92 protein-coding genes, 3 pseudogenes and 1 riboswitch (1 of these 96 only partly in view) are annotated in these 115343 nt (G+C 46.0%); of the genes and pseudogenes, 32 read left to right on the top strand and 63 right to left on the bottom strand.

The window, feature by feature from the left end; genetic code table 11:
- The first annotated feature begins 444 nt into the window (after nt 1-444).
- Entirely contained in the window at nt 445-732 is a 288-nt protein-coding gene (locus Nant_RS13550; RefSeq protein WP_054342195.1) for a hypothetical protein, read from the top strand.
- A 124-nt stretch (nt 733-856) separates the two neighbouring features.
- Here the strand turns inward: Nant_RS13550 and Nant_RS13545 are convergent, their stop codons facing one another.
- The 5 genes from Nant_RS13545 to Nant_RS13525 form a co-directional block, all read right to left on the bottom strand.
- Nucleotides 857-1405, bottom strand: a complete 549-nt coding sequence (locus Nant_RS13545) for a DUF3299 domain-containing protein (protein ID WP_054342194.1) — start codon at nt 1403-1405, stop codon at nt 857-859.
- A gap of 43 nt (nt 1406-1448) precedes the next feature.
- Entirely contained in the window at nt 1449-2705 is a 1257-nt protein-coding gene (locus Nant_RS13540; RefSeq protein ID WP_179078946.1) for an ABC transporter permease, read from the bottom strand.
- Nucleotides 2695-3399, bottom strand: a complete 705-nt coding sequence (locus Nant_RS13535; protein ID WP_054342193.1) for an ABC transporter ATP-binding protein — start codon at nt 3397-3399, stop codon at nt 2695-2697. The genes Nant_RS13540 and Nant_RS13535 overlap by 11 nt, the downstream gene beginning before the upstream one ends.
- 17 nt (nt 3400-3416) lie before the next feature.
- Nucleotides 3417-4073, bottom strand: a complete 657-nt coding sequence (locus tag Nant_RS13530; RefSeq protein WP_054342192.1) for a DUF2796 domain-containing protein — start codon at nt 4071-4073, stop codon at nt 3417-3419.
- Between the two features lie 116 nt (nt 4074-4189).
- On the bottom strand, nt 4190-5488 hold the full coding sequence (locus Nant_RS13525; RefSeq protein WP_054342191.1) for a hypothetical protein: 1299 nt from the start codon (nt 5486-5488) through the stop codon (nt 4190-4192).
- Between the two features lie 461 nt (nt 5489-5949).
- Between Nant_RS13525 and Nant_RS13520 the strand changes: the two genes are divergently transcribed.
- The 7 genes from Nant_RS13520 (at nt 5950) to Nant_RS13490 (ending at nt 12560) form a co-directional block, all read left to right on the top strand.
- Nucleotides 5950-6723 carry a DeoR/GlpR family DNA-binding transcription regulator gene (locus Nant_RS13520; RefSeq protein WP_054342190.1) on the top strand — a complete coding sequence of 258 codons (774 nt, stop codon included), beginning with the start codon at nt 5950-5952 and terminating at the stop codon, nt 6721-6723.
- Nucleotides 6720-7748: an ABC transporter ATP-binding protein gene (locus Nant_RS13515; RefSeq protein WP_054342189.1), complete on the top strand. Its 1029-nt coding sequence runs from the start codon at nt 6720-6722 to the stop codon at nt 7746-7748. The genes Nant_RS13520 and Nant_RS13515 overlap by 4 nt, the downstream gene beginning before the upstream one ends.
- 33 nt (nt 7749-7781) lie before the next feature.
- Nucleotides 7782-9065, top strand: a complete 1284-nt coding sequence (locus Nant_RS13510) for an ABC transporter substrate-binding protein (RefSeq protein ID WP_054342188.1) — start codon at nt 7782-7784, stop codon at nt 9063-9065.
- Between the two features lie 102 nt (nt 9066-9167).
- The gene (locus tag Nant_RS13505; RefSeq protein WP_082400263.1) at nt 9168-10034 is read left to right on the top strand and encodes a carbohydrate ABC transporter permease; all 867 of its coding nucleotides are present in this window, start codon (nt 9168-9170) and stop codon (nt 10032-10034) included.
- 8 nt (nt 10035-10042) lie between these two features.
- Nucleotides 10043-10897: a carbohydrate ABC transporter permease gene (locus Nant_RS13500; RefSeq protein WP_054342186.1), complete on the top strand. Its 855-nt coding sequence runs from the start codon at nt 10043-10045 to the stop codon at nt 10895-10897.
- Between the two features lie 11 nt (nt 10898-10908).
- Nucleotides 10909-11745: an endonuclease/exonuclease/phosphatase family protein gene (locus Nant_RS13495; protein WP_162224947.1), complete on the top strand. Its 837-nt coding sequence runs from the start codon at nt 10909-10911 to the stop codon at nt 11743-11745.
- Nucleotides 11745-12560: an HAD family hydrolase gene (locus tag Nant_RS13490; RefSeq protein WP_054342184.1), complete on the top strand. Its 816-nt coding sequence runs from the start codon at nt 11745-11747 to the stop codon at nt 12558-12560. Before Nant_RS13495 ends, Nant_RS13490 begins: the two co-directional genes overlap by 1 nt.
- 99 nt (nt 12561-12659) lie before the next feature.
- On the opposite strand, the gene Nant_RS13485 is transcribed toward Nant_RS13490, so the two are convergent.
- Nucleotides 12660-13040, bottom strand: coding sequence for a VOC family protein (locus Nant_RS13485; protein ID WP_054342183.1), 381 nt, complete (start codon nt 13038-13040; stop codon nt 12660-12662).
- 271 nt (nt 13041-13311) lie between these two features.
- A pseudogene (locus tag Nant_RS13480) lies at nt 13312-15225 on the bottom strand (propionyl-CoA synthetase); the annotation flags it as partial.
- Between the two features lie 630 nt (nt 15226-15855).
- Between Nant_RS13480 and Nant_RS13475 the strand changes: the two are divergent.
- The 5 genes from Nant_RS13475 (at nt 15856) to Nant_RS13455 (ending at nt 19929) form a co-directional block, all read left to right on the top strand.
- A complete protein-coding gene (locus Nant_RS13475; RefSeq protein WP_054342181.1) occupies nt 15856-16320 on the top strand; it encodes a YHS domain-containing (seleno)protein in 465 nt (154 codons plus the stop codon).
- A gap of 38 nt (nt 16321-16358) precedes the next feature.
- Nucleotides 16359-16880, top strand: coding sequence for a hypothetical protein (locus Nant_RS13470; RefSeq protein WP_054342180.1), 522 nt, complete (start codon nt 16359-16361; stop codon nt 16878-16880).
- 90 nt (nt 16881-16970) lie between these two features.
- The gene (locus Nant_RS13465) at nt 16971-17732 is read left to right on the top strand and encodes a D-alanine--D-alanine ligase family protein (protein WP_238377146.1); all 762 of its coding nucleotides are present in this window, start codon (nt 16971-16973) and stop codon (nt 17730-17732) included.
- A 14-nt stretch (nt 17733-17746) separates the two neighbouring features.
- Nucleotides 17747-18655, top strand: a complete 909-nt coding sequence (locus Nant_RS13460) for a cyanophycin synthetase (protein ID WP_054342178.1) — start codon at nt 17747-17749, stop codon at nt 18653-18655.
- The gene (locus tag Nant_RS13455) at nt 18655-19929 is read left to right on the top strand and encodes a hypothetical protein (RefSeq protein WP_054342177.1); all 1275 of its coding nucleotides are present in this window, start codon (nt 18655-18657) and stop codon (nt 19927-19929) included. Before Nant_RS13460 ends, Nant_RS13455 begins: the two co-directional genes overlap by 1 nt.
- Before the next feature lie 130 nt (nt 19930-20059).
- Here Nant_RS13455 and Nant_RS13450 read toward each other — a convergent pair whose 3' ends face one another.
- The 8 genes from Nant_RS13450 to Nant_RS13415 all read right to left on the bottom strand — a co-directional run bounded on the left by Nant_RS13450 (nt 20060) and on the right by Nant_RS13415 (nt 28444).
- Entirely contained in the window at nt 20060-20770 is a 711-nt protein-coding gene (locus Nant_RS13450; RefSeq protein WP_054342176.1) for an ABC transporter ATP-binding protein, read from the bottom strand.
- Nucleotides 20771-20774: 4 nt separating this feature from the next.
- Nucleotides 20775-21950 (bottom strand): ABC transporter permease, encoded by a 1176-nt coding sequence (locus Nant_RS13445; RefSeq protein ID WP_274378335.1) that lies wholly within the window; start codon nt 21948-21950, stop codon nt 20775-20777.
- Between the two features lie 23 nt (nt 21951-21973).
- Complete coding sequence (locus tag Nant_RS13440) at nt 21974-23125, bottom strand: efflux RND transporter periplasmic adaptor subunit (protein WP_054342174.1); 1152 nt, start codon at nt 23123-23125, stop codon at nt 21974-21976.
- Entirely contained in the window at nt 23122-23754 is a 633-nt protein-coding gene (locus tag Nant_RS13435; RefSeq protein WP_054342173.1) for a TetR/AcrR family transcriptional regulator, read from the bottom strand. Before Nant_RS13435 ends, Nant_RS13440 begins: the two co-directional genes overlap by 4 nt.
- 110 nt (nt 23755-23864) lie before the next feature.
- On the bottom strand, nt 23865-26099 hold the full coding sequence (locus tag Nant_RS13430; RefSeq protein WP_054342172.1) for a PepSY domain-containing protein: 2235 nt from the start codon (nt 26097-26099) through the stop codon (nt 23865-23867).
- A gap of 23 nt (nt 26100-26122) precedes the next feature.
- Entirely contained in the window at nt 26123-26596 is a 474-nt protein-coding gene (locus Nant_RS13425) for a DUF2271 domain-containing protein (protein WP_238377144.1), read from the bottom strand.
- A gap of 42 nt (nt 26597-26638) precedes the next feature.
- A complete protein-coding gene (locus tag Nant_RS13420; protein WP_076496086.1) occupies nt 26639-27031 on the bottom strand; it encodes a PepSY domain-containing protein in 393 nt (130 codons plus the stop codon).
- 78 nt (nt 27032-27109) lie between these two features.
- Nucleotides 27110-28444: a ferredoxin reductase family protein gene (locus tag Nant_RS13415; protein WP_054342171.1), complete on the bottom strand. Its 1335-nt coding sequence runs from the start codon at nt 28442-28444 to the stop codon at nt 27110-27112.
- Nucleotides 28445-28667: 223 nt separating this feature from the next.
- Here Nant_RS13415 and Nant_RS13410 point away from each other — a divergent pair, with 223 nt between their 5' ends.
- Together Nant_RS13410 and Nant_RS13405 are read left to right on the top strand one after the other, a co-directional pair.
- A complete protein-coding gene (locus tag Nant_RS13410; protein WP_054342170.1) occupies nt 28668-29327 on the top strand; it encodes a response regulator in 660 nt (219 codons plus the stop codon).
- Nucleotides 29324-30688, top strand: coding sequence for a sensor histidine kinase (locus Nant_RS13405; protein WP_054342169.1), 1365 nt, complete (start codon nt 29324-29326; stop codon nt 30686-30688). Before Nant_RS13410 ends, Nant_RS13405 begins: the two co-directional genes overlap by 4 nt.
- A gap of 135 nt (nt 30689-30823) precedes the next feature.
- Here Nant_RS13405 and Nant_RS13400 read toward each other — a convergent pair whose 3' ends face one another.
- The 7 genes from Nant_RS13400 to Nant_RS13370 all read right to left on the bottom strand — a co-directional run bounded on the left by Nant_RS13400 (nt 30824) and on the right by Nant_RS13370 (nt 42016).
- Entirely contained in the window at nt 30824-31636 is an 813-nt protein-coding gene (locus Nant_RS13400) for an SHOCT domain-containing protein (protein ID WP_054342168.1), read from the bottom strand.
- A gap of 256 nt (nt 31637-31892) precedes the next feature.
- On the bottom strand, nt 31893-32603 hold the full coding sequence (locus Nant_RS13395) for a P-loop NTPase family protein (protein ID WP_054342167.1): 711 nt from the start codon (nt 32601-32603) through the stop codon (nt 31893-31895).
- A gap of 112 nt (nt 32604-32715) precedes the next feature.
- The gene (locus Nant_RS13390) at nt 32716-33654 is read right to left on the bottom strand and encodes a transglutaminase family protein (RefSeq protein WP_054342166.1); all 939 of its coding nucleotides are present in this window, start codon (nt 33652-33654) and stop codon (nt 32716-32718) included.
- Nucleotides 33651-36212: a circularly permuted type 2 ATP-grasp protein gene (locus Nant_RS13385; protein WP_054342165.1), complete on the bottom strand. Its 2562-nt coding sequence runs from the start codon at nt 36210-36212 to the stop codon at nt 33651-33653. The genes Nant_RS13390 and Nant_RS13385 overlap by 4 nt, the downstream gene beginning before the upstream one ends.
- A 77-nt stretch (nt 36213-36289) precedes the next feature.
- Nucleotides 36290-39622 (bottom strand): transglutaminase family protein, encoded by a 3333-nt coding sequence (locus Nant_RS13380; RefSeq protein WP_054342164.1) that lies wholly within the window; start codon nt 39620-39622, stop codon nt 36290-36292.
- Entirely contained in the window at nt 39619-40563 is a 945-nt protein-coding gene (locus Nant_RS13375) for an alpha-E domain-containing protein (protein WP_054342163.1), read from the bottom strand. Before Nant_RS13375 ends, Nant_RS13380 begins: the two co-directional genes overlap by 4 nt.
- Nucleotides 40553-42016 (bottom strand): circularly permuted type 2 ATP-grasp protein, encoded by a 1464-nt coding sequence (locus tag Nant_RS13370; protein WP_054342162.1) that lies wholly within the window; start codon nt 42014-42016, stop codon nt 40553-40555. Before Nant_RS13370 ends, Nant_RS13375 begins: the two co-directional genes overlap by 11 nt.
- 327 nt (nt 42017-42343) lie before the next feature.
- On the opposite strand from Nant_RS13370, the gene Nant_RS13365 reads away from it, so the two are divergent.
- Complete coding sequence (locus Nant_RS13365; protein WP_054342161.1) at nt 42344-42817, top strand: YHS domain-containing (seleno)protein; 474 nt, start codon at nt 42344-42346, stop codon at nt 42815-42817.
- A 208-nt stretch (nt 42818-43025) separates the two neighbouring features.
- The gene (gene metH, locus Nant_RS13360; RefSeq protein ID WP_054342160.1) at nt 43026-46733 is read left to right on the top strand and encodes a methionine synthase; all 3708 of its coding nucleotides are present in this window, start codon (nt 43026-43028) and stop codon (nt 46731-46733) included.
- Nucleotides 46734-46907: 174 nt separating this feature from the next.
- Here the strand turns inward: metH and amt are convergent, their stop codons facing one another.
- A complete protein-coding gene (gene amt, locus Nant_RS13355) occupies nt 46908-50000 on the bottom strand; it encodes an ammonium transporter (RefSeq protein ID WP_054342159.1) in 3093 nt (1030 codons plus the stop codon).
- A gap of 150 nt (nt 50001-50150) precedes the next feature.
- Here amt and Nant_RS21745 point away from each other — a divergent pair.
- Nucleotides 50151-50300 (top strand): annotated as a pseudogene (locus Nant_RS21745) (transposase domain-containing protein); the annotation flags it as partial.
- 71 nt (nt 50301-50371) lie between these two features.
- Here the strand turns inward: Nant_RS21745 and Nant_RS13350 are convergent.
- A complete protein-coding gene (locus Nant_RS13350) occupies nt 50372-51838 on the bottom strand; it encodes a DASS family sodium-coupled anion symporter (protein WP_054342158.1) in 1467 nt (488 codons plus the stop codon).
- 242 nt (nt 51839-52080) lie between these two features.
- Nucleotides 52081-53970, bottom strand: coding sequence for an SLC13 family permease (locus Nant_RS13345; protein ID WP_238377142.1), 1890 nt, complete (start codon nt 53968-53970; stop codon nt 52081-52083).
- 290 nt (nt 53971-54260) lie between these two features.
- Here Nant_RS13345 and Nant_RS13335 point away from each other — a divergent pair, with 290 nt between their 5' ends.
- Nucleotides 54261-54716, top strand: a complete 456-nt coding sequence (locus Nant_RS13335; protein WP_054342155.1) for a phosphate-starvation-inducible PsiE family protein — start codon at nt 54261-54263, stop codon at nt 54714-54716.
- A 157-nt stretch (nt 54717-54873) separates the two neighbouring features.
- Here the strand turns inward: Nant_RS13335 and Nant_RS13330 are convergent, their stop codons facing one another.
- The 5 genes from Nant_RS13330 to Nant_RS13310 are packed head-to-tail and all read right to left on the bottom strand — an operon-like array spanning nt 54874 to nt 60995.
- Nucleotides 54874-55104, bottom strand: coding sequence for a formate dehydrogenase subunit delta (locus Nant_RS13330; protein ID WP_054342154.1), 231 nt, complete (start codon nt 55102-55104; stop codon nt 54874-54876).
- Nucleotides 55105-55129: 25 nt separating this feature from the next.
- On the bottom strand, nt 55130-56011 hold the full coding sequence (gene fdhD, locus Nant_RS13325) for a formate dehydrogenase accessory sulfurtransferase FdhD (RefSeq protein WP_054342153.1): 882 nt from the start codon (nt 56009-56011) through the stop codon (nt 55130-55132).
- The gene (gene fdhF / locus Nant_RS13320) at nt 55992-58901 is read right to left on the bottom strand and encodes a formate dehydrogenase subunit alpha (protein WP_054342152.1); all 2910 of its coding nucleotides are present in this window, start codon (nt 58899-58901) and stop codon (nt 55992-55994) included. The genes fdhD and fdhF overlap by 20 nt, the downstream gene beginning before the upstream one ends.
- Nucleotide 58902: 1 nt before the next feature.
- On the bottom strand, nt 58903-60504 hold the full coding sequence (locus tag Nant_RS13315; RefSeq protein WP_054342151.1) for a formate dehydrogenase beta subunit: 1602 nt from the start codon (nt 60502-60504) through the stop codon (nt 58903-58905).
- Entirely contained in the window at nt 60501-60995 is a 495-nt protein-coding gene (locus Nant_RS13310) for a formate dehydrogenase subunit gamma (protein ID WP_054342150.1), read from the bottom strand. The genes Nant_RS13315 and Nant_RS13310 overlap by 4 nt, the downstream gene beginning before the upstream one ends.
- A 278-nt stretch (nt 60996-61273) precedes the next feature.
- On the opposite strand from Nant_RS13310, the gene Nant_RS13305 reads away from it, so the two are divergent.
- Nucleotides 61274-62341 (top strand): substrate-binding domain-containing protein, encoded by a 1068-nt coding sequence (locus Nant_RS13305; RefSeq protein ID WP_054342149.1) that lies wholly within the window; start codon nt 61274-61276, stop codon nt 62339-62341.
- Here the strand turns inward: Nant_RS13305 and Nant_RS13300 are convergent.
- The 4 genes from Nant_RS13300 to Nant_RS13280 all read right to left on the bottom strand — a co-directional run bounded on the left by Nant_RS13300 (nt 62338) and on the right by Nant_RS13280 (nt 68600).
- Nucleotides 62338-63225, bottom strand: coding sequence for a metallophosphoesterase family protein (locus tag Nant_RS13300; protein WP_054342148.1), 888 nt, complete (start codon nt 63223-63225; stop codon nt 62338-62340). The two genes, Nant_RS13305 and Nant_RS13300, sit on opposite strands and share 4 nt — an antisense overlap.
- On the bottom strand, nt 63225-64607 hold the full coding sequence (locus Nant_RS13295) for an SLC5/6 family protein (protein ID WP_054342147.1): 1383 nt from the start codon (nt 64605-64607) through the stop codon (nt 63225-63227). The genes Nant_RS13300 and Nant_RS13295 overlap by 1 nt, the downstream gene beginning before the upstream one ends.
- 752 nt (nt 64608-65359) lie before the next feature.
- The gene (locus Nant_RS13285) at nt 65360-67198 is read right to left on the bottom strand and encodes an ABC transporter ATP-binding protein (RefSeq protein ID WP_054342145.1); all 1839 of its coding nucleotides are present in this window, start codon (nt 67196-67198) and stop codon (nt 65360-65362) included.
- 91 nt (nt 67199-67289) lie between these two features.
- On the bottom strand, nt 67290-68600 hold the full coding sequence (locus tag Nant_RS13280; RefSeq protein WP_054342144.1) for an NAD(P)/FAD-dependent oxidoreductase: 1311 nt from the start codon (nt 68598-68600) through the stop codon (nt 67290-67292).
- 438 nt (nt 68601-69038) lie between these two features.
- On the opposite strand from Nant_RS13280, the gene Nant_RS13275 reads away from it, so the two are divergent.
- Entirely contained in the window at nt 69039-69947 is a 909-nt protein-coding gene (locus Nant_RS13275; RefSeq protein WP_082400259.1) for a patatin-like phospholipase family protein, read from the top strand.
- Here Nant_RS13275 and Nant_RS13270 read toward each other — a convergent pair.
- Nucleotides 69944-70567, bottom strand: coding sequence for a LysE family translocator (locus tag Nant_RS13270; protein WP_054342143.1), 624 nt, complete (start codon nt 70565-70567; stop codon nt 69944-69946). The two genes, Nant_RS13275 and Nant_RS13270, sit on opposite strands and share 4 nt — an antisense overlap.
- Before the next feature lie 118 nt (nt 70568-70685).
- On the bottom strand, nt 70686-72263 hold the full coding sequence (pdxR, locus tag Nant_RS13265) for a MocR-like pyridoxine biosynthesis transcription factor PdxR (protein ID WP_054342142.1): 1578 nt from the start codon (nt 72261-72263) through the stop codon (nt 70686-70688).
- Nucleotides 72264-72366: 103 nt separating this feature from the next.
- Here pdxR and Nant_RS13260 point away from each other — a divergent pair, with 103 nt between their 5' ends.
- Complete coding sequence (locus tag Nant_RS13260) at nt 72367-72798, top strand: hypothetical protein (protein ID WP_143773589.1); 432 nt, start codon at nt 72367-72369, stop codon at nt 72796-72798.
- A 372-nt stretch (nt 72799-73170) separates the two neighbouring features.
- Here Nant_RS13260 and Nant_RS13255 read toward each other — a convergent pair whose 3' ends face one another.
- A complete protein-coding gene (locus Nant_RS13255) occupies nt 73171-74982 on the bottom strand; it encodes a PHA/PHB synthase family protein (RefSeq protein WP_143773588.1) in 1812 nt (603 codons plus the stop codon).
- A gap of 242 nt (nt 74983-75224) precedes the next feature.
- Here Nant_RS13255 and Nant_RS13250 point away from each other — a divergent pair, with 242 nt between their 5' ends.
- Nucleotides 75225-76466: a TMEM143 family protein gene (locus Nant_RS13250; RefSeq protein WP_076496091.1), complete on the top strand. Its 1242-nt coding sequence runs from the start codon at nt 75225-75227 to the stop codon at nt 76464-76466.
- 47 nt (nt 76467-76513) lie between these two features.
- On the opposite strand, the gene Nant_RS21930 is transcribed toward Nant_RS13250, so the two are convergent.
- Nucleotides 76514-76723: a DUF7230 family protein gene (locus Nant_RS21930; protein WP_054342139.1), complete on the bottom strand. Its 210-nt coding sequence runs from the start codon at nt 76721-76723 to the stop codon at nt 76514-76516.
- 237 nt (nt 76724-76960) lie between these two features.
- Between Nant_RS21930 and Nant_RS13240 the strand changes: the two genes are divergently transcribed.
- Nucleotides 76961-78517: a GGDEF domain-containing protein gene (locus Nant_RS13240; protein ID WP_054342138.1), complete on the top strand. Its 1557-nt coding sequence runs from the start codon at nt 76961-76963 to the stop codon at nt 78515-78517.
- A gap of 92 nt (nt 78518-78609) precedes the next feature.
- On the opposite strand, the gene Nant_RS13235 is transcribed toward Nant_RS13240, so the two are convergent.
- Nucleotides 78610-80307, bottom strand: a complete 1698-nt coding sequence (locus Nant_RS13235) for a glutamine--tRNA ligase/YqeY domain fusion protein (RefSeq protein ID WP_054342137.1) — start codon at nt 80305-80307, stop codon at nt 78610-78612.
- 198 nt (nt 80308-80505) lie between these two features.
- On the opposite strand from Nant_RS13235, the gene Nant_RS13230 reads away from it, so the two are divergent.
- A complete protein-coding gene (locus Nant_RS13230) occupies nt 80506-81003 on the top strand; it encodes a peptidylprolyl isomerase (protein WP_054342136.1) in 498 nt (165 codons plus the stop codon).
- Nucleotides 81004-81015: 12 nt separating this feature from the next.
- A complete protein-coding gene (locus tag Nant_RS13225; RefSeq protein ID WP_054342135.1) occupies nt 81016-81741 on the top strand; it encodes a UDP-2,3-diacylglucosamine diphosphatase in 726 nt (241 codons plus the stop codon).
- Nucleotides 81742-81790: 49 nt separating this feature from the next.
- Here Nant_RS13225 and Nant_RS13220 read toward each other — a convergent pair whose 3' ends face one another.
- Nucleotides 81791-82408, bottom strand: coding sequence for a MiaE family protein (locus Nant_RS13220; RefSeq protein ID WP_054342134.1), 618 nt, complete (start codon nt 82406-82408; stop codon nt 81791-81793).
- Between the two features lie 122 nt (nt 82409-82530).
- On the opposite strand from Nant_RS13220, the gene Nant_RS13215 reads away from it, so the two are divergent.
- Entirely contained in the window at nt 82531-83562 is a 1032-nt protein-coding gene (locus tag Nant_RS13215; protein ID WP_054342133.1) for a sensor domain-containing diguanylate cyclase, read from the top strand.
- Here Nant_RS13215 and Nant_RS13210 read toward each other — a convergent pair.
- The 6 genes from Nant_RS13210 to Nant_RS13185 are packed head-to-tail and all read right to left on the bottom strand — an operon-like array spanning nt 83559 to nt 87678.
- A complete protein-coding gene (locus tag Nant_RS13210) occupies nt 83559-84308 on the bottom strand; it encodes a phosphate/phosphite/phosphonate ABC transporter substrate-binding protein (protein WP_054342132.1) in 750 nt (249 codons plus the stop codon). The genes Nant_RS13215 and Nant_RS13210 overlap by 4 nt on opposite strands.
- Entirely contained in the window at nt 84308-84751 is a 444-nt protein-coding gene (locus tag Nant_RS13205; protein WP_054342131.1) for a PAS domain-containing protein, read from the bottom strand. Before Nant_RS13205 ends, Nant_RS13210 begins: the two co-directional genes overlap by 1 nt.
- 19 nt (nt 84752-84770) lie before the next feature.
- A complete protein-coding gene (locus tag Nant_RS13200; RefSeq protein WP_054342130.1) occupies nt 84771-85133 on the bottom strand; it encodes a roadblock/LC7 domain-containing protein in 363 nt (120 codons plus the stop codon).
- A gap of 30 nt (nt 85134-85163) precedes the next feature.
- Nucleotides 85164-85793: a hypothetical protein gene (locus Nant_RS13195; protein ID WP_054342129.1), complete on the bottom strand. Its 630-nt coding sequence runs from the start codon at nt 85791-85793 to the stop codon at nt 85164-85166.
- A 38-nt stretch (nt 85794-85831) separates the two neighbouring features.
- Nucleotides 85832-87202 (bottom strand): hypothetical protein, encoded by a 1371-nt coding sequence (locus tag Nant_RS13190; protein ID WP_054342128.1) that lies wholly within the window; start codon nt 87200-87202, stop codon nt 85832-85834.
- The gene (locus Nant_RS13185; protein WP_143773587.1) at nt 87199-87678 is read right to left on the bottom strand and encodes a hypothetical protein; all 480 of its coding nucleotides are present in this window, start codon (nt 87676-87678) and stop codon (nt 87199-87201) included. The genes Nant_RS13190 and Nant_RS13185 overlap by 4 nt, the downstream gene beginning before the upstream one ends.
- 339 nt (nt 87679-88017) lie before the next feature.
- Here Nant_RS13185 and acnB point away from each other — a divergent pair, with 339 nt between their 5' ends.
- Nucleotides 88018-90618 (top strand): bifunctional aconitate hydratase 2/2-methylisocitrate dehydratase, encoded by a 2601-nt coding sequence (acnB, locus tag Nant_RS13180; RefSeq protein ID WP_054342208.1) that lies wholly within the window; start codon nt 88018-88020, stop codon nt 90616-90618.
- 102 nt (nt 90619-90720) lie between these two features.
- Nucleotides 90721-91134, top strand: coding sequence for an immunity protein Imm33 domain-containing protein (locus tag Nant_RS13175; RefSeq protein ID WP_054342126.1), 414 nt, complete (start codon nt 90721-90723; stop codon nt 91132-91134).
- Between the two features lie 128 nt (nt 91135-91262).
- On the opposite strand, the gene Nant_RS13170 is transcribed toward Nant_RS13175, so the two are convergent.
- Nucleotides 91263-91736, bottom strand: coding sequence for a LabA-like NYN domain-containing protein (locus Nant_RS13170; RefSeq protein ID WP_054342125.1), 474 nt, complete (start codon nt 91734-91736; stop codon nt 91263-91265).
- Between the two features lie 36 nt (nt 91737-91772).
- Nucleotides 91773-94304, bottom strand: a complete 2532-nt coding sequence (locus Nant_RS13165) for an ATP-dependent Clp protease ATP-binding subunit (protein WP_076496085.1) — start codon at nt 94302-94304, stop codon at nt 91773-91775.
- A gap of 780 nt (nt 94305-95084) precedes the next feature.
- Here Nant_RS13165 and Nant_RS13160 point away from each other — a divergent pair.
- On the top strand, nt 95085-97907 hold the full coding sequence (locus tag Nant_RS13160) for a glycosyltransferase (RefSeq protein ID WP_054342124.1): 2823 nt from the start codon (nt 95085-95087) through the stop codon (nt 97905-97907).
- On the opposite strand, the gene cobS is transcribed toward Nant_RS13160, so the two are convergent.
- The 14 genes from cobS to Nant_RS13090 all read right to left on the bottom strand — a co-directional run bounded on the left by cobS (nt 97875) and on the right by Nant_RS13090 (nt 113172).
- Nucleotides 97875-98627 (bottom strand): adenosylcobinamide-GDP ribazoletransferase, encoded by a 753-nt coding sequence (cobS, locus tag Nant_RS13155; RefSeq protein WP_054342123.1) that lies wholly within the window; start codon nt 98625-98627, stop codon nt 97875-97877. The two genes, Nant_RS13160 and cobS, sit on opposite strands and share 33 nt — an antisense overlap.
- A gap of 107 nt (nt 98628-98734) precedes the next feature.
- Nucleotides 98735-99367, bottom strand: a complete 633-nt coding sequence (locus Nant_RS13150) for a histidine phosphatase family protein (RefSeq protein WP_054342122.1) — start codon at nt 99365-99367, stop codon at nt 98735-98737.
- Between the two features lie 4 nt (nt 99368-99371).
- Nucleotides 99372-100514, bottom strand: a complete 1143-nt coding sequence (cobT, locus tag Nant_RS13145) for a nicotinate-nucleotide--dimethylbenzimidazole phosphoribosyltransferase (RefSeq protein WP_238377141.1) — start codon at nt 100512-100514, stop codon at nt 99372-99374.
- Nucleotides 100511-101065, bottom strand: coding sequence for a bifunctional adenosylcobinamide kinase/adenosylcobinamide-phosphate guanylyltransferase (gene cobU / locus Nant_RS13140; RefSeq protein ID WP_054342121.1), 555 nt, complete (start codon nt 101063-101065; stop codon nt 100511-100513). Before cobU ends, cobT begins: the two co-directional genes overlap by 4 nt.
- Nucleotides 101062-102555, bottom strand: a complete 1494-nt coding sequence (locus tag Nant_RS13135) for a cobyric acid synthase (protein WP_054342120.1) — start codon at nt 102553-102555, stop codon at nt 101062-101064. The genes cobU and Nant_RS13135 overlap by 4 nt, the downstream gene beginning before the upstream one ends.
- A 22-nt stretch (nt 102556-102577) precedes the next feature.
- Complete coding sequence (gene cobD / locus Nant_RS13130; protein WP_054342119.1) at nt 102578-103699, bottom strand: threonine-phosphate decarboxylase CobD; 1122 nt, start codon at nt 103697-103699, stop codon at nt 102578-102580.
- Entirely contained in the window at nt 103696-104664 is a 969-nt protein-coding gene (cbiB, locus tag Nant_RS13125) for an adenosylcobinamide-phosphate synthase CbiB (protein WP_054342118.1), read from the bottom strand. Before cbiB ends, cobD begins: the two co-directional genes overlap by 4 nt.
- Nucleotides 104661-106022 (bottom strand): cobyrinic acid a,c-diamide synthase CobB, encoded by a 1362-nt coding sequence (locus Nant_RS13120; RefSeq protein WP_202905018.1) that lies wholly within the window; start codon nt 106020-106022, stop codon nt 104661-104663. Before Nant_RS13120 ends, cbiB begins: the two co-directional genes overlap by 4 nt.
- Complete coding sequence (cobO, locus tag Nant_RS13115; RefSeq protein ID WP_076496084.1) at nt 106019-106675, bottom strand: cob(I)yrinic acid a,c-diamide adenosyltransferase; 657 nt, start codon at nt 106673-106675, stop codon at nt 106019-106021. The genes Nant_RS13120 and cobO overlap by 4 nt, the downstream gene beginning before the upstream one ends.
- Nucleotides 106672-107250 carry a hypothetical protein gene (locus Nant_RS13110; RefSeq protein WP_054342117.1) on the bottom strand — a complete coding sequence of 193 codons (579 nt, stop codon included), beginning with the start codon at nt 107248-107250 and terminating at the stop codon, nt 106672-106674. The genes cobO and Nant_RS13110 overlap by 4 nt, the downstream gene beginning before the upstream one ends.
- 72 nt (nt 107251-107322) lie before the next feature.
- On the bottom strand, nt 107323-109164 hold the full coding sequence (locus tag Nant_RS13105) for a TonB-dependent receptor domain-containing protein (protein ID WP_054342116.1): 1842 nt from the start codon (nt 109162-109164) through the stop codon (nt 107323-107325).
- Between the two features lie 164 nt (nt 109165-109328).
- A riboswitch (cobalamin riboswitch) is annotated at nt 109329-109573 on the bottom strand.
- A gap of 112 nt (nt 109574-109685) precedes the next feature.
- Complete coding sequence (locus Nant_RS13100; RefSeq protein WP_054342115.1) at nt 109686-111332, bottom strand: fatty acid--CoA ligase; 1647 nt, start codon at nt 111330-111332, stop codon at nt 109686-109688.
- Nucleotides 111333-111630: 298 nt separating this feature from the next.
- Nucleotides 111631-111918: a hypothetical protein gene (locus tag Nant_RS13095; RefSeq protein WP_238377140.1), complete on the bottom strand. Its 288-nt coding sequence runs from the start codon at nt 111916-111918 to the stop codon at nt 111631-111633.
- 354 nt (nt 111919-112272) lie between these two features.
- Nucleotides 112273-113172, bottom strand: a complete 900-nt coding sequence (locus Nant_RS13090; protein WP_054342113.1) for a LysR family transcriptional regulator — start codon at nt 113170-113172, stop codon at nt 112273-112275.
- 125 nt (nt 113173-113297) lie between these two features.
- On the opposite strand from Nant_RS13090, the gene Nant_RS13085 reads away from it, so the two are divergent.
- Together Nant_RS13085 and Nant_RS21740 are read left to right on the top strand one after the other, a co-directional pair.
- A complete protein-coding gene (locus Nant_RS13085; RefSeq protein ID WP_054342112.1) occupies nt 113298-114509 on the top strand; it encodes an NADH:flavin oxidoreductase/NADH oxidase family protein in 1212 nt (403 codons plus the stop codon).
- Between the two features lie 149 nt (nt 114510-114658).
- Nucleotides 114659-114998 (top strand): annotated as a pseudogene (locus tag Nant_RS21740) (transposase); the annotation flags it as partial.
- 172 nt (nt 114999-115170) lie between these two features.
- Here Nant_RS21740 and Nant_RS13080 read toward each other — a convergent pair.
- Nucleotides 115171-115343 carry the 3' end of a hypothetical protein gene (locus Nant_RS13080; protein WP_054342111.1) on the bottom strand. The gene runs 211 nt beyond the window's last position, so 173 of the gene's 384 nt are visible here — the last part of the coding sequence; the start codon falls outside the window, past its right edge — the gene reads right to left on this strand; it ends in the stop codon at nt 115171-115173.

Genomic DNA, 115343 nt, shown 5'->3' with positions numbered 1-115343 from the left:
AATTTGTTTCACGGTGATAAGTGGTCCTATGCAATTCAAGGGCAACAAGGCAACTTTAACTGTTCCGTTGAGTTGCTTAAAAAGTGCATTACTCAGTTTCGCATATAACAAGCTGCGCCTCGGGTGTTGGACAGCTAAAGCTGCCGCTGAGCAAGGCGTTAATGTCAGCTTGAGGTCGAAAGCTGACCTTCGAGGTCATTTCATCTTATATCAGAATTCCTGCCATATATTTCATGCTATGTAAGATTTAGACCCTTCTCCCCCCCGTTCTAACATAGAGTGAAATAGCCGATGTTATGGGGTTTTTCTAGTTCAAGCTACGTGAGATTCGACAACGGAGTTTATATTTTACATAAAAATTCTCACAAAAAAATTTAAGCAAAACTCATTTTGGAACAACCAAAGTGCAACAGCTTTATATGCATCAAACGAATGAAGGTTTTTATGTTGGAATGGAAAAAAGAGTCAAATTATGTAATCCATGAATCTGGGTTTACGATTATCGTCGAAGAGGGTTCGTTCTATGAACCCTCTTCAATCCAGATTAAACAGTCTGAGGCGGTTGGTGCAATAGAACAGGCGAAATTGCTCAGAGAAGGTATGGAATTTGTCCGCTCAAAAACACGTCAAACACTCATACCAGGAAGAGCACCTCTAGATAACAATAGGCCAATAATAACTGTTAAAAAGACACGCAAAACACGTACTCCAGACCCCGTCGAAGAAAATTGAATATAGCTCTTTCCACACACACATTTAATCGACCACGTGCTAAATCAATTACAGGCATGTTACTTCAGGAAAGTTGCATAGTTAAAAGTGCATTAAAATGCCTCACGCCCTCTTGTACCCCGACCTACTCATCATAAGGCTCAATGCGAAACACTTCTATACTGTAGCCCGATGAAGCCAGTTCATGACTGAATGTCTCAGTTTTGAGTTTTCCAGTAATCCAGATGGCATCATAAAGGCTCTCTACCTTCACACCTGGCTCGTAATGCGCATAGATGATCTGGTTAGAGGGCGGCGGCGGCACATGAATGCAAGCACCGAAGTATGGAACCAGAAAAAACTTATATACATTTTGGTCTTCACCCTCGACGGGGACAACAAAACCTGGAATACGTATCATTTTGCCGTTCATTTCAGGCACAACAGGCGCCGACTGTAATGCCTGCTGCAGCTCATCCATTAGCAGAGCCGATTTAGGATCCAGATCATCCAGCGCCCCAAGATCGCGACCCTCAAATAATCCATCCAATGAATAATCAGCAGGCATCAGTTGCTCCCACTCGATTTGCTCTATTGTTTCGCCATTGAGTTTCTGGTTACCCGCGTGAACATAGGTAGTAACCCATAAAACGGACAAAGTGAACAGGATAAAAAGTGATCGGAGCGTCTGCATTAAAAATACCCTACATGCTATCTATTAAATAATGACACAGTCTTTAACACCGTGCCGTTAAACCATCAGCGGCTGTCATTTGATAAGCCCGATAACCCGGCCACAATCCTGTCGCCGCGCCGGCTAAAACAACGCCTGCCAACAAGGGTATGTCATCCAGCGACTGTCCGGTTGACTGAATAAATAGTCCGAACTGATTTTCTAATACTGGCTTAGCCAATATCAGAATGCCAATAGACAGTAAGACCCCAATCAAGGTTCCAATTACGCTCAGCAACGTAGATTCGAATACCAACAAGATGATGATATGCCAGGGCCGGGCACCGATTGAACGTAAAATCGCCATCTCTTTTCGGCGTGCTCCCAAACTGGTAAGTAATACGGCCAACATACCAATCAACCCTGCCAGCACTACCGCGCCTGATACCAGCCGCAATGCATTTTCAGCCACCCTAATCAGCTGCCACAATTGCTGCAACGCTACGCCCGGTAGTACCGCCTGCAAAGGCTCGGCTTTATAATTATTAATCTGGCGCTGCAAATGAAAAGTGCTTAATTTTGATTTCATCCCCACTAACATGGCTGTCAGCTCTTTAGGCTGCAGTACTTTTTTTCTCACCTCCTCTATAGACACTTGCTGCCCGCGTATACGGCTACCCGATTGCCAGCCATCATGAATGGCTACAATCGCCTCAGAACTAATAAACACCGATTGATCGATAGGCGTACCCGTCGATTTCAATACTCCCACTACGCTAAAAGGCCGATCATCGTGCTCAGAAAAACTAGCGCTACCTATGCCATGCGAAAGCGTAATACGACTGCCTGTCTGGTAGCCAAGTTGACGCGCCACATCGGCTCCGACAACGGCATCAAACAGATCATTAAAAGCCATACCTTTCTGAAAAACTAAGGGCTGCTGCTGCCCTGTTTGATAATGCTCAAAGAAACCCGATGACGTCCCCACTACCCGAAACCCTTTGTGAGAGTCCCCCAGAGAGATAGGTTCGGCCCAGGCAACGTTTTTATTGCTCTTAATCAACTCAAAACTTGCCCAGCTAATATTATTGGAGGCCTGACCAATATGAAAAATAGAGTATAGAATTAACTGCAGCTCACCTCCTCTGGCGCCAACAATTAAATCGGTGCCAGAAACAGAGCGGTTAAAACTATCGCGGACTTCTGTCCGGATTTTTTCAACACCCATCAGTAATGCAACACTGAGCGCTATCGTCAGCACAACAAAAAACAAGGTATGACGACGGCTCCAACTGCTCGCCAGCGCAAGGTTAAATAGCATCAGAGGCTCCTGCACAATTAATCTGATGTAGCGAAAGCGTTCGATCAAAAAACGGACTCAAGGTGTCATCATGGCTCACCAATAACAAGGTACTGTTGCGCTGGGACACCTCTTTAAGTAATAACTGTATAAAGGTATCGCGCGTCGTGCGGTCTAATGCCGATGTAGGTTCATCAGCAATCAGCACATCGGGGGAACCAATTAAAGCACGAGCCACCGCCACTCGCTGCTGCTGCCCTACCGATAGTTCTGCGACGGGCAACCGCTTGCTTAACTGTTTTTCCAAACCCAACTCAATCAACAGCTGATCCGCTGCTTGCGCAACACTCCCTGCTTGTGCAATGGCACGCTGCTTACGTAACGTAGAGAAGCGACACGCCAGCATGACATTATCTCTTAACGAAAGGTAAGGCAGCAGATTAAACATTTGGAAGATAAAACCCACGTGATCAGCCCGAAAACGATCCCGTTCAGAGGGTGAAAGCGAGGTTATAGAACAACCCGCGATCTTTATCTCCCCTGATTGCGGTAACAACAGCCCCGTCAGCAAATTAAGCAGTGTACTTTTACCGCTGCCTGATGGACCTTGTATAAAAATATGCTCACCGCTTTGGATCTCACATTTTGGTATATCAATGACCGGGGCTCCTGGCTTCCAGGCAAACTTAACTTGATCCAACGTTACCGTTGCCATGTACATTCCTATATATTCTATTCGCGAATTGAAATTTCATCTGTAGCAGACGATAAGGTGCCACCCTTTTGTCCCGCTTGACCCACCATCTGATAGCGCACTAACTCAACCATCGGAAACTGATCAAACAGGCCCAGCGTAAATCCGCTTAATCGTTCGGGCTTTGCGCAGGAAAACTGATAATGAACCCTAATATCTGCATGTTCACCCTCATGTTCACCCTCATGCTCAGCCTCATGCTCAGCCTCATGCTCAGCCTCATGCTCAGCCTCATGCTCATGTTCATGTTCATGTTCATGTTCATGTTCAGTCTGATGCGGCGACTCAAGTAGCGATTGTTCAACCTCTACTTCTTTCAACGAACATAAAGCAGCATTGGGCAGCTGAATAATCTCATCGCCTCGCTTCAATCTGTTTATCGCCTGAAGAACCTCCGCTTTCTGCACGTCAGTTTCGGGCAAATGTTCGAACCCAACCACATTTGCCGCAGGCGTTATTATCATAATATCCAGCAGTTTACCCTCGACGACCGCATCCAGCGTTGCTACTCCATGCTCATGCGCATCAGCGGCATACAGCAAAGGAGTAAAGATTAATGACGAAAATGCGGTAACTAATACCGACTGGATAAAAGGGGAGCTAACTTTTGTACGGGAATTTATAGGGGTTGTCATGCCGACACCTTGAGTTAATATTATACGTTATAACATAACATATAATTCATAAGCGTCAAGTATCTAAAAACTAAATATAGACCGATTCCTGCGTGGGTGGATCAATAGCAGCCTGCTCAGCAAGGTAGTTTGATCACATAAACCGGCGAGTCTATGTGGCGGATAAGTATACCGATATCAACGCCATCATAGCTGGCAACTCTGAAACGGCCGAAGGTTTGCTCTACGTTTGTTGGATGCTGGCTTATCTTTGCGGCATGAGTAATCGGGTTTAGCTGGTTAGTCTCGGCAGTGATGCCTTCCCAGCTAAAGGTTTCTTGGTTTTGGTCTGCTACGTTACTTTCGCCGTTTTTTCGAACACAAAAAAGTTCGCCTCCATTGGAGGCTGCATAGTAGATCAGGGCATTCATTTTAGGGGCATACTCCAGGGATGCGTAAGGGTGAATGGCAGGAGTAAAGTTACTGATCAGAGTGCGTATTGGCTCTTCGGGGGCAGCAGGGTTTATCGATAGCAATCTGCTTTTTTTGTGTTCGGCTATGATCAGGCGGTCCTGCGTCGGATCATAGGCCATCGCGTTGTGGTCGGCACTGTCTGGTAGTTTGCTCGTCTGGCAAGCGCCCCAAGTGCCGAACGTACCCTCCTTATTTTCACCGTCCGGTGAATACCCGATGAAGGTATTGCCGTCATCGCCAGAGTTACCCCAGAGTATTCGGCGCATAGGGTCCCATGCAGTCCAGCCTCCTGACGTTAGTTCAGCTTCGGGGTGTTTAGGGCCACGCCTCCAGCGAAGCGTGTCGAGGTTTAGTATATGTGGGATGGCAATCGCTTCTACCTCAGGACCCAATTGTCGCTGTCCCTTGAATAAAATGTAGTCATTTCCTACCGGGTCATATTGCACGTACCCATAGGTATGAGGCGGTAATGGAGAGCCGTTGGGGTAACATGCATCTTCATAAATAGCCCCGGCACCATACTCGTTCATTTTTCCGCTGACATAACCATCTGAGATCCTGGACCACTGTCGGGTTGCCAGGTCGAAAGCGTGTACGTCTGATCCAAAATAATCATTATGCCCGCCCCCAAAAATTATCATGCTGCCACTATCGCCAAAATAATCGGCGAAGGCTGCTCCATTCCAGGTTTCTGTTATCGACCAAAAATCACAACGGCCACTCCAGGGGGCTTTGGCGTAACGTCCCAGTAATCGCCTTGCGCGCATCTCTAATGACCGTGAAGGATTGAGGTTTACGTCTTTGGCAGGGTCTCCGTCTTCCAAATATCTTGTGCCTGAAGGTGTCGGCGCCAGCCCCAGGTCAGGCTGGTCTCCGGAAATGCGGTACCAGTGGCCGGTTTTCATGGCACCTACCCAGCTGGGAGTTGTCTTTTTACGTTTTGCACTAAGATTCGTCATCATCAGGCTGTTCTTTTTGTCCATGGTTAACGATTTCGCTTAAACCTACCCTTTGTTGTGGCAGTTTTGTCGCAACCTTGTCATAAATTGTTACTGATCTCACGTCCGCGTTGCATCTAAACCCTATGAAAACAGCTACCGCTCTGCATTTTTTATAATAGGGAAAGAAAGAGCACCTCACCCTCTCAGTGTGTTTAGCAGTTCGTATAACGTGAAGTCCAGTATTTATTAATCGTCTTTCTCTTATCCTGCGCGGCAAAACGCCAGGTTAAGCCAGCACTTGCCTGATATTTATATGGGCTTCTTTATTTCAGGCCAAGTGAGGTTCGAAGAATAAGATAATAAGCCCATCATCAAACTGTCATTTTGTTGTCACTTCATTGTCATTCTTAAGTCACCAAACCTTCATACGAAAGCCTTATTATTTCGGTCGAAACAAGATCATAAGATGAGTTAACAGCCATATGCAGCTTTCAGAACGACAGAGAATTATTCTTCAGCGCGTTAGAGATGAGGGTGGTACGTTATCAAGTAGCGTGATTACCAACCTGTTTGATGTGTCAATTCAAACCATACGCAAAGATCTGAATGAGCTGAGCGACCTGGGGCTTGTTAAACGAGTACATGGCGGTATCACCCTCCCCGTACAAAACCACAACTTGTCGTTTAGTAATCGACAGGTAATAAACCTGCAGGCAAAACAAGCAATCGCCCAGCGAGTAGCCGCGAGCATTCCTGAAGGTTCAAGTCTCTTTTTAGGGATTGGCACAACACCCCAGCAAATTGCTCAGGCCTTGTTACAACATACCCGCTTAACCGTCGTCACCAATAACCTTAATGCGGCGATAACCCTTTGCCAGAATTCAAACATAAAAACCTATCTTTGTGGTGGTCTGTTACGCCCTGCTGATCAGGATTTAACGGGGGAAGATGCGACACAATTTCTACGCAAATTTCAGGTAAATTACGGCATTTTTGGCGTAGGAGGGCTGGCAGAAAATGGGGATTTATTGGACTTCTCTCCTGAGGAGGCCCACATATCCTCCGCTATTATGGATAACAGTGAGCACCGGATTCTGGTCGCTGACAAAAGTAAATATTTACGCAGCGCGCCCATCAAAACAGCAGAAATTAACGCCATCAATAGTTTTTATACTGACAGCTTACCGCACGCCCTGCGCATCTTATGTGCTGATGCCTGTGTAGAGGTAATTGAGTGCGTGCAGGAGAAACAATGAGCTTTTTAAATATCCAGGGCTTATCCAAACAGTGGGCTGATACACGCGTAGTAGAAGATATTAATTTTGAAATTTGTGAAGGCGAGTTCATTGCACTACTCGGACCTTCAGGGTGTGGAAAATCTACAACGCTTAAAATGATCGCCGGGCTGGAAACGCCGACAGCAGGCAATGTTATTCTTAACGGTCAGAACATCACGAACCGCACACCGGGCCAGCGCCAACTCTCGATGGTCTTTCAGTCGTACGCACTCTTTCCACATCTTAGTGTGAAAGAAAACATTGTCTTTGGTTTAAAAGCTAGAAAAGTCCCCGTTAATGAGCGGAATAAACGCCTCAGGCATGCGGTTGAACTGGTTAATCTTGGCGATCAGATTAATAAAAAACCATCGGAACTTTCGGGTGGTCAATGCCAGCGTGTAGCCCTCGCCCGTGCCATTGTTTCTCAGGCACCTTTGTGCCTGATGGATGAGCCGCTTTCTAACCTTGATACAAAGTTGCGTAACGAGATGCGAACAGAGATTCGTGCCCTTCAGAAACAACTTGGCTTAACCGTGCTGTATGTCACTCATGACCAGGTTGAGGCCATGAGCATGGCCGACAGAATAATATTGCTTAACGCGGGTCGCATAGAGCAAATGGGCTCACCTCAAGCACTTTACAACGAGCCTGCCAGTAGCTTTGTTGCACGTTTTATCGGTCATCCCCCGATGAGTCTAATGACGCGGGATAAGCATTTAATCGGTATTCGTCCGGAACATATCACACTCTGTAAATCGGGATATTCAGAAGGTATTGCTACCCACAATCCAAACAAGAACCCAAACAATAATGCATCAGTCATTCATTGCGACTACCACGGTGCAGACACCCTTATTTCAGTTGATTTCCAAGGTTCTGCACTGATGCTTAGCCTCCAAGGCCACCACCTTTTTCAGGCCGGCCATCCATTGGCCATCACATGGGAGAGCCAACACGAACACTATTTCTCAGCAAAAACAGGCCTGCGTACGGCCAATCTTTAGACCCTAAACTCTACCAACCGAAGGAATACTTTCATGTTTAATCGTGGCAAAAAACGTATGTTGGCAGTAGTGCTTTCAACAGCATTATCCGGCGCTGCTCAGGCAAAAACTGATCTGACAATGTACTACCCTGTAGCTGTCGGGGGTTCACTTACCCACGTTGTTGATAGCATTATTGCAGATTTTGAAAAGCAAAATCCTGACATTGATGTTAAAGCGATTTACGCGGGCAACTATAACGATGCGCGCGTTAAAGCACTTGCTGCTTTGCAGAGCGGCCAGCCTGCGCAGCTATCGGTTATGTTTTCTATAGACGTGCATGAGTTGATGGATCTTGATGCCATCATTCCTTTTGATGAAGTGGCCACCAGCGACGAAGATAAAACCTGGTTAAACAGCTTTTATCCGGCACTGATGAAAAACGGTCAGGTAAAGGGTAAGACCTGGGGTATACCCTTTCAGCGCTCCACCATTGTTATGTACTACAACAAAGATATGTTCCGTGCTGCCGGCTTAGATGCTGATCACGCACCGAAAAATTGGGACGAACTGGTCGACATGGGTAAAAAACTCACTAAAAAAGATGCCAGTGGACAAGTAACACAATGGGGCGCGATGATCCCATCGACAGGCTATCCTTATTGGATGTTTGGTGCGTTAACTAAACAAAATAGTCAGGTACTAATGAACCAGGCGGGTACTGAAACCTACTTCGATAAACCAGCAGTCATCGAAGCGCTGTCTTTCTGGAAGTCTCTGGGTTCAGAGCACAAGATCATGCCCGAAGGTACTATTCAGTGGGGAACCTTGCGCCAGAATTTTCTAGAACAAAAAACAGCCATCATGTGGCACTCCACCGGTAATCTGACCGCCGTTAAGAAAAGCGCCAACTTTGATTTTGGTGTCGCCATGTTACCCGCCAATAAAGAGTTGGGTTCACCAACGGGCGGCGGTAATTTTTACCTCTTTAAAAAATCTACTCCAGAAGAACGCCAGGCAGCGCTAAAGTTGGTTAAGTTTATGACAGCCCCTGAGCAAGCAGCAAAATGGAGTATCGAAACCGGCTACATGGGTGTTAGTCCTGCAGCTTATAATACCGATGCTTTACAGCGCTATGTAAAAACCTTCCCGCCTGCAGCTATCGCTCGTGATCAACTGGAATACGCAACAGCTGAACTGGCGACGCATCAAGCTGGCCGGGTTCGTAAGCTGTTAGATGATGCCATTCAGGCAACGCTGACCAACCAAAAATCAGCTGAGGACGCACTAAAACATGCTCAACAGCAGGCTGAACGCGTTCTGAAACGTTTCGAATAATAACGATATTCATTAAATAGCAATGCAAAAACATTGTTGCCTGGGTGTCGTGCGCGACACCCTATCTTACTTTTTCAAAAACACTCATTAATGAAATTAAATATGCCACGTCACCAACAGATCTATGCCTGGCTGCTACTTTTCCCTGCGCTTGCGCTACTGGCAGCATTTACACATATTCCAATGATAAAAACACTCTGGCGGAGCTTCACCTCGTCTGGTATGCAAAACAACACCGGTTTCACATTGGATAATTACCGTTACCTTTTAGAAGATGATGTTTTCTGGCAGGTATTATCCAACAGTCTATGGTATGCGGCAGTAACCGTCCCTGTATCCATGATATTAGCTCTAGCGATGGCATTGTGGGTAAACGGTAAAATCCGTGGCCGAAGTGCATTACGCTTGGCCTACTTCACTCCAACCATTCTACCGATGATAACTGTTGCCAATATCTGGCTGTTTTTCTATACGCCGGAAATAGGCTTATTCAATAACATCCTAGGTTGGTTCGGACACAGTGGTTACAACTGGCTCGGTGACCCTGATTTAAGTTTATTCAGCCTGATGCTGATGACAATATGGAAAGAAGCAGGGTTCTTTATGATCTTTTATCTGGCGGCGTTACAAGGGATCAGTCGGGACTTTTACCAAGCAGCCGCTATCGAAGGCAGCAGCCGCTGGACAACTTTACGCAGAATAACCCTGCCACTGTTAATGCCCACCACCTTATTTGTACTGATCAATGCCTTTCTTAATGCCTTTAAGCTGGTAGACCATCTATTTATCCTAACAAAAGGTGGCCCAAACAATGCCACCAACCTGCTGCTCTATTATATCTATGAGAATGCCTTTAGTTTCTTTGATGCCGCTTACGCGTCAGTCTTAACCGTGGTACTGCTTAGCATTCTGGTTGTACTCGCCGTATTTCAATTTGGCGTGATCGAACGTCGTGTACATTACCGTTGAGGTCTACTATGCAAAATCAAGTGACGTTCTTATCCTGTCTATTCAATAGCCTCTCTATTCGGCTATCAAATGGACTATCCACGCTGGCAGCTTGGTTACTCGGGTTATTCTGGATATTTCCACTGATCTACGCGCTCTGGGCTGCTTTTCATACACCCGAATATGCCGCGCATTTCGCACTTGATGCACCCTTAACATTAGAGAATTTCAGAACAGCATGGGTGCAAGCGCCTTTTATGCGTTACATGCTAAACACGGTAGTTATCACTCTATTGATACTGGTCTTCCAATTGGTACTGTGCACACTGGCGGGTTACGCCTTGGCCAGAATTAACTTCAGAGGACGTGGGGTGGTGTTCGCATTGATCTTGATACAATTGATGGTGGTGCCGGAGATCCTAATCGTCGAAAACTATCAAACACTCGCCAGCCTGCACTCAATTGATACCTATATAGGGGTTGGGCTTCCTTATCTGGCCAGTGCATTCGGTATCTTTTTACTGAGACAAACTTTTAAGACCATACCGCAAGCACTTGAAGATGCAGCAAAAATTGAAGGCTGTTCAATTTTACAAATCATATGGAATGTCTATGTTCCATTGGCAAAACCCACATATCTGGCGTTTTCATTGGTTTCCATTAGTTATCACTGGAACAACTTTCTCTGGCCTTTAGTCGTAACCAATACAGAGCAAAGCCGACCTTTAACAGTTGGAATGGCAATATTTGGTGCACCTGAATCTGGTGTAGACTGGTCCGTGATTAGTGCCGGCACACTGATCTCTGTTGCTCCTTTACTCATCGTTTTTCTACTTTTCCAACGTCAGTTTATTCAATCATTTATGACTGCGGGGGTGAAATAAGCATGCACATTATGAGCTGGAATATACAAGCGACTCGTGGCTGTGATGGCCGCTTTGATACCCGACGAATTATCAACGAAATAAAAAGCCGGTCAATTCCCGATGTGATCTGTTTGCAAGAAGTATCCCGTTACTTTCCTGAAATGGGCGGCAACGACCAGCTACAGGCGTTGCAAGCCGCATTTCCAGAGCATGAAGCCGTTTGGTCTGCCGCAATCAGTTGGCGGCATACCGACACTATCAGAAGAGAGTTTGGAAACCTTACTCTGGTAAAACAACCGCTTCTGGAAGACTTTCGCCTGCATTCATTACCCAGACCTCCGGCAGAAGGGTTATGGCAGATGCCACGAACAGTTATTGAAACACTCATCAGAACCGATCAAGGCATCTTGCGCATACTTAACACTCACCTTGCCTTTCACAACCGTTCGGAGCGGTGGCAGCAATTGAATTATTTAAATCAAATATGTGAACAAGCGAGCTCCCGGTCCCATTCGCCTCTGGCCGCTAACACTGCCGGATGCTACACACCAGCCCCTGACTCTGAAGTGACACTTTTATGTGGTGATCTGAATCTCACCTCCGAGGATGATGATTACCTTCGTTTTGTGGGCCAGAATAACTGGCAAGATTGCTGGTTATACCTGAACCCGGAACACAAAAAATCTAATAAACCCAGAACGCCAACCTGTGGCTGTTTTGACCACCAGCAATGGCCGGAAGGCGCTCATTGTCGCGATTATTTTTTTATCAGCCCAGGCTTTGAATCACACATAAAAGAAATGTATATAAATACGCAAACAGATGCGTCCGATCATCAGCCCCTCTCTTTAAGGATAGATGTTTAATGACTACCCCCCTTATACACCTGTTGCCAAAACTACCTGAACGATTTGAATCGCCCATTAAATTGCTGTTCACGGATGTTGATGACACGCTGACATGGGAAGGAAAACTACCCCCGCAGACTTTTATCGCGCTTCAACAGCTCAGAGATGCAGGCATTATCGTTATACCTGTAACAGGCGCAAGCGCAGGCTGGTGTGACTGCATCGTACGTACATGGCCGGTAGACTGTGTGATTGGTGAAAATGGTAGTTTCTGGATGCAGCGAGATAACTCAGGCCATGTGACAAGACACTTTCGTGAAGAAGAAGCGATTCGTCAACAGCATATCGAACGACTAAAAATACTGGGCACTGAACTCACTCGATGTTTTCCTGATATTAGTTATACGCAGGATCAGCCCTTTCGATTGACCGATATAGCATTCGATATTGGCCAGCAGGTTCAGGTCGCCATGCCTGTGGCCCAGGCTGCGACAGCATGGCTCAGGGAACAGGGTGTATCGGCTAGGTTGAGCTCCATTCACATTAATGCCTGGCTAGGCGCATACAATAAAGCAGATACAGCCAAAGCCTGGCTTCAACAAAACCAACCGGGCATATCACTCGAACAATGCGCTTTTATCGGAGACTCTCCCAATGATGAAGCAATGTTCGAGCACTTCCCCCTTTCCGTAGGTGTTTCTAATATCCGACGATTTCTAAAACAGCTGGACCATTCGCCCCACTTTATTACCGAACATCATGGTGGTTTTGGATTCGTAGAATTTGCAGAAACTATCATCAAGAGTGCCAGGCCACTAGTTGTCAGTCATTAATGTGATACCTAAAACGTACTATGCTGTGGGGGAAAGGCCCCCTCAGCATGTAGAATTTATACAACAAGCACTACCTTATGATCGCTTGTAAAATAAAAATTACTCTACTCGATGCAGCGCGCAAATTTTATTGCCCGATGGATCTCTTAAATAGGCAAGATAAAGAGCGCCGATAGGGCTCTCACGTAGGCCAGGATTATCTTCACAGCTTGTACCACCATTGGCGATACCTGCCGCATGCCACGCATCCGCTGCGGCGGAATCTTTTGCAGCAAAACCAATCGTATTGCCATTGCCATGGCACGCTGGTTCACCATCAATGGGTTTAGTAATGGCAAATGCACCGCTTTCTGTAAAGTAAAAGCATCGCCCTTTTGCATCGATAACACCCGGCTCATGGCCCAGGGCACCTAAAATAGCATCGTAAAAAACCTTAGAGGCCTGAACATCGTTTGCGCCGACCATAATATGACTGAACATTTTTATTATCCCTAGCGAATGAATGACTAACGTTTAATAACGCGCATTCACTACTGTTTGAGTGTTTTATTAATAGAGTACGTTTGCAGTTTAGGTAAATAACAGCCGTGGTTCAATCGTATAAACTTTATTGCTTTTACACCTATATGCTACGTGTGCAGAATAACGCTTTGTGATAGCGGCAACGTGCCAGTGTTCTATATATTATCGCCATAAAAAAAGGCAGCCAAAAGGCTGCCCGAAACTACTAAGGATCTTAGATAAGGTTTTATTAACTCGTAACGAGTCCGTGACGATCCATAATCTCCTCAATTTCCGGTAGGCTAGCCGGGTCATCGATTGTTGATGGCACGGTATATTCAGCTCCATCTGCAATTTGACGCAGCAACTTACGCAGAATTTTTCCTGAACGGGTTTTTGGCAGACGCTGAACGACTATGGCTTTTCTGAAACAGGCAACCGCACCAATCTCTTTACGCACCATCGCTACTAACTCTGCTTCCAGAACGCTTTCATCAAGCTCTATGCCGTTCTTGATCAATACAAACCCGATAGGTTGCTGACCTTTAAGCGGATCATTCACACCGATAACGCAACATTCTGCAACGGCCGGATGATTGGCAACAATCTCTTCCATCTCACCCGTAGACAGGCGGTGGCCAGCGACGTTGATTACGTCATCCGTACGACCCATGACGAACACATAACCGTCTTCATCAATATAACCGCCGTCACCTGTTGAGTAATAACCCGGGAATTCGGTCAGATAGCCTGTACGGAAACGCTCATGGTCTCCCCATACAGTAGGCAAGCTGCTAGGTGGCAATGGAAGTTTGATGGCGATATTGCCCTGAACACCGGCAGGTAATTCGTTTCCATCACCATCAACGATCTTCACATTAAAGCCTGGCATAGGCAGAGTCGATGAACCTGGTTTTGGCTCTTTCATCTCAATACCTGTCAGGTTGCCGCAGATAGCCCAACCTGTTTCAGTTTGCCACCAATGGTCAATAACGGGTTTGCCTAAGGTATCTTTTGTCCAATGATACGTAGGAGGATCAAGGCGCTCACCCGCCATGAAAATAGCGCGAACACTGGATAAGTCGTATGCTTTCAGTAGTTCAGAGTCTGGATCTTCTTTACGAATAGCACGGAAAGCCGTCGGCGCAGCAAACAGGGCATTCACTTTATATTCTTCGCATACTCGCCAAAACGCGCCAGCATCCGGTGTTCTAATCGGCTTGCCTTCGAATACAACCGTGGTACAGCCTGCCAATAGTGGCGCATAAACAATGTATGAGTGACCAACAACCCAGCCTACATCGGAGGCCGCCCAGAAAACATCACCGGCCTCCATGTTATAGATTGCTTTCATGCTGTATTTAAGCGCGACAGCATGGCCTCCATTATCACGCACTACACCTTTTGGCTTACCTGTCGTACCTGATGTATAGAGAATATAAAGTGGGTCAGTTCCTCTAACAGGCACACAATCAGCTGGTTCGGCTGTCGCCATGGCAGAAGCCCAGTCAATATCGCGTCCTGGAATTAAATCAGCAGTCACTTGTGGTCGCTGAAATATAATGCAGCTATTAGGTTTGTGTGCTGATTTTTCAATGGCTTCGTCAAGCATTGGCTTATAAGGCAACACTTTAGCTATTTCAATACCGCACGAAGCGGTCACAACGACCTTAGGCTCCGCATCATCAATACGCACCGCTAATTCGTGCGGAGCAAAACCACCAAACACAACGGAATGAACAGCACCAAGACGAGCAACACCGAGCATAGCGATAATTGCTTCAGGGATCATCGGCATATAAATAACGACCCGGTCACCCTTTTCTACGCCTTGCGCTTTAAGGATACCGGCAAATTTCGCAACCTGGTCACGCAACTCAGTATACGTGTAGCGAACCTTTGTATCAGTCACCGGAGAATCAAAGATCAACGCATCCTGATCGCCCCGCCCATTTTCAACATGATAATCCAATGCCAGATAAGCCGTGTTAAGCTCACCATCAGCAAACCAACGGTCAATTCCGTTAGCATCTTTGCTTAGGATTTTTGTTGGTTTTTTGAACCATTGAATGGCTTCTGCTTTTTCACCCCAGAAAATCTCAGGTGTCTCAACGGATTTTTTATATTCTGCTTGATAAGACATAGCACGGGTCCTTTGTTCTTGATCAGTTAATAATTAGGACAACGTCAATGTGAGCCATTTTTCTTATTGTTGACAGTCGGCTTACAAGATCAGTGTACTTTAACTAAAAATATGAGTTATTTAACTAAGACATAAGGCGAATATGGCTAAATTAGGCGAAATTTATCTAAAATTTCATGATTTTTCATTTGTCATAAAACAAGATTGTCGACAATCTGTCATTTTTTATGCTTATTTGGCTTTGTTTAACTATAAAAACCGCTGTTATGGTGAGTTTCAATAAAGATAGTGTTGTGATGCTTACCGAGCAAAAAATATTATTGTTATTAGCAATGCATCATAGGAGCGCCAATAAATAGGAATTGACGCTTTCATACCGGTATCTTTATCTAGATGAAAAAAAATACCTAGCGTAAAATCATTAACTAACCGTATCGCATGAGCTGAAGTAAAATAATTTCTTGATTTCAGTTTGATTTCAGTTTCAAAACATATAGTTGCTGTACTTTAAAAACATATAGTTGCTTTACTTTAAAGCATAGAGTGGCTGTTCCCTATAGTAACTGTTGTTTCAAATACACAGGACACCTCCTTGACAGCACTCAGACAACCTATCCGCATATATACGATTATTTGTTAAAGGATCCATGCATGATGATTTACGCTTCACAGCAGAAAATATTATATTCATTATTCATCAGCTTGCTGATGCTTTTTTCTTTTAAGGCGATGGCAAAATCACCTGTATATACAGCGCTATTCAGTGATATTGCTGTATCAGGTTACGATACTGTTGCTTACTTCACAGAAGGTAAAGCCGTTAAAGGTAGCGATGATTATTCGATAGAATATCAAGATACTGAGTGGCGCTTTAAAAATTCAGACAATCTCGCCATTTTTAAAGCAGACCCTGCAAAATACGCACCTCAATATGGAGGCTATTGTGCCTGGGCGGTTGCTAATAACGACACAGCCAAAGGCGATCCGCTTCAGTGGACTCTACTCAACGGAAAACTATACCTTAACTATGATGCCGACATTCAATCCAAATGGTTAAAGGATAAAGAAGCATTGATTCGCACGGCTGATCAGAATTGGCCCGGCGTTATTCAATAATCGCACCCTAACCATTCCACTAATAATAAGGAAGACGTATGAAGTCTCGTCTCATTTCGGTTTTTAGCTGGGCAGTGTCACTATGGGCTTGTAAAGTATTTTTAAGCTCCCTACCCTACAAATTTTCTGGCCACCCCGATACACAACACATATTCTCGACTATCGGCACCTGGATGAGTGCAACGTTATCAGAGAGTCTAGGCGACTGGTTTTCTCAATATGGCGCTTATGCGGTGGGCAGTGCTGAACTTATCGTCTCTATTATTCTATTGTCACCAATCGTATTTTTTATACTGAAAAAACTGGATATAATTGACAATGTATCTGAACGTTCATTAATTCATAGCGTGGGGGGTATGTTAGCCGCCTCCGTCATGGCGGGCGCGGTGTTTTTCCACCTGGTAACGCCGCTGGGTGTAGAAGTATTACACAATGGCCAGAGTGACCATGGATCATTATTTTATGCCGCCCTCTCTATTTTAGTACTTGGCTCTATGATGGCAATCGTCAATTTCATACACTGGCGCGGCATTAACACTGCCAGTAAAAACACTCTGTAATTTTTTTCATTTTGTGACGCTCTGACATTTATGATGATTAGAATACTGCTAGTAGTTTCATACATAGTTTCGTGCTTTTGCTTGAAAGTAATGCCATGGCGTTACTTTCAGCTCAATGCTCGTTATTTCAACAAAAGCAAAGGGATATATTCTAAACAAGACATCAACGATATGATTCCCGAGCAATGGCGTTTGCAGCAGTGGATTGATACCTGCGATATACAACCACACGCCTATCCCGTCTTCGTAAAACCGGAATGGGGACAAAACTCTAAAGGAATTGAGCGTGCCGATAACCATCATCAATTAGATGACATCCGTCGTCGTCGTTCGACAGCAGCGATGCAGCACCTTATCCAGGAAGCGGCTCAGGGGAAATTTGAATTTGAAATTTTTGTGATTCCTTCTGATACAGCACGCGGCGACTGCGCCGTACTCTCGGTGACCAAGGTGGTGAATAACGGCGCTGAGGAATTCCCTATCAATGGTATTTATAACAAGCATACTCACTATATTGATGTGACTCCTCAATTGAGTAGTGACGATCTTGACGCAATATGGGGATATTTTAAAACCGTCGGGGATTTTAGAATTTCTCGCTTCGGCATAAGGGCTGATTCATTGGAAAGCTTTATTGCCGGCCACTTTAAAGTGATCGAGATTAATTTATTTGTACCCATGCCGTTAGTGTTACTCACTCAAAACACAGCACTATTGCGTAAAATAAAATTGGCTATCCATTGCACATGGATGCTGGCAAAAATCACCAAAACTATCCCGAATGATCAAGATAAGCCGTTTATATTATTCAAAAAAATCGGCTTTATACAGCGCGCTAAACGCCTTGATTAACACGAGCACATGACATGCAAAATATAAAAAAGAGTATTTATAGCTGGATAAGCCAGCGTTATATGAATGGCTGCAGCAGTTATAACAATCTTGACGTTAGGAAAAGCTGCCGTTCAAAAGAACAAGCACGCGCCGTTTTTAGCCAAGGGAATGTGCCCCACGCTAAAGGGCTTATCTTCTTGAGTCCTTTTAAAGCACACAGCTTTGCTAAGACTCATGGCTTCCCTCTGGTGATTAAGCCTAATGTCAGCGGCTATTCCAGAGGCAGCTACTTCCCTATTAATAACTTTTTCGAACTATGGAAAGCTATTTTTCTCGCCAAACTATGGTGGCCAACGACCGTGGTAGAGCAGTATCTCAAAGGCCACAACTATCGCGTTGTCGCCATTAAGGGAGAGATTATGTCTGTGATTGAGCGTTACCCGCCGACTGTGACAGGTGATGGGCTACAGACTATCAGCAAACTCATTGATGAAGAGAACGCCATACGTAAGGAGATGAATCTATACCCTTGCATCCATCCCATTGAGAAAAATGAGCAAACTATAAGCTTTCTGAAAAAACGTCAATACAGCCTCGATACCATCCCCGCTCAAGGCGAGGACGTCATACTTTTTTATCGTATTTCACTGGCACCAGGCGGCACTGTCAGAACAATCGACAAAGCCACTATCCCTGAGATCAATAGACAGTTATTTGTCGATGTTCTGGATATGTTTGGTGCGAATATTTTAGGTATTGATGTTATTTTCGAGAAAGGTATTGAGCACGCCTACCAAGATCAGCAATGCATATTCCTTGAAGTGAATTCACGTCCCTATCTGAAAATGCATGACTACCCTCGGTTTGGCGAGAAAGAAGATCTTTCACCCTACTACAGCAAGCTCAATAAACTGGATATCAGTAACGCAGATACTTATTGATGAAAACCGTGACTTCAACGCTTTCTGCGATCTTTTTCCAATTTGCAGGCGCCCACTCATTTTTGATTGGACTCCTGCCTTTCTTCATTCCGGTACTACTGTTACAGCAAGGGATATCTATTCAAGGGATTGCACTCTTTATTGCCCTGACCGGTATCGGCTTTATTATCTCGCTTACGCTATGGAAAAAGTTCTATCGCCATTCACATTGGCGGTTAATTATCAGCCTTTCATTCCTGATCGAACTATTATTAGTTGCAGCCTTGCTATTCACCGAAAACAACTATGCATTACTACTCTGCGCAGCCTTACTGAATGGCGCTTATAACTGTTTTTACTGGACGACACAGCGTGTTCTGTTCAGCGCTATGACGGCCGAGCACAAGGCAACGCAGCACGCCTCTTCCTATGCCAATCAAACAGGCAAAAAATTTGGCAATTTTCAAATACTAGCAGTGGTGTTGTTAAAATCTGGCATCATTTGCGGAGCGTTTCTTTTGGAAGAAGACCACCGCGTTCTGTTATTGCTAGTCAGCGCGGTTATATCGACAGCCTGCGCTGTCTGGTTTTCACGCTCAGGTTTGATCCGCAACTTTTCCAAGGCCAGCAAGTTAATGCCCATAGAAGTGAGCAGATCAACACCCACAAAAGCATCTGTTTTCCACTTTAAAGATGAACATAATTCAGCCATTATTTTTTATTTCGATGGGATTTTTCTGTTCCTTGAAAGCTACTTCTGGGTTGCGTCACTGTTCTTTATTGCGCAGGGAAGTATCAAAGAACTCGGCATAGTGATGGTATTATTGACTGTATGTTTATCCGTTATTTTTTATCTATTGAAGAACAGAATAGATAACATTGATCATAATAAAGTCTACGTCTGCGCTGTCGTTTTTTACGCCTTGTCATGGTGGCTACGTAGCGTCTTAGGCGCAGATTTATCGAACTACTGGATCTATCCTGCTATTTTATTAATCGCTTTTTTAACCTCATTCTTTCGCTTGAGTTTTAACAAACGTTTTTTCGATCATGCAAAACAACATCAGCCTCTTAACTATCTATTAGCTAAGAGTTATTTGTCTCAAATGGGAATCGTGATCTTTTACATTGGCCTAGCACTACTGGCATCCTCCTTTTCAGATAGCCAATCTTCACTATCGACAATCTATCTTGTGCTCACGCCTATGGCCTTAATATATCTGGCCTATTCATGCCCCGCTGAACCGGTATCGAAAAAAGTATCCTCGGCAGAGCCACGGCTTAAAATATCCTGATCATAGACACTGACGCAGGGCTGACATTGCCACGCTATTAGCAAGACAGCTCTCCACTCTCTTCAAATACCCTATACTCATCACACAGTTCAAAGATTACCACGGCCGCCGGATCAACATGCCTTTCAGCTCATTCGAAACCCCGCCCCTCACCTGCTTCCTCGTAAGTGACCCCATCACGGATGTGATAAATACGCTTAAAAGTGGGAATGATTTTTTCGTCGTGGGTGACGACGATGATAGCGGTCTCAAACTTGCGCGCCATATCATTGAGGATACGGATGACGGCCATGGCACGTTCGCTGTCTAGCGGTGCTGTAGGTTCGTCGGCCAGAATCACCGGTGGTCGATTGACCAGACCGCGCGCGATCGCGACCCTTTGCTGTTCGCCACCGGACAGCTGTGATGGCATGGCGCTAGCGCGGTGCTGCACGTCCAGCGCCGTGAGTAATTCCAACGCTTTTGAGCGCGCGTCTGCATTGGCTATACCGGCCAGCATCGGCAGCAGCGCGACGTTATCAGTGACATCGAGGAACGGGATCAGATAAGGCGCCTGAAACACGAAACCAATCTTATCGCGGCGCAAAGCACGCAGATCGCGCACTTTCCATCCATCATCATATATCGTCTCATCGCCCAGGATCATACGCCCGGCCGTGGGTTCAATCACCGCGCCAAGGCATTTGAGTAAGGTACTCTTGCCGGAACCCGAAGGCCCTATCAGCCCCACGACTTCTCCGGGTGCTACCTCCATGTTGACATCTTTCAGCGCATAGACGGCAGTATCACCCTTCCCGTAACGTTTGCTCAACGCTTCGATACGGATACCTTTTTTGATCATCTTGTCACCCAATCGCTTCGGCCGGATCGACCTTGAGTGCTGCACGAATAGCGATGATGCTGGATAATACGCAGATCAACATTACCACCATAAATCCGATCACCGAATCGAGCGGCTCAAGCAACACATATTTAGGGAAAATCGGTGCCATAAACAAGGTCGCGGATATTTTCCCAACCACAAAGCCGATAACGCCGAGCGCGAGAGCCTGCTGTAGTATCATGGCGGCAATGGTTCGGTTTCGGGTTCCGATTAATTTGAGCACCGCGATTTCACGGATTTTACCAAGCGTCAAAGTGTAGATAATGAAAGCTACGATGGCCGCGCTGACAATCGAGAGAATCACCAGAAACATACCGATCTGTTTTGCGGATGTGGCGATCAGCTTGCCCACAAGGATCTCCTCCATCTGGCTGCGGGTGTAAACCGTCAGACGCTTCCAGCGGCGGATCGATTCAGCCACCTCATCAACACCGTAACCGGCGTTAATCTGCACCAGAACCGCATTGACGTAGGCATTACTACTTTGTGATGCGATGACGGCATCGAGCAAGCCCGGGCTACCTGGTTTGTTAAAGGCAGGGTTTGCCGCGCTGCGTCTTCGCTGCTGTAAAATAGCATCATTGTCCTTCAGAAACTGCGCTTCCTGCGCATCTTTAAGGGGAATGAATACCATAGGGTCGCCGCCGGAAGAGACCATACGTCGGGTCAGCCCCACCACTGTGTAGTGATTTCTACGGATATGGAGGCGCTCACCAAGCCTGAAACCGCTTGCGATATCGGCCACTGCCTCGTAATGACCACGAGTGATCTGCCGTCCGGCTACCAGGTAGGGAGGCCAGCCAGGTGTGCCGGGTTCGCCAGCCGTTATGCCGGTAATCATCGCCCGCACGTCGCGCTGACCTTCGCGCACCTGCATAGTGAGGTAGGTAACATTCGCCGCCCGCGCCACACCCGGCATGCCACGGATACTGCGCCAGGTATCTTCGTAGATACTGGATGGCTCTGCATAAGGGCCCAGAGTGTCTTTTTGCACCACCCAAAGATCCGCACTGCTATTATCCAGCAGCACTTTGGCGTCATCAATCATGCCACGGTAGATGCCGGCCATAGACAGCGTCACGCCGATCAGCAGCCCGAGACCCACGCCGGTAAAGACGAACTTCCCCCAGGCGTGCATGATGTCACGTCCGGCCAGGCTGATCATTGCTGTACACCTGGAATTTTTTCAACCACATCAATACGGCTATGCGACGTCAGCGCCTTTTCGCTGTAGATTACCACCTGATCGCCGCTAGTAAGCCCTTCACGCACCTGTACAAAACCCGCCAAATCGTAAGCACCGAGTGTTACGGGGGTAAAACGCAGATCATTATTAACGATTTGCCAGACGCCTACTCTGCCACCCACACGCCGGATGGCGGCATTGGGGATGGCCGGCATAGTGGGGAGTGCAGCAAGATCGACCGTCACCTCGGCTAGCTCACCTATTGGAGGTAAAGGTTGAGGGAGGGCATCGAAGACCACCTTGGCCAACATCTCCTCGGTTACCGCATCAGCCTTTAGCTCCACACGCAGCACCCTGCCTTGCGAAGTTTGGCCGCTACGCGAACGTAGCACGATGCGTGCCGGCAGCCCTTTAGCCAGACCCGACGCGCTGATCTGGTCGAAGCGCACGTTGATCCACAGACTCTTGGGATCGATAATTTCAACTACCGTCTGGCCGGCTACTATAGTCGTACCAGGATCCGCATAGCGCTCTGCAACCACGCCATCCGCCGGTGCAATCAGGCGTAAACTGTTGCGTTGAGCTACCATTCCTTCGCGGTCAGCATGAGTTCTGGCGAGATCCTCATGGGCGGCAGAGAGACCCGCTTCAGCAATTTTTAATTCCTCACGTCTGGTGGTTACAATATCCTCACTGGTCAAGCGGGCAGTAAATAGTTTCTCGTAGCGATTAGCCTGAGTTTGGGCATAGGTTTGGCGCGCCTCGGCCTCACGCAATACTGCTTGCGCACGCTTAAACGCCGCATTTTGAGAGCGCACCCGATCATCCAGATCAACCGGATCCATTTCACCGAATATTTGTCCAGCCTTAACCCGATCACCTACTTGAACATCCAGACGCTGTACACGCCCGGCAAACGTCGGCCCTATCTTATAGGTGTAACGTGTTTCCAGCGTACCTATGCCAAATAATGCCGGTGTGACAGCCCGGGATTCGACTGTCGCGAGCATTATCGCTACCGGTGCAAGCGGCCCCGAGCGCAGACCGACATAGATGAAGAGCGCGAGCAATGGAATGACGACGGCCAGCATGGCCAGGGTACGTCCTTGTATGGGTAATTTTTTCATTGAAGGCTGCCTGTTTCATGACCTATATCAGGCCCGATACCACGCCGATAAATGGCAAACACCCTTGGCGCATCCCTGCGTATACGTTGCATGTCTCCCGCCAGCATCGACTGCATGACTAATCCCTGAATAGTGCCAATAAACAGAGTAGACGCTGCCTCGTTATCCAAACTGGGTGATAGCTCACCGCTTTCCTTCCCCTCTTCGATGAGTCGATGCAAGCGCTCTCCGTAACGTAGAATTAAGGTCTGCACGATACGCTTGGCCGGGGTTAGTTCAGCACGCTGCAGCTCGCCAAACATAATTCTGGGCACGCCAGGATGTTCCGCCACAAATTCGACATGACACATGAACATCGCCTCCATGGCAGCCAACGGTGATTCAATACCCTGTGCGGCACGATCAATTCTAGCCAGAAGACGCTCCGCTACCCATTCCATGACAGCCCTCCAAATATCTTCCTTGTTGGGAAAATGCCGAAATAACGCACCCTGGGTGACGTGCATGTGCTTGGCAATTGCTGCGGTGGTTATCTTGCCCGGGTTTTGAGTACCGGCAAGCTCCACGACGGACTCGACAGTAGCGGCACGGCGCTCACCGGCCGGAAGATGCTTTGGATGAGTATCCACGTTCGCTCCTTCATGAAAGATAGTAACTAATTACTATCTTAACATTAGGAAAGATGAATATTCAACTCAACTGTATAAATAGAATTCTGTCTCTTTTAGAACAACGAGCACTAATAAACATCTTCACGGTAACGCCCCTGAGCCTTGAGCGTCAGCACGTCAATCCCCAGCGGAGCGATAATATCGTTCAGCGCGGCGGTAACGCTGCCAGCCATGTTGCGACCACCACACACCAGAATCTGGGCGTCCTTCTCGATCAACCGGCGTAGTTCTGCCCCATCTACAATGATCTTGTCCTGCACATAGGAGCGCTCGCTGACGCGTGAAAAGACCGCGATCAGTTCTGTTAACCGCTTATCCTTAAGATAGATGTTCAGTTCAGCTTCATAGAGAAAATCAGACTCCGGGCAACGGCCGCCCCAATAGAGGTGAATCGGATGATGTGCTTTATTGTTGCGGATGAAACCGACCAGTGGTCCGATGCCAGTGCCCGCGCCGATCAGCACTATCGGCGCTTTGCCAGCGGCGGGACGAAAGCTCGGATTGGGCTGGATAAAGGCCTCGATGATGTCGCCCAGAGATAGCGCATGCAGGAAACCCGAGCACAGGCCGCCGGGATGCTGGCGCACGCAGATTTCCAGTACGCCGTCTTTCGACGCGGATGCCAGGGAATAGAATCGCGGCACACTCGTGCCCGGTGCCAGAATGCCGACCAGATCGCCGGCCTCAAAATGCGGTAGGCCGCTGCGCCTCAGGAAATGTCCCAGCAAACGGCTCAGCAGACCTTTGCCGTATCCCTTGGGTGTTTTGAATCGCAGCACGGAAGTCGGGGCCTGTACTTCCATACCGTAATCGACCCGTTCGACGAGCACCAGTGTGCTGCTGCGCGGGTGAACCGGGGTGTGGACCAGCGTCAATTCGCTATCAAGTACCTTGCTTATCGCCTCGCCCCAGCGGGCGTAAGCCTGCGGCGACTGCCGGTTGATGGTATCGAGCGGCAGCAACTGCGGCCAACCCTTGGCGGTTAGCGCAGCCTCGACATCTTTCGCGAACTGGCAGAACTGAGGAAATTGTCGATCGCCGAAGCCCAGCACGGCAACGGGGAATTGACGCATGTCGGTGATTTTCTCAAGCCGTGCCATGAATTGGCTAGCTGAGGCCGGCGCATCGCCATCGCCATAAGTTGAGGTCAGGATAAACAGTCGTTTCGCATGCGGGTAATTGCTCGCAAGGCTGTTCATTGCGGTTGTGTGGACAAGATATCCCGCTAAGTGAAGTGCATCATGAAGCGTTTTGGCAAAACCCCAGGTACTGTTGCTCTCGCTGCCAACCAGTATCACGGTATCTGCAAGACGCGCGGCGGTATTATTCTTGATAGTCGTGGCTGACTTTTTACGGCTCCACCAAACCTGGATGCCGGTCCATGTCATCAGCGGCACAGTGAGTGCACTCAGGCCTACGAGTAACCCGAGCCACCATAGCCCTTCGCCGGTGTGCAGCTTATAGATAAATTCATAGATGTTTTGTTTGCTGCCGTAAGGTTGGTAGGACAGTAATTCACCGGTTGCCTGATCAATAAATCCGCGCCCCTGATCGGTTGTGATTGAATAAACGTCACTTTGATCTTGCGGATAGGGATAAATCAGCTCTCTAATCTCGGTCACAGAGATAGCTTTTAATGCCGGAAGCGTGTCAACGGATGCAGGCACACCCCCCTTTACATTTTCCGGAAAAGCAGGCTCAGCGGATTGATGCGGGGGTATCAATTCAAAGGTTACGGCTGACATATACAGACCGGTGGAGGCCGATAGTAGCAGACCAAGCACGGCTACCCGGCCCACCTGACAGTGTAGGCGCTGTTTAAAAGAGCCTTGAAGTGGCCGCAATATATGACGCCAGCCGCCCAGTCGATTTGCCAGCATGAATGCGCCTGAAAAGGTTAACAGCAGCATAAGAAAAGCACCGATGCCTGCGCCAACCCGGCCGGGTGTATCAAGCAGATAGGAGCGGTGCAGGTTTTTCACCCAGACCATTATAGGTGAGGTTGAATACGTCCCGATGGTTTTACCTGTTATCGGATTGATCAGATCAGCCCCAGTCTGACCGTCGGCGGTAAAGTAGACGATAATGCTTCCAGAGGGGGTTCGCTGTATCTGCTCAGCCCCCGGATAGCGAGACGCTATTTTGCCGGTTAACTCGGCAACGCTGATAGAAGATGTGCCCGCTACCTTGGCCTGAGTACGCTCCAAAAACGGATTGACCGATAGAACCGCGCCAGTAATGGAGAGAAGCACAACCAGCAATGCTGCCATCAAACCAGACCAAGAGTGAAATTTACGTAGCATTGCAGGGGCTCCCGATCAGCCGATTAAAATGAGTAAGTGAATGCTTTGACGTAGCTGCGACCCGTGACAGGTTTACCGGCACCTTCGCTGGTTAATGGCACAACAACATCGTTGCGGCTGTCTCGCATATCTTCGACCGCTGAATCCACTCTGATCTGAAAACCTGAATCAATATAAGTATCAGGCAGATCAAAGGTTACCGTTAGTGTCTTACCACTGGTAACGCTGGCGCCGGACAGTCCATCATATTCACTGTTGCGCAGACCACTGCCACGTGCCCAGCCACTCAAATGTTTGTAATATTTTGACTTCTGACCAGCAATCCACAAAGTATTCTGATACTGACCTTCTGTATTGGTTAAATAGATCGCCAGATAAGCGCCATCACCGCCATAGTTTTGCATTTCCGTGGTCAGGACTATTTCGCGTGCAGAGGCTTGTGTGCACAGCAAAGCGGCGCTGACCAGGCACAGTGTCATTGCTAAATTTTTCATCATTTGATCTCCCTTATACTTATTCGATATGCTTATTCGATATGCTTATTCGATAGTGGCTTTAGGTTTATTTTTTGATGTCTTACTTCCTGAATCCATATAATCACCTGATTTTTCCAGGCTATTTTTATTACCTAAACCCAGATAGCCGGAGGTATCTCCTGAACCATCAAATTCAATTTCAAGGTCTCTGATTTCCAGCGTAGCGGGTGAAAATTTAGCCTCGACCCGATGACCATTACGATCCCGTCCCTTGATCTCATAGCAGCCATCGTCCACTTTGATCCGTTTTACGTCCCAGCCATTGTCTATCATCATCTGACGGAGGCGTTCCTTGGGTTGCCAGTCTGCTACCGGGTCGGTGCAGTCATCGCTTGCCAGGGCAGTGCCACTCATTAAAAATGAAGTGATAAAAACGCTAATAAATTTATTTTTCATGATGTCTCTCCTCTTTATCTTATTATTCATCGTAAATGACTTTCCTGACATTCAGCTGAAAGCAGCGCCGTTTTAGTGTTAGCGCAGCTCAAATGCTTCCTGACGAAAAAGTAATGATCCTTGTAAGCTTTCGCGTAATTCTTTTTCTAATACTTTGGCCCACGCTGAAGAACCACAAAACCACACTTCCATCGCTCCTTTCTTTGAATCTTGAGTCAGGAGCTGATCTGCCGTGAGTTTGTTACCTTGATTACTGTCATGTATCTGCAGTTGAATACCGGTTAAGCCGGTACAGGCCTCTTCTAAGCGCTTAATAAAGGGGTCTGTTGCGCTATCATGCGTGCAATAATGCATCTCAGCCACGAGTGAATCCTCTGGCTGATTTTGCAGCGCTTCAAGCCAGGCTAAAAAAGGGGTTACGCCAATGCCTCCGGCGATCCAGATTTGCGCGGCATTAGGCTTGCGCTGCTTGAAGTTAAACTGCCCATAAGGGCCTTCAATAGTAACCGCTTGACCCGTTTTTAGTCTGTGATTTAAGCGCGTCGTATAGTCGCCCAGCGCTTTAATCTGAAAAGTGATCTGGCCGTTACCCTGATCCGAGCTGGCAATCGTAAACGGGTGAGCCCCTTCGCTACGATCGAAAGTAACAAAAGCAAACTGTCCTGCACGATGGCCTTTCCATTTTGTCTCAAGCTGACACTCAACTTCGATGATATCCATTGCTGAGGTTGAAATTGAAGCGATGCTGCCTTTAACCTGCCGTGAATGTCCCACCAGTCTTCTGAGGGACAGAATGCTGGCGATGCTTCCTCCTGCCAGTAATGCTGCCATCAGCCAGCCTACCGGTTGTTGCCACCACACCATAGGCGCTAACCAGACAGCGTGAAATACTAAGGATAGATAAAGTACTGGCATGGCACGGTGCACATAGCGCCAGAGGTTATAGGGAAAACGCTTCCAAAGGGTCAGCATAAGCATGGCAAAAACCAGATAGACGCCCCATTCCCCAATCCCTTCTGCGGCGTCTCTCATCATGTCGACAAAACCTGAAAAATCCTGTTCGGCTAAACGACCGGCTCGTCCAAACAGTGACTTAACAACGTCATCGCCCATTTCAATCAGCCAATGAAACACGGCAAAAACGACCGCCAGAATACCTGTCCACTTATGCAGACGATAAATTTGATCAAGACCATTGAAGGGTGCTTCTAACCAGCGCGGACGAGTAGCCAGCATCATAGTCACTGACATTAACGCTATGGACAGCAATCCGCTAACATAGAGGCTATTATCATAAATTTTCCACGGCAGCGAACCCGTTGCCGTGGCGGTCATCTGGTAGCTCCAGCCCCAGACAATCAAGATGCCGATGGTTATTGACGCGAGCGTGATACTTAATTTTTGATGTTTCATCTTAGCCCTCCGATGATGCATTGAATGCTCATTTTATCGGGCTTTCCTGACAGCCACCTGAAAATACAAATTCAGACGTAATACATGGGCAGGATGATTGAACGTAGATGAGAATCTAAACTAATCCGTATGTTGCTATTATCTAACCTTATTCTTTTCAGCTTATTGTCAGGAACCTGGGTTATGATCAGCGCTAATTCCGACAGGCTGTCAGGGGAAACAGATGCGATTATTATTGGTAGAGGATGCTGAAGGGTTAGGCGAAGTAATACAGGAGCAAATCACAGAGGAAGGTCATGCGATTGACTGGGTTCAAAGTATTTCCCATGCCCAAGCCTGCCTTCACACAACCCACTATGATCTAATGCTTCTTGATCTGATGCTTCCAGACGGCAATGGAATCGATTTATTGAAAAAGATACGTAAGTCCGGCGAAACAACCCCAGTGATTATTTTAACCGCCAGAGATCAAATTTCTGATCGGATAAAAGGCTTGAATGCCGGTGCGGATGATTACCTGGTAAAACCCTTCGATCTATCAGAGCTTTCCGCTCGCATAGCAGCCGTTGCCAGGCGTTATGCGGGAAATCCCAACCCCATAATTAAGATCGGAACCTTGGAAGTTGATCTGACCAGGCATTTCATTTCTCGTGATGGCGTTTCGATTAATTTAACGGCACGGGAGTGGGCCTTGTTTGAAGCCTTTATTCAAAGACCCGGCACCGTGCTCTCAAAATCACAACTAGAAGACCATCTTTATGCTTTTGGATCAGAAATCGAAAGTAACACCATTGAAGTTTATATCAGTCGTCTTCGTAAAAAATTGGATAGGGGTCAGCTAGAAACAGTTCGCGGCTTGGGATACCGGATGAAATTTTCATGAGATTTTTACGAAACTCTTTACAAAAAAAGCCGCAAAGTCTGCAGAAAACCCTGGGAATTGGTTTAACTCTTGGAGTGACTTTACTCTGGATGCTGGCGCTATTAAGTACCGTCTACGTGTCACACAACAAACTTAATGAACTCTTCGATAGCGCACTGGCAGAAACGGCGCAACGTATCATGCCGCTCGCCGTTGTTGAAATAACCAATAGAGAGATACCAGGACAATCACAACAAATCATGTCATTTGAAGCCCATGATGAGCAGCTTGTATACATCGTCCGTGATGAGTCCGGAACGATTTTATTACAATCACATAACGCTGATCCTACGGTGTTTAATAAAACCTTACACAAAGGCTTTAGCTCATCGGTAACTTATCGGTTTTATGGCGCCTGGGCGGTACAAAATACATTACACATAGAGGTTGCCGAACCGCTGACTCAAAGGCGAGATGCCATCATTGAAATGGCAGCCACTTTATTATGGCCATTAGTATTGCTTATTCCCCTCTGTTTTATGGGTAGCTGGGCATTTGTCCGTTACAGTTTGCGCCATGTTCTTACCTATCGAGATCAAATTGAATCTCGCGGCAGTGGCGATCTCTCAGCGGTCACAGTGGAAGGTTTGCCAGCTGAAATCAACACTATCGCCGAGTCTGTCAATGATTTATTGGATCGCCTGCGCCGGGCGCTAGAATCAGAACGATCGTTCACGGCTAACAGTGCCCATGAATTACGCACACCCATTGCTACGGCATTGGCACAAATTCAACGGCTACAGCACGGGGTTTCAGCGGGAACCGTTAAAGATAAGATGGTGAAAATTGAAGCGACGTTGCGAGGCTTATCAGGTTTATCAGAAAAGCTGATGCAACTGGCCAAGGCTGAAGGAGGAGGGCTTTTATCCACCGAACGACATGATCTGGCTAGCTTGTTAAGGCTGGTCGTTGACGACATGCAACGATCATTCCCCGCAAGCATGATTAAGCTTATACTGCCGCAGGACGGAGCATTTATGTCCGTTATAGATCCGGATGCTTTTGCTATTTTGGTTCGGAATTTACTGGATAATGCCATCAAACACGGTGCCAGCAACCAACCTATAGAGATAAGCTTTTCTTCCAAAGGCGTATTAAGCATCGTCAATGCCGCACCTGTTATACCTGCCGAGACACTCGTGCAGCTGCGGCGACGCTTTGTGAGATCAAATATCTCTGTTCAAGGCTTGGGGCTTGGGTTGGCAATTGCCGATGCAATAGTCACAGGCGCAGGTGCAGCGATGACGTTTAACTCCCCGGCGACCGGGCGGGCAGATGGATTTGAAGTGAGCGTAGACTTTTTTAAAATATCAAAAAAGTAAAGGTGGGCGCAGAACCAACGGTTGATGTTATTTAGCCCAGGCCATGCTCGCTCTTTAATAGTGCAAGATACCCCTCATATTTAAAATCGGCTTATTTAGCGGCATTTAAATACGAGGAGCGAACTATTGCTATTATTAAAGCCTGCTTAATAATTCAGATTTTTTGGTATTAAATTCAACATCGGTTAAAGCCCCTGCATCACGTAACTGAGAGAGTTTTTCGATTAGTTGTATGATGTCATTACTCGATGACGCATTCATATTAGTACTAGCTGATACAGCTAACGGCGCTGTATTAGAGTTTGTATTAGAATTTGAATTAGCGTTTTGCTTGGCTGGCTCAAAAGTATTAAATGGCTGAGGGGCCGGCTCAACAAAGTTTGTCTGCGGTGCAGACGGCATGCCCGGGCCAGAAACAATAGGTAGAGTCGATACCGCAATAGTCCCGTACTGGCTACTAAAGGTCAGTGAGTTGTTACCACCCTGCTGCTGACTTACACCACCAATATTGTTATCCAATGTGTTGTAGACAGTCACTTGTCCACCCATATCAACGGCGAGTCGGTTTGGAAAAATAGCATAGCGGGTATTGTTCTGAGCGCCGCTACTAAAAGGCACGCCCAGATCAGAAGGCCACCATTGATTACTACCTCTCGTGCCGGCAGGTGCCTTAGGAAAGACTTCCATATTAGCCAAAGCGTTAGCTAGTTCATTACATAGGTTATCAACAGTGTTTTTTAAACCATTGTTAAACATATCGCCTACCATGGTCATGCCGCCTCTCATCCACTGGCCTGAACCACCGAGTTCGGGGCAATTAAACTGCGCCATAGAGCCACCACCATTATTAACTGCAATTAGCATATTGATGACAGAATCAGTACTCAGGTTATATCGGGACGCAACATCATTGACCAAATTTTGGCCCGCTTGGGTAAGTTTTTGCATGGTGCTCTCTCTAAGCTTTGTAAGCTCTTTAAAATTCGGTTTAGTGGTGGCGCATGGCCTTATCGGGGCAGATGAGATACGCCAAGAGTCTATACTAATGGCGTAAAACGCGATATTTTGACTATATATCTACAATGTCCAATGATACTTTATTATAGCATGCTAACTAATAATAAAGCTGATACATATTATCCTAAAAATTGTAACAGCCTTATTAAAAAACAGATTAAGACCTTAAATAAATGTCTTAAATATTTTATTTTTTAAGATTATCAAAGAGATAATCCATCATGTGATAAGACTTTTTCAACCAAACTTTTGTTCGCTGTCTTTCCATCAAACTTAGATGCGCAAAACCGTTTCCTTTGATATTACCGGCTCCCCAGAAACTAAAACTCAATTTATCAATTTTGCGCATAGTTTCTTTATGCAAACCCGGAAGCATGGCTTGTTGCAGTTTTCTTTTTCTTGCGCTTCCAACATGCTTAGTAAGCGATGCATCAATCGCAGAAAAATTAGTACCACGCCCTTCGTTTTTGACTACAACAAAATCAAGTACATCGTTATATTTTTTCAGGAAATTATCAATCAGATGAGCAGAATCTAACCCATCATCCACAACATACCAGTAAACGATGGAAATATTCATCTCCTCACACATTTCCAGAACGCCGTTCTCCTCAATCCAACGATCAAGGAAGCGCTCGCTTTGAGCCGGTAGATCAACAATAACATGCTGCTCAGCCTCTAGAGCCTTCTCCATTATTTCATCTGTGCTTTCAAAGAAATCAAGATTGAGTGGGCGAGTAAAGTCAGGATAAAAACGCGTTAATGTTGCATGTGATTGATCGGCGTCAAACCCTATAAATGGGTGAGAATTCTCTAAGCAATATTGAGACATAAGCCTGGAGAAAACTGATTTTCCAACACCGCCTTTTTCGCCACCAACAAAATGGATAGTACTCATTAATAAATGCCTTACCTAATCTGATAATAAATTTTTAATGTGGATAGGTATTTCTATACCTTTATCGCAAACGACTAAAATACAGTGACGTTTCTTAGTGACTCTACCCTCGTCAAGTTGTTGGTATAATCTGAGTTTGACCTGTTTCTATGCGCCTGGTTTCCATACGATTAACATCCACAGATACTGTCAGTTTTTGACTTTTTCCGCCGTCAAAGAAAACCCCTTTAATAGGAGATACGTCGCCAAAGTCTCGTCCCCAGGCCGTGGTGATATGGTTTTCTGCTGGCATATTATCGTTGGTAGGATCAAATTCAAACCACCCTTCCCCTGGCGAATACACAGCAAACCAGGCATGCGAAGCATCACTGCCCACTAATTTAATTTTACCTGGCGGCGGCAATGTTTCTAAATAGCCACTCACATAGCGCGCTGGAAAACCCATAGAGCGCAAACAACCGACGGCAAAATGAGCAAAGTCCTGGCAAACACCCCTTTTACTACGAAGCACTTCTGCCAGGGGCGTTGAGATACTGGTTGAGGAAGGATCATATGTAAACTCTTCGTAGATCCGGTGTGTCAATTCGCGTACAGCCGATAACAGTGGACGGTCTCGATTAAAGGAAGTACGTGCATACTCACGCAATGGCGCAGAGGCTCGAATCATTGGCGAGTCCAGAATAAATTCACGCGCTTCCAAATCAGCCATATCCCGACTTTGCTGTAGCCGCATTAACGCATTACCACATGTCATACCAAGATCGAGATCTAAATCCCGTTCATGAGAATATTTAGCGTCATGGACCCTTATCTCGCTTTGAACATCGACAATGAGTTCCCGATGAGGTTTTTCAAGAGAAAAGTGATAGGCCTGATTGCCAAAATAGTCTAGACGTCGACGGCCTACGGTTTGCAGTGGATTAATCTGAATAGAGCTAGTCAAGCAGGTTTGGTAATCTGTTTCTCGTGGTAACAAATAAGCAAGGTTGTAGCACAGGGATACAGGCTTTTGATATTCATAATGAGTTACATGACGGATGCTATAAATCATAGTTCCTCATCCCAATTGGTTCGCACAAGCTGCTGGTGAACCTTAACTTGATCGAAGTATTTGTTACTGATTTGTGTGGACGTTTCTTGTAACAGATGCTCAAGTCTCGTGAGTAATCGATTAAGGCCGACTCGGATAGCATTGATATCATCTTCAGCGACTAAGTCATCCAGCGTACTTAATTGGATAGCCGAAGACGCTTCCAGTAAATAACGGTCTTCTTTTTCTAGTCCTACTCCGTGCGCAGTAGAGGGCAACTCTGACAGGTGCTGGCGTAACAATTCAATTTGGTAGAATATTGAGCGTGGGTTGCTATTATCGTGAATCAGCAATTCAAGACCTCTGGCCATATCACTATCGTAATGGTAGCGGCGACGGAAAGTAATCAACGCTTCAGAACTCAGTAATACAGCTTCAAGTACACGTAACTGCTCATCTTCCGGCAACACTTGGACTAATGTTGCCCGCAGCAGACGTACGGCCTGTACTGCTTTTTCAACGCGACGTCCCATATCCATGAAACGCCAACCCAGACCACGAATCATGCTTTCCTGCCACAGTCCTGATAGTGCTAACAGCGTGGTAACTAACGGATCAAGCGCCTCTTCCGGCGCTGCATTCAGACCGTGTTGTAATTCACCGGTTAAGGCATCTAACTCGTCACGAAGATCGTTAATAACACGCTGCGTATCCGCTGAAAGCAACTCTCTGGCTTGATCCGCACAGTGAATTAATGCATTAAGGTTACTGCTGATACTGCCATTACGCTCCGCATCAAGAATTACAGCCAGTAATTCAGATTCTGGCTCAGCGTATAGCTCAGGATCTTCGACGGTGAAACCAGGATAGGTCGTTGTTACCTGCGTCACGGTTCTCAACAACAACTGTCGGGTTGGTTCTGGCATGTGATAAGTGCTATTGAACTGCACAAAAACAGTCCTTAACAGTCGTAAAGCCGATTCGGCTCTCTCTGCGTAGCGGCCCATCCAGAAAAGGTTCTCGACTACCCTGCAGGGGAAAGTAGCACGGGGCTGTTGTTTGGTTATCGGTGCAGACCACACCGGAACGTCGCGAAGGGATATTTCCTGCACTTCCGGTTCAGATGCAATAATCCATGTATCTTTACTCACCGCACCTTGCTGATTAGTAAGGTTTAAACTTCCGGAAGCATTGCCTGCTCTCGTCAACCCACCCGGCATTACTCTGTAGGATGATTCACCTGCCACAGAAAAACCACGTAGCACAGTGGGCCGGGGCACTAACTGATTACCGCTCCACGAAGGCGTCGTTGAAGGACGAATATACTCTTGTGCTACATAATTAAAGGGGGTTGATTTTAATTGAGTTTTAAGTAATTCACGTTGTTTTTCGCTCAACTGCGAACCAAATACACTTTCAGTTCCTTGCTTTTGAAAAGTAGGCTTAATGACCAGGCGCTGAATATTATCCAGCACGTAAGCTAAATCCTGAGAATTTCCGCACCAATAGGTTTTTACTGATGCTAAACGTGGTTCACGACCTAGAAAATGCACACTGATTTGCGGTAAGTATCTCAACAGTGCCGGGTTTTCAAGCACCCCGGAACCCAATGGATTAGCAATGATAACCTTACCTGAACGTACAACTTCCAATAACCCCGGAACACCAAGATTAGAATCACTTTTAAGTTCAACGGGATCTGCAAAACGATCGTCGATACGACGTAATACCACATCAACCCGTTCCAGTTCGCCCAAGGATTTCATCCAGAGGTAGCCATTACTGACGCGAAGATCACTACCCTGTACTAATGGATATCCCAGATAACTCGCAAGATAAGCATGCTCAAAGTAGGTTTCACTGTATGACCCTGGCGTTAAAATAACGACCCGAGGCTGATCTGTTGTCAGGTGGCTCGCAAGGCTGTTAAGTTTTAATCGCAGTGTCTGAAAAAATTGTGTTAACCGATGCACATGATTGTCACGAAACAACGATGGTAGAACGCGTGACATGACTGTACGGTTTTCTAATGCGTAACCTGCACCACTCGGTGCTTGTGTACGATCACCAATAACCAGCATTTTCCCATCAGTGCCACGAACCATATCAGTTGCATGCATGATAAGTTGATGCTCACCCGGCAGGCTCATGCCCTGACAAGCGCGTAAAAAACCAGGATGACTGTATATTAACTCAGGCGGAATAATGCCATGACGGATCAAATCGCGATTACCGTAAAGGTCTTTCAGTACTAAATTAAATAATTCAGAACGTTCTAATAATCCTTCTTCTATCTCTCCCCACTCTTCGCTCCCTAATAAAACGGGAACTGGATCTAATTGCCATGTTTTAGATAACGGGGCCGAGACACTATTGTAGGTTGCACCATCATCTCTGAGGATACGTTCAGCTTTTAGGTGGCGCTCTTGAATCCCTTGTTTACCCAGGACCTTCAAGCCTTCAAGCATATGCTGCCAATGATCATTCATTAGCGGCTGATTACCATACACCTCGTCATATCCATCACCTGAGTTGGGATAATCAAATGTATTCAGCGTATTCACAGATGGTTTATCCATCAACTAAGAGCTCCGCGGCTAACTTTAAGACCTGCATTATACACGGAGCTCTTCTACCTATAGACTAGAATAATCGATTATTTTTCAATGTGACGACGTAAATCCAGCGTATGCGGGAACTCGTCTGATGGCATCTCCAATGGAGGCTCCATCGCACGTGGAGGCTCTTCATTAACGAAGAACTCCCAAATATCACTAAACTCAGTCTGTGGCTCATGGCTGGTAGGCGTGTGACCGAAATCCCAGAATCGATTAATGCGGCGAGATTCTGCCTCAAATGCATTGACCGGCAAGGTTTCATAACTACGACCACCCGGATGGACCACATGATAAGTACAACCACCCACCGACTTACCGTTCCAGGTATCAAACAGATCAAACACTAACGGTGAATGTACACCAATCATCGGATGTAACGCCGTTGGCGGATGCCAGGCTCGATAACGAACCCCTGCGACATACTCACCATGTTGGCCGGTAGATCGAAGCGGTATACGACGACCATTACATGCCAGCACATAACGGCCTGGTGTTATGCCATCTACTTTGACCTGCAGTCTTTCCATTGAAGAATCAACATAGCGTGATGTACCGAAGCTACTCACCTCTTCGCCAAGAACATGCCATGGCTCAATTGCCCAACGTAGTTCGATGCGGGTATCACCTATCTGCGCCCGTCCATAATGAGGGAAGCGGAACTCTTCGAAAGGTGCCAGCCAATCTAACTGGAATGGAAAACCATGCTGTTGTAAGTCATTAACAACTTCACGCAAATCTTCCCATACATAATGTGGAAGCATGAAGCGGTCGTGCAGCTCTGTACCCCAGCGAACCAGCGGTTTCTTATACGGCTCTTTCCAGAAACGTACCATTAAGCAGCGTATCAATAGCGCCTGAACCAATGACATACGTGCATGCGGTGGCATTTCAAAACCACGGAATTCTAATAGCCCCTGACGACCTGATGCTGATCCGGGTGCAAAGAGTTTATCGATACAGAATTCTGAACGATGCGTATTACCGGTGATATCGACCAACAAGTTGCGCATCAATCGATCAACCAGCCACGGCTCGCATACTTCGCCTTCCGGCATCTGGGAGAAGGCTACCTCAAGCTCGTACAACATTTCATCACGGCCTTCATCTACTCGTGGCGATTGGCTCGTAGGACCAATAAACATGCCAGAGAATAGATAAGAAAGGCCCGGATGATGCTGCCAATAGGTCACAAAACTTTGCAGCAAATCAGGACGACGCAGGAATGGACTATCGGTAGGACTCGCGGCACCCAGCGTAATGTGGTTACCACCACCGGTACCGGTATGACGACCATCAATCATGAATTTTTCAGCACACAAACGCGCCTGGCGTGCTTCTTCATAAATGACTTCAGTATTATTGACCAAATCCTTCCAGGTCGCTGCCGGGTGGATGTTGACTTCAATAACACCGGGATCAGGCGTAACTTTAAAGCAGTTGACACGGCTGTCTTTAGGTGGCTCATATCCTTCTATGACCACCGGCAGATTCATCTCTAACGCCGTTTCTTCAATCAACTCAATCAGTGCTACGTAGTGTTCCAGGTATTCCGTTGGCGGCATGAATAAGTAAAGTCGACCGTCACGTGGTTCGATACATAGCGTGGTACGAACAACTTCAACATCAACCGAAGACTTCGAGTCTTTTTTATCGCAACGCGCCTGATTAAGACTTTCACCTGAATCTGCTAATGCTTCTACTGGTTCAAAAGGATCGCGTGGTTGTGGATCATCGCGCTCATCCTCTGCAACTTTAGGCAAGGAGTCCAACGGCAAGCGGAATCCCATAGGTGAATCACCGGGAATCAGCTCCAACGTATCGCGACGTAATGGCCATGGACTAGAGCGCCATTGATCAGTGGCGTAGTTCCATCCAATTGGCAGACAGTAACCGATTGGATCGCCTAAGCCCTGTTCTAACACTTTTGCTAATTTCTGACGCTCAAGATCATCATTCAGATCCAATTTACGCGGATCAACATTCGCGGGTAACGACTGCTCTCTCCACAAATAGTAAAGCGTATCTTCATAAGCCGGCACCAGATATTTAGCGCGCAGCCCGGCACGTTTTGTTAATGAGCGGGCAAATTTCTCTGCTTCTTTAACCGTAACGCCATAATCTTTATCGATGCGTGCTAACAGGTCATTGTTGCGCCATATAGGCTGACCATCCGTACGCCAGTAACACCCCAGTGCCCAGCGCGGTAATTCTTCGCCCGGATACCATTTACCCTGTCCATAATGGAGAAAGCCTTCCGGAGCAAACTTATCTCGCATCCGCAGCAGCAGGTCATTGGATAGACTCAGTTTGTCTTCACCCAAAGCGCCGGTATTCCACTGATCGGAATCCATATCATCGATTGAGACAAAGGTAGGCTCTCCACCTTGTGTCAGACGTACATCTAAATCATCCAGTTGTTTATCAACGGCCTTACCCACCGCATCAATGCACTTCCATTGTGATTCAGTGTACGGCTTAGTAACCCGTGGGTCTTCGTGAATTCGAACCACTTCATTACTGTAGTCAAAGGCGACTTCGCATTTATCCATACCACCGCTAATAGGTGCAGCAGAACCGGGTGACGGCGTACACGCTAGCGGAATATGTCCTTCACTGGCAAATAAACCTGAGGTTGGATCCATACCCACCCAGCCTGCGCCAGGAATATAAACCTCACACCATGCATGCAGATCGGTAAAATCTTTTTCAGGACCTGAGGGACCATCAAGAGACTTAATATCTGACGTCAACTGCACCAGATAACCGGAGGTAAAGCGGGCCGCTAAACCTAAATGACGGAAAATCTGTACCAATAGCCAGCCCGTATCGCGACACGAACCTTTCTTTATCTTGAGTGTTTCGTCACACGCCTGAACACCAGGCTCCATACGAATATTATAACCAATATCACCTTGAAGCCGTTGGTTTATGGCGACCAGGAAATCATTGATCGGCATCGGCTCACGCGATACTCCCTTCAGCCATTCATGGATTAAAGGGCCATCATCAGTAATTTCAAGATAAGGATGTAGTTCTTCTTTTAAGGTCTTATCATATTTAAACGGGAAATTTTCTGCCGATTCTTCTACAAAGAAATCAAACGGATTTATGACCGTCAAATCAGCAATAACTTCCACTTCAATACGCAAGTGCCTGGTCTTTTCAGGGAAAACTATACGTGCTAAAAAATTACCAAAAGGATCTTGTTGCCAATTGATAAAGTGATCTTTAGGGCTGATATTGAGTGAGTAGCCTTGAATCGGTGTTCTGCAATGCGCCGCTGGACGCAATCGAAGCACATGAGGAGACAATGAAACCAAACGATCGAATTTATATTCGGTCACATGGTGTATAGCGGTACGGATGGTCATTCTGAACCTCTCTGAATTATCGCAAACCAGGTTTCATTAAACATCTGGTGCATATCGTTAAGATTAAGTTGCTGCTGATTGAGGTATTCACGAAACTCAACACCAAGTCTTTTGCTTTCATCCAATTCAAAGTGAACCTTGGAGGCTTTTTGCAATGCAGTTTTGGCCTTGGCATTATTCGGTAAATCTTTAATGGCACTTAGCATACTGCTAAGGCAGAAGTGTAAACTACGCGGAAAATATGGATCTTCCAATAAGAACTCTGCCACATCACTTTCGTGAACGGCGCTTCTCATAGTACGACGATAACTAAGTTCTGCAGAGCTGGAACGTAGCACATTACCCCAGACAATCTGGCTGATAAGCACATGCGTTTCAGCTTCACCCTGTATCTGTGCTGCAGCACCCGCATCCAATAGCCGTGTCATCATATCGGCCCGCTCTAAGTTGCGACCTAAGCGCAGAAACTGCCAGGAAGCATCACGGCACATAGTGCCCATCAGCAATCCATTAATCTGCTGACAGCCTTTGACCATCTTATTGAGAAACTCATGGCGCGCACTACGATTAATGCCCTGCTGTATATTCTCATTAGCAAAAATATACAACTCGTTGACCATTTCCCAGCTTTCCTGCGGCAATACATCGCGTGTAGTCCGCACGTTTTCACGTACCATTTTTAATGCTGATAGCATCGATGAAGGATTAGTATCATCAGCGAGTAAAAATTTAACGACATTACGCTCATCGCGGTTTTTATAGCGCTCTGCAAATAAGTCGTCTGCGCTGTTAAGAGTCACCAGGTTATACCAACTGATATCTAAATCATTGGGCAGATCAAACAGCAAGCTATCATACACGGAGACTAGCCGTGCGGTGCTTTCAACACGCTCAAGATGACGAGCAGTCCAGTATAGTCTCTCAGCTACTTTAGATAGCATCGGCATCACCTCCATTAACGATCCAGGTATCTTTACTACCACCACCTTGGGAAGAATTGACCACTAAAGACCCCTTCTTCATCGCTACACGCGTTAAACCACCGGTGGTCACATAGCTATTTTTTCCCTGTAGAACAAATGGACGAAGATCCAGATGGCGCGGTTCAGCGAGATCTTTACCCACTAATGTGGGTGCAGTCGATAAAGCCAGTGTCGGCTGAGCAACATAGTTGCGAGGATCAGCGTTGATCAACTTAATAAACTGGGCTTGCTCTTTCTTCGTCGAATGAGGCCCAATCAGCATGCCATAACCACCCGATTCGTTAGCGGGTTTAATAACAAGCTCGCTAATATGTTCAATCACATATTGACGCTGCTCAGGGTCATCACACAGGTAGGTTTTAACATTTTTAATTAACGGCTCTTCTTTCAGATAGTAACGGATAATATCGGGCACATAGGCATAAACCACTTTATCGTCTGCGACACCGGCACCGGGAGCATTGGCCAATGCGACATTACCAGCCTGCCAGGCACGCATTAGCCCCGGCACTCCTAACACAGAATCTTTCTGGAACATTTCCGGGTCAAGGAACAGATCATCTATACGACGATAGATAACATCAACTCGCTCAAGCCCGGCGATTGTGCGCATATAGACACAATCATCTTTACCCACGACCAGATCACTGCCCTCGACTAACTCTGTTCCCATCTGTTGAGCCAGATAAGCATGCTCAAAATAAGCGGAGTTAAATATACCTGGCGTCAGAACAACAATCTCCGGACGTTTGATTTTACGTGGAGAGATCGACACAAGCGTATCAAACAATCTGGCTGGGTAATCAGTTATAGACTGGATAGCCTCTTTCTGAAATAGTTCAGGCAGAACTCGCTTAGTAATCGCTCGGTTTTCGAGCATATAAGCAACACCCGATGGTACCCGAAGATTATCTTCCAGCACATAAAACTCACCATCTGAATCACGCACCAAATCAGTTCCGCAGATGTGCGCCCAGACTCCATGAGCTGGCTTAATACCGATACACTCTGGACGAAAGTTTTTAGATTCAAGAACGATGTGCGCTGGGATTACGCCGTCCTTAATGATCTGTTGCTTATCATAAAGGTCACCGATAAACATATTCAGTGCTTTTAGCCGCTGTTTAAGTCCGGCAGCGGTACGCTCCCACTGCTGAGCCGAGATAGTGCGTGGGATGATATCAAACGGCCATGCGCGGTCAATATTCCCCTCTTCTGTATAAACGGTAAAACTGACACCCATTTCCTGAATTGTAGCTTCAGCCATTTGCTTACGCGACTCAAGCTCACCCTCTTCCAAGGATTCAAGGTGCTCTACCAGCCGTTCGGCTGATGCTCTGGGAATGCCATTATCTCCAATCAACTCATCAAAAAAGTTATTAGAATCATACTGTTTCCAATCGATACTCATAATAGATACGGCCTATTTATTATACCTGTACCAATCAACTTCTCTCAGCACGCACTAAATTGGCGCACCGGAAAACTATTGATCACCAAAAAAGGGCTCTAAACCAACAAACATCACCCTCTTGCTATAATCTAGCAATAAACAGACCAGCAAAACAACTTATATATTCTTATTGGTTAATACTGGCATTCACTCACCAGTAACGACTATTTAGCTAAACTATTGAGCTGAACTATCACAGGGGTTGCTTGTCTGTTTTAAAGCGTATGCAGACTAGATAGATTTAGAATCTAGTGCTTGAGATGCACTCATATCAAGGAAAATCTCATGATTAAATTTCTAACAGCACTCATTCTTATACTCGCTAACAGCATAAGCTTTGCAGGCGAACCCGTTAGCAAAAGCTATTGGGGATCTACAGCCATTGGTGGACACGACAGCGTTGAGTACTACTCACCCGAAGCCCGTACTCAGCATAAAGAAGTCGCAGGCGATAAACGCTTTGCGGTTGATTGGAAAAATGCGACATGGCTATTCGCATCGCAAGCATCTGCCGATAAATTTGCAGCGGAACCCGAACGCTATCGCCCTCAATACAATGGTTTTTGCTCAAACGCACTTAGTCTTGGCGAGGGGCTGATCAATACAGACGGTACGGTATGGGAATTTTTTGGTGATAAGCTGCACTTTTTCTATGCAGAACAAGGCCGTCAGCGCTGGTTAAACGGAGATTGGAAGTCCTACCAACAGCAAGCGAATACAGCATGGAACGCAAAGATTAATAATAATGAAGAATATTAATAGGCAATTCGTTAGACGCGCTTTATCTGAGATACCGCACGGCTAAAAAATGATTTTTGTGCCGGGATTCAACATTCATTAATCAAATACAACCAAATTTTGCTTTTGCATGAACACCATTCACGTTTAATTGAAATGATCTCAGTAAATTCAATCGTATTTTGCTTTATCATGGTGAACTTTTCTTAATGGTATTGGGTAGTATTCGATGGCACAAACGATTGCACAACAACTCGAGGCAGCACTCCAGCAACGCATCCTGATTCTTGATGGGGGCATGGGGACGATGATCCAGGGATGCAAACTGGAAGAAGCTGACTATCGGGGTGAGCGTTTTGCCGATTGGGCTTCTGATGTCAAAGGTAACAACGACCTGCTGGTTCTGACCCAGCCCAAGATCGTCAAAGATCTTCACCGCGACTATTTAGATGCCGGTGCCGATATCATCGAAACCAATACGTTTAACGCTACGCCGATAGCCATGGCTGATTACAACATGGAATCACTCAGCCGTGAGATAAATCTGCAAGCAGCCCGACTCGCACGCGCCGCCTGTGATGAAGCCACCGCTGAAACGCCGGATCGTCCACGTTATGTGGCCGGCGTGCTTGGCCCTACTAACCGCACCTGCTCTATCTCGCCGGATGTTAATGATCCTGGCTATCGCAATGTCAGCTTTGATGAATTGGTTGAAGCTTACACAGAGTCGATTGACGGTTTACTGGAAGGCGGATCGGATATTATTCTGATTGAGACGGTGTTTGATACACTCAACGCTAAAGCCGCCATCTATGCGGTTGAACAATATTTTGATGATCATAACTTACGTGTACCGGTGATGATCTCTGGCACGATTACCGATGCGTCGGGCCGTACTCTTTCTGGCCAGACAACAGAGGCCTTCTGGAACTCAGTGCGCCATGCCAACCCTATTTCTATCGGGCTAAACTGCGCACTCGGCCCAAAAGAACTTCGCCAGTATATTGGAGAGCTTTCGCGTATTGCACAATGCCATGTATCTGCTCATCCCAACGCCGGTTTACCAAATGCCTTTGGCGAATATGACGAATCCCCGGAAGAGATGGCCGATGAGATTGGCGAGTGGGCCGCTTCTGGCTTTTTGAACATTGTTGGTGGTTGCTGCGGTACAACACCAGAACATATCCGTGTGATTCGCGAAGCTGTGGAGAAGCACCCTCCCCGCCTAATCCCCGATTTACCTGTCGAAATGCGCTTAGCGGGTTTAGAACCCATGCAGGTGGGAGCCGACACGTTATTTGTAAACGTCGGGGAGCGCACCAACGTTACCGGATCAGCAGCCTTTAAACGCCTGATTAAAGAAGGCGATTATGAAACAGCACTGTCTGTAGCCCGCCAACAGGTTGAAAACGGTGCGCAGATTATTGATATCAACATGGATGAAGGCATGTTGGATTCAGAAGCGGCGATGGAGCGCTTTTTGAAACTGATTGCCTGCGAACCTGATATCTCTCGCGTGCCTATCATGATTGATTCTTCAAAATGGGAAGTGATAGAAGCTGGCCTCAAGTGTATTCAGGGCAAAGGGATCGTTAACTCTATATCAATGAAAGAAGGCGTTGAAAAGTTTAAAGCACAGGCTAAGTTAGTACGTCGTTACGGTGCAGCCGTTATTGTGATGGCCTTTGACGAAGTGGGCCAGGCCGATACCCGCGCACGTAAAATTGAAATCTGTGCTGAATCCTATCGTATTTTGGTTGATGAAATTGGTTTTCCACCTGAAGACATTATTTTTGACCCCAACATCTTTGCTATTGCCACCGGCATTGATGAGCACAATAACTATGCCGTTGACTTCATTGAAGCAACGGGATGGATCAAAAAGAACCTGCCTTACGCTAAGATTTCAGGGGGCGTGTCTAACGTTTCATTTTCGTTCCGGGGTAATAATCCGATACGCGAAGCGATTCACTGCGTCTTTCTTTATCATGCCATTCAACAAGGCATGGACATGGGGATCGTCAACGCCGGACAACTGGCAATTTATGATGACCTGCCCGCTGAGTTGAAAGAGCTGGTGGAGGATGTTATCCAGAACCGTCGCCCAGACTCCACCGAACGCCTGCTGGCCGTTGCGGATAATTATCGTGATGATGGATCAGCAGAAAAAGCACCCGAAACGCAGGAATGGCGTTCATGGGATGTAAACCAGCGGTTATCCCATTCTCTGGTTAAAGGGATTACAGACTTCATTGATGCCGATGTAGAAGAGTGCCGCCAAAACTACGAGCGCCCTATTCAGGTAATAGAAGGCCCGTTAATGGACGGCATGAGTATTGTTGGCGACCTGTTTGGGTCCGGCAAGATGTTTCTGCCTCAGGTTGTAAAATCGGCTCGCGTCATGAAAAAAGCCGTGGCTTATCTGATGCCATTTATCGAAGCCAGTAAAGCCGACAATGAATCAACATCGGCGGGTAAAGTCGTAATGGCGACCGTCAAAGGTGATGTACACGATATCGGTAAAAATATCGTTGGCGTGGTACTGCAATGTAATAATTTTGAGATTATCGATCTCGGCGTGATGGTGTCAGCAGAGAAAATTCTGACTACAGCAAGAGAAGCCAATGCAGATCTGATCGGCCTTTCCGGCCTGATTACGCCGTCACTGGATGAGATGGTACATGTTGCCAGAGAAATGGAACGTCAGGGCTTTAGCATCCCCTTAATGATTGGCGGCGCGACCACCTCAAAAGCACATACTGCCGTTAAAATTGAACCTGCTTTTAAACGTGATCAGGTGGTACATGTAACCAATGCATCTCGTGCTGTCGGCGTTGCCTCTTCGCTATTATCTAAAGACAGAAAAGCACGATATATCAAAGAGATACAAGAGGATTATCAAGCAGCACGTGACCGTCATGCGGCTCGCCAAACTGAAAAACGTCGGGTGCCTATTAACACCGCGCGTGCTAATAAATTCGCTATAGACTGGGACAGCTACACCCCACCGGTACCTAAACAGTTAGGTATTCAGGTAATTGATGGACTGGATCTGAATCTTCTGCGGGACTACATCGACTGGACCCCTTTTTTCCAGTCATGGGAACTGGCCGGACGTTATCCACGCATCCTCACGGATGAAGTGGTCGGCGAAGAAGCCACCAAACTGTTTGCTGATGCTCAGCGGGTACTTGATGATTTGATCAATAACCAGAAGCTGACTGCACGTGCCGTTTATGGGCTGTTTCCGGCCAACAGTATTAATGATGATGATATTGAGCTGTATACCGATGACACGCGCTCAGAAGTCTTAATGACGTTGCATCATCTGCGCCAGCAAACAGAAAAGATTGCCGGCAAAAAGCATATGTGTCTGACCGACTTTATTGCGCCTAAAGATAGTGGCAAAGCCGACTATTACGGCGCCTTTGCGGTAACCACGGGCTTTGGTGTTGACGAACTGGCGGCCATCTATGAAGCCGACCATGATGACTATCACAGCATTATGGTGAAAGCACTGGCTGACCGTTTGGCAGAAGCCTTTGCCGAATATCTGCACGCAATGGTGCGTAAAGAGAGCTGGGGCTATGGCGCTGATGAAAATCTGAATAATGCGGAGTTAATCAAAGAGAAATATCAGGGTATCCGACCTGCTCCTGGCTATCCGGCCTGCCCCGATCATACTGAAAAAGGTTTGCTGTGGGAGCTATTAGATGTTGAAGCCCGTGTAGGAATCACCATCACCGAATCCTACGCAATGCTGCCAACAGCAGCGGTGAGCGGCTGGTATTTCAGCCATCCTGAAGCTACCTATTTTGGTGTAGCTAAAATTGGCGAAGATCAGGTTAACAACTATGCGAAACGTACCGGCATGGAGATGCGTGTAGCAGAACGTTGGTTATCGCCAAATTTGGGATATGAACCAGAGGAAAACTAGATTTTATTACGTTAGCTTTTGTTCAGTTAGCGATCATTAATCCTCAATCAGGTGGTGCATTCATAAAGGAATACACCACCTGATAGTTTTACTTTCCAGATATTAGCGAAAACAACATAAATTTCATTGTGCCTTTAATACCGGTTCTTCCAACAAATGCTACGCAAAACTGATTTATACACGCACATCATTGGACACTAAAGCAGCCACATCTTCTTGAGGCGTCGGTTGACACAAAAGGGACAATAAAGCGGTAACCTTTTCTACAGGCATAGGTTTATAAAAATAGTAGCCCTGAAATACTTCACAGTGCATGCTTTTCAATACATCAAGTTGTGTTTGTCTTTCTACGCCTTCAGCTACAATGGAAAGATCAAGATTTTGAGCTAAGTTAATAATCGTCGCACAAATTTGCCTGTCTTCTTCTGTTGCATCACATTCCTGCACAAAGGACTGATCTATCTTCAATATATCCACCGGCAAACGTTTCAAATAACTTAATGATGAATAGCCGGTACCAAAATCATCTACCGATATTTTTATATTTAATGATTTTATTTCTGCCATCACCTCAATACAACGCTCGATATCGTGCACCAGTACACCTTCGGTAATTTCTATTTCCAGGTAATGGCCTTCGATCCCATAATAGCTCAATTGCTTGTTAATAAAAGGGATCAACTCATTTGACATCAAATGCTTTCCAGACAAGTTCACTGAAATGGGAACTATATTAAGTCCTTGTTTACGCCACTCATATAATTGAGCTAGACAGTCATTAATGACTTTTTCGCCCACCTCAATAATCAGATTCGATTCCTCGGCAATCGGTATAAAATCACTAGGCGAGATTAAACCTTCAACAGGGTGAGCCCAACGCAGCAAGGCTTCAAAGCCAACCACATTACTTTTATGCAAACAGACTTTTGGCTGATAAACCAAATAAAATTGCGGTGAGTCCAGGTTTTGACGCATTTCATTTTCGTAAATAATATTTTTACTGACCAACTGTGCCATTGCTGGTTCAAATATTTGATAGTTGTCCCGCCCGTTTTGTTTTGCGCAATACATGGCGATATCGGCATGTTGAATCATTTTATCGGCACTAAATTCAGACCCTACTGACAAAGTGACACCGATACTGGTTGGGATAGTAAATTTTTTGCCTTGTATCTCAACGCTTTGGCGCATCACCTGTAAAATATTTTCGGCACGATCAGCCGCCAGTTTAGGATCAATCTTGCCACGCATGAGCACGATAAATTCATCTCCTCCCCAGCGGGCCACAACATCCGTTTCTCGACATACCCGATTTAAACGCCGAGCAACTTCACACAGCAACTCATCGCCTGCCTTGTGACCCAAGCTATCATTAATTTTTTTAAACTTATCAAGATCTAAAAACAGCAACGCCACAGATAAACCGTGTTGTTCCGCTTTAGTGAGTGCCTCAAGCAATTGTTCCATTAAAAAAGTACGATTATAGAGGCTGGTTAAGGGGTCACGATAAGCCAAAAATTTCAGTCTGGCTTGCAATTTATTCTGACGGGTAACATCCCTAATATGCAAAGTGTATTCTATGGATATCCCATTGTTTAACGGTGTGGTTGTGATGGTAATTTCAGCGGGAAAAACATGCTCAGATGAGCGTTGTAATTGCATGGTATTACGACGATTTAACAACAAGCCCTGCGACAGAGTAAACATTTGCTGCAAACTGTCGATCGCTTGTTTTTGATCTTTGACCATCAAAAACATCAGGAAAAAGTTGCGCCCCTGCACATGGCTTTTCAAACAACCAAAAGTGCGTTCGGCAGCAGGATTAAACTCAATTATATTGCCGTGCTTGTCGACGGAAACGATGCAATCCATAGAGGAATCCAGAATGGCACTTTTACGTTTTTCACTGGCTTGGAATTGATTAATCGCTGAATCACGCTCGCTAATTTCGAGCTGAACCCGACTAATGACCTGATTGTAACTTTTAGCAATTTGACCCACTTCAGTAAATGGCTCTTCCGGCACCGGCAAGGTAAAATCACCCTCTATTTGCTGCTGATGCATAGAACTCAGTAAACCTACTAATTCCGTGTTGGCATTATGCTCACTCACATTCAAACCACGCTCTTCGTCTGCAGCGCTTACTCTCAGTGGCACAAAATTATTGAGTATACGTATCAACAGATAACTAAGGATAAAACTGTAAGCGCCAATGCTTGTTATTCCTAACAATTGCACACCCAGTTGTTGCCAAAAACTCAATCCCGTTGCCAGGATTTCAGCATCGCCAAAAACGGCTACGGCGAGAGTACCCCAAATACCTGCCAGCAAATGAGCCGGCACCACACCTATTGCATCGTCTAGCCCAAGGTCTGCCATTAGCCTTGATCCATAAAACACTACGCCCCCTGAAATACCGCCAATGACAGCAGCCTCCACCGGACTAACGGCATAACAGGAAGCCGTTATGCCAACTAAACCACCGATGATTCCGTTGAGCATCTCCGCAACATCAAAGTAGCCGTGTTTGAGATAATAAAAACAAACCGCACATAGGCCGCCAAACACCGCGGCCACCGTGGTATTCAGTAAAATTAAGGGTACCTGCTCATTCAGTAATAAAGTACTACCGCCGTTAAACCCAAACCATCCTATCCAAATCAGCAGAGTACCTAAGGCTGACATGGGTAAATTGCTACCTTGTGGAAGACGCCCTCCTTTAAATCGTCCGATTCTAGGGCCAATAATTATCACGGCGGCGAGGGCGACCCAACCGCCGACAGAATGCACCACAGTAGAACCGGCAAAATCGACAAAACCGGCCGCTTGTAACCAACCTTGCTGACCACCATAAGCCGAGGCCCAGGCCCAGTGCCCAGTAATGGGATAAATCAGCAAACTTAATATAACAGTAATACATAAATAGCCATTAAACGTCATGCGCTCCGCCACCGCTCCTGAAGCTAACGTGGCAGCAGTGCCGCAAAACATCGTCTGAAAAAGGAAGAAACAAATCTGATTAGCACTTTGTGTTTCTCCAAAAAAGAAATCGCTAAACCCTACAATGCCCCAATAATCGGAGCCAAACATGAGACCAAATCCTACCAACCAAAATAATGCCGCTGACAGAAGAAAATCTGCAATATTTTTAGCCGCTACATTGATACTGTTTTTACTGCGGGTACGCCCTGTTTCTAAACACAAAAATCCCGCTTGCATAAAAAAAACCAAAACAGTGGAAAACAAAAGCCATATATTGTGTTCCATTTTGCCTCTATGCGTAAAACGCTTGATGGCTTGCACCGGAGCACGCCGAAATCGGGTCAAAATAAACAATAACGCCCTTATTAAGGGCGTTATTCATTATTTATATTCACACTAATATAACTAAGGAAGGGTTATTCAAGAATCAGGCCAACTGCTAATTTGTATAGCCTGATAGAAACAGCGAAAGCAAATGGACGGGAACCCTATGCTTATCTGAAAAAGGTCTTTACCTTACCGCCTCCTTCTTGTAAGCCGCGCATTACGAAAGACTCCCAATCAAATGTCAACCGAATGGGATAGCATGAAGATAAACCGAGTAGCTGGCGAATAAATTTTATCAACTAGTGATTAAGAAATTCAGAGTAGAGAAACTACCAGTACCCAAGCACCTTCCACCAAAGCCCGCCAACAACACCCCAAACGGTCAAGTTAACAATACTCATAATGAATCCCATTACCCACCAATTTTCCATAGACACATAGCCAGACCCAAAAACAATGGGTGAGGTGCCTGTGGCGTAATGCGTTAATGACATCATTAATGAAGAAGCGCCGGCTAGCAATAAACCAAGGTACAATGGAGGTGCGCCCAACGCCAAACCAGCAACATAAAAGGCAGCAAACATCGCGGTAATATGAGCAGTTGTACTTGCAAAGAAGTAATGCGCATAAAAGTAAACCACCACCAATATAATGGCAGACACAATCCAATCAAAACCGAGTTGATGGATATTGCTCTCAACGACAGTAGAAAACCATGCAACCAAGCCTAACTTATTCAAGAAAGTTGCCATCATTACCAACGCAGAGAACCAAACAACGGTATCCCAGGCAGCTTTTTCTTTAAGCACATCTTCCCAACTTAAGACCCGACTAATCAATAAAACAGATAAGCCTAAAAAAGCGACCGCCGTAGTATTAACGGCATAATCTGCGCCAAATATCATAGCGGGCACACCCGCCCATAAAATCAGCAGAAGCGCAAAAACGCTAATCATGACTTTTTCACCGTAGGACATTAACCCCATTTCAATCAATTTAGACTTCGCAAAGGTGCTTGCATCGGGGGTGCTTTTGATTTCCGGAGGGTAAACGGCATATACAATCAAAGGCACAAGCGCAATACAAAGCAAACCAGGTAAAAGTGCTGCAAGCGCCCATGTTCCCCACGTAATGCTAATATTTGATCCTGTAGCGTCAGCAATAAGTTTAACTATTAAGGGATTAGGCGCAGTCGCGGTAATAAACATCGCAGATGTAATCGGGTTTATATGGTAGCTCACCAAAGCAAGATAATGACCAATTTTGCGAGATGTCCCTTCTTCAGGAGAAGACCCAAAACTTGTCGCAATAGACTTCATAATCGGATGAATAATACCGCCGCCTCGGGCTGTATTACTGGGTGTTACCGGCGCAATAACTAACTCAGAAAGAGCTAACGCATAACCAATACCAATAGTTTTTCGACCAAACAAAGAAATAAAGTAATAACCTATACGATTACCCAAACCGGTTTTAGCCAAACCACGAGAGATAATAATCGCGATACCAATCAACCAAATTAATGAATTAGAAAAGCCGCTCAAAGCATCTTTGATAGCACCGGAAGGACTGTCATTTGTCACCCCTGTTAACGCAACTAAAGTAATAGCCAAAATAGCTATGGCACCAATTGGCATTGCTTTCCCAATAATTGCGACCACAGTGCCAATAAATAAAGCCAGTAAATGCCATGCATTTGCTGACACTCCTTGAGGGGGAGAAATCACAAACCAAAACAAGAATATTATTGCAATAGAGAACAACCCGGGAATAACTCGAATATCAGTGCCTTTCATTACAGTACCCTTAAATTTGAGAAAAACACATTTTCAAAACCCCGAAGAAATCCTAGCGTTATTTTAACTCAGCAAGGAAGGGTAAAAGATGATGCACATCATATAAAATAGTAGGTTGCCATCAATTCATTGACGACATCACCAGGCTGACTTGCGAGCGAGTCATTTAATACTTATAGCAAAAATAACAAATTATTTTTGCTATAAAAGTAATCATAGACGTTATCTTGACGACTCTGCCACTAGAGTGGCCAGACCAGCAGAATCAACGGCACCGCCAGCAACACAATCATAATTTCAAGCGGCAACCCCATGCGCCAGTAATCCCCGAAGGCGTAACCGCCCGGGCCCAACACCAAGGTGTTGGACTGATGCCCGATCGGGGTTAGAAAAGCACAGGAGGCACCTACAGCCACTGCCATAAAAAACGGATCCGGACTTACGCCCAGTCCGAAAGCGATACCGTAGGCGAGTGGTGCCATTATCACGGCCGTGGCCGCATTATTGATGATATCTGACAGAAACATAGTGACAACCAGCACCAGACCGATGACCAGATACACCGGAATACCCTCGGTCAGCGCCAATACCTGCGTGGCCAGCAATTGCGTAAGCCCCGTACTCTGCAGTGCTGAGCCCACCGGAATCATGGCCGACAGAAGGATGATCACCGGCCAGTCGATGGCATCATAAAGATTGCGCACCGGCAGAATATCCAGCAGCAAATAAACCACAACGGCAAGACAAAATACGATCGCTAACGGCAGTACCTTGGCAACACCCAGCGCAATGGCGATAGCAAAGATAGCCAGCGCGATGGCAATTTTTTTCGGCTGTCCCAGGCTAAGGTTTCGTTCGGCGAGTGGAATCATGCCCAGCTCTCTGAGCTGCTCATCGACATCATCCGCAGCACCCTGCAACAGCAGAATATCACCGGCCTTAAACTGTTCACGCCGCAGCCGCTTGCGTATCTGCTGCCCTTCGCGAGCCAGACCGACCAGAGCAAGAGAGCTGCCACTCCGCCTACGCAAAAAAGACACATCGCGTCCATCCAGCACCGAACCTCTTTTGATAACGCCCTCTACCAGAGTGAGGTCGTCCTTAGTCAACTCAGCGAATTTCTTGTCGGCACTGGTTATCAGCTCCAGATCGTTCTTGTCGAGCAATGGCTGAACTTCCGACGGGTCAGCCTGCAGAATCAGAATATCGCCGGCATTAAGCTGCTGTCCCGGGCGCATCGATAGCGTCTTCCCATGGCGATGAGCAACACCCACCACCTCGATGCTGCCGTCATCCAGGCCGTCGATATCCTCCACCGGCCGACCCACCAGACCGGAATTTGTGGTCACTATTACTTCTGTGAGGTATTCATCAATGGCAAATAACTGCTCGGGCGAGCTGCTCTTGAGACGGGCTGCCGGTATCAGGCGCCAACCCAGCAGCGTGATAAAGAGCACGCCCATAATGGCGATGGCCACCCCAACCGGCGAAAAATCAAACATGTTAAATGGTTCTCCGCTCACCTCGGCTCGCATCATGGCAATGATGATATTGGGCGGCGTGCCTATGGCGGTTGTCATGCCTCCCAGAATACTGCCAAAGGCCAGTGGCATGAGAATCAGCGCAGGTGAGCGCTGATGTTTGCTGCAGGTCGCCAGTGCAACTGGCAGCATCAGCGCTAGCGCCCCCACGTTATTCATAAATGCGGACGCTAGTGTCACGACCGAGGTCATGATCAATATATGGCTCAGCGGATTTTCGGTGTAGGGCAGTATTTTCTGTACGATCATGTCCACCACACCGGAGCGGCGCAGCGCATCGGAGATCACCAGCACCGCCGCCACCGTTACGACCGCCGGATGACTAAAGCCTGCAAAAGCATCCTCAGCCTCCACTAGCCCTGCAAGCACACACAGCCCCAATGCAATAGCGGCCACGACGTCATGGCGATACTTTCCCCAGACAAATAGCACCAGCGTCAGCATCAGGACGGCAGTAATCAGCCATTGATCAGTATTCAAATACAAGCTCCCTATAACCGTCTTTGGGTGTCGGGTAGCGACGCCCAGCGCTACGCAAACACTCACAATACGGATAAAACTACGAAAAAACCATAGACTGGTCAGCCCCACAGAGCACTAGCCTAAATGGCGGGGCCAGCGATGCTGCGATGAGAAGCAGAATCGATGCATTGCTGCCGTAGGGGATGTTTGCAGTAGCAAGAAGACGGTCACCTCCGTGGTAACGCCAACCTTCCTTTGCGAGTTCTCTTCCTGAGAATGCCTTCCATGCCATAGACTCACCCTGAACTTACGATCAAGCCCTTGCCATTCGCTAATAGTTAACATTTAATAGCGACTAAATCACGATGAGTGGCAGTCTTACTAATGAGGCCTTTCACCTCACTTTCTTTAGGATAATTATGAAGCACGAAGAAATATCTGAGAATCATTCTGATCCACTGATAAAAGAATTACACCGCGCCATTCGAGTTGGAATAAAAATACTGGCTGTTTTGATGGTGTTTGTAATATTTTGGAGTATTGCAGATGTTGTACTTGTTCTTTACAACAAGCTAACGTCGCCACCCTATTTTTTACTTGATATCGACGACATACTTCAAACTTTCGGGGCTTTTTTGGTTGTACTGATAGGTGTCGAAATTTTCATCAATATCAGATTATATCTTGGCTCCAATACCTTTCCGGTAGAGTTGGTTATTGCAACGGCGCTGATGGCGGTTGCTCGTAAGGTTATTGTATTAGACCTTAAACTTGTCACGTCAGAACAGATAGTAGGTATTGGTTTTGTTACCCTAGCATTGGGTGTGTCTTACTGGCTGGTGAAGCATACCAACAAAGACGATGAACACCACTAAGCGCACTAAACCTCACCGGCATACGCCCACAGAAATTTTTTAGTCGCGATTATGCGCGGCTCGTGGGCTCTACCAATAATTTCAACTCAAGTATCGAGCAAACATTAACCTGCCTGATGCTTCTTGATTCAACCCCTCTTATCGAATTTTTTTCGTATCAGCTATACTTCTCAGCTAATTGAGCTAATGCTTCGCGGGCCAGCTTATTCAACGCGCTACCGTCCGCTTTTGCATACGCTACAATCTGTTGTTTCATAGAGCGCGCCCAGAATTTTTTAATGTGCAGGGCAATAAAATCCACTGATGCTTTTTCACTATCGTGGTGAGTATTGTTATCAGCGATCTGATTTGCCATGGCAATTAACTGATCTAATTGTGAGTGACTCATGTGTGGACTGCTCATTTGTGGCTACTCATTTATGATATTCTCCAGAATGGGCTGTGGAAGTTGCTTCAAGGCTATTACCCAGGGCTGCTCTAGGCTCAGGGCTGTAACTTACATGTCGCTGCGGGCGGGCAAAACCTATTAATTGTAAATTGGCATCTCTTGCCAAGCGTAATGCTAATCCGGTAGGTGCCGATACAGCGACGAGAGCACCGATACCCACAGAGGTGACCTTTTGTACCATTTCAAAACTGGCACGGCTGGATATAAGAACGAATCCGTTAGTCAAATCTGTGGCCGAGAACACTAAGGCACCAATGAGTTTGTCGAGCGCATTGTGACGCCCAACATCTTCACGCACTAACAGAATCCAACCCTCTTTATTACACCAGGCAACACCGTGACAAGCACCGGTATCCGCCTGCTGGGGCTGATGTTTATCTAGCTGATTCACCGCGCGCTGAATCGCAGTATCACTAATCTGCTGAACAACCTCCAACGGCTTAATCGGCCGCACTGCCTGCGCCAGCGATTCCGCACCGCACAAACCACAACCGGTCCGACCTGTCATGTTGCGGCGCTGTTGCTTGAGCATCAGCATACGTTGCGATGCAATCTCCATGCGCACTTCGATGCCCATATCATGCTGCTGAATCTCAATCTCATAAAGCTCACGCGGATGCTGCAAAATCCCTTCTGTTATACTGAACCCCAACGCGAAGTCCTTTAAGTCATGTGGGCTGGTCATCATCACAACATGTGAAATACCATTATATACCAGCGCTACTGCCACCTCTTCAGCCACAACGTCTTCTGCAATGCTGGTTTCACCCTGCTGCCAACGGCTGACAGTTACGTTACTTTGCCGCTTCATCATTATGCCGACGGCTTCATTGCTTTGCCGTTTCATTATTACGACGCCCGCTTCTCAAATGGCCCTGCTGCTTTTCATTAAAGTCTGCAAAGTTTTTCTGCCATACAGAAGGTTGCGTTACTTTCTCAACCTGCACGGCCGTCACTTTGTATTCAGGGCAATTTGTTGCCCAGTCTGAACTGTCGGTGGTGATAACGTTAGCCCCACTACCCGGATGATGGAAGGTGGTATACACCACGCCCGGCTGCATCCGCTCACTGATCACCGCACGCAATACCGTGTGTCCTGCCCGGCTGCTGATACCCAGCCAATCACCCTCTCGGACACCACGCTCTTGCGCATCGTGTGGATGAAGTTCCAGCACATCTTCATCATGCCATGTCTGATTCTCGGTACGGCGGGTTTGAGCGCCAACATTGTATTGCGACAGAATACGCCCCGTGGTTAACAGTAGCGGGAAGCGACGCGTAGCACGCTCTTCAGTGGCTACGTATTCAGTAATCGCCAAATTACCTTTACCGATAGGGAAATCTTCCACATGCATAACCGGCATGCCATCAGGATGCTGTTCATTACAAGGCCACTGTATGCTGCCAAGTTCTTCTAAGCGCGCATAACTCACACCACTAAAGGTCGGAGTCAGGCTGGCAATTTCATCCATTATTTCTGAAGGATGGCTGTAGCTCATTTCGTAACCTAACGCGTTAGAGAGCGCCACGGTGACTTCCCAATCCTCTTTACCGGCCAATGGCGGCATCACTTTACGCACCCGATTGATGCGGCGCTCAGCATTAGTAAATGTACCGTTTTTCTCCAGAAAAGTTGAACCGGGCAACAGTACATGGGCAAACTTTGCCGTTTCATTAAGAAAAATATCCTGCACGATTAAGCAATCCAGCGACTTAAGTGCCGCTTCAACATGATGGGTATTCGGATCAGATTGAGCGATATCTTCGCCCTGAACATACAATGCCTTGAAACTACCCGCGAGCGCTGCATCAAACATGTTAGGGATACGCAAGCCTGGTTCATCATCCAGTTTCACTCCCCAGGCCGCCTCAAATCGCCCCCGTGCTTCGTCATCGGCCACATGCTGGTAACCCGGAAGTTCATGCGGAAAAGAGCCCATATCACACGAACCCTGCACGTTATTCTGGCCACGCAACGGATTAACACCCACGCCTTCACGGCCAATATTACCCGTTGCCAAGGCTAAATTAGCGATACCCATCACCATAGTTGAACCCTGACTATGCTCGGTAACGCCCAGCCCATAGAAGATGGCACCATTGCCTGCCTCAGCATACATTCTTGCAGCCTTGCGCACGTCTGTTGCAGCAACACCGGTGACGCTTTCCATAGCCTCCGGCGAGTTACGCTCTTCTGTGATAAACGCCTGCCATTTAATGAAGGCTTTATCATCACAGCGTGATGTAATAAAAGCTTTGTCTTCTAAGCCTTCACTCATAATCGTGTACGCCAGCGAGTTCACTAAGGCGACGTTGGTGCCCGGGCGTAACGGTAGATGGATAGCATCTTTAAGGTGTGGCGTGTTGAGTAGATCGATCTTACGTGGGTCGGCGACAATTAATTTAGCGCCTTCTCTTAACCGGCGCCGCATCATTGATCCGAATACCGGATGTGCATCCGTCGGATTCGCACCAATCACTAAAATAGTATCCGCGTATTTAACCGAATCGAAGGTTTGCGTTCCGGCAGACTCTCCTAACGTAGTTTTCAGCCCGTAGCCCGTAGGGCTGTGACACACACGTGCGCAGGTATCAGTATTATTATTACCAAAACCAGCACGAATCAGCTTCTGTACCAGATAAGTTTCTTCGTTGGTACAACGTGAGGAGGTAATACCGCCGATGCTCTCGCGGCCATATTCAGCCTGCACCTCTTTTAAGCGTTTTGCGGCAAAACTCATTGCATCATCCCAGCTGACGGCGCGCCAGGGTTCATCAATGCTATCGCGAATCATGGGTTCTTTAATACGATCTTTATGGGTCGCATAACCGAAGGCAAAACGCCCTTTAACGCAAGAATGCCCCTGGTTAGCCGCGCCGCCTTTGTACGGCACCATACGTACTACTTTGTCACCTTTCATATCAGCCTTAAAGGAACAGCCTACGCCACAATAAGCGCAGGTGGTGACTATACTGTGTTCAGGCTGCCCCATTTCTATGACATTTTTTTCCATCAATGTCGATGTCGGGCACGCTTGCACACAGGCACCACAAGAAACGCAATCTGAATCAATAAAGGCATCATCCTGACCCGCCGCTATTTTGGAATCAAAGCCGCGCCCATCGATGGTTAGTGCAAAGGTACCCTGCACTTCTTCGCAGGCACGCACGCAACGCGAGCACACGATGCATTTACTGGGGTCAAAACTAAAATAAGGATTGGATGTGTCTTTTTCCGACTCAAGATGATTATGCCCGTCAAAACCATAACGCACCTCACGCAGTCCTACCGCACCCGCCATATCCTGAAGCTCACAATCACCATTCGCAGGACACGTTAAGCAGTCCAATGGGTGATCTGAAATATACAGCTCCATGATATTACGGCGGAGCTTGCCAATTTTTTCGTTCTGCGTGGTGACTTGCATACCCGCATCTACAGGCGTGGTACAGGAAGCAGGATAGCCGCGACGGCCTTCAATCTGAACCGCACAGAGACGGCAGGAACCAAAGGCTTCCAGATTATCGCTGGCACATAACTTAGGTATATTAATATCGGCTAACGCCGCCGCCCGCAGTACCGAGGTGCCGGGCGGCACTGCAATTTCAACACCATCAATATGCAGCGTAATTAACTGCTCAGAGGTTCCGGAATTTTTACTTATAGGAGTTCCGTAATCTTTATCGGGATCAATTTTTTTATTGATAAACTGTTTAGGATCAAAGTGCTGCAACATGTTATTGAGTCTCCGTCTGAGCTAAAGATGACGCGTGGGCGAGCGCTATATCTTCGGAAAAATATTTGAATGCACTTTTCACCGGGATGGGCGTCATACTGCCCATCGCGCACAATGATCCATCGATCATCGTGTCGCACAGGTCATCTAATAACGCTAAGTTCGCTGCTACATTATTGCCTGATCTTATTTTGTCGATCACTTCCACTCCGCGTGTAGAACCGATTCGACAAGGCGTACATTTACCGCAGGATTCAGCAACACAAAACTCCATCGAGAAACGCGCTTGCTCAGTCATATCAACCGATTCATCAAACACGACAACACCGCCGTGACCCAACACTGCCCCTGCTGCTGCAAATGCTTCGTAATCTAAAGGAGTATCCCACTGGCTAGCGGGAAGGTAAGCACCTAAGGGCCCGCCGACCTGAATAGCACGCATAGGCAGGCCTGTTTCAGTTCCACCGCCAAAATTATCTACTAACTCCCGCAAGGTGGGGCCAAATGCCAACTCAACAAGCCCGCCTTGCTTAAGGTTGCCTGTTAACTGAAAGGGTAAGGTGCCGCGTGATCGCCCCATGCCATAATCGGCATAAGCCTGGCTTCCTTTTTCCATAATGAAAGGAATAGCAGCCAACGACAGCACGTTATTAACCACGGTTGGCTTACCGAACAGACCTTCTATGGCCGGTAACGGCGGCTTAAAGCGTACCATGCCGCGTTTGCCCTCAAGGCTTTCGAGCAACGAGGTTTCTTCACCGCAGATATAAGCAGCCGCACCTAAACGTACTTCAAGATGGAATGTTTTATCGCTGCCCAGAATATGCTCGCCCAGATAACCGGCTGCATAAGCATTGGCGATCGCTTCATTCATAATTTGATAAGCCACCGGATATTCTGAACGCAGGTAGATATATCCCTGTGTCGCATCGACGGCCACGCCCGCAATGATCATTCCTTCCACTAGCATCAGTGGGTCGGCTTCCATCACGAGGCGGTCGGCGAATGTACCGGAATCACCTTCATCGGCATTACAGACGATATATTTTTGATCAGCAGAGCAATCGTGAACCGTCTGCCACTTGATGCCGGTGGGAAAGGCTGCACCGCCGCGGCCGCGTAAACCCGAGGCTTTTACTTCATCAACAATCGCCTGACTGTTCAAGGCAAGGCTGTTCTCCAACCCTTTAAAACCATCGTGGGCCAGGTAATCCGCGATAGACACAGGGTCGGTAATCCCGGCGCGTGCGAATGTCAGGCGTTGTTGGTTTTTAAGATAAGGAATTTCTTCCGGGTTACCCAGCGCCAGTGGATGAGCATCACCTGTATTACCTTCGCTTAATTCTGAATCAAGGCCTGGGTTAAAGATCTCATCAAAAATAGCAGCAACATCGCTTGCCTCTACCGGGCCGTAAGCGATTCGTCCATTTTGCGTCTGGACTTCCAACATCGGTTCCAGCCAGAACAATCCTCGCGAACCGTTGCGCACTAATTCAATCTCAAGGCCACGAACGTCTGCTTCAGTTCGTATTGCCTTGACAACTTTTTCACCACCCAAAGCCAGGGTCGTCGTATCTCGCGGCAAGAAAATTTTCATGCTCATGACCTTACCTCCAGTACTTGCGTTGTCAGCTCATCGACTAACGCATCGAATTTAGCCGGCGTCACACGCCCGATAATTTCATCGCCTACCCGGATAGTCGGGCCACACGCGCAGTTACCTAAACAATAAACGGGCTCTAAACTAAACTCCCTATCGAGCGTGGTCATGTGGTAATCAATCGCTAGTTTATCTTTAACATGTGCTTCCAAGGCGCGGGCTCCGCGAGCCTGACAAGCTTCCGCACGGCAGACTTCAACCACATTGCTCCCCGGCGGGGTCATACGAAAATGATGGTAAAATGTAATAACACCATGTATCTCAGCACGCGTCTGGTGTAGAGCATCGGCAATCATCGGCACTGAATCGGGAGGAACATACCCGACTGAATCCTGAATACCATGCAAAATAGGCAGCAAAGCACCTGGCTTATGTTTGAGTAATGCAATGACATTCTGCACTACCTGAGGGCTCCATTGCGCGATGTCGCTCATATTCTCTGCACCTGTAAGCGTTTGCTTAGCTTTAATTTAAGACGATTGATTTTAACGCTACTCTATACCTTGGCTGACACGTTACCATCGCATGCGAGTATGACAAATATGAATTTTTATGCCTATTTGATTTTTCTTATATTATTATCGATTTAATGGTCATTATTCGGTATAAATCTCTCTATATATGCACTCTAGTACCTATTTTTATTCGTCTGGAAAGCTATTTATGTTATCCCGGTAAACTATTTTTATTCACCTTACAAAAGAGCATTATTATGACAGCCAAGCGAATTCATATTGACCCCACCTGGACGTTTCGAGATGAAGCCGGAAATACACTGGATCCTCAGTTATTTAAATTGCTGTCAGAAATTTACCAGCATAGAAAACTCACCGGCGCCGCAAAAGCCGCCGGTATTTCTTATCGTCATGGTTGGAATATGCTCAATAAATGGGCAGACTTTTTTGGTACCGAGCTGGTTAAACTGGAAAAAGGCAGAGGAGCAACATTAACGCCGCTAGGTGAAAAGCTGCTTTGGGCCGAACAGCGAGTGATGGCGCGCTTTCAGCCACAAATGGCTAATTTGGCATCTGAACTCAATGTAGAGATTCAAAAAGCACTGGTAAACCTCACTCCCCTACTACGGATTCAGGCCAGCCATGGATATGCCGTCGCCCTATTACCGGATGTTTGTACTGACCTACAATTAGACCTGCAGTACAGCAGCCCACTGGAAGCATTAGCCGCTCTGAACCGCGACGCCTGCGATATTGCAGGTTTTCATATGCCAACGGGTGTGGTTATCCCGCAACTACTGGCGCGCTACCAACAACTACTGAAACCCCGTGCACATAAAATAATCCGTTTTATTACCCGCCAACAGGGCCTGATGATTCGTAAAGACAACCCGCTACACATTGAATCACTGCAGGATTTAACAAATACGGAGGTTCGCTTTATCAATCGCCAGGAGGATTCAGGCACTCGCGCTCTCTTCGATCAGCTTGTTAGCAATAATAAGATCACTGCAAACAACATCAACGGATACAGTAACCGAGAGTTTACCCATTCAGCGGTTGCTGCTTATGTTGCGGCAGGTATGGCCGATGTCGGCTTTGGTGTAGAGCAAGCAGCTCATCAATTTGGCTTAGGCTTTATACCCATCTGCACAGAAGAATACGTTTTCGTATGCCATCAGAAAAGCCTCAAAAAAGCCGCCGTTAGCCGTTTTATCGAAATAATCAGTAGCGATACTTTTAGTCTAAAAGTTCAGAGTTTAGCGGGCTACAAAAGTGAATTAAGCGGCACCGTTGAGGAACTGGCAGAATTTATGGCATGTTAATCAATTAACTCTTCACACTTCTTTATCACTGTTTTTATTACAAACGGACTTAGTACTAACTTCTGACCAGACTTAGCTTTTTCAATATCAGGTAATACATCCATACTTGGCCAGAGACCGCTTAAAAGGGCTGGCTGGTAACTTGTCTTTAATCCTTCCTGCTGCATCGAATCAGCGGTGGCTTTAGCATCGTATTTTAAGCGATGCCAGCTAATTTCAATGCCTGTGTCGACAGGCGTAGCAAGCATATACCAACCATCTTGAGTCCCATCATTAGCAGGCATTCCGATGACACCCGCATTTAGCCAGGCTTTACTTCCCGACTGCTGACCAAACGGAATACCGCAGTGGCCACCCAAGATAATATCAGACGGAGTATTCTCCAATTGCTGCGTAATATCCTCTCGGTCAGAGGCAAAGATAAATTGGTTTATGTGCTCTGTACCTCCATGTACCGCCTCGCATTCAAAGCCGCTGTAAGTGAAGGTTATACGACGAGGCAGCTGTTTCATCCATTCTTTGTTTGCCTGACTGATACGCGGTTTTGAAAAATTAAACCAACCGGCCGATAGTACATCACATGTGGTTCCCTCTTCAAAACCACATCCGCAGTCGTCAGCGTCATTACCAAATGATTCTTCGCAGTTGCCCAGCACAACGGAAATACCCCAGTCACGTATAAGATCGATCGTCTCTTGCGGAGAGGCACAGTAAGCAACGATGTCACCTGTGCAAAGAACATTACCAGGAGGGATTTTCATTTTTTCTGCTTCTGCCAGCAGCGCTTTAGTCGCCTCAAGATTACTATAAGGGCCACCAAAAACAAGTAGTGGCTGACTGCATAACGGTTTAAATGGAGGGCATAGCGGTTTGAATTGAGACATTATGTGAGGGCTTCCATAGATGATTCCGGAGTAGACTTCAATGAACCCAGCCAAAATAATAAACAACCAAAAATCATAATAGCGGACGAGATAAACAACAACTTAGTATATTTATGGTATTCACCTAGCAACTGCGTATGCCCTGCTGACTCCGTAAAATAAAGTATCGCACCGCTAATCGCCAGCACAAACGTGGCGAGGTAACTCCACACCGGTATATTGGTTTTACCGCCCCACAACGAAAAGAAAATAACCGGTGCCAGATACATGGATGCCGTTCCGCTTACCGCAACAGCGCTGAACAGATCTTTATTACCCAAGAAGACACAGAGCAATCCGATAAGCATAAACAACGCCATAATACTGCGGCCATTTCTGACATTAGGATCAACCCATTTCATATCAACGGCGACTAATTTAGATGAACTGGACAACGTACTGTCCAATGTTGACATAGCAGAAACCACTAAGGTGATATTAAAAAGCAGCATAGGAACGTCGCCTAAGATACGCAGTAACGCAGCATTCATCGCTTCACCCGATTCTGCCTGTGCGCCCGCAATCACACCCAGTAAGCCGAATAAGATAATACAGATGATACTGATCCAGGCGGCATGCAGAAAACTTTTACGCGTTGTATCCCTATCCGCAAGAAAGCCACGATCCATCATCACCGGATCATGCATCGGATAACTCCATACCTGTAACAAAGCAACCAGCATTAAGATAGGGCCGGGATCGGATATATCAAAAGGTTTAAATAACAGGTTTTCAATCGTCACGTTACCGCTATTAATAACCAACACTGTAAGCAGCACCAGCACGACAATAAACAGCACCATCTGCATCAAATCAGTTCGCAGGGACGCATGTAAGCCACCCAGCATAGAATAGATCAATGTAACCACCGCAAAGGCAAGTACCGCGAAAATATACGCACTACTACCTGACACACCAAATAAGATGCCGATAACCAGAATATTGGCAAAAATTTCGCTGACCAACCTAATGCCGATAACAAAATTGTAGCAACGTGTTCCCCACGCACCAAACCTATCATCGAGAAACGCCTGAACGCTGCTAAAGCCGTAACGAAAGCGCACCGAATCGATGATTTTAGCCCCCGTCAGAAATGATAGATAATAAGCAGCGTAAGCTAAGGTACCCCAAATACCGTAATAAAATCCAAGAATGGCGGCATTCAACAAGGAACGGGCAAAAATCCACGTCGTTACTTGTGAGAAAACAAGCACCAGCAGTCCGGGTTGCTCGCCTGAAGGAGATAATCCTTTGAAAAAAGCCCCATCACTTTTCGCTTTAGGGGATAACAGTAGTGATAATACTGCAATTAAACCAACAACAATGGCTAGCGATTGCTCCAAAATACACCCTCATGTGATCAAAAATAGGAATGACAAAAAAGGAATTAAATAGTCTGCTTTAGTAATCCGGTTACATGAGAATCTATTAGCTCCGCCCAGCAATAAACAGTGATTTTTATACAATAAGCTCATAAAAGAATGAGCCTTTACTCTATTAGTCGCTCCATGGAAGGAAACCTTACAATACTGCTTCATAAAACTTTACATTTCTTAGCACTTTCTCCTCTATAACTACGTCGAGCGCCAGCATAGGATAAAACTCATAGGGTAAAGCTACATCCTCACCGACTCACTAACAGGGATAACCTATTATGCGTAATATCACTACAGTATCTTATAGATTGGCTCTGGTTTTCATCACGCTGGCTTTTTCTTCTGCATCCGTACAGGCAGAGACTAAGGTAATTGCCAGTGGAGCACTGAACTTATTCTTCCCACATAGCGGGGTATCCATCTCCCTTGGGCAGCCACAAATAAGATACCATGACGCAAGGTATTCTAAAGAAATGAGGCACTCTCAAGAAAAGAGGTACTCTAAGAATAATCAGTACTATAAAAAAGCATCGACGCAGTACCTGGTCATAACGCAGCCCATCAGGCAAAGAGTTGTGATCCGGGATCATCAGGGTAAATCAGAGCACGACAGACTGTACCAACACATAAAGCACAAAGAACATTCAAATCGCCATAAAAAAGAGCGTAAATCCAGACACGAAGACAAATATAACAACTATTATAACAATTAAAGCCTGCTAATAATCTGTGTCCAATCCAAGGAATCCTCCTGTCTGATGAGCCCAGAGCTGTGCATAGATACCACCGAGTTTAACCAGCTCCCGATGTGTGCCCTGCTCTACGATTTCGCCTTTGTCCATAACAATCAGTCGATCCATAGCCGCGATGGTTGAAAGCCGGTGAGCAATGGCGATAACCGTTTTACCTTCCATTAACTTATTCAGGCTGTGCTGAATGGCCGCTTCAACTTCAGAGTCTAATGCTGATGTTGCTTCATCTAAAATCAGGATGGGCGCATTTTTTAACAGCACACGAGCAATGGCAATACGTTGTCGCTGCCCACCCGAAAGCTTCACGCCGCGTTCGCCTACCTGAGCATCCAAACCAACCCGCCCGGCAGGATCCGACAGATTTTTAATGAAGTCACTGGCTTCAGCCTTCTCTGTTGCGTCTTGTAGATCGGCTTCGCTCGCGTCTGGACGACCATAAAGAATATTATCGCGCACCGAGCGATGCAGCAGAGAGGTATCCTGTGTCACCATACCAATATGCTGTCGCAGGCTCTCCTGGGAGACCTGGCTTATATCCTGCCCGTCAATCAGAATGCGCCCCGTGCCCACATCGTAAAAACGCATCAGAAGATTGACCAGTGTTGACTTGCCAGCACCAGAACGACCGACGATACCAATTTTTTCACCCTGTTTAATATGCAAATCAAGATGATCCATCACTCCCGATTTTTTACCGTAGTGAAATCCTACCTGCTCAAAAACAACTTCTCCTCTGGTGACGGATAATGCCTGGGCATTAGGAACATCAGACACTTCCTGAGGGTTAGACAGGGTTTTCATACCGTCAGCAACCGTACCTAAGTTCTCGAACAACGCACTAATCTCCCACATAATCCATTGGGCCATGCCGTTGATGCGTAGTGAGAGACTAACGGCCACCGCAATGGCGCCCACCGTAATAGCACTGTCTTTCCACAACCAGAGAGCGAAGGCAGCCACGCAAAATGCCAGAAAATAATTGATAAACTGCACACAAAAATTCAGCCCTGTGACTAAACGCATCTGCCGGTATACGCTATCCAGAAAACCAACCATACCCTCTTCTGCATATTTTGATTCCCGGTCCGTATGCGAGAACAACTTGACCGTCTGAATATTGGTATAGCTATCGACGAGGCGTCCCGTCATCAGGCTGCGCGCATCCGCCTGCTCTGTCGACACGGCTTTGAGTTTGGGAACAAAGTACATCTGAATGCCGATATAACAAGCCATCCAAATCAGCATAGGGACAATTAAACGGATATCGGCCTGCGCCATCAAGACGATAATTGAGATGAAGTACACCAGCACAAACACCATCACATCGAGCAGCTTCATGACGGTTTCACGAATAGCTAAAGAGGTTTGCATCACCTTGGTTGCAATGCGCCCGGCAAAATCATTACTGTAAAAAGAAACACTTTGCTTAAGCAGATACCGATGAGCCATCCAACGAATAGCCATAGGATAATTACCGAGCAATGTCTGATGCACAATCAGTCCATGCAACAGCACCAGTACCGGTAAAACGACCAGAACCATCAGGCTCATGAGCAGCAAGCGGCCACCTTCATCCTGAAACAGAGTCTCGGGCGTTTTGGTTACCAGCCAATCTACCAACTCGCCCATGAAACCAAACAGCGTAACTTCAGCCATTGCAATCAATGCAGTCAGAACCGCCATCATCAAAAGATAGATTTCACTACCTTTCGTATAATGGCGGCAAAACGCATAAATACCTTTGGGCGGTTGTTGTGCCTCTTCAGGAGGGAAAGCCGCAACCAATCGCTCAAAAAATGCAAACATAGTGTTCCTTAGCCTGTCGTCGGAGTAGAGTTTCAGCCTAATACTTCAGAGTAAAGCATTAGGCTAAAGTTTCAGACGACGTATACTAACATCAATGCAGTTTCATTTTCGGTTTTACGCTACGCGCAATTTTCTGAGCCAACATCACGGCCGAGGCTCTTAGCCACCCATGGATAGCGATCTGATGCATGCGGTAAAGTGAAACATACACAACCCGTGCCAGGCGTCCTTCAATAAACATCGAGCCCTGGTTAAGGCTTCCCATGAGGCTGCCTACCGTGCTGTATTTACTAAGATTCACCAGTGAACCGTAATCTTTATAAAGATAACTCTGCAAGGGTTTATGTTGCGCCTGCAATACAATGTTCCTGCCTACCATACTGGCCATCTGATGGGCTGATTGCGCTCTCGGCGGTACCCAGCTAGCATCAGGCTGTTGACATGCACAACAATCACCCAGCACGTAAATATGCTCATCAACGGTGCTCTGCAGCGTCGGCTTAACAATAATCTGGCCTGTCCTATTCGTCTCAAAGACCGCCATAGATTTCACAAAATCAGGGGCTTTAACCCCCGCCGCCCATACCGCCAGATCGGCATCGATACGGTTACCATCTTGCGTTTCAAAGCCATTTTCATCCGCCGCAATCACCCGGGTATTTTCCAGAATAGTCACACCTAGCTTTTTAAGCTCACGCTGTACCGACGAGGCAATCCGTTCAGGTAACGCGGGCAGTAAACGCGGGCCCGCTTCAATCAGTGATATTTTTAAGCGCTTTGCAGACATCTGCGGCATCCCATAGACCTTGAGCAGATCGGCCACATGAAAAAGCTCGGCGGCAAGCTCTACCCCCGTGGCTCCGCCGCCCACGATCGCTAATTGCAGAGCACTGTCATTTGATTGTTGATTAATTCTGAGAAAATGATTCAGTAAGGTACGATGGAAACGTTCGGCCTGTTGATGCGAATCGAGATAATAACAATGCTTAGCTACCCCTGGCGTGCCGAAATCATTACTGACACTGCCGACGGCCATAACGAGCGTATCGTAGCCAATATCGCGTGCTGGTAGTACCTCTTTGCCTTCTTCATCATTGAGCGCCTCTAAACGAATAGTTTTAGCACTATGATCAATACCGACCATCGTTCCTTGCTGGAACTGATAATGATGAATACTGGAATGCGCACGATACACCACACCGTCGGTATTGATATCCAAGACCCCTGTCGCGACTTCATGTAACAGTGGCTTCCATATATGCGAGCGGTTTTTATCGATCAGAACAACCGTCGTCTGATCTGCTTTGTTTTTTTTATGGGAGTTCTTTCCATACTGATGACCTAATCGGGTCGCCAGCTCCAAACCGCCGGCACCCCCTCCAACAATAACAATCGTTTGCATTTTATTTTCCTGAAAAAGTGTCAGGTTAGGACTTTATAAAGCCACTCGTAAGAGCTCCTTTAAAGAAAAGCCTTAACCTGATCTTTCTCAATTAGAGCCCTGATTTGATTCTTTAACAGCAGCGCTGCATCAGATTATCGCATGGTAAGACTGATGCACAACAACCCAATATAGCCATACTACCTATACTTTAGCGCTGTCAATTTTGGGCTGGCTATACAATGCGATCAATGCAGCGCTCCATTAACATAGATTACTGTTAACGCCCTTAACTCAAGGCCACTCACCATAAGATAGGGATACGAACATATGCACCTCATAAGCGTTTGAAAATGCTTCGACTATACTAAACTTAAGAGTTTATCTTGTTATCCAGACGCCGTCTGGATACTGTTTAGTCGGCGAGTGAAACACGTCTGAAAACACAAGGCACAAAAAATGAAGACCAGTAAACCTGAATCCGATCCCGATGGTACTTCCTATAGTGAAGATTCCTATAGCAAAATAACATCCTCGTTAATCGTCCCTGTGCTAGCTGGTGGGGGTAGCCGACTCTCTGCACATATTGGCGTATTAACAGCACTTAAGGAAATGGGGCTTGAATTTCCATCACTGGTTGGCGTTTCAGGAGGCAGCATTGTCGGGGCTTTGTTCGCTGCGGGTTATTCACTTGATCAGATAAGAGTCATTGCAGAAGAAACCGATTTTGGGCAGTTTCTAGGTCAATCATTCTACCGTTTATTACGCACGGGAGGGTTGTCTACGGGTGACCGTTTTGAAGAATGGATGGACGATAAACTTGACGGTGTCACATTTGCTGAACTCGCTTACCCTTTTTATGTGGTAGCTACTGATGTCCGCTCGGGACAACCCGTGATTTTTGATAAAGTGAGGACCCCGCATCTTAAAGTTTCGTTGGCCGTTCGTTTTTCGATGTCGATCCCGATTCTATTTAGCTTTAAGGAATTTGAAGGACATTTGATGGTGGATGGCAGCATTCTGTCAGAGGAGTCGTTGCAACAAGACTGGGCCGGCGACGGATCACCAGTGGTGGTCTTCCGTTTAAGCAGTATTCAAGATATAGCAAGCCCGAAAAGATTCAGAGTGTTTCCGCTGATAAGTTATTTATCATTATTAATCCGAACCTTTATGACGACAATGTCCAGAGAATACATCAGCGAACACTTTTGGCATTCAACCGTTGTTATCCATGCAGGAAGCATCTCTCCTACAAATTTTCGTCTCAGTGCGGAACAAAAAAGTGCTCTTTTTCAAGTTGGCTACACAACGACCCGCAGTATTGTTCCTATGAAAATATCGAGAGCCATACCAATATTTACCCGCTAACCCGCCGCTAACCAGATCCCAACTCCTATCATCAAACTCCCGGCGATACGGTTCATCATCCGCACGTTGCCACTTTTCAACAAAAAGGTGCGCATCGTTTTGCCACCACTCGCGTAACCCAGCAAACAGATAAATTCAACCAGCAGGATGATCATAATCAAGATCGATAACTGCGGTGCAAGCGGCGAATCCGGATTAATAAAGGGTGGCAACAATGAGATAAAAAACGCCCACCCCTTTGGGTTGGCGACCGCAGTAACGAACCCTTGTAATGCCAATGCCTGCCGAGTCGCGACAGGCTGAGAGGCATTACCTTCTGTTACGGCCATTTTTCCGCGTGATTGCCACATCTGGATACCCAGATAGATAAGGTAAGCGCCGCCTACATATTTAAATACCGCGAAAACACCCGGGTAGTTAAGCATAATAGTGGCCACACCTAGCACTGCTAATAATGCAACCAGACCAACGCCAACGAGTTCACCTGCCATCATCCATAAAGTGCGGCGAATACCAATTGTCATACCCATGGTCATCGAGAGTGTCATGCACATACCCGGGGTGGCTGAGACAAAGAAAAATGTGGGGATAAAAACAGCTAATAACGAAAGTTCTAACATCAATAAACTACCTTGTCTCTTAACTACCCTGTCACTTAACGACCGTATCTCTTAATAATTTTAGTCGTGTGCGTCCGTAAAAATCCTTTATACATCAGATTGACTCCCTAGTCAGTTATTACTTGCTCTTTTGCCCTATCGACTCAATGATGTTCTGTAGATGCTGCACACCGACGTGCATTTCATTAATTTTCGCTCCGGCATACCCTAAAATAAGTCCCGAGCACGACGGATTATCGCTTGTTAGTGATCGATCATATGAAGATAAGGCCCGAATACCCAGGCCTATATCATTGGCGTTTTGGCATATTTCCCTATCGCAAAAGCTCGCATCCGGAAGCCGATAGACACTGTGCATCCCACCTTTACTGGGCACTAATGATAATCGCGGTAAGGCAGCGTGCATTAACGTATCAAGCTCAGCTTTTTTAGTCTTGTATAGCTTTCGCATCCGCCGCAAATGCCGCCCGTATGTACCGTCCAGCATAAAATTGGCCATCGCCATTTGTTGCTGACTTGATAATCCGCCATCAACAAAATGTTTATACTTTTTAAAAAGAGTGATTAAGGGTTCAGGTAACACCATATAACCAAGGCGTATTCCGGGAAACATAGAACGGCTAAAAGTGCCGGTATAAATCACACGGCCTTGCGTATCCAGGCCATGTAATGCAGCAATACTGTGCCCGTCAAATATGAATTCACTGTCATAGTCATCTTCAATAATCCAGCCTTGCACAGCGTATACCCACTCAAGAATAGCTAAGCGGCGCGTAAGAGACAGCGTGTGTCCTAGCGGAAAACTACGTGAAGGGGTAATAATTAACGTCCGGCTTTGCTGCCACGCCTCGTTATCGGGATCAAAGCAGATACCTTCTTCGTCTGTCGGTACTAGAATCGGCTTTGCGCCAACCCCAGCCAAGATACCATCAATACCTTTAAAACCGATATCTTCAAGCAATACAGATTCATCAGCATTAACCAGTAAATTCAGAGCTATTGCTAACGCTTGCTGAGAGCCTGAGGTAATCATAAGCTGATCAGGATGACACTTAACGCCCCTTGTTAATAACAGATAATTGCAGACCTGTTCCCTTAATAAATTAACACCCATACCCGGTTGTTCTGAATACCCCCGACGATCACGCAAACCACGAGACATGGCTACCTGCCATTCTTTGGTCGGAAAGCACTCAATAGCGGGTTGCGCCGGTAAAAACAGGTCATCTAGATGAGGGGTTGTTGTAGGATGATTCGGAGCTGTTTTTTGAGAACCTTTATTTTGCGAATCTATTTCTTGAGAGCTTATATCTTGAGAGCCTGAATTTTGAAACGCCTGTATGCGTTGTCCCAAATCTGAAACACTCACAGCCTCATGCACAGAAAGACTATCCGCTGTGTTACCCGACAGCCACTTAAGATCAACAATCTCCGCCACATAGGTCCCGGCACCGTTGCGCGTTTCAAGAAATCCTTCGGCCTGAAGTAATTCATAAGCCGTTAATACCGAATTCCGTGAAATACCCATCTGCTTACTCAGATACCGGCTAGACGGTAACTTCTCGTTCGGTTTTAGCCGATTGGAGAAAATAGCGTCTTTAATATGCTCATAAAGTGCTGCATATTTCGATTGGCTGTCATTATCTCTTTGGATACTCAAAGGGATAAAAAGATCATCAGATAACTGCTTACTCACAAGTGGACCTATAAAAACATCACAAATCGGATCTTAATCTAGACCAGTACTCACGATATGATCAAGCCTTTCGATAATTAAAATCTTTAAGAGAGGAGCCCTGATGGGGACAGAAGAAGATGTATATTACCGTCTCTCTTTTCGATGGCATTGGTCGAGGATGACACATCTAAAATGGAGATACTCGATGCCCTCCTTGAAAAATTCAAAAAAAGGACGTTCAAAAGAAACCAAACCCGCCATTAAAGCAGAATTAAACGCGACGGCTGTAATCGAAATACTTATTCAAGAGGTGCCTGCGAAAATAAGGAGTGAAGGGCCTGAGGATGATGCAGACGATATGAATTATCCTGCCTGGGTAGGTGTTATCCCCATTGAAACTCGCTTCGGCACAGCGATACCAGAATTAACGCGACAAGCCATAAATAAAAAAACCTGCTTATTTAGCAGGTTTTTTATTGGTAAATTTATCGTGCGGCAGTTTGTGGTAAAAACAACGTGCTTATTGCATCAAAATACCAATGTGATGCACTAAACCATTCATCAATACTCTCCGACTCAAACACTCGTTCTATATAAGTATCAAGCAGAGCTTCGTGTTGCTCTACCCAGGTTTCAGAATTGCGTATTTTTGGGCACATAACGATATCTCCCTGCATAACGGCAGAACATTCTATAAAGTTCGACAGTATTATCGAATCAGATTACTTGAGTAGTTTACAGAGATTAATTGTGCAGTGCAACAAAATGTGACTTTAGTCTTAACCTTGCCACTTAACTATTTTTTTGATTTCTCATTAATAAAAACCTTCCGTACAAAGACTTTGCTACCTGAATGATCGCCAATGCGTTTGAAATGAAAACGCATTGGACTCTCATTTAAATTCTTATTTAAGCTCTTAAGCGCTTACTTCTGATGTATATAAGTTCCGGGAGCATCACAGATAGATTTATATCCAACCTGACTCCCAACCGATTTAGCCTCAACCATTTCACCTGAATACTTACCTAACCAACGATGCCATTCAGGCCACCAAGAGCCTTCATTAACAGGATTGTTGACTAACCACGTATCTGGATCGATATAACAATCATTTTCAGTTTCACTGGCAATACGGTACTGCCGGTGCTTATGTCCCGGTTCGCTAACAATACCCGCATTATGCCCACCGTTAGTCAGTACAAAAGTAACCTCTTCACTGTCCGACAGCAGATGCAATTTATAAACAGAATGCCATGGTGCTACATGGTCTTGCTCCGTACCTACCGAAAATATAGGTACATGAATATCTCGAATGGCGATCGGTTTATCTTCGACAAGATAGCGACCTGAAGCTAATTCATTATTGAGGAATAATTTTCGAAGATACTGCGAATGCATTTTGTAGGGCATGCGCGTCAGGTCGGCATTCCAAGCCATAAGATCACTCGCTCTTTCATCCTCACCTAGCAGGTAATGATGAACGATACGCGACCATATCAGATCATTTGAATGCAGAATCTGAAAAGCACCGGCCATTTGAGATCCATCGAGCACACCCTGATCCCACATCATTTTTTCCAAATAAGACACTTCACTTTCATTAGTGAAGATCATCAATTCGCCAGCTTCACTGAAATCGACTTGTGCCGCAAAGTGAGTCATCGATTTAAGGCGATTATCCCCATCGCGAGCCATCGTTGCTGCCGCAATCGATAGGAGCGTGCCACCTAAACAGTAACCAGTGGCGTGTATCTGTTGTTTTGGGCATATTTTACTCACAACATCCAGCGCCGCCATCACCCCGCGTTCACGATAACTTTCCATATCAAGATCACGATCCTCCGCCGTTGGATTAAGCCACGAGATCATAAAAACAGTATGGCCGTTATCAACAAGATATTTGACCATGGAATTATGCGGAGAAAGATCCAAAATGTAGTACTTCATAATCCATGCGGGCACGATAAGTATCGGCTCCGGATACACTTTTTCAGTCGTAGGCGTATATTGAATCAGCTCCATAAGATGATTGCGGAAAATAACTTTACCAGGAGTGAGGGCGACATCCACCCCTGGCGCATAATTGTCTGACCCTACCGGAACACGCCCTGCAATATGTCGGTCCAAGTCTTCAAGAAAATGCTGAAAGCCCTGTACCAGGTTCGCCCCCCCTTTCTCTGTCGTCGTCTGGATAACTTCTGGATTAAGGAATGGAATGTTACTGGGTGAAAACCTGTCCAGGGCCTGCCTTGCAATAAAGGAAATGCTTCGCTCATCTGCTTTAGATAGGCCATCAATATCTGTTGTTGCGTTATGCCACCATTGTTGTGTTAATAAAAAGTTCTGATGGATCAAATTATATGGCCACTGTTTCCAACCCGGATGCGAAAAACGCTTATCCTGGGGCAAAGGTTCAATGCAGGTTTCACACTCTTTTTGTATGACCGCCTGGCTATAACGAGAAAACTTAAGGGCTTTACGTCCTGCCTTTTCTACCAGGCGAACCTGCTTCCCCGGTGAAGATGCCAGATGAGTTGCCCATGTACAATAAAGGCTCATCAAACCAGCAGGAGAAATACCACCGGTCATACGCGCCATCCCCGCTTTGTAAGCATTATCCAAAGCAGTCACCGAAAAATACCCTGAATCAGAATCATCAATATTCAACGCAGTAACGCTTTGCTTAGGTGACTGAGATAGCGCACTATCAATCGTCTTACTCTTGTTGACTGTCATTAGATCCATCTCCTGAATTAGCTGGCAATTCGTAACATATCGTATTAATTATCTACCTAAATGCTAAAAGTGGAGTTGATCCGCATCATAGCTATTTACGAAGTCTCATAATTCTGTTTATAGACTACAAAGAAGGCGTATATTTCCTTAGTTAATTGGCTTTTGAGTATCTTAAACATATTCTTTATTTTTGCAGATGCTAGAATTACGTTTTTTTTGTGAACTCGATCCGTTTATTACTTATGCAAAAACTCACTGTGGTCCCCGTCCGATTTATTCCCTTTCGTAAAACTGATGTTATTGAGATGTGCTTGTCTAGCGGCGCTCTTGATCAACAACAACGTCAGCAGTTTCGCCAAGTAACGAGCTTGATTCAGAAGCTATTTCATTGTTCTTTTCAAATAAGAACTGATGCCTTAAAGGATAGTTTTGCCACTATAAATCCGGACGCTGATACTCTCAAAGTAGACCTGCCATCTACAATGCATCATGATGATCCGGCCTTTTCAGAACAGCTGAAAACACTGCTTGAAAAAGCCAACTATGAAAAAATCGAAGAACAGATTCTGCATCAATCGTTACGCCATAACTCCCTTCTTAAGGTGCGCTTAGACGTCGACTTCAGCGACTTTTCTGAGGTGCTGCTATTTGCCAGAGGAGAGCAACAACGAGATGCAACAGTATCTAACTTCTGGGGCCTACATCAGCGTAAAATACGCTTCATCAACTACGAACGTGTCGTGATTTTTCTTCGTTTTAATGAACAAATTGCTTTCAAACGGCAACAGGCATTAAATCTTCAGCCTGGGGGAGTCATTCTCAAACTTTTTAAAAACGTTCCTAAAGACGATTTGGAAATGCTTTTCCCCAATACCGAAATAAAAATGCGTCTGATTGATAAACTATTGATTGGCGTTCCTGCTGTTATTAGCGGCGGCATTGTTTTAACCACAAAACTAGGTGGATCCTTACTCTTGCTTGCGTCGTTATTCGGTTTTTGGCTGGGCCTGAAAAGCCAACCTGTTGAGCTGGATAAAGCAGCCCTCATTATATTACTTGCAGGATTTGGTGCTGTTGGCAGCTATCTATGGAAACAATTCAGTAATTTTAAAAACAGAAAACTTCAATTTGTTCAAACGTTGACACAACATCTTTATTTCAAAAATCTTGATAATAATGCCGGTGTATTTCATCGACTAGTCGATGACGCAGAAGAAGAAGAGAGCAAAGAAGCCATCCTTGCGTATTACTTCCTTCTTAACTCAACAGATTCAATGAGCAGACGAGAACTTGACAGATCAATAGAGTCTTGGTTTTCCGAAAAATGGAATTGTACAATTGACTTCGAAATTGATGATGCACTCGATAAGCTATCGAATCTGGGCTTAGTGATTGTTCAAAATGATCAGCGCCTATCTGCAATAGACTTACAGGGCGCTCAGAAAGTCCTCCTTAAGCATTGGGAGAATGCTGGCCTGTCATGAAATACACCAGAGGGCTGTTTTAATTGCTTACTCTTAAACTCTACGTTCTAGAATAAGGCAATTAAAACAGGTCTCTGACCTGTGCTATGGCCCTTATGCTTAAGAGCTCCTTTTTTGAGTGCCTTCTTACGATTAATAAACACCGCAGTCTTGTTAAATTTTCGTGCATGTTTAGCGACTATATTACCGACATTTGTATGTCGGGCATGGCTACTGCTCAGATCACCTGTACAGCTTTTAACTCGTATCTTTTTCATTCTATTATCCTGCATAACATGGATACTACTATTTTCTCTGTCACCACGTTCGGTCTAAAACAGATAGTGTATAGATATCAGATTTCTGACCTCATCGGGGCGTAATAGTTAAATATTATCTATATTTAGTTTAATATAAGTGGTAGTAATTGAGTGATCGCTCAAGTTAATAATTCACATGAATTTAAGTCGCTGACGCCGATCGATTACAGTCAGAAAGATGAATAAGGAATCTTTGTGAAGCATATAATTCTTTGTTTTATATCATTTTTTATAGTGTCATTAACGCTGAACAGCCACGCAGCGGATGACCATGAACAGGTATCGTTGCAGCTCCTCTGGAAGCATCAATTTCAGTTTGCAGGATACTATATTGCAAAAGAAAAAGGATTTTATGACACCGAAAAATTAAACGTGGACATACGTGAATATCAAAAGGGTATAAATGTCGTTAAAACCATTTTGGATAAAGAAGCAGACTTTGCTGTTGGCCGCTCCTCCATTCTGGCGAATAAAGGCAACGGCGCACCGATAATAGCCCTCTATGCCGCCTTTCAGAAATCCCCTCTGATGTTACTGACCCGTGGTGATATCAGAAGCCCCGCCGAACTCAAAGGTAAGCGGATGATGCTGACGAATGATGCTGTGGATGTTGCCGAAATTCAGGCCATGCTGATCAAGGCTGGCGTTTTCAAAGACGATTATATTCATCAAGACCATACATTTAATATTCTGGACCTTATTAATGGCAACACCGATGTGATGGGTGCGTACGTGTCGAATGAACCGTTTCAAATGTCATACTTAAACCAACCTTATTCTATTATTCATCCAGAAGATTATGGCTTCAATATGTACAGTGACATTTTGTTTACCCATAAACAAATGAGCACCGAAAATCCAGAATTAACGAAAAAATTCTTTGAAGCTTCTGTTAAAGGCTGGATCTATGCATTTGATCATATCGAGGAAACCGCAAAAATAATTTTTGAAAAGTACAACACCCAGAACCGTACACTGGACGCTCTTATTTATGAGGGTGAAGCATTAAAGAAACTATCCCTGATTGGTGGCATCCCATTTGGTAGCATAAATCAGGGACGCCTTGAGGCAATGGCTAGCGTTTACCTAATCAGTGGGCATCTGAATAATCAGTATGAAATCTCAGATTTCATCTATTCAGGTAATTCGTCCGCCGAGAGCAAACCTAATCACGATCTATTGTGGCAACTGGCTGCTTTTGTGATGTTTGTTATTGGATATCTTCTGTATAGAAATATAATGGAGTCTAAACGTAATCTTCAATTGGTTGTGATTGCAGAACATGACCAGCTGACTAAGCTTTTTAATCGCCACAAACTTATTGATAGTCTATCCGAATATATTAACTTGTCTGCACGCTATCAATGGAAACTGTCATGTATTTTCATCGATATTGATAATTTCAAGAACGTTAACGACATATTTGGACATAATATGGGTGATTTGTTACTCAAGGAGTTCGCTAAATTACTAACTGAACACACTCGTCGTACCGACATTATTGGTCGTTGGGGTGGTGAGGAGTTTGTCATAATTTTACCTGAAACAAGCGTGTTAACGGCCGAAGAAATAGCTACTAAACTGTGTGAAACGGTCTTTAATACGCAATTTTGTGTTGATCAGCAAATCTCATGCAGCTTAGGTGTAACACAGTACAGAAAAGACGAGACAAACGAAGAATTTATCGGACGTGCAGACGATGCCTTATACATTGCCAAGCATGCAGGTAAAAACCGTACCGCCGTTCTATAAAGAGGGAGCGGCATCCCACCCCCTAACTTATTAAGATTAACTATCAATCACTTAAAATATAGGCATCAAACCCTGAACATATAAGGGCTTGCTTAATTTTTTGCTTTAGCCCAAGAATCGCGCAGCGTTACTGTGCGATTAATCACGAGTTTATCTGCATTACTGTCTTTATCTATGCAGAAATAACCGGTACGCTCAAATTGATAGCGGGTTTCCGCAGGCGCATCTTTCAAACCTACCTCTACACGCGCATCGGGTAATACCACAAGAGAGTCTGGGTTCAGACAATCCATGAAGTTACGTTCTTTATCACCATCCGGATTTGCTTCCGTGAACAGGCGATCATACAGTCGTACTTCGCATGGCAGCGATAACTCTTCAGAAACCCAATGAATCACACCATTAGGCTTATAGCCTTCAGGGTTAGAACCTTTCGTTGCAGGGTCATAGGTGCAAAGCAATTCGATGATTTCACCCGTTGCATCCTTAATAACTTCATTACACGTAATCACGTAAGCACCACGCAAACGAACAGCATCACCCAGCGCAAGCCGCTTCCACTTCTCGTGCTTGTTTTTAGCCGGCGGCTTTACTTCCACAAAGTCTTCTTGCTCGATCAACAAATTACGCGTCAGGCCTACACGGCGAGTACCCATCGATTCATCTTTAGGGTGCGCAGGCAACTCAAACCACTCTTCTACACCTGCTTCCATATTGGTCAATGTGACTTTAAGTGGACGTGTTACACACATCGCACGTGGTACTGTTGAGTCTAAGTCATCACGGATAGCCGCTTCCAACATGCCCATATCAACAATACCATTAGAACGTGTCACTCCTATCATGTCACAAAAATGGCGCAGCGAAGCAGCGGTATAACCCCGGCGACGCAAGCCTGAAATGGTAGGTAAACGAGGATCATTCCAGCCAGTCACGACCTGATCATCGACTAACTGCTTGAGTTTACGCTTACTGGTGATCGTGTAATTAAGCTCAAGACGGGAGAACTCATACTGCTTAGGTTTTGATGGAACCGGCAAGTTCTCGATAAACCAGTCGTACAGTGGTCGATGATCTTCAAATTCCAGCGTACATAAAGAATGCGTGACACCTTCAATCGAATCCGACTGACCATGAGCGAAGTCATAGTTCGGATAAATACACCATTTATCGCCTGTCTGATGATGACTTGTATGTAAAATGCGATACAGCATCGGATCACGCAAATTCATATTAGCCGCGTTCATGTCGATTTTTGCTCGCAGGGAGCACGCGCCTTCCTTGAATTCACCGTTTTTCATACGTTCGAATAGCGACAGGTTCTCTTCAACGCTACGGTTACGAAAAGGGCTATCGGTACCGGGCTGATTGAATCCCCCCCGATATTCACGTGCCGTTTCAGCACTCAAATCACACACATAAGCATGACCTTCACTAATCAGGTGTTTTGCCCAGCTATAAAGTTGATCAAAATAAGAGGAAGTATAGCGAATTTCGCCTGTCCATTGATAACCCAGCCAATTGATATCGCTGATAATCGAATCTATATATTCCTGACTCTCTTTTTCAGGGTTGGTGTCATCAAAGCGTAAATGACAAATACCCTTATATTTTTCAGCAGTGCCAAAATTCAAGCATATAGCCTTTGCATGCCCGATATGGAGATAACCATTTGGCTCTGGCGGGAAGCGCATAACAACATCCCCACCGTGCACGTTATTCTGAATATCATCTTCGATGATCTGATGGATAAAATTCGTTGGCTTCTGGTTCGATTCGTTTTTAGACATGTTATCAGTATATATCCGAAGCTGTTGGCCGGACCTGATGAGGCCCCTATGAATGTGTATTATAAACACTTAGCGGTTTACTGCACACAGTGATCAAGCTGAAATTCCATCAAAGATTTTACTGTTTAGTCCGTACAGAGAGTTAAGACTTGCGTATAATAGTGTGAAAATGACTGCCAAGACAAAAAGGAACCATTAATGATCATTCTCCATACGAACCACGGCGACATCACTATAGAGCTCAACCACGACAAAGCGCCTGCTACAGCCGCTAACTTTGAGCAGTACGTTCGCGATGGTTTCTATGATGGCGTTATTTTCCATCGTGTAATTGATAACTTCATGATTCAGGGTGGCGGCTTTGCACCTGGAATGGTATCAAAAGAAACCCGTGAAACGATCGATAATGAAGGGGATAACGGTTTGTCTAATCAAGCGGGCACACTCGCTATGGCACGTACTATGGATCCACATTCAGCATCAGCACAGTTTTTTATTAACGTTTCGGATAATACTTTTCTTGATCACACCGCAAAAACCACTGAAGGCTGGGGCTATGCCGTTTTTGCTAAAGTCGTTGACGGATTAGATGTTGTAGAGAAAATTAAAAACGTTAAAACAACAATGACCGCTGGCCATCAGGACGTACCTGCTGAAGATGTCATTATTGAATCAGCTGAAATCACAGAAGAGTAACCTCATACTCCTATGAAAGTACTTTTTATTTCAGATCTTCATCTGAAAGCTGAACGCCCGGATATTACCCGGGCGTTTTTACATTTCCTGACGGATACTGCCCGCTCAGCTAATGCCCTGTATCTACTGGGCGATATTTTTGAGGCCTGGATCGGCGACGATGCTCCCGTGCCAGAATTCGAACCTATCTGTGCTGCACTTAAAACATTAAGCGACCAAGGCTGCATGCTCTATTTTCAGCATGGTAACCGTGATTTTTTAGTGGGCGATTCATTTCTGCAAAAAATCGGGGCAACCTTGCTTGATGAAAAACAGTTAATTGATCTCCCTATCGGACCTGCACTATTAATGCATGGCGATCAACTCTGTACAGACGATAAAGAGTATCAGGATTTTCGGAGCATGGTCAGAAACCCTGCCTGGCAACAAGCGTTTCTGTCAAAACCCATTAATGAACGTCTAGCTATTGCCCGACAGTTAAGAGCAACAAGCCAGCAGCGTGCAACTGAAAAAACAGATGAAATAATGGATGTAAATGCTGTAGCCGTGGCTACCGCGCTATCTGAGTCTAAGGTTGAGTTAATGATTCACGGACATACCCACCGACCCGCTATCCATTACGCTCAGTTAAATGCAACTCACGGCACCCGGGTTGTACTTGGCGACTGGGATACGTCGTTATGGTACCTCTCCTGCGATGAAAACGGACTGACTCTCGTTGACGAAGCTATTGGTTAAAATGCAATTCGTTATAGCGCTCAGTTATGCAACCCGATTTCCTATTCAGCTATAATGCCGTGTTCTCTGTAGGAACGCCGCTATGAAATCTGAATAAATCATCTTCTGACTCAATCAATTCTCGCTCTGCTTCGCGAAAAACCGCCACCCTATCTGCTATAGACTCACCGGCATACGCCTCAGCTAAACTTAAGTAATCCTGATAATGGCGACATTCAGATTTGAGCAGCGAGCGATAGAACTTTGCCAACACCTCATCCAGATGAGGCGCTAATTTTGCAAAGCGCTCGCATGAACGAGCCTCAATAAACGCCCCCACAATCATAGTATCAATCAAACGGGCAGGCTCATGATTACGAACGTGTTTGCGCATACCGCCGGCATAACCAGCAGATGACATATGGCAATAATCAATTCCACGGGCCTGCAGAAGTTCCAATACTTGCTCAAAATGAATAAGCTCTTCACGCGCAAGCCGAGACATTTTATTTAAGAGGTCCGGCCGATCTACATAACGAAACATAAGCGTCATAGCGGTAGAGGCTGCTTTTTTCTCACAATGAGCATGATCGATTAAAAGTACATCCTGATTTTTTAGCGCGTGCTCTATCCACAGCAAAGGTGTTTCACAGGCCAAAAAATCATGTATTTCGTTAAGCGCGTCCATTGATATCACCTTATAAATTAGGCCGTTAGTATACACTGCTGTAAAAAGTTGTTACATCCTCCTGCCTTTCATCTAAACTTAACTTGAAATGAACGAAGGTTAATCGGCAACAACAGGATTATATGATATTGGCTTCCAGCAGTGATTTTTCTTATAAAAGCAAGCTACATCAACAGGACAATTTACTGGAAACTATTTTTAATAGAATCACACTTCCAACTTTCGTTTTGGATCAAAATCACACCATTGTCTTTTGGAACCATGCTTTAGAACAACTAACATCACACAATAAAAACAACATGATTGGCACTCAAAATCAGTGGATGGCTTTCTATGCATCTAAGCGACCTACGCTCGCCGACTTGATTATTGAAGGCGGGAAAGATGACGCTGTTTCACACTTTTATAAGAACAAATACAGAAAATCCCCCTTAATTGAAGATGCATTTGAAGCCGAAGATTTTTTCCCTGATATCGGTGGAAAAGGTGAATGGCTCTCTTTTACCGCTGCCAGTATCAAAGATGAAAATGGTAACGTCATTGGAGCTATTGAAACGCTGCTCAATATCAGTGTTACAAAACAAAGCCAAATTGCACTCAAAGAAAGCGAAGAGCGTTATAAACAATTAAGTATTACTGATAACCTGACAGGCTTATACAACAAAAGACACTTTACTGAACGTTTAATGACTGAACTTGAACGAGCCCATCGTTACGACCAACACTTTTCTCTTTGCCTTATTGATCTCGATAATTTCAAGCAGATGAATGACAACTATGGCCACCTGTTCGGAGACCAAATTCTGGCAGAATTTGGATGTATTATTAAAAAGAACTTACGCAATAGTGACACTGCCTATCGTTATGGTGGAGAAGAGTTTGTAATTATTCTTCCAGGCAGTTTGCTTGACGGCTCGCGCGTAGTTGCGAATAGAATCAGAGTAGATTTAGTTGAAAAAATATTCCTTTGTGATGACGATCAAAACCCAATCACACTCACCGCTAGTTTTGGGATTACCGTGTCCAGCAGCGAAGACAGCAAAATAGAAGAGCTCATCAGGCGAGCGGATAAAGCACTTTATCTTGCTAAAAAGACAGGCAAGAACAAAGTAGAATCGCTTGTTACCAGTGTATTATCAGCCGGATCCCCTTAATCTATAAGGGTATCAATCAAATCGATCATGAACTCAGTATCCTCTTGGTTCATACGAATCCATCCTGAAATTTGCATACTATCCAATACCGCCCTTCCCTTTGGCTCATTTTGCATAGCCAGCAAGCGCTCCGAAATAGTAGGAATAAGATGCTGAATGCCAGGCCCAGCCAACAAGGTATGGTGTATTACACCAATCTGGCTTTCAACCAACACTCGCATTTGACTACGGATTAAATCAGAAAGATCTAAAAAAGCCTCTTTCAAAAAGAATCCAATATCAGCCTGCCCGTTAAGTAAGCGCTTAGCCACAATGACATAACTGTGCGCCGGGACAATCACAACATTTGAACTATCCAGATCAGCAGGCTCAATCATGATCATACCCATCATATGCACATCAGGATCATGGGTCGTAGCAATGATCGTCCCTTCAGTCAGATCATCAATACTTTTGAACAATGAGGCTTTAGGTACAGCAATAATCGTTTCATCAGAAGTATTACTAGGCCGCACCACTGCTTTAAATCCTTTTTCACGTACCAGCATTGCAGCATCAAAAGGGTTAGCGTAGATAAGATCAATTTTATCTAATTGGATATCACGACGCTGTGAATCAAAATCATCATAAAGCTCAAGATGAAGCGAAGTCTCAAGCTGACGCTGCAGCCAGGTATTAAAAATAAACCAGCCCGACAAATGCTCTGGAGAAAAATCAGGGCTAACAGATAACGTGTACGCACTCATCAGATCTGCCTACCGGGATGCATGGTTGCGTATAATTCTGTGCAGGAATCGACCTTACTACGTGAGGGTTTTCTTCTGACCGAAGTGTATCCCATAAGTTCTCCATTTCGAATATTAGGTATCACCGTAGCCTTTACCCAGTAATAAGCACCGTCTTTGCGAAGGTTTTTAACGTAACCATGCCACTTCCTTCCTGACTGGATCGTATCCCAAAGATCCTTAAATGCCTTTGCCGGCATATCAGGGTGACGTAATATTGAATGATTCATCCCTATCAATTCATGTAACGAGTAACCAGACATGTCGATAAATGCCTGGTTCGCATGAGTAATAACCCCGGACGGGGTGGTACGGGAAACAATCAGCTTACCATCAGGATAAGGCACCTCCTGATCGATAATTTCTACCTCTCGAGAAGTACTATCATGGTAGGTAATCAGCATAGAAAGAGTGGCTCCTCAATTATAACAGCTTGCCAATTGCTTCAGCCGCACGTTTCACATCTAGAAAAATCAAGCCTAAACGCGCATTAGGTTTTGCCACAACCGTTAACACAGAATCACTATTTGCATGAGTCATTAAGATGTAACCATTTACCCCTTTGACCAACACCTGCTCCAGTTCACCACGAGCAAGTTCCTGTGCTGTTCTTTCTCCCAAAGATAGCATCGCTGCGCTCATAGCACCTACTCGGTCTTCGTCCATACTGGCAGGCAACAATGCTTCTATCATCAATCCATCCGTTGAGATAACAGCAGAGGCTTCAATCTCAGCAGACGTTCCATTCAGGTCACTGAGAATAGACCTCATCATTTCAGAACGCATACAACTTCACTCCATTATTTATTATCAGGTTTACTTATCAAGATAGCGACTCGTAAGCGCGCTGATCAATTCAACATACTGATGTTGATTTAAATTAGGCTGACCATGGATCACGACTGCAAATAGTTGTGATCCGATATGGATGATCCAAATCCCCAGCATGCTATTCCCTACCGGATCCAATAACCCCCAGGAGTCACCCATTAACTCTAACTCTTTATTGAGTAACAACTGATGACGCTGGTGTAACGAAATAATATCTGCTGCTAATGCGGCAAGCGCATCCGCATGATCTCTATCAAAACCTGAAGACCCTAAACAGAATCCCTGATCATCTCCCAACACAACTTTTCCGGTAGAAGAAAGTGTCAGTAAAATCTCTGCCAGCGTGGCTTCGAGACTATCTTGCCTTGGAATGATCGGCTCAGGCATCAATGCGAGAAATCTACGCGCAATCAGGCGATTAAATAAAACACCTGCTAACTCTTTCTCTAAATCTGCTAACTCTGCAAATAGCTCGAGAGAGAACTCAATGGGAATATCGCTACTCATTAGCTGCAGCAATAAAGCTCTCGCATCATCAGGCTGGGAGTTAACCGTAGCATAATAAGCACCGCTTGGCGTAACCTGTAGGTATCGCTTCTTAATCTCTTCCCTCATCACATTATCTCTCACTCATTCACAGTTGAGCTCAAACACTAATATTCAAACTGCATGGCTGTGGTCGCAGCAGCCATAAGACCAAACACATATCTTTGCGGTATATTGAGCTCACTAATTACCTGAAAAGCACTCATCAGATGAGTTTGCCACAAATCAATGACCGCATGAACCTCAGGGATTTCAATATTTTTAAGACAGTCAGGCGCATGCTTAAGGCGTCGCGCTCTAGTTGGATCGTCTCCTGGCAAAATACGCCCCTGAGCTGTCCATAACCCAGCCAACCAGAGCAGATCCTGAGCCGTCATAACATGCTCATCAAAACCTAATCCATCTTGCAGGTCCTCTTCAAGAACACCGCCCCGCTTAATTGATAGTTCGCCGATGCCAAACCGGCTTGTCATCACAGTATAAAGAACTTCTTCAGATAAATTAGTGACAAAACAATCGGTCCAAGGCAAATATTCTAAGCGTAGATGTAAACCATCGATAGAAAAAGACGTGTCTTGCTTTCTTCCCTCATCAACGGCTTTCTTGATCCAGGGTAATAACATCCCCTCTGAATGAATTTGTAATCGACGCCTATCCGCTTCCCTGGTCCAATCCAGCTCAGGAAGATTCCCGAATACCGTTGCCATAGTAGAGATTTTAAAACTATCAATACCTGATGCCGCCGAGCTATCGGGATTCGACGGACCATGAGTCTTTTTCTTTTCAATAACAGGTAACAAAGCAACATGCGTTTCAACATTTGCGTGCGTAATTGAATTTAATACATCGTATTCCGGCAGCTTGGAAATAACATTAACACGAACTCCAGACTCGCTAGCATCGGCAGAATCAACTCGGCTAATAATCTGATTCATACTGCTTGGCGCCACTGATGGTGAAAGCGCCGGAGGCTTCGGCTTAGCTGACATCGGAGCATTTTTATCCATCTTTCGTTTCTTTGCAACGAGCGGAAGGTTAGCCGCGTTAGAAGATTTTACTTTGATCGCGGCTGGTTCTGGTGACAATAAGTCGATAGATGGTATATCAATTAAAGACTGTTGTTTTTCTGATTTTTTTTCAGTGCTGCGCACTAAATTAAAAAGAGCTTTTATAGCCTTTTCCAAATCATCTGCGCTAAATGGCTTTAATAAACTGACGGTGTTATTCCAATCGAGATTATCGATTGAAATTATAATAGCCGGGCGACAAATCTTACGTTCAAGATATCCCTGTAACACGTTTTTGGGCTGAGGCTGGTCAGCATTGAAAATCACCCATTCAGCATGTTCCAGCGTATTAACTATTCGGTACTTGTTGCCGCCAAAATGTGACTCGAAAAAATACTGCAATGTATGCAACGCACTGCCTTCAAATCCGACCAGCAATACATGAGATAATTTTCCGTATTTAACAGTCATTTAGCACTGTCCTTTTTTTTATAAGTCGCGGGCAAGCTACGACCATTGATCAAGACTGAACACGACACATCCAGCAATAAAATACCGTTTGCGGATTTATTCTGAGCGATATTTTTCAATTGATCACATAAAGAAGAGCCTAAAATGACTTCTGCTTCATTAATTAGCCTGATAAGTAAAGGCGCTCCCTTATAACGCAAGACAATCATCAGATCTATTAAAGCACCTTGCACTTTTGATTCTGAACGGCACAACATGGCAAGATAAAAACGTTTTACATGAGCCATTAGCTCTTGGGGCTGGTTAGCTACTTGTCGAATAGCATAGTCTAAGTTCTGTAATCGCAACGAGCCTTTATAAATAAGGCTTTTTAGCTCCATAGATTCAAATGCCGCCTGAATATTGTCAGCCAAATCGCTTTCGATCTCTGAATTAAGATCCCAATCGGATAAAGCTATCCCAATCGGAGAATTCATTTTATCTTTATTCTGCAATCGCATAATTAATTTAGGTTCATCGCAACACCACCACTTTTGCAGCTGAGCTGATTCCATCTACCAAAATATAAGTATAGTACGGTACAGAATCATTACACCTATAAATGATCAATTTTCATATATTTCAAATTAATAGCATAGATAATGAACCAACTTAGGCACAAAGTCTAACGATCTGAATCGCTTACAAACTTAACTTTAAGGCCCCTATAAGCTAGAATCCTCACGCATATTCATAATGAGACGAAGTTTTTACGTGTTACCGGCTTATCGGTAACAAAGTAAAGACCGGTGGGAATAATAGATGAGGGCTATACTGTGCTAGAAGCTTATCGTAAACATGTAGAAGAACGCGCCGCTGAAGGTGTACCAGCCAAACCATTAGACGCTGACCAGACAGCAGCCCTAGTTGAACTACTAAAAAACCCACCTGCAGGCGAAGACGCATTCCTGTTGGACCTGCTGATTAACCGCGTTCCAGCCGGCGTTGACGAAGCCGCCTATGTAAAAGCGGGTTTCCTTGCCGCCATCACTAAAGGTGATGCTACTTCACCGCTTGTTGATAAAGTGAAGGCTACTGAACTACTGGGTACGATGCTGGGTGGTTATAACATCCAACCACTGATTGATTGCCTTGATGATAATGCTCTGGCGCCTACTGCCGCTAAAGCACTGTCTCATACATTGCTTGTATTTGATGCATTCCATGATGTCCAGGAAAAAGCTGAAGCGGGCAACGTCCACGCTAAACAGGTTCTTGAATCATGGGCTAACGCTGAATGGTTCACATCTAAGCCAGAACTGGCTGAGAAAATCACCGTTACTGTCTTTAAAGTAACCGGCGAAACAAATACTGACGATTTGTCTCCTGCACCTGATGCATTTACACGTCCGGACATCCCTCTGCATGCAAACGCTATGCTTAAAATGGAACGTGACGGTATTCATCCGGATGTTGACGGTTCTGTTGGTCCCTTGAAACAGATCGAAGCAATCAAAGCTAAAGGCTTCCCTGTTGCCTACGTAGGTGATGTTGTCGGCACAGGCTCTTCACGTAAGTCGGCTACCAACTCTGTTCTGTGGTTCTTCGGTGACGATATCCCGAACGTGCCTAACAAACGCGCTGGCGGTTACTGTTTCGGTAGTAAAATTGCACCTATCTTCTTCAATACGATGGAAGATGCTGGCGCACTACCTATCGAAATGGACGTAGATAAAATGAATATGGGTGACGTTATTGACGTTTATCCATACGAAGGTGTTGCGAAAAACGCTGAAACTGGCGAAGAACTGTGTAAGTTTGCATTGAAAACACAGGTTCTGCTTGATGAAGTTCGTGCGGGTGGTCGTATTCCTCTGATCATCGGTCGTGGTTTGACTGATAAAGCACGTACTGCTTTAGGTCTGGAACCTACTGAGTTGTTCCGTAAACCGGATCAGCCAGCCGATAGCGGCAAAAGCTACACCCAAGCACAGAAAATGGTCGGTAAAGCATGCGGCGTAGCCGGTGTTCTTCCGGGCACATACTGTGAACCAAAAATGACGACGGTCGGCTCTCAGGATACTACTGGGCCGATGACGCGTGATGAGCTGAAAGATCTGGCATGCCTGGGTTTCTCTGCTGATTTGACTATGCAGTCGTTCTGCCACACGGCCGCTTATCCTAAGCCAGTCGATGTACAGACGCACCATACGCTTCCAGATTTCATTATGAACCGTGGTGGTGTTTCGCTGCGACCTGGTGACGGTATTATCCACTCTTGGCTGAACCGTATGCTGTTGCCTGATACTGTGGGTACCGGTGGTGACTCTCATACGCGTTTCCCAATCGGCATTTCCTTCCCTGCAGGTTCGGGTCTGGTTGCATTCGCTGCAGCTACCGGTGTTATGCCTCTGGATATGCCTGAATCTGTATTGGTTCGCTTTACAGGTGATAAGCTTCAGCCAGGCGTTACATTACGTGATCTGGTAAACGCTATTCCTTACTATGCTATTAAGCAGGGTCTGCTGACTGTTGCTAAAGCCGGTAAGAAAAACATCTTCTCTGGTCGCATTCTTGAAATTGAAGGTCTGCCAGATCTGAAAGTAGAACAGGCTTTCGAATTGTCTGACTCTGCTGCTGAGCGTTCTGCGGCGGCTTGCTCTGTCAAACTGAGCGAAGAGCCTATCCGTGAATATCTGAACTCCAACATCACTATGTTGAAGTGGATGATTTCTGAAGGATACGGTGACGTACGTACCATCGAACGTCGTATTACGGGTATGCAAGAGTGGTTAGCTAATCCTGTATTGATATCTGCAGATGCTGATGCTGAATACGCTGCTGTAATTGAAATCGATCTGAATGAAGTTAAAGAGCCTATCCTGGCCTGCCCTAATGACCCGGATGACGTTAAATTGTTATCTGACGTTGCAGGCACGCATATTGATGAAGTGTTCCTTGGTTCGTGCATGACCAATATTGGCCACTTCCGTGCTGCAGGCAAGTTGTTAGATGCTGCTAACACAACGCTGCCAACACGTATGTGGATTGCCCCGCCAACAAAAATGGATGCTGCTCAGCTAGTAGAAGAAGGTTACTACAACATCTTCGGCAGAGCTGGCGCTCGTATGGAAATGCCGGGTTGCTCACTGTGTATGGGTAATCAGGCACGTGTAGCGGAGAAGTCGACTGTTGTTTCTACTTCAACACGTAACTTCCCTAACCGTCTGGGTAATGGTGCTAATGTTTACCTGTCGTCTGCTGAGCTGGCTGCTGTTGCCGCACTGCTGGGTAAAATCCCAACCGTTGCAGAGTACATGGAATACACCGCGAAGCTGGATCCAATGGCTGAAGATGTATACCGCTACCTGAACTTCGATAAAATTGAAAACTACACAGCTAAAGCGGCCACTGTTATTCCAACAGTTCAAGCGTAATATTCGCTGATAGTAAAAAGCCCGTCGCATGACGGGCTTTTTTGTTTTACTCTCTTTCTTCGCCTTATTCTATTGATCGCTTTTACTTCGCTGGATTGTGTTATGAAAACGCCTGAAGCTGATATCACCGGTATCAAAAAAAATGAAACAAACCAAACAAAGAATGGATTTCTGGCGCTCATTTCTAAAATGACATTTGATGAAAATCTACCCATTCGCTTTATGTATAAAACCGTACCTGAACACCTGAACGATACTGGCTGGCGCATGTATACCGGTTATGAATCCGCTGAATACGTGGAGAATGAACTAGCTAATATGCTTCCTGTTCCATTACAAAAAATATGCGAGATGGATGCCACACTGACCGAGTTAGTCGCCTACAACGCAGGCACTGTCTGGGAACGTTTGCCTGAAAGCCAAGGCTGGGAGCGTATTTATGACTTTAAAATACCGTCATCTACTTCTGATGTAAGCATTACTAACGACGTTGATCGTTTCAACATTCCTGAATAAAATGCCTGAACTAAATATCTCTGAAAAAGAAGAGACCTTAAGCTTAATACATAATAGTTTGTTGTGATAATGTCCGATGACTATTAATTGGGGTTAACCGGAACGTACCAGGACCGGTTAACGGCATTTTACATCAGCAGATCCTCTTCAATACGATGATAAAGACTCGCCGAGTCGATAAGAGAATTCGCCGTCAGCGCCGGAACACCATACACTTCTGCACTAACCGCGTAATCTTTACGTATTTTATCCAGCAACATATCAAAGTCACCATCCCCCGACAGCAATATAACTGTATCAACCTCTCTTGCTAACTCCATCACATCAATGGCAATGCCAACGTCCCAGTCCCCTTTTGCTGAACCATCACTGCGCTGAATAAAAGGTTTGAGCTTAACCGTAAAACCCATCTGTTTGAGTGCATTTTGAAATTTAAGCTGTTTGTCATCGCCACGATGGATAGCATAGGCGATAGCAGACACAATCTCACCTTGCGCACTGATGCGATCCCAAACCTTACGATAATTAAACTGGCGGCCATAAGCTTGCCGGGTGGTGTAATAAATATTTTGCACATCGACAAACACTGCAATTTTTTTCAAGAAGATAGCCTATTGATAAATAGAAAGTAATGGCAGCTAAAAGAACTTACTCGAAAGCACTCGCCCGGAAGTGCTCTCCGGCTCTGTCTGCTTTTCAAGTACAACAACAGGCATCGTAAACGTCTCCGACACAGTATCAATGTTAAAAATGACCTCGCCTTTATCTAACCTGATATGAACCCGACTGTTATCTGCACACAATCCTTCAACAATTTTCATAGCTAAAGGATTTTCTATCTGTTTTTCGAATTCGCGCCGCAATGGACGCGCACCATACGCGGGATCATAGCCATCGACTGCTATCTTAGCAACTACGTCAGCCTCTATAGTCAGCTCAATCTTATGATCGCCCATTCGTCCCACCAATGCTTTGGCAAATATCTTAGCGATCTTCTGCACATCCTCTTCTTCCAGATAGTGAAACACGATAATATCGTCCAGACGATTAAGGAATTCAGGCTTAAAGAAGCGCTTAACCTCCTGCATCACGAAGCGCTTTGCGTCATCATAATCAACGATTTTAGAATGAATGAATCCTATTTCACGCTTATCGGGAGACAAGGACTCAGTACCCAGATTAGAGGTCCCTATCAAGATAGTATTACGAAAAGACACCTTGCGCCCCTGTGCATCGGTCAGATGCCCATCCTCAAGTATTTGTAAAAGAATATTAAATACATCAGGATGTGCTTTTTCAATCTCATCCAGTAAGACTACCGTGTAAGGATTACGCCGTACTTTTTCTGTAAGCTGTCCCCCCTCTCCATAACCAATATAACCGGGAGGTGCGCCTATCATTTTGGAGACTTCATGGCGCTCCATATATTCCGACATGTCCAACCTGACAATACGCGCTTCATCATCCAGTAAAAACTCTGCCAACGTACGAGCCAACTCGGTTTTACCAACACCGGTTGGCCCCAAAAAAAGGAAGGTTCCGATGGGCCGTAAAGGCGATGTAATGCCGGTACGATTTCGCCGGATAGCATTAGCAACAGCACGAACAGCATCATCCTGCCCTATAATGCGATGGTGTAACTGTTCCTCCATACGCGCCAATTTATTGGCTTCGGATTCAACCATCCTTGCAACAGGTATACCAGTCCAGTGTGACACTACTTCGGCGATGTCATCCGCGTCCACCTGATCCTTCTCTGTACTACGCTCGGTTTCCCAGCGTGCATGCAGTTTCTGTAACTTTTCCTGCTGTTTGATGATTTCCATCTGAAGACTGGCTACTTTTTCAAAGTTCTGCTCATTGAAAGCATCTGTCTTTTTTTGCTGCAGTTGACTATGCTGCAGCTCTATCTGTTTTATATCATGAGGCAGGGCATTCAGACTGATGCGCTTATGGGCACCGGCTTCATCAATCAAATCGACGGCTTTATCCGGTAAATTCCTATCCGTAATATAGCGCGCTGAAAACTCCGCCGCCGCCTCCAATGCACTGTCGGCGTAGTGCACTATGTGATGCTTTTCATAACGAGGGGCAATCCCTTTCAATATCGCGATACTCTCTTTAATACTGGGTTCACGAACCAATATGGGGTGAAAACGACGTTCCAGTGCTTTATCGGCTTCAACATAGGTATGGTATTCCGCCAGTGTATCGGCGCCTATAACCTGCAGACTACCTTTAGCCAGTGCGGTTTTTAGCATACTCGACGCATCAATTCCTCCTGCCATTGCGCCCGCGCCGACCATGGTATGCAGCTCATCAATAAACAGGATGACCTGCCCTTCCGATTTAATAACCGCATCACGCACGGATTTAAGGCGCTCCTCAAACTCACCACGCATCGTTGAACCCGCGATAAGCTCACTCATCTCCAACGATAACAAACGCTTATTTAATAACATGTCAGGGACATCCGCGTTGACCATCCGCTGCGCCAATCCTTCTACGATGACAGTTTTACCAACACCTGCTTCACCAATTAATACCGGGTTATTTTTCTTACGCCGTGAAAGTATTTGAATAATCTGATCAATTTCCTTGTCCCGACCAATAACAGGATCCAAAGCACCCTCTCTCGCCTGGCGAGTCAGATCCTGAGTAAAACGGGACAACAGATCAGCCTTGGTTTCAGCATCGTCTGACGTTATAGGCGTATTATTGCGAATCTCGTTCAACACCTTCATTACTTTTTTCTGATCAAGACCCACCTTGCTCAGGAACTCAGCTGTATGCCCAGCCTTAGGATCAAACAACGCAAAGAACAGTATCCCTGTGGAAATATAAGTATCGCCCAGACGGCGACTTTCGTCGTACGCTATCTGAAAAACATCAACGAGCTCTTTAGAGGTAAATATCTGAGTTGCCTGCACTGGCGCAGCCATTTTATAGTGCTGGTAAACCTCCCCTTTAATTTGAATCGCTATATCAACAGAATTAGGAAACAAGGAGCCGATAATTTGCATCACTACTGAGTCAGGCTGCGAGAGCAGCGCCAGAAGCACGAAATCAGGCGTCAGCATATTCTGCTTGAGCGCCGCCATTTCCCCCACTGCCAACTCCATCGTATGTCTGACCTTGAGGGTACTTTGCTCGATATAATTCTGAAACATACTACGCTCCCTGACTCAGGTCCATTTGATGCATGCCATACTGTTTTCAGCTTATGCCGATACACATCAAAAAAACATTGAATGCCTACTCAAATTAAACCTCTCTAATTTAAGATTTTAGATGAGGTTTAATCAAGGGTGATCAGGATAGGAGAGGAAGAAGACTAAGAGCAAAAATTACGCCGTTGGCAATAATACTGGACCACAACACGCGGGGCTAAAAAGGATTGATAAAGGCATTAAACAAGAAGCAGAAATAAGCTAATCAATAAATAGACACGAACAGAAACACATAAACAAGCTTAAAATAAATCAGGCAATCTTGGTTAAAATCGCCTGATAATGAGCAGCGCGTTAAAACACTGACATAACGCGTTGTGAGTAGTCCGTAACAATCCGTACTACTCTTCGGACTTTTCCTCCTGCGGCTCTACCGCATCATCTTGTTCTTGCTGTTTAATGTCTTCTGCATCCTGACCACCACACGACCCACAACATGTACTCATAACGATTACCTTAATTGGTTGAAAGCTTTGTTAGTTAAAAAGTTGATTCCATAAGATCGGGTAATAATAACCAAGAAAATGACTCTGATAATTGACGAATATCAGTTTTGTCATATTCCTTAAAACAACACCCCCTATACTCCCGACAGACACTAGAAAATGCTGCAGTCAGGAGGCTCTTTTTGCAAACAATAGCGACCTACATATCGAAGATTCAATGCATATTGATACATCCGGCATCAAGCTCTTCCACTCGTCACATAAGGATTAAGCCATGATCATTGAGTCCATGTTCCATTCGCAACTGCATGCTGATTACGATGCTTTTCTTGACCAGCAAAGCCGGCGCTTCCCAACGAAGGAAACCCTACGGATTGATCTGCATTGCCATGATAAAAACAGTGATGTTCCTGATGAGCTATGGGGGCGATTGCTGGGCTTGCCTGAAACCTGGCTGGAAACAAAAAATCTGATTAAAACACTAGACCGTAACGGTACCGATCTGATCACTATAACCAATCACAACAATGCCCGCTCTTGCTGGCAACTGTTAGACAGAGGCTACGACGTATTAGTGGGTGCCGAGTTTACTTGCCATTTCCCAGGTTCAGCACTCAGCATTCATGTTCTGACCTATGGCTTTACACCGGAGCAGGAAACTACGCTTAATAGGCTGCGCCATAATATTTTTAACTTTACCCGTTTTACGCTGGAAAACGATATTGTTACCGTGTTGCCGCATCCCCTATTTTTTTATACGCATAAAAACAAGCCGGACATCTCCATCCTCGAAAAATTTGCCGTGATGTTCCAGCGCTTTGAAGTGTTAAACGGACAGCGCGGTTATTGGCAAAACCAGCTAACCCGCCATTGGCTGGAAAGCCTGACGCCTGAAAAAATAGACGGCTATGCCCGTAAGCATCAGCTTAACCCGAATGACTTTTGTAGTGATCCGTATGAGAAATCTTTCACCGGTGGATCGGATGATCACAACGGTATTTTTGCAGGCAGGACCGGCACGCTGGCACATATACCCGATTTAGCTGAACGGCTAATCCACACCAAACGCTCGGAACTGGTACTGGACGCTATTCGTCATGGCCGAACCGTACCTTATGGCGAAGTAGGTAAAGAAGAAAAATTAACAGTCACCTTCCTCGACTATTTTTCTCAGGTCGCGATTCATATGGAAGACCCGGGTCTGCTCCGTTTACTGCTGCACAAAGGCTCCCTTCAGGACAAAGTCCTCTGCCTGGGTGTCAGTAATGCCATGCAAGAATTGAAACGCCATAAATACACCCTTACTTTTTTAAAAACCTTTCACGAAGCACTCTCCGGCACTAAACCGGCACTACTGAACAGCCTGGGGGTCAGCAAAGAGTTTCGACCAGCCCTCAAGGTTATTAAAGAGATCGCCCGTGCTCAGCGCAAACAACCCGATAATTTTCTTAACGTCATTCGTAAAGGTATCCCTGAAATATATGAGGTTGTCACCCGTATCTTTTTCACACGACTTAATGACCACTTGGCAGGTGTAGGCGATAATAATTTTTCTGAGCTTACTACTGATGAACTGATTAGAAAGTTCGAATTACCAACTCATTTTCGAGCATTGTTTGGTGGCGAAAAAAGCACCGACGCACGCTCGGGTATAAGCTCAGGTATAAGTTCAGGCATAAGTTCCGCCACGGATGATATGACGACGTTTAACCTTTCTAAAATGCTCGACTCATTGACATTCCCCGCGCTGGCATCAGCGGTTATAGCGGGCGCCTCCTTTGCCGCCAGCCAGGTTATTTACGCTAACCGCCCCTTTTTGAATGATTTGGCAGAGAATCTGGGCAAGGGTCAGCATCCGCAGAAAATCCTTTGGTTAACCGATACCTTTGCAGACCATAACGGTGTCTCTTCTGCATTGCAAAGCACACTGAAAGAGATCCGAAAGCATAACTATCCGATCGATATACTGACCTGTCACTCGCAATTGAAAAGCAAAGACCACCTGATTGTTGTAAAACCCATGCATCAATTCAGGGTAAGAAGCCTGGGTGAGCAAGAGTTTAACGTTCCGGATATGATAGAGATTCAGCAGATCTTTGAGCGCGGCAGTTACGACAGAATTATCTGCTCGACAGAGATGGTCATGGGCGCTATTGCGCTGTATCTGAAAAAAGCGTTTTCAGTGCCTGCGTATTTTTTCATGCATACCGACTGGATGGAGTTCGTGCACCGCACTATGAGTCTGACCGATCATGAATCCGACCGTATTCGTCGCTTATTACGTGCTTTCTATCTGCAATTTGAGGGCATATATACACTCAATACTGATCATCAAACATGGCTTAGCAGCCCCGAAATAGGCATTGATGCTAAGCAGGTTTTTCTGACTCAACATTGGGTTGACGATACGTTTCAAGATCATTTAAAGCAGGTCAATTCAAATCCCATTAATTCAAAACAAGCCAAGTTAAAGCCGGGAAATGTACAGCCCATTAATATAAAGTCCAGTAATACAAAGCCCAGTAGTACAAAGCCTCTCCATATAAAGCCTGATTACTCAAAGCCCATATTATTGTATGTTGGACGCTTGAGCGATGAAAAAGGCGTATTTGATCTAGCGGAGATCTATGCATGCGTCAAAACGCGTATACCGAATGCCGAACTCTGGATTGCCGGTACCGGACCAGCAGCAAAACAACTAGAAATTGTACTGCCTGACGCCCTTTTTCTAGGCTGGGTTGATAAACAAGACCTACCCGCCTTGTATCACAAAGCCGATTTGCTGTTGTTGCCTTCGCGCTTTGACACCTTTGGTTGCGTTGTGTTGGAAGCTTTGACCTGCGGGTTACCCGTAGTGGCTTACCATTGCAAAGGCCCTAAGGATATTATCGAAGACCAGGTTTGTGGTTATCTGGTAGAAGATAAGGAATCGATGGCCGCTGTCATTACAAGGTATTGCCAACAGCCAACGCTGCAGCAAGGCATGCGAAAAGCAGCGATGACAAGAAGCCAGGAATTCCAGCCAGAAAAAATCATGCGCGCATTACTGAGAGATGCTGCTATGTCAGACTTCCAGGGTGAAACAGGCCACGGTTAATAACAGCGCTTCCAGTACTTCAATTAAGGCACCTGCCGTATCACCGGTGGTGCCTTTTATCCGTGCCAGCATCGCGCGGCGTGCCATCCAGAAGACAATAGAAACCACCAGCAACCAGATTACATTCAGCCAAACCAGCCATAACGCTCCGATCATGACGAGTGCATAAATGCCTTTCAGCGGCATCAAAGGAATCATCACTGACGCAATCCCTTGCACACGCACATATGGCGTACTCGACAACAAAGCAACCGCACCAAGACGAGCCATTATCGACGCTATCATGATGGGTAGCAGGTTTCCCGCAGGCAACAACGTCACTAATGCCGACCATTTCAGCATGAGTATTAATATCAGAGCCAGCGCACCTATTGCACCCGTACAAGGATCTTTCATAATCTGCAGGGTTCGATCAGCATCACCCAGCCCTCCCATCCAGCCATCAGCACTGTCGGCGAGCCCGTCTAAGTGCAGTCCACCGGTCAACACAACCCAGGCGGTCAAGACTAATGTGGCTTGCAGATAAATGGACTGGTCACGCATTATCCAACTAATACCCATAAGTACAGCGCCAATAAAAGCACCCACCAGTGGATAATACAGTAACGATAACGCCTGTACCCGGACCTTGGGGTAGGTGCGCAACTTAACCGGAAATTGTGTTAGAAATTGCACAGCAACCCAGAATGCTTGCCACTGTTCATGAAAAAAAAGTTTCACCTCTCGTTTCACCTCTCGTTTCACCTCTGATTAAAGTTCTGATTAAAGTTCTGATTAAAGTTCTGATTAAAGTTCTGATTAAAGTTCTGATTAAAGTTCTGCTTTCATTATTTCGACTCACATACGATTTGTTCGCATGCTTTCTGCTCATATTCTTTCGGTGCATAAAAAATGCGATGTAGCGTGCCATGTTTTACGCCGATCGAGTGCATATCCCCTGTCGGGCGTCCTTGCGTTAAACAGGTCAGTGCTTTGATGACACCGCCATGCGTAATCAATAACACCCGCTTATTTTTGCTCTGTAGCTCATTATCCAAGAAGTGTCGTAATCGTTGAAAAAAGACAGCCAGCGACTCCCCCTGTGGAGGAGGAAAACACTCGGGATCACGCCAAAACGCCCCTAACTCCTCAGGCCAGTGCAGCATTATAGCGGCGGCGGTCATACCGTCCCATAAACCAAAATCATATTCCTGAATTAAAGCGTCGGTACGTAAGGCTTTAAGGCTTAAATTCGCCGACAGCAGCCATTGCTCAGCAAACGATTGACAGCGCCGCAAAGGCGAAGTAACGATGACATCATAATCATCCGGATTAATATCGCGCATCGCCTTTTGCATCTGAGACCAACCGACAGTCGTCAGCTCGGCATCGGTTCGACCCAGATAACATTGCCCATTAACCGTCTCTCCATGCCTTAGCGCATCTATGATCAGCGACTGTTTCGTGTTAGGCAACGTCATGTTGTTATGTAGCCTCTATAGTTGACACTGCAGCAGACACAGCAGCCTCTTCGAATGTCGCCATCTCATTATGTAGCGCACAGGCGAGCCTTATTAACGGAACAGCAATAGCAGCACCACTACCCTCGCCCAAACGGAGCTCAAGATTTAATAATGGCTGAGAGACAAACCCATCCAATAGCATCGCATAAGCGGGTTCTGCTGAACTATGCGACAAGATAAGCCAATCAGCAGCCTGAGGGTTAATTCTGCAGGCCAGCAACGCCGCCACCGTACAGATAAAACCATCAACGACGGCAGTCACACCTTCCTGCGCACATGCAAGGTAAGCGCCTGTCAGCGCCGCTATTTCGAACCCCCCGAAATACTGTAACGCGATCAAAGGGTCTCCTATAGAACCTTTCTGCTCAAAACCTTTCAATTCAGAGCGATGAAATTCAATCGCCCGGGTAATAATCATGGCTTTGTGCGATACACCGCTGGCATCAAGACCCGTACCAGGTCCAGCTAGTTTTTCGGGTGCAATGCTCAGTAAAAGGGAAGCAATAGCCGTTGCCGACGTAGTGTTAGCGATACCCATCTCTCCCGCTACAAACAGATCTAAACGCTGTGCTTTGTCAGCCTGTTGCGTCAGAGCATCGCCTACCGCACTACGCCCTATATCCATAGCGGTAGTTAGCTGTGCCGGCGTCATGGAAGGATGGTACAAAAAATTCGCCGTTTGTGGGGCGATCTGGTGATTGATCACATTGGGTAGCCCCTCTGTAGGCGATACTGTTCCCAGATTGTAGACCGCTAAAGGTGCTGCAATGAATCGTGCAGCAACACAGATCGCTGCGCCCCCTCGTGCAAAATTCCTGATCATTTCAGCGGTAACCGCTTGCGGAAAAGCCGACACCCCCTCTGCCGCTATTCCATGATCTGCTGCGAAAACCGCAATACATACTTTGTCAGCACGAGGAAATACCCGCCCCTGCATGCCCGCCAACCGTATTGCAACTTTCTCCAGTTTACCCAATGATCCGGCAGGCTTAGTCAGCTGTTTTTGCCGTTCTTCGGCAGCATACATCGCGATAGAATCCAGCGCTTTAACTGGCTTATTCAGCCAATCCGATGCTGTAGTTAATTCTGTAGGTCGCATATTCATTCGCTGAGCTTCCCTTGTAATGCATGAGGTATTTTTGTTTCACTACAATCCTTTATAACAACAGGAATCCCTGCCACCATGAGTACCACCTGATCCGCCACGGCGGCTATTTCCTGGTGTAGCCAACCCGCCTCATCGCAGTAGCGACGCGTTAACTCCCCTAAAGGAACAACCCCCATCCCGGTCTCATTACTGACGAGAATAATGTCGCTCTCTGTGTGAGATAATGCGTCCAACAGGCTTTTCTTAGATGCCGCAATATTCTGATTTTCACATAACAAATTGGTCATCCAGAGAGTCAAACAATCTATTAATATACAATGACTTGAAAAGCTAATATTAGAGATAACATTAGAAATATAAATCGGCTCTTCAAAGGTCTGCCATGCATCAGGACGCTGTTCTTTATGATGCTGAATACGCGCTTTCATCTCATCATCGTACGCCTGAGCTGTAGCCACATAGACCACCTTTTTTCTGCTGTCGCTCGCCAGTTTTTCTGCGTAACGGCTTTTTCCTGAGCGGGCACCACCAATAATAAAACGTATCATGCGACCTCCTCGCCATTCAGCAAGGCGTGAATAGCCGCCATATTCAGGTGTTGCTGCAGCATATCGGCAAGCCGATCCAGGTCCTGATCTTTACGTTGCTGATAATCAAATGAGGCAATCGAGGTTAACCCGGCCCACTGCAGAATCTGCTCAACAACGTCAGTCGATTCAAACAAACCGTGTAAATAAGTACCCGCAATCTGCCCGTCTGGCGACACGGCACCTTCAGGCGTACCATCAGAAAAATGCAGCAAGGGAGCAGATAATGCAGCACCGGATGACACCCCACAGTGAATTTCATAACCAGACACCGACACACAGGCTTTGCTATTAATACCGCTATTAATACAAAAAAGGCCCGTCTGATTGGTTAAGCGTTTTTCCTGATAAAGACGCGTTTCCATAGTCAATAACGCCAACCCTGCGGAGCTACCGGCTTCGCCTTCGATCGCATCAGGGTCATCAATCATGCCGCCCAGCATCTGAAAACCACCGCAGATCCCCAGCAGTTTTCCGCCATAGCGCAGATGCTTATTAATGGCTGCATCCCATCCCTGATGTCGCATCCATGCCAGATCACTGCGTACCGATTTAGAACCCGGCAAAATGATCAGATCTGCCGGAGGAATCGGTTGATCCGGCCCGATATAAATCAGCTCGATCGACGGATGTAAACGTAAAGGATCGAAGTCGGTATGGTTACTGATATGCGGTAAAACCGGCACGATAACGCGTAACGCATTAGCACAATATTCGGGCTGTTCTATAGCCACCGCATCTTCAGCTTCAAGATGGAAGCCGTGCAGGTAAGGTAAAACGCCCAGTACGGGTTTGCCTGTGTACTCTTCCAACCAATTCAAGCCTGATTGCAGTAAGGAGATATCGCCGCGAAAGCGATTAATAACGAAACCTTTAATACGCGCCTGTTCTGATTCAGACAACAGTGCCAAGGTGCCAACCAGATGTGCAAACACCCCGCCTTTATCGATATCAGCGATAATAATCACCGGACAACCAACACGCTCGGCAAACCCCATATTGGCGATGTCATTTTCACGAAGATTAATTTCAGCGGGCGAACCGGCGCCTTCGACAATAATATAACGGTATAAGTTTCGTAAGCGATCATGCGATGACTCAACCGCATTCCAGGCCACTTGCTTATAGTCGTGATAAGCCGTGGCTTCCATGTTAGCCAGCGGTTTCCCATGAATAATAATCTGTGCGCCGGTATCGCTGTTGGGCTTTATCAGCACAGGGTTCATGTCGATATGCGGCGCCAGACCACAGGCGTATGCCTGCACTGCCTGTGCACGGCCTATCTCACCACCGCCTGCGGTGACTGCACTGTTAAGTGCCATGTTCTGAGGTTTAAACGGCGCCACAGACAGGCCTTGTCGCCACAACACCCGACACAACCCCGCCACCAGCGTACTTTTACCGGCATCAGAGGTAGTCCCCTGAACCATTAACGTACCTGTACTTTTCATCTTTTAAGCTCACCTGTATCTTTCACTGCTTAAGCTCACTTAGCGCTTTTTCGAGCCGCTGCCATGCCATTTCATTGCCGGGCAGCCCGAAACGCAATGCGGGTAACTGTTCAAAATAACGAATAAGAATGCCCCGCTCAGATAAGTGCCGATAAACGCCCGCCGGCACATTACGTTGATCTATATATTTCGTATTAGCGATGTGAGTATTATTAATTGGGCTAAAGAAAATACTGCTAAAGAGCGGCGTGGATACACAGGACAAACCATACTGCGCTAATAATCCCGAAAGACGATGGCTATCATGTGTCAGGCGTTGGCGTATCTGCACCTGCCAATGCCCATCCTGTAGAGCTATTCCCCCCGCCCAACGGGTAACACTGGAAACAGACCAGGTACCCAGCCTTGCTGCTAACGCTGCCAATAGTGCAGATTCAGCCCAGACAAACCCCAAACGAATACCCGCCAAACCAAAAAATTTACCGACCGAGCGCAGCACAATAAGCCCACAAAGCGGAACTTTAGTGATCATCGATTGGGCTTGATTATCCGGCAGCGCATCGATAAACGCCTCATCGATAATCAGCCAGCCATTGTTTTGTTGCAATAATGCCAACCAGCGCTGTAAACGTGTGTGGCTTAAAAACTCGGTAGTCGGATTATTCGGGCGTATGACTATGACCACATCCAAATATGGCAACGGCTCTTGCAGCTGAGCGTCTAACTCTGTGTTTAGCTGTGCTTCTATCTCAGCAGCGGTTAGCTCTTCAACTTCATGCCCGTGCCGCTGCCAATGATAAGCATATTCAGCATAGGCCGGTGATAGAATAGCGACGCGACTGCCCGGTTTTATAGCGGCTCTTAATCCCGGTAGTTGTTCGATAGCGGCCTGGCTACCGGCCACCGCCAGCAAATCCGAAGCACCATAGTAAGTAGCCGCTATGCTGAGTAAATGATCACCTTCATCAGGCAACTTCTGCCACACGTTTTGTGGTACTGCCGGTAATGGATAGCTATGTGGATTGATGCCGGTTGAGAGGTCAATCCAATCATCAACAGGAATATCGTACTGCTGGGCGGCGTGATGTAAGCGCCCCCCATGAAAAGGAGGGCTAGTGCTCTCAAAAGCTTTTACATCACTCATTTGACGCTTCCATCATTAATGAAGAAAAACCATATAATTTCTGCACTGATGATCAAACCCATCCACAGCATTAAGCTGTGTGATACCAACCGCATAGCGCGTTGTATATCAACAGCTGTAGGCGGCCGCCCTCGGCCTAATACTGGCTTGTCATGCCAAATACCGTGATAACGCGTTGGGCCTCCCAGTAGTATGCCCAAGCCACCCGCGCCGGCAGCAATCACAGGCCCGCCATTAGGGCTGGCATGCGCTGATGCCTGCTCTTTCCAACACCTGAGTGCGTTAGCACAATCCGACAACAGGGCATAAGTCAGGGCGGTTAAACGTGCGGGTATATAGTTTAGTGCGTCATCTAGCCTGGCAGCGGCCCAACCAAATTGGTGGTAGCGCGCAGTACGATAACCCCACATGGCATCCAGTGTATTCACAAATCGATAGAACACAGCGCCCGCGCCACCCGCAATAGCGAACCAGAAAATCGCGCCGAAAATAGCATCACTGCCGTTTTCTAAAACAGACTCAATCGCAGAGACTTCGATATTCAGCGCGTCAGGATCACGGCTGACAATCATCGCCGTATGATGCCGGGCACTTTCATCGTCTTGTCGAAACAGCGCCTCGGTAATCGGCCGGATGTGATCCCATAAGCTGCGATGCCCAATCGCCAGATAAAGAACAAAGGCATTAAGTAAGTAAACGACAACGGCTGATGAATCACTGGATGAAAACAAAGAGTACAACACCAAAGGCAGGGGTAAACAAAGCAACATCACCGCCACAACTCCGCAAAGCTTCCCGTGCCTTGTCCATACGGTCGGCGCAAATAGAAAGCCAGGACTGCAAACATTCACTCTTTCTTCAATACTGTTAGCCAAGCGACCAAAACCGACTAAGGGATGCCAGCGTTTAGGTTCCCCCACCAGCCAATCGATTGCCACACCCAGAATAATGCCCGAACTGATCATTGTGGATCAAAAAGAGCAACACACGCGTCCGTTGCTGAGGGGAAATAATGATGGATATAACTGGCGTATAAATTTCCTTTCCTATACACAGCCTCCGAGGTACGTGCGTAATTCGGGCACACGCCCAGATAGTCTGCCACCTCGTCTGTTTCGAAACAGGAATGATGATAAGTATGCCCACGTAACGACCCTTCTGGCAGAGCGACACTTTGCATGGCTAACGCCTTAAGCCGGGACTGCATAGTCACTTTTCCCCGCAGCACTCCCACCATAGCGTGAGTATTGCCGTTAAGGTCGGTCAGGGACTCGCTGAGATACAGCATGCCCCCACACTCGGCGATTAGAGGTTTGTTGGCAGCCACATGTGCCTGGATCGCCGCTTTCATACGGCTGTTAGCGGCTAACTCTGTCGCGAACAGCTCGGGATATCCGCCGGGTAGGTATACGCTCTCTACGTCCGGCAATGCCTTATCATGCAGCGGTGAGAAGAATACCAATTCCGCACCCAAGTGTTTAAGCAGTGTCAGGTTAGCAGGATAGATAAACGAAAAAGCCTGGTCTTTGGCGATACCAATACGTACACCCGATAACTGTCGGGAAGGCGGGTTCGATAACCTTTCTGCTCCGTCTGATGTATTTTGCTCACCAGCATTCGCCACAAAAGTAACGGCCGTAGGCAGCTCGCTCGCCCCGGTTGCAGAGATCATCTCCGCGAGCCTGTTCAGGCGTTCATCCAGATCGGTTATTTCGCTACTTTGTAGCAGACCTAAATGCCGGCTCGGCAGCTCAACATCTTTAGAACGCTTAATAGCACCGTACCAATGAATCGATTCAGGTAGGCTGTCACGTAAAATTTCCGCATGCCGGTCACTGCCGATCCGGTTCGCCAACACCCCTGAAAACGGCAAAGATTCCTGAAATGTTGCCAGCCCATGCGCTATGGCGGCAAAGGTTTGCGCCATAGCCGAACCATCAATCACCGCCAATACAGGCACACCAAACAAGCGTGCCAGATCGGCTCCCGACGGCGTGCCATCAAACAAGCCCATTACCCCTTCGATCAGAATCAGATCAGCACGCATCGCCGCCGCATGCAATAAAGCACGACACTGATGCTCGCCGACCATCCACAGATCCAGCGCATCGACCGGCTCGCCTGAGGCTACTTCCAGAATCATCGGATCGAGAAAGTCGGGGCCGGTTTTAAAAACGATGACTCGCCGCCCTGCCAGACGATGTAAACGCGCCAATGCTGCAGTGACTGTCGTTTTACCTTGGCCCGATGCGGGCGCGCTAATAAACAGTGCAGGGCACCTGGCCGCAGACGTCTGTAAAGACGGGCTCATAGCCCGACTCATAGTTCAACCCCTTTCTGCGCTTTAATACCCGCCTGATATGCATGCTTTACGACCTGCATTTCTGTCACTGTGTCTGCAATATCAATCAAGGCTTGCGGTGCGCCACGTCCCGTAATCACCACATGCTGATCTACAGGACGGCTTTCAACCGCTTTAATCACCGCCTGTAAATCAACATACTTGTACTTAAGCGCAATGTTCAATTCGTCCAGTACCACCAGCCCGATACTCTCATCATTTAAGAAGGCTTCCGACTGAGCCCATGCTTTGGTAGCTGCCGCTATATCACGTTCTTTATCTTGTGTTTCCCAGGTAAAGCCTTCGCCCATCACAAAATACTGTACCTCAGGGAAACGTCTGAAAAATGCCTCTTCGCCGGTACTGAAAGCACCTTTAATAAACTGTACAACACCAGCCTGCATACCGTGGCCCAACGCTCTTGCCACCATACCAAAGGCAGAACTGCTCTTGCCCTTGCCGTTACCGGTTAACACCAGACACACCCCACGGTCATTATCGGCGCGTGCGATCGACTCATCGATTACCTCTTTTTTGCGCTTCATGCGTGCCAGATAACGCGCTTCACGCTGCTTTTCTGATACATCTTTGATGGGTGTATCTGATTTCACATCTAAAGGCCCGGTATCACTCATAGTGTTTCGGCTCCGGAATGACGAGTACGTTTAAACCATGCCAAAAACAGATGCACAGCAACGGCGCAGCCGACATAGAAGAACACCGCTTCCAGCCGAGGCGGAGTGTATTTAATTAAACGGTTAAGCAGCTCTACCATAGTAGGATCTGTATATCGGCCAGAATAAAAGTAAAAACTGCCACTGGATATAAGCTGGCAAACGAAGGTACCCAACACCAGACTACTCAACAGCGTTGGCAGACTCTTCCATTGCTCACAATGGAGCACCGCATACCAACGACCTATCGCCCAAAGTGAAGCATAAGCAGGAATCAACATAACGTAAGTGGGTGTTACGCAGAACGAACTCACACCGCCAAAAGTAATCGCCGCAAAATCAAGCAGGAAGGCTTCCAGAATAAGCAATGGAAAAGACCACAAAGGCTTAAGGTAAACACCTGCCAGAAAAAATATCGCCCAGGATGCACTCGGCAGATGATCAATGGAGGCGAAATGATGACCACGGGTGACCGCCATCAGCAGAATTAAAAAGGCACCGATCATCAGTTGTGAGCGCGGTTGAATATTTATCATGGCAGATATCTCTTAATAGTGTGGATAAGCATTTTTTAAAAGAAGTATTTATAAAAATGCCTTAGGAAAGCGCTATTGCGGCTGATAAGCCAGGGTAAGCAACGCCGTCGAACCCGACTGGTTGTAACCACTCACCGTTTGATATTCTTTATCTAACAGATTGCTGAGCTTCGCTCTTACCTGCCAGACAGGTGCGATCTGATAAGAGGCGCGTAAATCGACCGTTCCGAATCCTGCAAGAAAACTGGTGTTGCTATCACTGGTATAGCGACGGCTTTCAGCATGCAGTGTTGTACCTAAAGAAAGCGCGCCAAAGTCACGATCCACACTGATATTCGCGATTTTGTCGGCACGACGTTGTAAGCGATTACCTTTATTAGCCCCTGAACGGTTTTCCGGGTCGATAAAGGATACGTTTCCACTCAGCAGCCATTGCTGCCATTGATAATCAGCACTTAATTCTAAACCACGAATACGCGCTTCATTGATATTGCTCGGAGCCCAGTCGCCACTGCTATCGGGTGCCCAGGCAATCATGTTTTCAAATGTGGTTTGATACAGCGAAGTTTGCCAGTTAATACCTTGAACATTACCTCGCAGGCTAAGCTCGTAGGTATCAGATTCTTCCGGCACCAGTGCAGCATTACCGCTATTCGGGTAATACAAATCATTAAAAGAAGGGGCTTTAAAGGCCGTGCCGTATGAAACAACCATATCGAGATTATCAGTCAGTGGCATACCCCAGGCAATCCCACCGGTGGTGTACGAACCAAACTGTTCATTATCATCGACACGCGCACTGAATTGCAGATCCGACTGACCCAGTGTTAACTGATATTGAGCAAAGCCCGCCCAGTTATCACGCTCGGTTTCAGCATAAATTTTGCTGGATTCGATCTGATCGTTGAGATAATCCACACCAAACACAAGCTGATTATCATCTCCTATTAACAGATCATTCTGAACGCTGAAAGAATCACGTGTGGTTTCATAACGGCTGTTAAAAGTATTGCCAGAGAAAGTTTTAGATTGATTCGAGCTACGCCCGGCAGACAGGTTTATGCGCCAGGCTTCAGCGATCTCAAGCGTACTACGGGCACCCAACACTTGTGTCCGGGTATCACCTCTGTCCGTAAAGCCATCGTATTCATTCTCAGAATCCGTCACCGAGAAAAAGCCTTCAACCTCATGGCCACCGTCAAAGCGCTGCCCCAATTTTAACTGCAATCCTTGATTATGATAACCATCATCATCGCTATCACCGCTGGTTTTTGCATCAAAACCGTCGGTTGTCAGACCGGAGGCCGAGACATTGTACCAACGGCTCTCATCACCACCATTAACACCCACCTCAACTGACGAAGTACCGTCTGAGCCAGCAGACACAGTAAATGACGGCGTCAATTTACCCGTGCCACGGCGCGTAAAGATCTGAATGACACCACCGGCCGCATCTGATCCATATAATGAAGAACGAGGCCCGCGTACAATCTCAATACGCTCGACCTGGCTGAGATTAAGGTCCTCAACACTGACCTGCCCTAATGTCGCCGAGCCCACACGGATGCCATCAATCAGTATCAACAGATCTTTAGTCGATGTTCCGCGCAGATAAATGCTACTCGCTTTACCGATACCACCACTGTTAGTGATCATCACACCCGGTGTTTTCTGTAAAATTTCAGCGACAGTAATGGCTTGTGAACGTTCGATATCTTTACGCGTGATTAATGTGACCGACGCCAGTGTTTCATCAACAGACTGAGCTGTACGTGAAGCTGTGACGAGTATCTCATTGAGATGGCTAGTGGAAATAGTAGTTGAATCGGTACTGAAAAGGCTAGATTGCTGAGCCGCAACCAAAGAGGTATAGCAACACGCCGTTACTAAAACGGAGCTGGATAGTTTTTTCATGAGTCAGATTGTTTCCTGTACGCGCCCGCCGCACGTCAATTAAATTAACGGCACAAACGAACAGGAATGAACAGAAACACGACAACCGCAAAGCATGAACCAGCCGAAGGGCCAGAACAGAAACTACAGGAATGTGCTGCCGTTGCATTAGCCCTCCGCTATGCCGACTTGTCGTGTTTTGGGCCGGTCTCCGGACTTACGAGTGGATGGGTATCCCAACATTACGCCTTCCCATGTAAAACACAGTGGCTTATGTAATGTTTTAACTCGATTACCGTTGCGGGGGCAGTGTTGGCATTGCTTGCTAAAAAAAGTCTGCTAAAAAAAGCTTGCTAAAAAAGCAGTACGCACCAACTTCCCGTTTAAAATCCTGTAGTAACTCAGGACTACCAAAAACAGGGTGCATTCTAGGGAGATGAAGCGACAGGGTCAACCGCAATAGTCATAAATAAAACAAGCGCGTATAACGCGCTTGTGGAATGGTTTACTAACCTGGTCGGTCAACCAAGTAGTAGGGGGAGTTAAGCATCTACCTGATCACGAATCAGCTTTTTGTTAATCTTGCCGACACTGGTTTTAGGTATCTCAGACACAATGCTGATGCGTTCAGGAATAGCCCATTTAGCAATCTGACCGCTATCCACATAATGTTGCAGATGTTGCTTAATATCTGCCGCATCAATCGAGTACCCTTCTGCAGGAACAATCATCGCAAAAGGACGTTCGCCCCAGCGCTCATCTGGTACACCTACCACCGCCACCTGATTGACGGCCTCGTTCTGGCTAATCAGGTTTTCCAGTTCTAAAGAGGATATCCACTCGCCACCGGTTTTTATCACATCTTTAATCCGGTCTTTAATCTCTAACGTACCCTCAGGTGAGATAGACGCGACATCCCCTGTGTGCAGCCAACCGTTTTCCCATAACTCATCACTTTTTTCTGGCTCTTTATAGTACCCTTGCGTTAACCAGGGAGCACGCGCCACCACTTCGCCCATCGACTCACCATCATGTGGCACATCATTACCCATAACATCAACAATCTTAAGATCTACCATGGCGATAGGTACGCCTGTTTTAATCCGTTCAGCCATTTGATCTGACATCGGCTTAGCAAGCTCATCATGACGCAGATAGGTTGCGGTTAATAATGGACAAGTCTCAGACATACCGTAAGCCGTGTAGAAAAGAATACCGCGGTCGGCCATATGTTTAGCCATACCCAAGGTAGGCGCACTACCACCGGTCAGCATTTTCCAACCGCTCAAGTCCGTTGTTTTAGCCGCTTCACTGTCCAGAACCATTTGTAATATAGTTGGCACACCATGAGAGAATGTGACTTTCTCCCGGGCAAACAGCTCAACAAGCTTGTTAGGCTCATAACGGCCGGGATATACCTGCTTAACGCCCAGCATAGTCGCCACATAAGGCACGCCCCATGCATGTACATGAAACATCGGTGTCATCGGCATATACACATCATTAGAGCGTAATAACGGTTGGCCTTCATAACAGCCCAGCGTCGCCGCCATATTCAAGGTATGCAACACCAACTGGCGGTGCGAAAAGTAAACACCCTTAGGGTTGCCGGTAGTGCCGGTGGTATAAAAAGTGGTCGCTATCGAGTTCTCATCAAAGTCGGGGAAATCATACTGATCAGACGCACTCGCCAGCAGCGCCTCATACTCACCCAATGTGTTTAAACTTGTTTCTGCTGCGCTGGCAGTGTCAGTCAACTGTACATAACCACGGATACTCGGAATTTTCTTACCAAACTGCTCAGCCAGAATTAAAAAGTCATCATGCACCAGCACATAGTTATCTTCGGCATGGTCCATGGTGTAGATGATCTGATCGAGACTCAAACGCACATTCACATGATGCAGCACAGCACCGATCATCGGCACAGCAAAGTAAGCTTCAAGATAACGGTGGCTATCCCAATCCATAACCGCCACCGTATCACCCGCTTGCACACCGGCCTCCGTTAGCACATTGGCCAGCTGACAGATGCGTTGGATTAGCGTTTTATAGCTATATCGTAGTACATCGCTGTAAACGATTTCATTGTTGGGCTCATAACGCTGCCCGGACAACAGCAAGCTTTTAATTAATAAGGGATACGGATGGGCATTCTGCGAGGGAGCAAGTATTTTAGTTTTTATCATCTATGCAGACCTGTTTTTTATTGTGTCCGTTGAAAACGATCTACCGAATAACCAAGCATGTCGTCCCGAAAAGAATAAGTATAAACACCTATTTTGGTCATATTTCGACCATCCTAACAATAACAAAATCAGTCAAATAAGTAACAAATTAATTCAGAAATTGATGACACCAGAGCTTCAAACTCTACTCTCCCTCAAAAAACATGACCCTATATTTATTCTGCCTTTACTTGCCTGCATTCTGGTATGTCTTTTCCCCGCCAATGCCGCATACCCATATAAAGAGCTGTAGCCACCTTCAGCTAATGAGCGACACACCCGCGACCTCAGTCACTGTATTTGCATTAGTTCGTTCAATTGTTTTTACCAGAACCGATTGAATCGTTTCGTCTTCGCGGGCATCATTTTCGCTCACTAATTTTTGCGTTTGTGGTTCAGCACCCTCTTCCAAAGTGAACGTCACAACGACTTCTGTAGCAGTATTTGGTGTTTTACCAAAGTACGCTAGCGAAACCAGAGGGTAACCCTTAAAACCTTTCTTAATTTGCTTTTCGATACGTTTTTTTGCTTTATCCACATTCATCATTGAATCCTGGTGGCAACTAAATCTGAGAGAACATAACGCCCACCATAGACGACGGGCAACGCGAGTACAGCGCAACAACTCTACAACTATTACACTTTACTTGATGGCCTTATTATATAGATCACCCCTAAAAACGTGAACCGTTTTCGCATCGTGAGATTGTGAGCAGTCCTTGTATTAACCGGGCTACCTCCCCCTTATGCTCTTTTGACCGCCAGTTATCTTTATGATCATCGGTCAGCCCCTCTTTCCATGGAGCGGCATAAAAAACCTCCCGTAAAGGAGAAATCCCGATAGACGACCGGCACCGCAGATAGCACCAAAAGATGCTCCTTCCCATCCTCATTTATTAGATCAACCAGCATTAATCATGTGCGCGCACTTTTCTCTTAACATCTCCCTGAAAGCTATCACCGCAGGGGTTACTTGCTTTCTGCCTGGACAAAGTAAGTAAAGTTCGACGGGTGGTGATTGAAAATCTGAAAGTAACTGTATCAATTTCCCATTACGTAAATCAGATGAAATATCTACCTGAGACCTGTAAGCAATACCCTTTCCCGCAATAGCCCAGCGTCTGACAATATCAGTATCATTACTGACTCTGTTACTGCTTACCTTTATTCTGTAACTACCCGAATTATTACTATACTCCCAATTATTGAAGAGGCGACCATCAAGCCTGTATAGCAAACAATTGTGTTGTCTTAGGTCCTCGGGGTGTGAGGGTTCTCCATACTGTGATAGGTAGGAAGGCGATGCACAGGTGATTCTGTTTATAGTCGCAATATGAAATGAAACCATAGTTGAGTCTTCTGGTTTGCCATATCGAAGCGCCACATCAACCTGATCCAGAAAAAAATCAGACAGGGTATCACTCACATTTAAGTCGATTGACAGAGAGGGATGCTTATCCATCATTTCATCCACCCAGGGAAAGACTATATTACGGCCTAAATCTGATGAAACTGAAAACCGTAATTCTCCTCTGACATTGCCCTGCATCTCATGTGCAGATATGACACCTTGTTCAAGGGTCTCCAGTGCCTGCCGACAATGAAACAGGAACTTCTCTCCTTGCGGAGTAATCCGTAACTGCCTGGTTGTTCTGATCAATAGTTGCATATCCAGCTGTTTTTCTAGTCGCTTAAGGGCAGAGCTGGCCGCAGGAGTGGTAATACCTAATTGTTTCGCTGATTCGGTTATGCTGCCTGTTTCAACAATTCGGATGAACAGGCTAAGATCTGAAGTATTCATTATTAAATATTTTTTAATAGTGTTTATGTGATTACTGTGTTTTTAGTTTATCTAATATCGGCAATAATGTCTGTAACATGCTGAAGTGTACAAGGCATACCCATTTATATGCACGAAAGGACGTTATGATTAAAGCAGAAGACTCAGCCCCGTTTCTTAGCCGACCACTAGAGCTTCCTTGTGGGGCGGTGTTAAAGAACAGGCTGGTGAAATCGGCCATGTCTGATTCTCTTGCTGACGGAGAAGGTAACCCAACTGAAGCACAGATTCGACTCTATGAGCGCTGGGCAGAAGGAGGAGTGGCTTTATCAATTATTGGTGAAGTACAAGGAGATCCACGCTTTCCTGAAAAGCCTGGCAACCTGGTTTTAGGCGCACACTCCAACCTTGAGATGCTGCGTCAATTAGCCACTAGAGCTTCCAAAAATGGGACACATATTTGGCCTCAGCTAGGTCACGCAGGGGCTCTGTCACACTCCCCTATCAGCCAGCCCAAAGGGCCATCAGCGCTTGAAATCGGAAGTTTTCAATGTAAAGGCATGTCGATCACCGAGATCAAGCAGCTACCGGATATCTATGCGAAAGCCGCATTACTTGCACAAGAGGCAGGGTTTACAGGTGTTCAGATTCATGCCGGTCATGGCTTTTTACTGAGCCAATTTTTATCACCCTTATTCAATCGTCGCAATGATCAGTATGGCGGTTCAATTGAAGCAAGATGTCGGATTATTATCGAGGTAATTGATAAGGTTCGGCGGACAGTGGGTACTGCGTTCCCTATCGGGATTAAAATCAACTCAACTGATCAATTAGAAGGTGGTTTGACTGAAGAGGATGCGTTAGAGGCTATTCGTATTCTAAATCAGACGTCAATTGACTTAATTGAGCTGAGTGGAGGCACCTATTTTCCGGGTGCAAAATCAAGTTCAGATAGCTCAGGTGGAGGCCCGTATTTTGTTGATTTTTCCCAAAGAGCACAGGAGGTAACAAGTGTACCTTTGGTAGCCACAGGGGGATTCAAAACTCGTGCACAAGCACTGAGCTCACTAGCAAGCGGTACGGTTGATATGCTTGGGGTGGCGCGCGCTATGGTATTAAATACTTCGCTTGCAAATGATTGGTTGGCTCATGCAAGCGCCGATCCAGTATTTCCTCGATTTGAGGCCGCACCTCCAGGCGGCATAACTGCCTGGTACACGATGCGCTTAACGGCTTTAGGCAATGACGACGAGAACAACTTCGTACTCGACTTACCGTCCGCGATTCGTGTTTATGAAGAGCGTGACAACTCACGTTGTATCACATGGGAAAAGGCATTTTCACATTATTCTCCATAAATATTCACTAGTTAAAATGTACGTTTCCAGCACCTCTTGCCCAAACGCTTGACCTGCTTCGACTAAGGAGCGTGCGATTAAGTCCAGCACCTTGAGATATTACACTTCATAGCTTTTCGGTGATAAGTCGATGGATCACCAACTCACCTTTGCTGCATGGAGAGGAAGCCTGTGTGTTTGCTGATTCAGGCTATAGTGGCGCTGAAACACGTGATGCCTTGAAAGAGATTATGGTGGACTGGCATATCGCCCCCCCCAAGCAAAATAAAAGCACTGAAAAATCATCCGCGCATCAACAAAATATTATTGAGTGTTGAGTATAAGAAGACGAGCATTCGGGCAAAAGTTGTGCATCCTTTCAAGATAATCAAATGCCAGTTCGGATGTACCAAGGCCCGTTATCGCGGTCTGAAAAAGAATGACGGAAAACTCGCCATGTTATTTGCGTTAGCGAACATTGTGCGTGTGGATCAGATGCTAAGGGCGTAGGGTAACTCGTCTGAATGTGGGGAAATAGGCCCGTGAAGACGAAAACGCCGCTCAAAACTAGTTGCGAATTGCTAACTTAATCGCATATTCCTTAGGCACCTCTCGCCGCCCTATCATGAATGACGCACTGTGCATATTCAGACCAGCATGGGATATAATACTTTAATAGACATCAGTTGTTACTTTTCTGAATCATTTGAATAAAATATATTAATTCAAGAATTTTTTGATACTTGATTTTTTCGGAATTTTTTTCGGACACGACGGGATCATTTTTATCATTTTCTAACATACTATATCCGTTTTTAAAAACGGGATTTTCAGCATAACCAGATACTAACGGCC

It is taken from the genome of Neptunomonas antarctica, assembly GCF_001305295.1.
Classification (GTDB): domain Bacteria; phylum Pseudomonadota; class Gammaproteobacteria; order Pseudomonadales; family Balneatricaceae; genus Neptunomonas; species Neptunomonas antarctica.
The sequence above is the reverse complement of the archived record's forward strand: the minus strand, read 5'-3'. Positions and strand labels throughout refer to the sequence as shown.

Excerpts from the sequence above, each read along its gene's own strand:
- Nant_RS13550 (WP_054342195.1), top strand. The coding sequence starts at position 445 with ATGTTGGAATGGAAAAAAGAGTCAAATTATGTAATCCATGAATCTGGG.
- Nant_RS13545 (WP_054342194.1), bottom strand. The coding sequence starts at position 1,405 with ATGCAGACGCTCCGATCACTTTTTATCCTGTTCACTTTGTCCGTTTTA.
- Nant_RS13540 (WP_179078946.1), bottom strand. The coding sequence starts at position 2,705 with ATGCTATTTAACCTTGCGCTGGCGAGCAGTTGGAGCCGTCGTCATACC.
- Nant_RS13535 (WP_054342193.1), bottom strand. The coding sequence starts at position 3,399 with ATGGCAACGGTAACGTTGGATCAAGTTAAGTTTGCCTGGAAGCCAGGA.
- Nant_RS13530 (WP_054342192.1), bottom strand. The coding sequence starts at position 4,073 with ATGACAACCCCTATAAATTCCCGTACAAAAGTTAGCTCCCCTTTTATC.
- Nant_RS13525 (WP_054342191.1), bottom strand. The coding sequence starts at position 5,488 with ATGATGACGAATCTTAGTGCAAAACGTAAAAAGACAACTCCCAGCTGG.
- Nant_RS13520 (WP_054342190.1), top strand. The coding sequence starts at position 5,950 with ATGCAGCTTTCAGAACGACAGAGAATTATTCTTCAGCGCGTTAGAGAT.
- Nant_RS13515 (WP_054342189.1), top strand. The coding sequence starts at position 6,720 with ATGAGCTTTTTAAATATCCAGGGCTTATCCAAACAGTGGGCTGATACA.
- Nant_RS13510 (WP_054342188.1), top strand. The coding sequence starts at position 7,782 with ATGTTTAATCGTGGCAAAAAACGTATGTTGGCAGTAGTGCTTTCAACA.
- Nant_RS13505 (WP_082400263.1), top strand. The coding sequence starts at position 9,168 with ATGCCACGTCACCAACAGATCTATGCCTGGCTGCTACTTTTCCCTGCG.
- Nant_RS13500 (WP_054342186.1), top strand. The coding sequence starts at position 10,043 with ATGCAAAATCAAGTGACGTTCTTATCCTGTCTATTCAATAGCCTCTCT.
- Nant_RS13495 (WP_162224947.1), top strand. The coding sequence starts at position 10,909 with ATGAGCTGGAATATACAAGCGACTCGTGGCTGTGATGGCCGCTTTGAT.
- Nant_RS13490 (WP_054342184.1), top strand. The coding sequence starts at position 11,745 with ATGACTACCCCCCTTATACACCTGTTGCCAAAACTACCTGAACGATTT.
- Nant_RS13485 (WP_054342183.1), bottom strand. The coding sequence starts at position 13,040 with ATGTTCAGTCATATTATGGTCGGCGCAAACGATGTTCAGGCCTCTAAG.
- Nant_RS13475 (WP_054342181.1), top strand. The coding sequence starts at position 15,856 with ATGATGATTTACGCTTCACAGCAGAAAATATTATATTCATTATTCATC.
- Nant_RS13470 (WP_054342180.1), top strand. The coding sequence starts at position 16,359 with ATGAAGTCTCGTCTCATTTCGGTTTTTAGCTGGGCAGTGTCACTATGG.
- Nant_RS13465 (WP_238377146.1), top strand. The coding sequence starts at position 16,971 with ATGCCATGGCGTTACTTTCAGCTCAATGCTCGTTATTTCAACAAAAGC.
- Nant_RS13460 (WP_054342178.1), top strand. The coding sequence starts at position 17,747 with ATGCAAAATATAAAAAAGAGTATTTATAGCTGGATAAGCCAGCGTTAT.
- Nant_RS13455 (WP_054342177.1), top strand. The coding sequence starts at position 18,655 with ATGAAAACCGTGACTTCAACGCTTTCTGCGATCTTTTTCCAATTTGCA.
- Nant_RS13450 (WP_054342176.1), bottom strand. The coding sequence starts at position 20,770 with ATGATCAAAAAAGGTATCCGTATCGAAGCGTTGAGCAAACGTTACGGG.
- Nant_RS13445 (WP_274378335.1), bottom strand. The coding sequence starts at position 21,950 with ATGCACGCCTGGGGGAAGTTCGTCTTTACCGGCGTGGGTCTCGGGCTG.
- Nant_RS13440 (WP_054342174.1), bottom strand. The coding sequence starts at position 23,125 with ATGAAAAAATTACCCATACAAGGACGTACCCTGGCCATGCTGGCCGTC.
- Nant_RS13430 (WP_054342172.1), bottom strand. The coding sequence starts at position 26,099 with ATGCTACGTAAATTTCACTCTTGGTCTGGTTTGATGGCAGCATTGCTG.
- Nant_RS13425 (WP_238377144.1), bottom strand. The coding sequence starts at position 26,596 with ATGATGAAAAATTTAGCAATGACACTGTGCCTGGTCAGCGCCGCTTTG.
- Nant_RS13420 (WP_076496086.1), bottom strand. The coding sequence starts at position 27,031 with ATGAAAAATAAATTTATTAGCGTTTTTATCACTTCATTTTTAATGAGT.
- Nant_RS13415 (WP_054342171.1), bottom strand. The coding sequence starts at position 28,444 with ATGAAACATCAAAAATTAAGTATCACGCTCGCGTCAATAACCATCGGC.
- Nant_RS13410 (WP_054342170.1), top strand. The coding sequence starts at position 28,668 with ATGCGATTATTATTGGTAGAGGATGCTGAAGGGTTAGGCGAAGTAATA.
- Nant_RS13405 (WP_054342169.1), top strand. The coding sequence starts at position 29,324 with ATGAGATTTTTACGAAACTCTTTACAAAAAAAGCCGCAAAGTCTGCAG.
- Nant_RS13400 (WP_054342168.1), bottom strand. The coding sequence starts at position 31,636 with ATGCAAAAACTTACCCAAGCGGGCCAAAATTTGGTCAATGATGTTGCG.
- Nant_RS13395 (WP_054342167.1), bottom strand. The coding sequence starts at position 32,603 with ATGAGTACTATCCATTTTGTTGGTGGCGAAAAAGGCGGTGTTGGAAAA.
- Nant_RS13390 (WP_054342166.1), bottom strand. The coding sequence starts at position 33,654 with ATGATTTATAGCATCCGTCATGTAACTCATTATGAATATCAAAAGCCT.
- Nant_RS13385 (WP_054342165.1), bottom strand. The coding sequence starts at position 36,212 with ATGGATAAACCATCTGTGAATACGCTGAATACATTTGATTATCCCAAC.
- Nant_RS13380 (WP_054342164.1), bottom strand. The coding sequence starts at position 39,622 with ATGACCATCCGTACCGCTATACACCATGTGACCGAATATAAATTCGAT.
- Nant_RS13375 (WP_054342163.1), bottom strand. The coding sequence starts at position 40,563 with ATGCTATCTAAAGTAGCTGAGAGACTATACTGGACTGCTCGTCATCTT.
- Nant_RS13370 (WP_054342162.1), bottom strand. The coding sequence starts at position 42,016 with ATGAGTATCGATTGGAAACAGTATGATTCTAATAACTTTTTTGATGAG.
- Nant_RS13365 (WP_054342161.1), top strand. The coding sequence starts at position 42,344 with ATGATTAAATTTCTAACAGCACTCATTCTTATACTCGCTAACAGCATA.
- metH (WP_054342160.1), top strand. The coding sequence starts at position 43,026 with ATGGCACAAACGATTGCACAACAACTCGAGGCAGCACTCCAGCAACGC.
- amt (WP_054342159.1), bottom strand. The coding sequence starts at position 50,000 with ATGGAACACAATATATGGCTTTTGTTTTCCACTGTTTTGGTTTTTTTT.
- Nant_RS13350 (WP_054342158.1), bottom strand. The coding sequence starts at position 51,838 with ATGAAAGGCACTGATATTCGAGTTATTCCCGGGTTGTTCTCTATTGCA.
- Nant_RS13335 (WP_054342155.1), top strand. The coding sequence starts at position 54,261 with ATGAAGCACGAAGAAATATCTGAGAATCATTCTGATCCACTGATAAAA.
- Nant_RS13330 (WP_054342154.1), bottom strand. The coding sequence starts at position 55,104 with ATGAGTCACTCACAATTAGATCAGTTAATTGCCATGGCAAATCAGATC.
- fdhD (WP_054342153.1), bottom strand. The coding sequence starts at position 56,011 with ATGAAACGGCAAAGCAATGAAGCCGTCGGCATAATGATGAAGCGGCAA.
- fdhF (WP_054342152.1), bottom strand. The coding sequence starts at position 58,901 with ATGTTGCAGCACTTTGATCCTAAACAGTTTATCAATAAAAAAATTGAT.
- Nant_RS13315 (WP_054342151.1), bottom strand. The coding sequence starts at position 60,504 with ATGAGCATGAAAATTTTCTTGCCGCGAGATACGACGACCCTGGCTTTG.
- Nant_RS13310 (WP_054342150.1), bottom strand. The coding sequence starts at position 60,995 with ATGAGCGACATCGCGCAATGGAGCCCTCAGGTAGTGCAGAATGTCATT.
- Nant_RS13305 (WP_054342149.1), top strand. The coding sequence starts at position 61,274 with ATGACAGCCAAGCGAATTCATATTGACCCCACCTGGACGTTTCGAGAT.
- Nant_RS13300 (WP_054342148.1), bottom strand. The coding sequence starts at position 63,225 with ATGTCTCAATTCAAACCGCTATGCCCTCCATTTAAACCGTTATGCAGT.
- Nant_RS13285 (WP_054342145.1), bottom strand. The coding sequence starts at position 67,198 with ATGTTTGCATTTTTTGAGCGATTGGTTGCGGCTTTCCCTCCTGAAGAG.
- Nant_RS13280 (WP_054342144.1), bottom strand. The coding sequence starts at position 68,600 with ATGCAAACGATTGTTATTGTTGGAGGGGGTGCCGGCGGTTTGGAGCTG.
- Nant_RS13275 (WP_082400259.1), top strand. The coding sequence starts at position 69,039 with ATGAAGACCAGTAAACCTGAATCCGATCCCGATGGTACTTCCTATAGT.
- Nant_RS13270 (WP_054342143.1), bottom strand. The coding sequence starts at position 70,567 with ATGTTAGAACTTTCGTTATTAGCTGTTTTTATCCCCACATTTTTCTTT.
- Nant_RS13260 (WP_143773589.1), top strand. The coding sequence starts at position 72,367 with ATGGGGACAGAAGAAGATGTATATTACCGTCTCTCTTTTCGATGGCAT.
- Nant_RS13255 (WP_143773588.1), bottom strand. The coding sequence starts at position 74,982 with ATGACAGTCAACAAGAGTAAGACGATTGATAGTGCGCTATCTCAGTCA.
- Nant_RS13250 (WP_076496091.1), top strand. The coding sequence starts at position 75,225 with ATGCAAAAACTCACTGTGGTCCCCGTCCGATTTATTCCCTTTCGTAAA.
- Nant_RS21930 (WP_054342139.1), bottom strand. The coding sequence starts at position 76,723 with ATGAAAAAGATACGAGTTAAAAGCTGTACAGGTGATCTGAGCAGTAGC.
- Nant_RS13235 (WP_054342137.1), bottom strand. The coding sequence starts at position 80,307 with ATGTCTAAAAACGAATCGAACCAGAAGCCAACGAATTTTATCCATCAG.
- Nant_RS13230 (WP_054342136.1), top strand. The coding sequence starts at position 80,506 with ATGATCATTCTCCATACGAACCACGGCGACATCACTATAGAGCTCAAC.
- Nant_RS13225 (WP_054342135.1), top strand. The coding sequence starts at position 81,016 with ATGAAAGTACTTTTTATTTCAGATCTTCATCTGAAAGCTGAACGCCCG.
- Nant_RS13220 (WP_054342134.1), bottom strand. The coding sequence starts at position 82,408 with ATGGACGCGCTTAACGAAATACATGATTTTTTGGCCTGTGAAACACCT.
- Nant_RS13215 (WP_054342133.1), top strand. The coding sequence starts at position 82,531 with ATGATATTGGCTTCCAGCAGTGATTTTTCTTATAAAAGCAAGCTACAT.
- Nant_RS13210 (WP_054342132.1), bottom strand. The coding sequence starts at position 84,308 with ATGAGTGCGTACACGTTATCTGTTAGCCCTGATTTTTCTCCAGAGCAT.
- Nant_RS13205 (WP_054342131.1), bottom strand. The coding sequence starts at position 84,751 with ATGCTGATTACCTACCATGATAGTACTTCTCGAGAGGTAGAAATTATC.
- Nant_RS13200 (WP_054342130.1), bottom strand. The coding sequence starts at position 85,133 with ATGCGTTCTGAAATGATGAGGTCTATTCTCAGTGACCTGAATGGAACG.
- Nant_RS13195 (WP_054342129.1), bottom strand. The coding sequence starts at position 85,793 with ATGAGGGAAGAGATTAAGAAGCGATACCTACAGGTTACGCCAAGCGGT.
- Nant_RS13190 (WP_054342128.1), bottom strand. The coding sequence starts at position 87,202 with ATGACTGTTAAATACGGAAAATTATCTCATGTATTGCTGGTCGGATTT.
- Nant_RS13185 (WP_143773587.1), bottom strand. The coding sequence starts at position 87,678 with ATGAATTCTCCGATTGGGATAGCTTTATCCGATTGGGATCTTAATTCA.
- Nant_RS13175 (WP_054342126.1), top strand. The coding sequence starts at position 90,721 with ATGAAAACGCCTGAAGCTGATATCACCGGTATCAAAAAAAATGAAACA.
- Nant_RS13165 (WP_076496085.1), bottom strand. The coding sequence starts at position 94,304 with ATGTTTCAGAATTATATCGAGCAAAGTACCCTCAAGGTCAGACATACG.
- Nant_RS13160 (WP_054342124.1), top strand. The coding sequence starts at position 95,085 with ATGATCATTGAGTCCATGTTCCATTCGCAACTGCATGCTGATTACGAT.
- Nant_RS13150 (WP_054342122.1), bottom strand. The coding sequence starts at position 99,367 with ATGACGTTGCCTAACACGAAACAGTCGCTGATCATAGATGCGCTAAGG.
- cobT (WP_238377141.1), bottom strand. The coding sequence starts at position 100,514 with ATGAATATGCGACCTACAGAATTAACTACAGCATCGGATTGGCTGAAT.
- cobU (WP_054342121.1), bottom strand. The coding sequence starts at position 101,065 with ATGATACGTTTTATTATTGGTGGTGCCCGCTCAGGAAAAAGCCGTTAC.
- Nant_RS13135 (WP_054342120.1), bottom strand. The coding sequence starts at position 102,555 with ATGAAAAGTACAGGTACGTTAATGGTTCAGGGGACTACCTCTGATGCC.
- cobD (WP_054342119.1), bottom strand. The coding sequence starts at position 103,699 with ATGAGTGATGTAAAAGCTTTTGAGAGCACTAGCCCTCCTTTTCATGGG.
- cbiB (WP_054342118.1), bottom strand. The coding sequence starts at position 104,664 with ATGATCAGTTCGGGCATTATTCTGGGTGTGGCAATCGATTGGCTGGTG.
- Nant_RS13120 (WP_202905018.1), bottom strand. The coding sequence starts at position 106,022 with ATGAGTCGGGCTATGAGCCCGTCTTTACAGACGTCTGCGGCCAGGTGC.
- cobO (WP_076496084.1), bottom strand. The coding sequence starts at position 106,675 with ATGAGTGATACCGGGCCTTTAGATGTGAAATCAGATACACCCATCAAA.
- Nant_RS13110 (WP_054342117.1), bottom strand. The coding sequence starts at position 107,250 with ATGATAAATATTCAACCGCGCTCACAACTGATGATCGGTGCCTTTTTA.
- Nant_RS13105 (WP_054342116.1), bottom strand. The coding sequence starts at position 109,164 with ATGAAAAAACTATCCAGCTCCGTTTTAGTAACGGCGTGTTGCTATACC.
- Nant_RS13100 (WP_054342115.1), bottom strand. The coding sequence starts at position 111,332 with ATGATAAAAACTAAAATACTTGCTCCCTCGCAGAATGCCCATCCGTAT.
- Nant_RS13095 (WP_238377140.1), bottom strand. The coding sequence starts at position 111,918 with ATGATGAATGTGGATAAAGCAAAAAAACGTATCGAAAAGCAAATTAAG.
- Nant_RS13090 (WP_054342113.1), bottom strand. The coding sequence starts at position 113,172 with ATGAATACTTCAGATCTTAGCCTGTTCATCCGAATTGTTGAAACAGGC.
- Nant_RS13085 (WP_054342112.1), top strand. The coding sequence starts at position 113,298 with ATGATTAAAGCAGAAGACTCAGCCCCGTTTCTTAGCCGACCACTAGAG.